A 115,343-nucleotide genomic window follows, 5' to 3' on the forward strand; every position below is an offset into this window, starting at 1 on the left:
AGTAGAATACAGAACTCAACCCAGCCAATCAGCTGCATAATAAAACTCTAACTTTTAGGGGTAACCACCAAATCATACGCTTTTTATATGAATCTATTAGTTTACACGTCTTACAAGTCCAGAAAATTGACCTGCCCAATAACCACTATCCATTCTTTCAACAGCTACACCAGTACTGCTTTGGGATCCAATAAATTTGCCGCCGCCAACATAAATCCCAACATGGCCATTCGTTCCATTTGTATTGAAGAATACGAGGTCTCCTGGCTGCATGTTACTTGGTGAAACTTGTGAACCTACATTAGCCAATGCACCTGTTTGAGCTGGTAAAGAATACCCTGCCTGTGAGTAAGCCCATGATACAAACCCAGAACAGTCAAAGAATCCATTTCGAATATCGGATGCGGTACGTCCACCACCATACACATACCTAGAGTTTCCTCCAGTGTATTTATACCCAGCATTAATTGCAGCACTAAGATTTCCACTACCACTAGCTGGTGATTCATTACTTAGCTGTTTCACGTTACTTTCGGATGTAGAGGAAGGCTCGTCTACTATACTACTTTGAACTTGTTGTTCCAAAGCCACCAAGTTGCTTTCTTCCATTTCTAATTCTTCTATTAAGTTATTTAAATTATTTTCTTTTTCTTTTAATTCTTCTTTTTTCGTTTCATTTTGTTCCTTTTGTTCTAGGATTACGTCTTGCATTCCTTCAATTTCTATCTTTTTAGCTTCTAGTTCTTCCAATTTTTTTTGTATATCTTCTTGTTTCGTTTCTACTTCTGCTTTATCTGCTTCCTGTTTTTCCATTAACGCCGCATCAGAATCTGTTATTTTTGTAACGGCAGAAACACGATTAATAAAATCTCCAAAGCTTTTTGAGCCAAAAATCACTTCTAAGAAACCGATATTTCCACCATTTTTTTGATAAGATACTGCTCGTTCTTTTAAAATATCGTAGCGTTCTTCAATTGCCTCTTCCAACTCTTCAATTTCTTCTTCTAATTTAGCTATTTCTTCTTCTGTTATAGCTATTTCCTCTTCTGTTTCTTGCATTTTTTCTTTGTTAATTGTTAATGCTTCTTGTGTTTGTTCAATTTCTTTATTGATTTCTTCTAACTCTATTAAAACGTCTGCGACTTGATCTTCTGCGTCTGATAGTTCTGATCGAATCTCTTCCAACTCTTCGGCTTGCACATAGTCAGTCATTAACACACTACTAAACCCTACAACACTAGCAGTAGTTAATGTAATAAGTGTTTTCTTCAATTCGATTCCCCCCCGAATCATTTATTTCAACGTAACGTTTATCTTTCTTATGTAACAGATGATGTCTATCACGTTATATAATCTATTACTTTTTACTAGATATTTCGTAGTATATCAGCAAAACATAACATGCATGTTAGAGAAATATTACAATTATATTTCATTTTTTGACAGAAAACTCAATAAACGAGATCTTCTTAGCCAATAAACCTCAATTATTATAATAAAAATCTAGCATCATGTAAATAGATTCCTTTTATAGCTGACTATTGCCTTTAATGGAAGGGGGAAATTTAACGATAGTTGCGTTACAATTAAAATGGAGGTGTTTGGCAGATGAAGCTATTTCACATCGCTGGTAGTCGTGTTGTAAAAACAGCTGTTGCTATTTTCGTTACAGCTTGGCTTTGTGAATTATTAAATTGGCCACCAGTTTTTGCCGTTATTACAGCAATTGTTACGTTAGAGCCTACTGTATCCGATTCCATTAAAAAAGGACTTGTGCGTTTTCCTGCTTCAGCTATCGGCTCAGCCTATGCAGTACTATTTATCGCACTTTTTGGGGATTCCCCATTAACTTACACACTTGCAGCTGTGTTTACCATTGTGACGTGCTATCGGTTAAAATTACATGCAGGCCTTTTAGTTGCAACATTAACAGCAGTTGCCATGGTTGAAGTAATACATAGCAATTATTTCATTTCCTTTGTTATACGTTTAGGTACGACAACCATCGGCTTAATCGTCTCTTCTGTTGTTAATATGTTTATTTTGCCACCAGACTACACAGAAAATATAGTAAAAAATATTCAACGCATAGGGAAACGAACTGGGATTACCATTCAGAAGGTATTTCGTGATATTTTAGAAGATAAACCAGAGGAGAATAATGCAGAACGAAAACTAATGGATCAACTTGATAGAAAAATACATCAAACAGAAACCTTGATTCGTTTTCAAAGAGAGGAATCGAAGTATCATCCGCTTGCTGGTCATGAAAAAAGTAAATTTCAACATGCTCAGGAACAATTAAGACGGTTACGGTTAATTCAGTATCACTTAGATAATTTAGTGAACACACCCCTAAAAACGAATACATGGACCAGTGAAGAAAAGTCACTAATTTTACATGCTGTTACAGAACTAGCTCAAGGAATGCAACAACAATCCTATTATAATCCAGCTAAACACCAACAGCAGTTAAAGCAACTAACTGAATTATTTTGGGAGGATAATGAAGAAATTACCAAAAAAAATGATGTACATCCAACTACATTTCCACCAGAACTTATCATCTTATATGAACTACTTTCCATTTATAACCTTGTTACACAATATTATCGAGAAACCTAAAAGGAGGCTGTCAATTTAATGACAACCTCCTTTTCCTATTCATACTAAACAGTTTTTCGCACGTTCAATTGCCGTTTTCACCTCATCTGTTGATACATCAAAATGAGTCGTAAATCGTACAGTATTTGGTCCAAATGGAACAGCTAAAACGCCTTGTTCCTTTAATCGATCTAAGAATGCATTTGCACTTAGTCCCGCTTTTTCAGTATTGATGAGAACAATATTGGTATCAACACTATTTTCGACGGTTAACCCTTCAATTTCACCCAATCCTGTTGCTAGCAGGGATGCATTGGTATGATCCTCTTCTAATCGGTCAACCATCGTTTGCAATGCAACTAGGCCTGGTGCTGCAATAATTCCCGCTTGTCTTAAGCCTCCACCTAGACGTTTACGCCATTTACGTGCTTTTTTAATAAATTCCTTTGTTCCAGCAATGATCGATCCAACTGGTGCACCTAAACCTTTTGATAGGCAAAATTGTACAGAATCTGTATAGGTCGCATACTCTTTTACACTAATCCCTGTCGCCACTGATGCATTAAATATACGAGCACCATCAAGATGAACGGGAATATGCTGAGATGATGCTAATTGATAGATTTCTTTCATATTTTCTAATGGTACAATTGCTCCACCTGCTCGGTTATGCGTATTTTCTAAACAAATCAAACTCGTTTCTGGTTGGTGAATGTCATCTACACGTAATGCTGCTTCGATGGCTTTGGGATCCATCGTACCATTTTCCCCATTAATTGTACGTGGTTGTACCCCAGCAAAAGCAGAGATAGAAGCACCTTCATAAAAGAAAATATGTGAATCTGCTTCTAAAATAATTTCTTCCCCAGGCTGGCAATGTGTTAATACTGCTATTTGATTCCCTTGTGTCCCACTTGGTACAAACATGGCTGCTTCTTTTCCTAACATTTGAGCAGCAGTTTCCTCTAATTCGATTAAAGTTGGATCTTCATTATATACATCATCCCCAACTGGTGCGTCAAAAGCTGCCTGTCTCATTTCACGTGTTGGCTTTGTAACCGTATCACTACGTAAATCAATCATGTTATCCTCTCCCACTATAACTTTATATCTATTGTAAGCAAATTCTTACTTGATTGAAACCTATTATACTCATTTAATTCACTCCGTAAAACATGTACAATGTTGCACTTAAAAAATTTTATTCATATGAACTTTATCCACTAACTAAAACTCCATCTCTTAAAATACACCAAAAGACAACACTTCGTTTGAAGGCAGATAACTGCTCCACCAAATGTGGAACACTTTTCACCGGATTCCTTATTGTAGATTAAATTCGTCCGCAATTAGTTGATAGGATTTTTTACGAGCTTTATAGCTATGTGTAATCGTAACAATCATCAATTCTTCTGTATTATACACTTTCTGAAGATTAATTAATTGCTCCTTTACCTCTTTCGGATTACCAATAATCATCTTTTCTTTCTGTTTCTCTGCATCCTCTACCTCTTCTTCCGTATAAGCATATGATTTTGCCTCTTCTATTGAAGGAATACCATTTTTTCCTTCCCCTTTTGCTTGTTGAATTTTCCATAGCTGTCCACTTAAGGCTAATTCTTCAGCCTCCTCTGTTGTTTCGGCACAAATAGCAGAGACCGCTACAATTACCTTTGGTGATGTATTAGGGTGAGTTGTAGATAATGAATCCCGATACCGTTTCACAATAGTAGGACCATCTTGATCACTCATAAAATGACCAAACGCATAGTGCATCCTTTTTTCGGCAGCTAAAACTGCACTTTTTTCACTCGTTCCAAGAAGCCAAGGAACTGGCAAATTCTTCGGGACTGGTGAAGGCTTTACATTATGATAAAGATGACCTTCTGGAAAATCATTATGTAAAAAATGAAGTAATTCATCTAACTTATCAGGCATATCTCGAACGTTCGCTAAAAAATCTCCTGATAAAGCCATAGAAGCTTCTGCAGATCCACCTGGTGCTCGTCCAATCCCAACATCGACACGATTGGGAAACAAAGTAGCTAGAAGATTGTATCTTTCCGCTACATTATATGCCTTGTAATGTGGTAATAATACCGCACCTGCTCCAAGGCGAATTTCCTTTGTTCTGGATCCAATCATGGCTAACATAATATCTGGCGCGGGACTTGCTAGACCTGACATATCATGATGTTCTGCCACCCAATAACGGGTAAACCCTAGTTGATCAGCCTTTTCGGCCAGTTCAATTGTACTTGATAAGGCATCATTAGCTGTATGCTCTTCTGATATAGGAGATTGATCAAGAATACTTAGTTTCACCTGTTATCACTTCTTTCTATCTAAAATATGCTTGTTACCCATAGCTTTATTTTTAAACTCTTAAGCTTTTCCATAATTATACACCTCTTATCTGCTTTTTTTAAATTGTCATCATATTTTGCCGTTTCATTGTATATAGTTAAATGATGTTCTTCATAAAAAGGGGGAGGGGAGCGTGCATATAGCAGATGGTGTGATTAGTATTTCAGTCGCGGCCACGACAACAGTTGGTGCTGTCGGTATATTAGCCTATTCACTCAAAGGTACAAAAGAAGAAGAAATTCCTAAAATTAGTTTATTGGCTGGTGCATTTTTTGTTGCATCACTAATTAATATACCAATTGGTCCTACCTCCATACACCCACTCTTAGGTGGATTTCTCGGACTTGTCCTAGGACGACGTGCCCCATTTGCTATCTTTATAGGTCTTATTCTTCAAACACTTCTATTTCAACACGGTGGTATTAGTACATTTGGTACAAACATGCTACTGATGTCCATTCCAGCACTTTTCGTCAACTATTTATCTTCTATAAAGAAAAACATTCCCTTGTTTCTAAAAGGCTTCATCGCAGGTGTAATAGCTATTTGTATTGCGGTCTTCTTATTAATACTTTTGTTATTTCTTTCAGACCAGCGATATGCAGAAGGCACTTTTTCAGTAATTCGTTTGCTAGTGTTGGCCTATTTTCCACTAGCGATATTGGAAGGTATTGTCACAGGAGTAGCGTACAAGTATCTATATACAATGCGACCAAGTCTATTCAATGGGGCTGGAGGGACATCTTCATGAAAAAGTATTGGCGTTGGAGCGTCTACCTTATTCTATTTTTCTTATTCGTGATTTTTTTTGAATCTGAAACCGTATTTGCTCACCGTATGGTTGTAGAACCGATTGAAGATGGTGTCGTTTACGTTCGGTATGATGATGGAACACCTGCTAGTGCTGCATACGTTACAGCCTATGATGAGACGGGGGACGTATTAGTAGAGGGGCAGGTCGATGAGGAGGGGTATTTTTATTATGATCACGATGAAGAGATAGATCGCTTTGTGGCTGACGATGGACTTGGTCATCGGTCAGCATCAAAAGACAAGATGGAGTCACCGCACATATTAGAGAAGATTCCATTAGTCATTCGAGCATTATTGGGAACAGGAGTTGTTGTTTTTATAGCAGCCATTTTTAGTTTTAGAAATAAATAAAGTAACCAATAAGAGAATGCTCGTGATTACGTACTACAAATGTTATAAGGGGGATGACATCATGAAAAGGAAATTATTGTTCGGAATTGCATTTTTGTGCTTTTTCTTTATATGGACACCTGCTATCGCTGCACATGAGTTATATATTGAAGTAGAGGAATTTACAGATCAAGAGGAATTACGAGTCGATGTATTGTGGGGACATATTCGCGACTATGTTAGTGAAGCAGAGATAGAAGACTATCAATTACATGTTCGTTATCCAAGTGGAGACACAGAACAACTCCCCCTAGAAGCTGTTGGTGTTCATGCACGTGCCTACGTACCGATTATTGAGGAAGGAGATTATACATTTTGGGCTACACGTGAGGCAAGTACCTATACACCAGAAGAGGAGGATATTACACAATTAAGTCTTCAAACTGCTAAAACCATTTATCAAACTGGTGACAATAATACAAATGCAGACCAGGCAATTGATGCAGATTTTGAAATCATTCCGACAAGCGACATTTCTGATTTTACAACTGGTACGTTTGAGGGAGTAGTCTATTTAGATGGGGAACCAAGTGCTAATGCATCCATCACCGCTTATGGACCTAATCATGAAGTATTAGAAGGATTAACAAATGAAGAAGGTCACTTTGAATTCACATTTGATTCCGCTGGAAAATGGTTATTGAAGTCAGATCTTACATTAGAGGAGGATGGAACACTAGGGGAAGAAGCATATGAAGTTACAAGTCATACCTCAACACTCCTTGTGGACACCTCCATAGAACAGACGGAAAATGAAACAAACTTGATTGCCATGTTCGCGATGCTAGTAGTTGGTTTATTGTTCGGAGCTTCTGTTGCCATGTTTATCCTAAAGTTAAAAGGAAAAACGTCATAGCTTAAGGCTGTTTTCTAAAAGATTATTGCCCGTGGTAAAAGCGACTGTCCGGAGCGGAAATCAATGCACAACTTTACTGCACATAATATAGATGTTGCGACGTAGGAAACAACAAAGGTATGCGAAAAGAGACTAACTGAATGATAAGTGTGGTGAGTGAAAATGGAAGATCAATTAGAAGAAGATAAGATACGTAAATGGGCACTAGCATGGGAACCACGTACAAAATTAGTTGCCGTTATCCTCTTTATATTTGGAGTCATTAGTTTAACAACGATACCCACTACAGTTACAGCTTATCTTTTTTCTCTACTAATGATCCTATTAATGGGTATATCCATCACACTCGTATTAAAACGATATTTAATTATTTTACCATTTCTATTATTGATGACAATTCCACTGCTATTCAGTACTGGCTTGACGGTTTCCAATGAGAACCTCACATTTGCTATTCTTATTTTATTGAAAGCTTTTACCGCGATGACCGTTATATCCATTCTTTTAGATACACAAACAATGGAACAATTCATGAGAAGCCTTGCTGGTTTACGGGTCCATCCAATCATTATCACCGTTTTAATGCATAGCTATCGATATGTATTTTTGTTTTTAGATGATATACAAAAAATGCAAATTGCTGCTAAATCACGTTTGTTTAAGGGCGGAATTAGCATCAGAAACCTAAAGATCTTTGGTCAGCTAATCGGAGCATTGTTAATTCGTTCAGTGGACCGATCAGAACGTGTATACAAAGCAATGACATCACGTTCATTTGATGGACGATTAAGAGTGCGTCCAACTTCAACGATAACTAGTTTAGATTATCTTAAAACTTCTTTTATGCTCATGATGATCTTTTTATTAATTTTTGCAGAAAATTGGGTTGGATAGGAATAAAAGCAAGAAGAACCATTATAGACTAAAAAAGCCACGTCCTGTGGCAACTCCTATACTAGACCATCTGGATGGTCGTACAGAGGTGAGGGAAGTCTCGCTACAGCTTTAGCACTGGCCAATGAAAACTCTTGCATCCTTATGTCTATCGGCAATTGGACGTCAATCACTCGAAGCTGGACGTGGCTTTTCAGGTTATTCAGTTATCTAATTTTTCACACGTTAGGAAAGTATAAAATTTTGCCAAGAAGTGGATTCGACGTAGCTAAAATTTTTATGTCCCAAGTATAAGAAAAACTAACACATTCGCTAAAAGACTAGCGAATGTGAGTTTTTCTAATACCTTCCTAGCAATAAAACCTGTAACTCGCATGGAAATGTTACAGGTTTTAGCCTTTATTTTTCTTTACCGTAATGCTTCATTAAAAAGTGCACGAAAATATCATCCCTTGCCAACCCTACCTCATGCTGACGTTTTAAAAACTTTTCCGCATCGGTAAAAGTCGCGAATGTTTCAGGCATTTTCGTTTGATTTTTTTCAATTACCCACTGCCCATCTCTGGCAGGATATAGAAAAAACCAGTCTTCTTCTCGATTTTGATAAAGCGTACCAAAGGAAGATTCCTTTACATTATATCGATTTCGATATGCATCTTCTGGTAATGGTTTTAGCGGGAAGCTTTCTGCTACAAATAATTGATACGCTTCATCTGTTAATGAACATCCCGAAGCTTTCGCATGTCCACCACCTCCAAATGTACTAGCTACATCTGACACATCCACATCATCATGGATCGTTCGAAAACCGACACGTTTTGCTCCTAGATTCAAAATAACGATGTAATCTAGATGTGGATAGGTTTTCCCAAGCTCATTTCCTAATTCAGAGTGATACGATTCAGCATGAACAATCCCAGCGTAATAATCATGTACTTGTTTTTGAATAAGCTCCCGCCTTTTCCGACGAATATACCTTATGATTTTATCGTCTTCCATATCAAGTAATTTCGTCTCAAAATCATCAAAATAAAAGCGATCACTTATACTTAAACGTTCGATCATCATTTCTTCAAATTGATGGATCGAAAGTAAAAAGAACAGCGAATTAAGGCGTTTAGCCTGTTCGTTGCCATTTGCTTCCCATTCCCATGTATCATATTGCCGAATCAGCTCAACAAATTCTGTTAAAGCTTTAGATGGTTGTAGTAGTTGTTGTTCCACCAAATAGTCGTAAAATAAAGACGTTGCTGAATTCAGTTTTCCTACATCATCTTCTACTGCGACATGACCCCAATCATACTCATTAAAGTGAAGAGATGTTTTGTGGTGATCGATAAACTGAACCTTCCCACCTTCTTGATAAAAGCTTTCCAATCTAGTTTCGTTTTTCTCATTAACTGACAGGTCTGTAATAAACAGAAAAGTTCCTTTATTTCCATGATCTAAAAAATATTCTACTTCACGATCAAGTCCTGATACGGAATTATAACGAACCGATACCTCTCTCCCTAAAGCTAACTTTGCTAAAATACCGCATCCAACTCCATCTAAATCATTATGTGATAAAAGTCTATACATCTTTGTCACCTCTTTTAGTAGTATGAGTTATAGAATGTATTTTATTGCATAAATCATTGTTGATTATTTATATGTAATTACCTTATTTTGATTAAAATGGATTAAACTCCGCACCTGTCTACACAATAATCCAACTACGACATAACTTAATTATGTGAGCGAAGTTCTCACCGAAAATCTTTTCAAAAAGGAGGAGATTTCATGACTGCAACTTATGGTGCAGGCGGAGGCTTTGCGTTAATAGTTGTATTATTCATCCTACTAATCATCGTTGGTGCTTCTTGGGGCGGATATGGCGTATACTAAGTAGCAAGCAAAAAAAGTGCCCGTACTGATGCGGGCACTTTTTGTTTTTAATTTATTGTAAACACACCAGTTAACATTTCTATAGGCTGCATATATCATGGAGTAGTGTTCTCTGTTACTTTTTGGAACCTTTTTTTGTCGATTTGGTCACTGAGAGGCGGTCTCTGTTTCCTTTGAGCTTTTTTTCTCGCCGATTCGGTCACTGACACGTGGTCTCTGTTACTTTTTTACTTCTATTTTTACCAGTTATGTCATAGAAAGACTAAAACGCCATCACACTCAAATATAAAAAATTTAATCTACATACAACAAAAAACCACCAATTTATGTATTGGTGGAGACGGTGGGAATCGAACCCACGTCCAGAGATATTGCCACTCAGGCTTCTACACGTGTAGTTGGTATATTATCATTCACTAATCTTTCAGCCTACCAACAGGCTTCTAAGTTAGCTAGTCTGATTAATTTCAACGACCATCCTCAGACGGCGAATGACCGTATAGCCCGCTCGATTTGAGACCCTTCAATCTGCCACACGGGCGATAGCAGGAAGGATCGCTTAAGCAGTGCTTACGCAGCTGCTAAAGCTGGTTGATTGTTTTCTTTGCCAGTTATATTTAGGCGATAACGTTTTACGAGCCGTAACCTCGACGCGCAACCTGAGCTCAACCTATCCCTGTCGAATCCGTAACGTCCCCATATAAAATGAGAAAACGCTTGGGATCATTGAGCTATTATTAACTTGTTAATGTCTCCCTAAGACAATTCTTATTATAGCATATTTCACGTTAAAATCAAGGCATGGAAGGATTTAACAGCTCTAACGCATGTGATCCTTGATCGCTCGGTCTACATCTCGTTTCATTTGCTTACGTTTAAGATCTTCGCGTTTATCATATTTCTTTTTCCCTTTACCTAGTCCAATTAACACCTTGGCAAATCCATTTTTAATATACAGCTTCAATGGAACTAATGCATACCCCTGCTGCTGTGTTAACCCAATTAATTTATCAATTTCTTTTCGATGTAATAGCAGTTTACGAGTACGTGTTGGATCATGATTAAATCGATTTCCTTGCTCATAAGTTGCAATATGCATATTAATTAACTTTACTTCTCCGCGATCAATTCGAGCATGAGCATCTTTTAAATTGACGCGACCAGCACGGATCGATTTAATCTCTGTACCTTGTAGGACAATTCCTGCTTCATACGTATCCTCAATAAAATAATCATGTGATGCTTTTTTATTTTGTGCAATAACATTTCCTTTACCCTTTGGCATATGATTTCCTCCTACTCCTACATGGCATTTATTTTACCAAACATTCTTAGTGATTCCAATTAGTTGGATGTATTAAGCTGTACCTCTATTAGGAAGTACAGCTTCTATATACCAATTATCTCGTTTACATGAATAATAACAAACTTACTGCCATCAGTGCCATCCCACTAATCACACCATAGATAGACAGATGTGCTTCATCGTATTTTTTAGCTGCAGGTAGTAATTCATCGAGCGAAATAAATACCATTATACCCGCAACAGCCGCAAAAATAATGCCAAACATCATATCACTTAAAAATGGCATCAATACTAAAAATGCTACCAATGCGCCGACTGGTTCAGCTAAACCAGATAAAAAGGAATACTTAAATGCCTTCTTTTTACTTTCCGTAGCATAATAAATTGGTACAGAAACAGCAATGCCTTCTGGTATATTGTGTATCGCAATAGCAATAGCGATTGCTAGACCTAATGTTGGATCTTGTATAGTCGAAACAAATGTCGCAATACCTTCAGGAAAGTTATGAATACCTATCGCTAATGCAGTAAAGACGCCCATTTTCATCAAATCTGGATCTTTTAATACCCTTTTTGGTTCCTTCATATCCTCAATCTTTTTTAGTTCGTGTGGATTCGAATATTTTGGGATAAAACGATCAATTACCCCAATTAAAATCATTCCTGCAAAAAAGGAGATTACTGTTACCCAATTTCCACCTATTTCACCTAACTCACTGATTAACGCTTCTTGAGCTTTAAAAAAGATATCAATCATTGAAACATAAATCATGACACCAGCCGAAAAACCCAATGAAAACGATAGAAATTTCGTATTTGTCGTTTTAGCAAAGAAAGCCAAAAAACTACCAATACCTGTTGCAAGACCAGCAAGTAAGGTAAATAAAAACGCTAAAACTAATTCTTGTGACATTTCACCTTTCCCCTTTTTTTTGGACATAATAACGAATGTTTACCTAACGAAACTTTTTAATTGATAGCTATATATTATTCCAAAAAATCTTATTTTGCAACCATTTCAGCCACTTTTTAAAATTTTCTAAATTGATGTACTCTAAACATAGAAAAAGACTAATTCATGGGGGTTTCCCACTCATTAGTCTTTGCCTATCCATCAACTATACTATGTTATTTTTTCCTTTTTGCCCTAATTTTTTTCTTATTTTTTTTCGTATTTTTTGCTTGAACTAATTCAAAGTCCACAACACGCTCATCTAAATTAACACTTACAACTCTCACCTTCACTTCATCACCTATACGATAAATAGAACCTGTACGCTCCCCGATTAATGCATAGCTACGCTCATCAAAGTGGTAGTAATCATCGGTTAAGTAGCTAACATGGACTAATCCTTCGACCGTATTTTCTAACTCGACAAATAGCCCAAAGTTGGTAACAGAGCTAATCACCCCGACAAACTCCTCACCAATTTTATCTTGCATGTATTCGGCTTTCTTCAGATCATCTGTTTCTCTTTCGGCATCCACCGCACCTCTTTCTCTTTCGGATGTATGCCGTGCAATTTCAGGTAATTTTTCTTTCCAGTGTTGAATCGTTTTTTCGTCCATTTTCTTTTCAATTAAATAGGTCCGAATCAGACGGTGGACAATTAAATCAGGGTACCTTCTAATTGGTGATGTAAAATGTGTATAGTAGCTTGTTGATAAACCAAAATGTCCGATACTTTGCGGGTCGTATTTTGCTTGTTTCATCGAACGTAACATCAGTTTAGAAACAATCATCTCTTCAGGCTTACCTTGTACTTCCTCAATCACTTTTTGTAATGCTTGTGGATGAACTTCATTTGCTGTTCCCTTTACAACGTATCCAAGTCCAGCTAGAAAATCAAAAAATTTACCAAGTTTTCCTTCATCAGGGTCTTCGTGGATCCGGTGAATAAATGGTACATCCATCCAATGGAAATGCTCAGCTACGGTTTCATTTGCTACTAGCATAAATTCCTCGATAAGACGCTCTGCAACAGAACGTTCACGTAACACGACATCCTCTGCTTTTCCATTATTATCCACTAAAACTTGCGCCTCTTTAAAGTCAAAATCAATTGCGCCACGTCCCATCCGTTTACGGCGGAGAATTTCAGCTAACTTCTCCATCTCCTCAAACATCGGAACAAGTTCTTTATATCTAGACCGTACTTCTTCATCTTGGTCTACTAAAATTTTATTCACATCTTTATAGGTCATCCGTTCATTGGTACGAATGACACTCTGAAAAATTTCATGGTTGACTACCTCTCCAGCTGATGTAATTTCCATTTCACAGCCTAGCGTTAATCTGTCCACTTGTGGGTTTAACGAACAAATGCCATTTGATAAGCGATGCGGAATCATAGGGATAACGCGATCCACTAAGTAAACACTTGTCCCACGTTCGAATGCTTCTTTATCTATTGGAGAGTTTTCTTCCACATAATAGGTTACATCCGCAATATAAACGCCTAGTTTATAATTTCCATTCTCTAATTGTTTAACTGTTACAGCATCATCTAAATCTTTCGCATCTGCACCATCAATGGTGACAATCGTTTCATCCCGTAAATCACGTCGATCTTTTATTTCCTCTTCAGAGATTGTATCGGGCGCTTGTTTGGCTTGATTCAACACTTCATCAGGGAAATCAATCGTAATTCCATTCTTATGAATGATCGAAATAATATCGATACCTGGATCATTTTTATGACCTAAGATATGGATGATTTCACCTTCAGCGCTTTTACGGCCTTCTGGATATTTGGTAATACGTGCAATCACTTTATGGCCGTCAACAGCTCCATTTGCCATATTTTTAGGGACAAATATGTCATTTGGGATCCGCTTATCATCGGCAATAACAAATCCGAACGACTTATTATCTACATATGTCCCAACTACTTGTATAACCGCACGTTCTAGAATACGAATAACAGTTCCTTCAGGTCGTGATTTCTCTGTGTTTCCTTTTTCAATACGAACAAGTACGCGATCATTATTCATGGCTGAAGCTAAATCAGATGGTTGAATATAAACATCTGACTGACCTTCATCATCTGGAATGAGAAAAGCAAACCCTTTTGCATGCATTTGAATCCTACCACGAACAAGATTCATTTTTTCAGGGAGACCAAAGCGATTTTTACGAGTACGAACAATTTCTCCTGATTCCTCTAATTCGTTTAACGATTTGACAAGCTCCTTAAAGTCTACTGAATCCGTAATGTGGAGTCCTTCCTCAATCTCATCAACTGCTAACGGTTTTGTACTATTTTCGTTAATATAGTTTCTAATTTCATCTTTCATTTTGTCACTCATGTTATCACCTTCTTTCATCTTATTGTTAACTTCTTCTTATTTATTATCATTCTTCCCACTCAAGGGATTCTAAGAACTGATAAATGTCTTCATGTAATTGTTCTTTTTCTTTATCCATTGTGATAACATGTCCAGATTCTTCATACCACTTTATCTCTTTGGTATCTGCTTCAACATTTTGATAAATATGGTTAGCACTATTTGTATTAATCATTTCATCTTGCCTAGCCTGCACGACAAAAGTAGGTGCATAAATGGTATCAACATTTGCACTAACCTCATTAATTAAATTACCAATCTCATGGAACATATTATCAGACTTATCGAGTAATGTTTCAATTTCGTGATCAATCGTTTCCTTATCTTTTCCTTCTAATTGCTTATACTCTTTCGCTTTTGCAGTGAACCCTTTCGTTAACTCTTGTTCATTATCAAAGAACATTGGTGTACACATTGGGATAATTGCTTTTATTTTTTCCGAATATGCTAGTTTTAAACCTAGTACACCACCTAATGATAATCCAGCTACTGCAATTTCCTCATATCCTAAATCACGTAAATGCTGCAGTGCTTCTTCTACATCCTGCCACCATTGATCTGGATTGGTTTGAATCAGTTCTTCCAGTGGTGCACCATGTCCACGTAAAATTGGTGCATGACTTGTATACCCTTTCTTTTCTAAAAAACGGCCTAGCATGCGGACATCAGCAGAGTTTCCTGTAAATCCATGTAACAGTAACACAGCACGTGGACCTGCCTCAAATGTAAATGGTTTTGGTGGTTTAATTTTCATAATGCCTTATCTCCTTCGCCATATTTTTGTAAGAATGTATGTAAATGTAAAAAATTTCCTTGCTTTTCCGTTAAAAACCCTTATCACGGACTTTCGTGATAAGGGTTTGCGTTTATTGCAAAACATATGCACTTAAGAAAGCTAAGATGAAAAACAGCACTGCTGTTACAATCGTTCCACGGTGTAGAATCAAATCGACACCTCTTGCTTTCTGTTTTCCAAATAGCTGTTCAGCCCCACCTGAAATTGCTCCCGAAAGACCTGCACTTTTACCTGATTGTAATAGAACGAGAACAACCATCACTATTGCATCTATAACCAATAAAATATTAATAACACTAACCATGTCCCCATGACACCTCCTAAAGCGACAAATACCTATAAATACTTTAGCATAAATAAGACATCCCTAGCAAGTTCGATTTTCTAGATAAGTGTATTCATTTTGCTATTTCAAGGAAATCATACGATAATAGAACATGGTAGGTGATAAAATGCAAAAAGAGTTTACCCTCAAAACGAATGATGGACTTGAGATTTTTTACAAAAAATGGAACAAAACAACCCAAGAACCTAAAGCAATTATTCAGGTGGCCCATGGAATGGTAGAACATATTGGACGTTATGATGAGTTTGCAAACTATTTGGCAGACAATAATATTGTTGTTTATGGTAACGATCACCGTGGACACGGGAAGACGGCTGAGAGTCAAGGCATTTTTGGCTATTTTGCAGCTGAAAATGGATTTCAAAAGACGACAAACGACTTAATCGAGATTACAAAAATAATTCGACAAAGCTATCCTTCAACGCCAATATACTTATTTGGTCATAGTATGGGTTCTTTTTTAGCACGTCAATATATTCAGACAAGCAGTCACTTAATTGATGGTGTTATTCTGATGGGGACTGGTTATTTTCCAAAAGCGTCACTTTTAGCTGGTAAAACAATGGCTAGTACATTACCACCTTCTGAAAAATCAAAGTTAATGAATAAAATTGTCTTCGGTTCATATAATCAACGAATTAAAGGACGCAGAACCATTTTTGATTGGTTAACCAGGGATGATGATGAGGTTGATGAATTTATACGTGATCCATACAATGGCTTTGTGCCAACAGCAAGATTTTTTTATGACTTAATGGATGGTTTATTACAAATTCATGACCAGAATCAAAACAAAGAAATACCGAAAAATCTACCAATGCTATTCATTAGCGGTGATAAAGACCCTGTTGGGGAATACGCAAAAGGAGTATGGCGAACCGCCCATCTATATGAAGAGTTGGGATTAGAAAACATTACCACTGTTCTTTATGAAGGTGCAAGACATGAATTATTACATGAGATAAATAAAGAAGAAGTCTTTCGAACAATATATGAGTGGATAAATCAACAGTGTAGGAAGAAAAATAAGGAATGATTTTAGTTTACTATTAGTACGTGTTCAAAAAGGAGGATAAAAAGGACCGAGTCGGCTAAGGTCTCAGGCGTCCTGTTGCAACGCCTCACGCTAACGTCCTGTCGAGTCCCACTGGCTAAAACCGTCACGTCAATCGCAACGCCAGTACTAGCACGTCCAGTGCGTCGAAAGTCGAGGCGGCGAAGCTCCCAGTAGTGGAGCGGATGTGCAATTAATACGTGAGCACAAGGAATGCTCCCTAGAATCTACATCACACGAAGGAAAAGTGTAGTTCTTTTCAAAGGAGCTAAAAAGTAGAGCCAACGAAGAAATTAGATGTGTCATTTTTACCGGACTTTTTGAACATCCTTATTAGAGTAATTGGTTGTATGGACAAGTAATGGTGATTACTTGAAACAACTTGTACAAACCATATAAAATGAAGTGTAGACGAATTTTTACTGAAGGGTTGGTAGAACGACAATGACAAACATCCAAGGAATTGCCGCATCATCAGGGATTGCGATAGCAAAAGCATATCAGCTTGTTACACCTTCATTAAACTATGAAAAGAAAACAGTTGAAAATGTAGACAAAGAAATCGAACGACTAGATGACGCACTAGATATTTCAAAGCAAGAACTAGAAAAAATAAAAGCACATACAAAAAAAGAACTTGGTGATGAGCATGCTGAAATATTCTCAGCACACTTACTTGTGTTAAGTGATCCAGAACTTATTAATCCAATGAAAGAAAAAATTAAATCGGACAATGTCGTTGCAGAAGCGGCACTAGAAGAAACAGCCAATATGTTCATTGATATGTTTAAAAATATGGATAATGAATACATGCGAGAACGTGCTGCTGACATACAAGATGTGACTAAACGTGTAATGGCACATTTGATTGGAGTCACATTTCCAGATCCAGCATTAATTGATGAGGAAGTAATTGTGATTGCAAATGATTTAACACCATCCGATACAGCACAATTAAACCGTCAATTTGTGAAAGGCTTTGCAACTGATATTGGAGGTAGAACATCCCACTCTGCTATTATGGCAAGATCACTCGAAATTCCAGCTGTTGTTGGAACAAAGGAAGTAACACAATCCATCCAACAAGATGATATGCTGATTGTAGATGGAATCGAAGGGGTTGTCATCGTTAACCCATCAGATGAAGAACTAAAAGCATATCAAGAGAAACAGGAAAATTTTGCAAAACAGAAAGAAGAATGGGCGAAATTAAAAGATGAACCATCACTTTCTAAAGACGGAGAGCAAGTTGAACTTGCTGCTAACATTGGTACGCCAGAAGATGTAGTTGGTGTGTTAGATAATGGTGGAGAAGGAATTGGTCTATATCGAACAGAATTTTTATACATGGGTAAAAGTGCACTACCAACAGAGGAAGAACAATACGAAGCTTATAAATCGGTGCTAGAACAAATGAACGATAAACCTGTTGTGGTTCGAACACTTGATATTGGTGGCGATAAAGAATTAAGTTACCTAGATCTGCCAGAAGAACTAAATCCATTTTTAGGCTTCCGTGCTATCCGTTTCTGTCTAGAAAATGAGGATATTTTCCGTACACAATTACGTGCATTATTACGTGCAAGCGTTCATGGCAACTTAAAAATTATGTTCCCAATGATTGCAACACTAGAAGAATTCCGTCAAGCAAAAGCATTATTATTAGATGAAAAAGAGAATTTGAAAAACGAAGGTAAAGATGTTTCCGATAGCATAGAAATTGGTATTATGGTGGAAATTCCATCTACCGCTGTCATCGCGAAGCAGTTTGCAAAAGAGGTTGATTTCTTCAGTATTGGAACAAATGACTTAATTCAATACACCATGGCTGCGGACCGTATGAACGAACAAGTTTCATACTTATATCAACCATATCACCCAGCAATCCTAAACTTAGTCAATAATGTCATTGAAGCAGCACACAGTGAGGGAAAATGGGCTGGTATGTGTGGCGAAATGGCTGGCGACTCCATTGCCATTCCAATTTTACTTGGATTAGGATTGGATGAGTTTAGTATGAGCGCGACATCCATCTTACCTGCACGTACACAAATCCGCGGGTTATCAAAAGAAAAAATGGAGTCCTACAAAGATAAGATCCTATCCATGGGTACAGCTGAAGAAGTTATGGAATTCGTTAAAGAAAAAACAGAATAAATAAGGTGTAAAAAATGCTCAGGCTTTTTATAAGGACCTGAGCACTTTTTTGTTTAAGAATGTGTTCGTTTTGTGCTGCATCAGTTTGGGTGATTGTTGCACGAGTTTGAGTGATTCTTGCATGAGTTCGAGAGCTTGTTGCATGAGTTTGAGTGATTCTTGCATGAGTTCGAGAGCTTCTTGCACGAGTTTGAATGATTCTTGCATGAGTTTGAGAGCTTGTTGCATGAGTTTGAGTGATTCTTGCATGAGTTCGAGAGCTTCTTGCACGAGTTTGAGTGATTCTTGCATGAGTTCGAGAGCTTCTTGCACAAGTTTGAATGATTCTTGCATAAGTTCGGGAGTTTATTGCACGAGTTTGAGTGATTCTTGCATGAGTTCGGGAGTTTATTGCACGAGTTTTCCATAAGTCGGCAAAATAATATTCACAACTCACCACTACTATTCTTTAATAATCTCCAGCTTTTCCTCAATGGATGTTCTCCCTTTATTATGTGGAATTTTTGCAGGATAGCCCATCTGTAAAACGGCTGCAACCTTTACCATATCAGGATCCAAATCAATATCATGCAGAAATCCTGGATCATGCATGTATGGCGTTATGGTCCAAAGAACACCTACCCCAAATTCCCATGCTACTAATTGCACATTTTGAATGAAAGCACAAACAGCTGCATACTCCTCTTCATAACGAACAGGATCATCCTCAATTGGAAAATAGATCACAGCATGATGGGGTATTTTTCCTAGAAATGTGCGCATTGACTGTATCATTTTTACCGATTTTGGATTTTCGCTATCTTTAATCATACCAATACGCTCATAACTTGCCATAATAGCATCAATTAATTTAGTTTTTCCATCCTCTTGGTATAGTTTAATATTCCATGGTTCTTTCATATAATGGGTCGGCGCATAGGTTCCATAAGAAAAAATGTCCTTCAATATCTCGGAATCGACTATATCCTCTTTAAAAGTATGTATAGATCGTCGTTCTTTAATCGTTGTTAAAATAGAGATTGGTTTCACCCCTTCCCTGCATAGTTAGGCTGAATTGGTTTGCTACATTTGCAGTAGTAATCGAATATACTATCTTACAACTTCTATTTTCTTATAAAAATTCCTTTTAGAAAAACTCGCATTCGCTCGTCCTTTAGCGAATGTGTTAGTTTTCTTATACTTGGCACATTAAAATTTAGCAACGTAGAAGCCACTTCTTAGCTAAAATTTTTTAGTTTCCCAACGTGGTACAAAAGCTGGAAGTGCCCTAAACTGATAAAGAATGCAGTGATACTCTATCTTACTTGAATAGCTCTTACTGGTATTATCAATAATAGTCTTGCTCAATTCCTTGTTTACTTCTTTTCTTGCTGAATTGGGCACTGACAGGCGAGATCCACTCTCCTTCTCCTGTACTCATTAGAAAAACTCGCATTCGCTTGTCATTAGCGAATGTATAGTTTTTCTTATACTTGGGACATCAAAATTTTATCCACGTCGAGTTCACTTCTTAGCTAAAATTTTATACTTTCCTACGTCTAAAAAATCCTGATCAAAGCCCACACACAAAGATTTGATCAGGATTTCAAGATACCACAGTTTATATGGTCTATTCTATTTTAAGTTGTAAAATGCACTTAATCCAGCATATTCACCCATACCAGCCAATTCGTCTTCGATACGCAACAATTGATTGTATTTGGCAACACGGTCAGTACGAGACGGAGCACCTGTCTTAATTTGACCAGCATTTGTTGCAACGGCAATATCAGCAATAGTTGCATCCTCTGTTTCCCCTGAACGGTGGGAAATAACAGCAGTATATCCTGCACGTTTTGCCATTTCAATTGCTTCAAACGTCTCTGTTAATGATCCAATTTGGTTCACCTTAACTAAAATAGAGTTTCCAACGCCTTGTTCAATTCCTTGGGAGAGTTTTGCTGTATTTGTTACAAACAAGTCATCTCCAACTAACTGTACATGATCTCCAATACGCTCAGTTAATAGCTTAAAGCCTCCCCAGTCGTTTTCATCAAGTCCGTCTTCAATGGAGATAATCGGGTATTTTCCAACCATGTCTTCATACCATTGCACCATTTCTTCAGATGTACGTACTACCCCTTCCCCTTTCAAGTTATACTTACCATCTTCGTAAATTTCAGATGCCGCGACATCCATGGCTAATTTAATTTCTTCACCAGGTTTATAGCCAGCAGATTCAATCGCTTCTACAATTGTTTGCAGTGCCTCTTCATTTGAACCTAGGTTCGGTGCAAAACCGCCTTCATCCCCAACTCCTGTATTGTAGCCTTTAGACTTCAATACTTTTTTCAAGGAGTGAAAGATTTCAGCACCAGTACGTAACGCTTCTTGGAATGTCGTTGCAGCGACTGGCATGATCATAAATTCCTGAATATCCACATTATTATCAGCATGCTCCCCACCATTCAAAATGTTCATCATTGGTGTTGGAAGTGTTTTTGCATTAAATCCACCTAAATAGTTATAAAGCGGTAATTCAAGATAACTTGCCGCAGCATGTGCCACTGCCATGGAAACACCTAAAATAGCATTAGCACCTAAGTTCCCTTTATTTTCTGTGCCATCTAATTCAATCATGATATTATCGATAATATTTTGACGTGTCACATCAATACCGATTATTTCAGGTCCAATTACTTCGTTAACATTTTGGACAGCTTTTAAAACACCTTTACCTAAGTAGCGGTCATTGTCTCCATCACGTAGTTCAACTGCTTCATATTCACCTGTTGAGGCACCACTTGGAACTAAAGCTGCACCAAATGCACCTGATTCTGTAAATACTTCCACCTCTACCGTTGGGTTGCCACGGGAATCTAACACTTCACGAGCATAAACATCTGTAATATAAGGCATATCCATCTCTCCTTTAGTTTTGCTGATAGGTCATTATTCATTTTATTTTTTTAATAACGATGTTCCTGTCATTTCTTTTGGTTTTTCAACATTTAGTAAATCCAATAGTGTCGGGGATAAATCAGCTAAAATACCGCCACCACGAAGCTCAACGTCTTGTTTTGTTACGATGACTGGAACAGGGTTTGTTGTATGTGCAGTCATCGGATTCCCTTCCATTGTGACAACTTCATCTGAATTACCGTGATCTGCGGTAATAACCGCATTACCACCGAGCTCTAGGATTTTATCGACAACTTTTCCTAAACATTCATCAACGGCTTCAATCGCATCGATAGTAGGCTGTAATTTACCAGAATGGCCTACCATGTCTGGGTTAGCAAAATTTAAGATAATCGCATTATGTTCTTTAGAATCAAGCTCAGCAAGTAGAGCATCTGTCACTTCGTATACACTCATTTCAGGTTTTAGATCATAGGTTGCAACTTTCGGGGAATCAATTAATACTCGCTTCTCACCAGGAAATTCCTGTTCGCGTCCACCACTCATAAAGAAGGTAACATGCGGATATTTTTCCGTCTCGGCTATACGTAATTGTTTTAAATCATTTTGTGCTAGAACTTCTCCAATCGTATTATCCAAATTGACAGGGTTATAGGCAACATATCCATCCACTGACTCACTAAAGTTCGTTAGCATGACAAAATCTAAATCTTTTGGTGCACCTGATCCTCGATCAAAATCGCGAAAATCATCATTTGCGAACGTACGAGAAATTTGTATGGCACGATCAGGTCGGAAGTTATAGAAAATGATGGAATCCTCATCTTGTACAGTACCTACTGGATTCCCGTTTTCATCGGTAATAACAGACGGAATCACAAATTCATCATAAATGCCATTTTCATAGGAATCCTCTACTACTTCAATTGGATTCTGATAGGTAGGGCCCTCCCCATAAACCATCGCATCATACGCTTTTTTCACACGATCCCAGCGTTTATCACGATCCATGGAATAGTACCGACCTGAGATGCTTGCAATTTGGCCAACCCCATATTCATTAATCTTATCTTGTGTTTGCTTAATATACTCTTTAGCTGTTTTTGGTCCTACATCACGACCATCTAAAAACGCATGAATATACACATTTTTCAAGTCATTGTCTTTAGCAAGTTTTAATAAAGCAAACAAATGATTAATATGACTATGGACACCACCATCTGACAGGAGGCCAAATATGTGTAATGCTTTGTTCTTTTCTTTTGCATGTTTAATCGATTTTACAAAGGCACCTTTTTCGAAAAATTTGCCTTCTTTAATGGATAAGTTAACACGGGTAAGACTTTGATAAACAATACGTCCTGCACCAATATTTAAATGGCCAACCTCTGAGTTTCCCATTTGTCCTTCAGGAAGACCTACCGCTTCCCCACTGGCAGATAGCTGATTATGTGCGAACTTGTTCCAATAACGGTCAAAGTTAGGTGTTTTGGCTTGTTTCACCGCATTCCCATATTCCTCATCTCGAATGGCAAACCCATCTAGGATGATTAGTGCCGCTAAATTGTCTTGGCTCATTTTGTTCCTGCCTCCACTAATTGTAAAAAGGATTCTACTTCTAGGCTTGCTCCACCAACTAAGGCACCATCAATATCAGATTGACCTAATAGTTCATCAATATTCGCAGGTTTTACACTTCCTCCATATTGAATCACTACTTTTTCCGCTATTTCTTTAGAAGTCACTTGTTGAATGACCTGACGAATGTGAGAACATACCTCATTTGCATCCTCACTAGATGCTGTTTTTCCTGTTCCAATTGCCCATATTGGTTCATAAGCAATAATTGTTTCTGCCACTTGCTTATCGGACAATCCCTCAATTGCGCTTTTCACTTGTTTTTCCACATGTTTCATGGTTTCATTGGCATCTCGTTGTTTTAGTGTTTCACCAACACAGACAATTGGAGTAAGTCCATGTCGGAAAGCAGCATGAGCCTTTTTATTTACTGTTTCATCTGTTTCGGCAAAATATTCACGTCTTTCTGAATGACCGATTACCACATGTGTTACACCAAGGTCGTTTAACATAACTGGGCTTACTTCTCCTGTAAATGCACCATTTTCTTCAAAATGCATTGTTTGAGCACCAATTTTTATACTAGATCCTTTCGCTTTTTCCACTAAAGATGGAAGAAAAGGAAATGGCACACAAACAATTGCCTCTACTTGATCACTAGTTGGAGCTTTGTTTGCTGCCTCTTCTACAAACTGATTTGCCTCACGAAGCACTTTATTCATTTTCCAATTACCTGCAATTACGTTCTTTCGCATACTATCACCTCTAACATCCTATTTATCATCTAAAGCTTTTACACCAGGAAGTACTTTCCCTTCCATAAATTCTAGGGAAGCACCACCACCTGTTGAAACATGGTCCATCTCTTCTGCAAATCCAAATTTTTCAACTGCAGCAGCAGAATCGCCTCCACCAATTACCGTATATCCCTTCGTATTGGCTAAGCTTTCTGCAACAGATCTCGTTCCACCAGCAAATGCGTTGTATTCAAACACACCCATTGGCCCATTCCAAATAACTAGGTTGGATTCTGCTACAAGCTGCCCATATTTCCCACGAGTTTCTGGACCAATATCAAGTGCTTCCCAATCAGCAGGAATTTCTTCAATAGGGACGATTTTTGTGTTCGCAGACTCTGAAAAGTCATCGGCAACAACAGCATCTACTGGCAACACAAAATGAACACCCTTGTCTTTTGCTTTTTGCATAAAATCTTTTGCCAATTCAATCTTATCTTCTTCTAAAAGAGACTTACCGATTTCATGACCTTGTGCCTTAATAAACGTATAAGCAAGGCCACCTCCAACAATTAGATTATCCACTTTATCTAATAAATTATCGATTACATTTATTTTATCTTTCACTTTTGCTCCACCAATTATTGCTGTAAATGGACGATCGGGATTTTCTAATGCTTTTCCTAATACATTGATTTCCTTTTCCATTAAAAAACCTGCAACTGCTGGTAACTTTTCTGCAACACCAGTAGTTGACGCATGTGCACGATGTGCTGCACCAAATGCATCATTAACGTATATTTCAGCCATATCGGCAAAATGCTTTGCTAATTCTGGGTCATTTTTTTCTTCACCAGCTTCAAAACGGACATTTTCAATGAGTAGAATATCCCCATTATTGATTTGAGATAATGCTTCGTTCACTTCACTTCCATAAACTGCATCCGTTTTGACCACATCTTTTCCTATTAAGTCACTTAACCTTTCCGCAACTGGATCCAGACGTAACTCCTCTACTACCTCACCCTTTGGACGTCCTAAATGACTTGCTAAAATAATGATGGCACCTTGTTCTGCTAGATAATTTATGGTCGGTAATGCTGCTTTAATGCGTGTATCATCGGTTACCTTTCCATTTTTCATTGGTACATTAAAGTCAACACGACAAAAGACTTTTTTTCCTTGCAAATCAACATCTTGCAATGTTTTTTTATTCATACCTGATCCTCCTATTTCCCATATAACCTATGTAAAAAATCCCTGTTTTTAGGGTTTCCCTAATACTAACCAACTATTATCCATTATACGAGATTTGGAAAAAATTTGAAATGGAGGAGGAATTTCTCCTCCTCCATTCCTTTTTTAATGATGAAGACTTTTGAAAAAGATTGGAGATATTATCCTCCTCCATTATTTCTTACAAGCCTTGTTTTTTCATGTATGCTGCTAAATCAACGCAACGTGCTGAATACCCCATTTCATTATCATACCAAGAAACAACTTTTACCATATTATCTTCTAATGTCATCGTAGAAAGACTATCAAAAATAGATGAATGTGGATTACCAACAATGTCAGATGATACAAGTGCATCTTCACTGTATTCTAGTACGCCATTTAAGCTACCAGATGCTGCAGCTTCTTTAAATGCATTGTTTACTTGTTCTTCTGTAACATTTTGATCTAATTCAGCAACAAGGTCTACCAAAGAACCATCAGGAGTTGGTACACGTACCGCCATACCATTTAGTTTTCCATCTAATTCTGGTAATACACGACCAACAACCTTTGCAGCACCAGTTGATGTTGGAATAATGTTCTGTGCAGCTGCGCGTGCACGACGATAATCTTTATGTGGTAAATCAAGAATTTGTTGATCATTTGTATAAGAGTGAACAGTTGTCATTAATCCACGTTTTAAGCCAAACTGCTCATGAAGTACTTTTGCAACTGGTGCTAAACAGTTTGTTGTACAAGATGCATTGGAAACAATATGGTGTTTAGCTGGATCATAGTCTTGGTCATTAACACCCATTACAAGTGTAATATCTTCTTCTTTAGCAGGTGCAGAAATAATTACTTTTTTCGCGCCAGCATCAATATGTTTCTGTGCATCATCACGTTGTGTAAAACGTCCAGTTGATTCGATCACAACTTCTACACCAAGGTCTCCCCAGCCTAGGTTAGCAGGATCACGTTCAGATAGTACTTTAATTTCATTTCCACCAACTACGATATTTGTATCGTTTACGGTTACTTCTTCTTCTAAGCGACCATGAACAGAATCATATTTTAGAAGGTGGGCTAACATATTTGCATCTGTTAAATCATTTACTGCTACCACTTCTACATCATTATTTTTCATTGCTTGGCGAAATACATTACGTCCAATACGGCCAAACCCATTAATTCCTATTTTTACAGTCATTATTATTCCTCCTATTTTTCATAGATAGTTTAACCAAAGATTATAAATTTATTTTAAAGAGAAGTGTTTCCTCTTAAAATCTCTTTTGCAGCACCTTCATCCGTTACGAGTAAATCACTTTTCCCTTGTTTAAAGTATGACACAATTGCTTGTGCTTTTGATGTACCACCCGCGATTGTTATAACATGTTTGCTCGAAGCCAAATCCTCCAATTGGATACCAATCGTCCTAACTTTATGTACAACATCCCCATTTTCATTAAAGTAATAGCCAAAAGCTTCACTAACTGCTTCTTTTTCTAATAGTTTGTGTATAACTTGTTCATCTGCTTTTCGCCTTTTTGCCATTGTGATCGCATCACCAATTCCATGTAGAATAATGTCTGCCTTTCTTATCAATTGTACAATTTCTACAATCGATGGCTCTTTTATCATGATTTGGTAGGATGATTCACTTAATGGATCTGGAACATAAAGCTGACGATATTCCCCATTCGTTTTATTTGCCATTTTAGCAGCTATCGTGTTTGCTTGATTTTCCACTTTTTCACCAATACCACCACGAGCAGGGACAAATAGTGGGTTTACTCGTTCAAATGGTTGCATTACTTCTCCAATAGCTTCCATTGTTGTTCCACCCGTTACAGCAATTGTCTCGTTTTTTGTTAGTTCCGATTTAAGAAAAGAAACACATGCTTTTCCCATTTCTTGTTTTACCCAATTATGCTGGTCACTATTACCTGGGACAATGATTACTTTCTTAATATGTAATTTATCCTGCAACGCTTGTTCTAAAACATGTAAGTCCGTTATTTGTCTCATATATGTCGCTAAGGTATCAAGCAAATGTTGTCCATTACTCGTTATCATCATTCCCTTAGTGGACACACTTAGCAAACCTTGATCATGTAATAGATCCAATTCACCTCGAACATGCCGCTCAGATAAATTAGTATTTACTGCTAAACTTCGCCTACCAATTGGTTGTAAGTGGGCGATTGTTTGCAAAATCAGATAGCGTTGTTGCATAACATCGATAAGGTCTGGGCATAATTTTTTTTGTAACTCAACCAACGCTTTCATAAAATTAAACTCCTCTAAAGTGGTCACTTTTTGTCCCGGGTATTAATAATATGTCCCACCATAAACAAAAAAATACAACAAAGATTTCTTTGTTCATTTTTCATTCTATCATACGGAATTCATTTTTCAATTAAAAACACTTTGAGATGCTGACAGTTCTTTATAATAATAAAGGGTAATAGGAAAATAGTGTGGAATTCTATATTCCGATGCCCAAGTATTTTCCGCTCTTCAACAATCGCGCCCGATTGCGGTATAGTTAGATAACGGCTCTTATGCAAAACGTATCCGTTTACTGAACAATGATTTTTTATATTCCTTGTCGTTAAAATTAATAGAGAAACCAAAAAGTTCTTCATTCAATAAAGTATAAACGATAGCAATATGTTATAATAAAATATAATAGACTGGCTTCGCATGAGGGGTTTGGTGGCACTGTCGACCTGCCGTTAGTCTTCGTTTGGGAGACTTCCAAGGGAGGGAGGTGCTCGCCTATGGACATTGTTAGTGCGCTGACGCTCATGATATCCTTCGGGATGTTAGTAGCGTTTATCGTTTCTGATAACAACCATAAAAAATAACCCCTCATGCGCTTTAGACGGTACGTGAGGGATTATTTTCCTAAGCTGCCAACCCCTCTTGTCGGGGTTCAGTCTATTATGACCGTTCCATGTACCTTCATGGGCGGTCTTTATTAGTGTATGCACTGATCATCTTTCTATGTTAATTATACCACGAAATCAATATTTGTACACATTTAATTTATTTTTACTTCATTAGTCTTTCAACATCTTTTTAAACTGGCATTAGACGTAACGGGTAAATTAAAAGGAAAAGACTCATACGAGTAGTATATTTTCCGATTTTAGATCGAGACTTCTGATATACTGGGTATCTTGATTTAATTTCACTAAAAGGCCACCCTTTCAGTTATTCTTAATCCCTATTAGCGCCCGTCAACAAAAAACTTATCGGACAATATTTTAAGCCGCTTTTTTGTGTTCATCTTTTTTATCACCAAACACCGACTCAAAAAAGGTTAATATTAGCGAAATGAACAACTTTGCTCCAGGTGAAAGATTAATACTGCTCATAAATGCATCCACTGTAAAAATAACGATCCAGTTTGTCACAAATCCAAAAAGAAATTGGACAACAAATGCTGTTATCTTTCCCGATATTTTTTCAGCAGATAAATCAGCCATAGCACCTAAAACCAAATCAACTGGCAACCCTAGAATAAAGATACTTATTACAAAAATGATTAATGACCAGATTGATTGATACTGAACACCAAGTATTTCAAAAATCCCAGCTATTCCAAGGAAGTAAACCCCTATTATAATTCCCAATATAAATACAGCGAAAAAGTGTCATTCCGATTATAGTCTTTATCCTTTCTTTCATAGATCGATTAATCTCCTCACTTCCGCAATATGGCCCTTATGTATGCTTCGAGTGCCAAATCTTATTTCGGAATGGCGCCCGATTGCTTAAATAAGTAATCCGTTAACCCATATGTAACCAATCCTAAAATAAATAAGACACAAGTTATAGCACTTAAGATGTTTTCCTTTCTCTCTGATAAATCCATTTCATTATGGTACGAAAAGCGAACACAGCGGTCATACCAACAAAAATAAGCACCAAACTTCATTAGCGTAAACAGCAATTATTCGTCTCATAAACGCGCCCGTTTGCGGAATAGTATTTATTCCTGACTGGACTCCGATTGTTGCATTCTTTTTTTATAATAATTGAGCGCAAATCCTTGAACAGTGAATAACAGTAATACTAATACCCACATCGTATCCCTGTATGTATCATACGGTATGCTCGCTATGAAATTGTGATATAAATGGAGAATAAGCCATCCGATTGGAAACACACCAAGTGCATATTTAGTTGAATAAGCTAATATTTGTTCTTTTTTATCCTTAGATTCATCACTTCTAGAAAATTTAAAATACGTTACTAGAGCATATATAAAGAATGGAAGTACCAATAATCCAATAATAAGCATTAATCGAACCCTCCTCCCTTTAAGAATAATATTCCGTTAAATGGCCCGTTTGTTAAAAGAAACGATTTTGTGAATTAAGCTTCTTAAGTTAGTTTAACACAAACACCGATCAGCCATAATTCCACACGATAATCCGAATACCATAATAAAAAAGGATGCCACATTTATTGGGCATCCTTTAAAACCTGTTCTAACACCTCATAACTAATTTCCTCACAATTTAAGGTTTGACCATTTACATCTACATAGGGAATTAACAGCTGATATTTTTCTAGCCAATCATCATTTGTATATATATCCCTTTCTTCTAATTCAAAAGGATAATCATGCTTTAACATAAGCAACAATGCTTTTGCATCCTCACATAATGAACAATTATCTTTTGTATAAAAAATGACGTTAACCATTGGTATGTTTCCCCCTTTTTCGTTTCGTTGATGCTGGTATACGTAATTGCTCCCGGTATTTCATGACTGTTCGTCGTGCTATTTTAATGCCAAACTCTTTTGAAAGCCGTTGTTTAAGCGATTCATCCGAAAATGGTTTAGTTTGATCCTCATGTTGAACCAGTTCTACAATTAATTGCTTTATCACAAACGCAGCAGTTGTTTTCCCATCTTTTTGTTTAATACCTGATTGTAAAAAGAAGTTTAAAGGAAAAATGCCATGCTTGGTTTGAACATACTTATGTTGAATCGTCCTACTAACCGTGGATACATGCAAATGAAGTTCCTGTGCAATTTCCTTTAGGGTTAACGGTTTTATCATAAATGGACCATGTAAAAAAAACAAGTTTTGCTTTTCTACAATTGTTTGTATGACAAGTTCCAATGAATGGCTTCGATAATGTATAGCATGTTTTAACCATTCGACTTGTTTTGACTTTTCTTTTAAATAGGTTGTTGTTTCCTGATCATCTGTACGAAGTGTGAGATAATCTTTATTCAATTCAATGCTAGGAGAATTCCATTTATAAAATAAAATCTTACATTTTCCATTTTCCTCATCTATTTTGGCTTCAGGAACGATATATGACGGCTCTTTATCAGTGAGGAATTGACCTGGTTTCGGATGACAAGATTTAATGTGGGTAATCATTTCAACTGCTTCTGACTCTGTTAAGGAGTAGTGATCAACCATAGCACTTATGTCTTCTTCTGCAATCCAAGCTAAATGGTATTGGAGCATATCAGATAGAATGTTTTTGTTCACCTGTGTTTCATTTAATTGAAGCAAAATGCATTCTGCTAGGTTACGTGCACCAATACCAGCAGGGTCTAGCGATTGAAGCATTGTTAATGCCTTTTCAACTTGAGGAATAGAAGTATGGCATAAATGAGCCCACATTTCTAAGGTTATATCCAAATATCCATCATCATCTAATGAATCAACACCAAATAAAATAAGGGATCTCATTTCCCTTTCAACATCAAGCATATAGACCTGATGCTTCAATTGATCATACATCGTTTCAGTTGCAGCATTTATCTCCCCAATATTTACGTCCTCTACACGGTTCACTTTATAGTTTTCAAAACCATCACCAACATGAATGTCTTCAATAAGTGGGTTATCCTTAGCTACCTCTTTCACATATTCAATTAGCTCAACACTTGAAAATTGAAGTAAATGAATCGCCTGAATCAGCGATTGATTCATTTTTCGCTGTAATGTTTGTTCTTGAGCAAGTTTTGGCCTCATGAAATTACCCCTCTTACTATCGAAATAAACTACCTTTATTTTGCCATATTTTCTTTTAATGCGCACCATCCATTTATTGGCTTAGAGGCCATGTCTTCCAACATGTTACAGATTTTTGAACAAAACAGACTGATCCTTATTGTTTGTGTGATGTTTGTCACACTTAGGTGTGTTTTACCAATTTATAATGAAAGTAACTTAAGAGAAATAAGGTGAGATGGTATGAGTTGGCAATTACATCAAATCGTTTTAAGTATCCACATTCTCTTAGCAATCACATGGGTTGGCGGTATTTTATTTATTGGTTGGGGGGTCTATCCTGTAGCAAAAAAACTTGCATATAAAGAGCAGCAACTATTTTTTCAAATGCTAATGAAGCACACCCATTGGATCTTTTCGCTTGCAGGATTTGGTGTGATCGGAACAGGGATCATACTGGGAACTGTACTAGGACCACTTGATTCATGGCATGATGTGTGGAATACCAGGTATGGAACTATTTGGGTTACAGCATTATTGGTTGCACTGTTTACGCTAGCATGGGGGGTTTTCGTAGGTTATAGACAATCGATGAAAGTCTTCCGAGATAATACATTATGGGAAAACGCGACTAGAGGCAACACCAAAGCCTTAAACAAAGCTATGATGCTGACGACCATCTTAGAATCAGTAGAGGTAATTGGCTTTCTAATTTTACTTGGTAGCATGATGGCATTTTAATTAGGAGGGGTATAAATGTATACAAAAAAAGCAACGATACCCGTGAATATACAGCCTCAGACATATTATTTTCGATTCTCTTGGATTCAGTTAATTCGCCCGCTAACGTTAACTGGTACGGTTAGTCCGATTTTGGCTGGCACTATTTTAGCAGTATACCAAGGTACTATTCAATTTCATTTATTTATTGTGTTACTCTTCGCTTGTTTATGTATACAAGCAGCTACGAATATGTTAAACGATTATTTTGATTTTCGTAATGGGCAAGATCTTGATAAATGGTTTACTAAGAGTCAACGGATCACAACACATCATCCACCACATCATCTTATTCCAGCAGTTGCTAGTGTTTTGCTTGTAATAGCAATTATAGTGGGAGCATGGCTGGCTTTTCATACGAATCCTTGGATTATAATGGTAGGAATTATCGGTATACTGGCAGGAATCTATTACTCTCGTGGTTCACACTCCTTATCATCATTAGGACTAGGTGAAACAACTGCTGCCATTTTTCTCGGGTTTGTACCAGGAATACTAGCATATACTATACAAGGAAATGCTATTGACTTAGACATCATTATCCTTTCCATCCCTTTTGCTTTATTAATTACTACGATGATTTTAACTAATAATATTCGTGATATAGAAAAAGACCAATCGTTTCGTCATACAGTACCCATTCGTATTGGGAAACGAAATGCTATTCGTCTTCTTACAACTATACTGGTACTTACCTATTTAACCGTTCTTATATTGATATTATTGCAACAACTACCGTGGACAACAGCAATGATGATTTTGGCATTGCCTATAGCCACGAAACTTCGCTGGTCATTTCGAAAAGAAGCAGATCGAATGGAACAAATTAGTGCTATGAAATTTGCTGCTTGGCATAATTGGGTATTTAGTCTACTTTTTATCACTGGTTTATTAGTCAGTTTATAAAAAGAGCTAAGGTACATCATAAGTGTATCCTAGCTCTTTTGCACACGATAAACATAATATTGTAACCGATCTGCATATTTTTCTGTAACAAGTTGATGCTGGTCCCAAATGTCATATAAAGCTGGATCAATTGTGTTAGATAGCATAAATTCTGGTGTGTCGTTTATATTTTTGGCCATTATACTTTCAACATTAAGAAATCCTGCATCTTTAAATAATTGAATCCATTCTTCTTTAGTTGGAACCCTACTGATAGCATAAATATCTTGTAATACATCCATCTCTTGCTGCGATAAAACTTGTTTTGCCGTCATTTCGTGGGCTAATACTATTCCATCATCCTTTAGTAGACGTGCATATTCCTTTACTACCTTTTGGATATTGGTAAAAATCGTAACAGATTCTGCAATAATGATATCAAATGTATTGGAAGGCAAAGATGTACCTTCTATATTTTCCTCTCGTATTTCAATATTGAGGTTCCCCTCTTTGAAACGTTGGCATGCTTTTTCAATCATAATTGGATGTTGATCAATGGCAGTAACCGAACAGCCAAAGTCTTTTTGTAGAAAGGCGGCTGTTTGCCCTGTTCCACATCCTGCATCTAATACATGGCTATCCCTCGTAATTGGAATATGCTTTAGCAATTCTTTTGTAAACGACATTCCACCTGGATGGGCACCTCCGACTCCAAAATAAGCTAAAAAGTCCTGGTAGGTATAACTCATCATCTATCTCTCCTAAAAACATTAACATTTTATATACTTTATGATGGCATGAAGATACTAGTTCTTAGGTCGCGAAAGGCCTTTATTACTCTAGTGCACGTAGCCCAACAGCTCCCATAATAATACACATTAAAAAGAAAAGACGTTTATAATCTGCTGGTTCCCTAAAAAGAAGAATTCCCATTAACACCGTACCAGCGGCTCCAAATCCAGTCCAGACAGCATATGCCGTCCCTAATGGAATATCTCGCATTGCAAGAGACAAAAAACTCAAGCCAAACATAAAGGACAAGATGACCATCAATAACCACCGAATTTTTTTGGTTCTTATGTAAAGATTGATAAAAAACACACCAGCAATTTCCCCAAAACTTGCAATAAATAAGTGTACCCAAGCCATTAGACTTCCTCCTTACTCTTATGCGATACAACTTCCTTTGTTGTTATTTTAATTCCTATTACCCCTATTATAATAAGACTTATGAAAACCAATTTCGCAATAGAAAAGGAAGCATCAAAAATGAGAAAATCTAACAATACAATACTAGCTGCTCCTAAACCAGTGAAAACAGCATAGACTGTCCCAGATGGTATATGTTCACATGCTTTAATAACAAGGTAAAAACTAAACACAATGGATATTATAGTTCCGATCCATTCTAGCCATGAATCTGCATATTTTAAGCCAATGACCCAGAATACTTCCACCACTGCTGCTAGGAATACATATATCCAACCCATATAAGCACCCCTTTTTTTAAAGATCTTTTTTCGTTGTTATTTAACATCGTATCTTCTATATGATACTGCATAAATAGAGCCTTTGATTTCCGCTTCGGACAGTCGCTTTCACCATGGGCATAAGTGCGACATCTTTTCAAACTTTACGTTTTCAGAGTGTCTTCTTTACCACGGACAGACGCTTTTAGCTTCCTCCGATAAAAAGCGGAAGCGCCTTGGTCACCCCCGATTAGAAAACTAGGCTTGTCGCCAAGTGGCGAAAGCCTTAGTTGCACTTATGCAGTAAGAACGTTTTGTTTCTTATCTGCCAAGCTTAAGACGAGCCTCGGCGTGGCGCTTTTTGCGCGTAATCAGGATTGACTTAAGACCTCGAGGGGGTAGGCGCTGTAGCTAGACACTGGAAGAAAACCACTTCCTGTGGGGTCTTCGGACACGTGCTGTTCCTGCAGGAGTCGACTGCCCTAGTCATGAAGATTTATACTAAAAAAAACAATAGTTCTGCCTTTTTTAAACAATCCACCCTATTTTAGCATATTTACAAATGAATTACTGATCTATCGATTAGAAGAACGTTCATGGAAAGTTCACACATGAAATGAAGACCAGTGTTATAATTTGGGTGAAATTAATTTTAAATATAGCTATAATGACAATACATAGTACATGGAGGCATGATATGATGAAATATAGTCAGGTATTACTATTTACAGTTCTTCTATTTCTTGTCGGTTGTGGAGATGAAATTGAAACCAATATGGATGAACAAGTTTCAGATTTTGAGTTTACTACACAAGACAATGAGACACTTAGTAATAAAGATTTAGAAGGAGAATGGTGGGTAGCAGATTTTATATTTACAAACTGTGTAACGGTATGTTTACCAATGACAACAAACATGGCTGAATTGCAGAATAAAATGACACAAGAAGGAATTGATGCACAACTCGTATCCTTCAGTGTTGATCCAGACTACGATACTCCGGAAGTATTAAAAGATTATGCAGCACAATATGGTGCAGACTTATCAAACTGGAGCTTTTTAACTGGATATGACTTTGAAACCATAAAAGAATTCTCGATTAAAAGCTTTAAATCAATAGTGCAGGAGGACCCTAGCTCTGATCAAGTCACACATGGAACTGGCTTCTTCTTAGTTAATCCTGAAGGAAACATTATTAAAAAGTATGATGGTAGAACGTCATCTGAAATGGACACAATTGTAGAAGATCTCAAAAAAGTAACGTCTTAATTATATGATCGATAATAAAGGATTTCCTACTAAGGAAATCCTTTTTAAATTAACCATCAATAACTGTTTTCGGCTTCCGCACAAGTGCCATAATACCTGCAATTAAGTAAAAGATACCTGGGAATATTCCAGCACCAAAGCTTACAAGCGCCGCAACAACAGCTGTAACAATCAGTATAATACCTGCTGCTTTCGGCTTTTTATTTCCTTTTAAGAAGATCATGGAAAGGATCCCTAATGCAACAGATGCAAATGCAGTGATTGTTAGCACTAATCCACCTGTTCCGATAGCATCCATCATTATACCTAAATCCCCTTCAAAATCACTCATGGATAAATTGGGATCTTGAGCTACCCCTTCTTCTAAACTTTGCTGTATAAGGTCTTCATTTCCTTGTAGCCAAATCATAAATGCACCAAATGCGCCAAAAATAGCATACACTACTGCACCAATAATGCTTAATACAACCTCACCAGTACGATTCATTGTCTACATCCTCCTATTCTTCCCCTGTACATTCATTACGTTAATACTATAACATAGTCAAATTGTATGACAATAATGAAAATATATTTCCTTATTTAAGCATATTAATTAACAAATGGCTATTTCTAAAAGATTATTGCCTTTTCCAGTATAAAGCTTAACTCATTCAGTGGGGGTTTTCCCTAATCCCCCACCGAATCCTAGTTGAACTTATCTCACTTTTACTGGCAGTTATCCCCCACTTATACTTGAAGTGGGGGATAACTGCCAGTTAACACGTGATAAATCTTAATGAATAGTTGATCTATGATGCGCAGTAACTGTTTAGCATTGCTTCCTTCATTCTTTATAAAGAGGGTGCTAGACTTTTGCTGTGGAAAACACTCGCTTTCACTATGGGCACAAGGGCAACATCCGTTCAACAATAGTAATGATTAAATTGAGTGCAGCATAACTTAGCGGAGGAAAAACACGAAGACTCCTGCGGGAAGTAGGAGATCGGTGAGACCCCACAGAGCGCTAGCCCGAGGAGGCTCACCCTCCCCGCGGTAAAGTAGACACTGTGAAAACGAACAGTTTGAACAGATGTCGCACTTATGCCCCTGGTGAAAGCGTAGTGTTTTTCCGTAGCGAAGCTATGTGCATATCCTAACTACTGCACATTATATAGATTATGCAACATAAGAAAACAACAAAGTATTCGTAAAGGGCCTAACAAAAAAAACAGTGGTTCCCCTTTTCTGGAAGAACCACTGTTTGTACACTACTCCCCTACTGTCACATCTCGCAGGAATGGAAAGCTGCTTGGATATTGGAAAAATCCTTCTACATCTTCACGCAAGCCAGCTAATAATACAGAATGATAAAGCGGTACAATTGGTGCTTTATCAACAATTAATTGTTGCGCCTCTTCATAAAGCTGTAATCGCTCCTCTTCATCCGTTGCCTTTCTTGCATCTTCTAATAATGCATCTATCTCATCATCTGCTAAGAAAGAACGATTACCTGGTGCTCCTGCATTCTCTGAATGAAACATTGGGTAGAGTCCATAATCAGCATCAAGGGTTACCGTACCCCAGCTTCCTACAAACATATCCATTTCACCATTCCCCGTCACTTCCAAATAGGCACCAGTTTCCATTGTCTCTATTTCTAACTCAATGCCAACTTCTGCTAATTGCTGCTGGGCAATTTCTGCGGTGTCACTTGTTGTACGATCATGGGTTAGGATCGAGGCAGAAAATCCATCTGGGTAGCCAGCCTCTTCTAATAACCGTTTAGCCTCTTCTGGATCATAACCAATTGGTTCTACATCGTCACTATAACCAAAAACAGTCGGTGCTAATGGACCAATAGCTTCTAGTGCTACCCCATCTGTTACCCCTTCAATAATCTCTTGTTGATTAATTGCATACGAAACAGCTCTTCTCACACGTTCATCGTTAAACGGCTCAACCTGTGTATTCATACCAATATAAGATAGACTAGCACTATCGGATTGTTTGACATATGTTTCTTCATTACTATCTACTCGCTCAATGTCGTTTGCATTTACTGGATAGATAATATCTGCTTCATTGGTTTCTAACTCAGCAATTCGTGTCATATCCTCTGGTACCACTTTAAAGGTAACCGAATCCACTTTTGCTTCTTCTCCCCAATAATCTTCATTTTTTACTAACGTAATGTATTCCCCATTTTCCCGCTCTTCATATTTAAAATATCCAGTTCCAGTTGGATTTTCATTCACATACGTAAATGGTTGTTCTCCATTTTCCATTGCTTCATAGTCAGCTTCTATCGCTTCTAAACTAATAATATGACCACCTGGATGTGCTAGATGTGATGGTAATGCGGAAAATGGATATGCTGTTGTAATGTGCACAGTATATTCATCAATTACTTCAACTGATTCAATCATATCAAATAAAAACGCTAGGGAAGAACCAACTTCTGGATCCCGGACACGGTCTAGATTTGCTTTTACCACTTCAGCATTTAACTCAGATCCATCATGAAAAGTGACACCTTCTCTAACTTTCGCTTCCCACACGGTGTCTTCAATTTGTTCTAAACTTTCCGCTAAACCAGGCTCTATCTCTAAATCTGTGTTTAACTGTACAAGAGTGTCATACATTGCGTTCATCACATATAAAGAGTTACCGTCATTTGCAGCATGTGGATCAAGTGAAACTGGATCTGACGCTAGGTCAACGGTTAATGAATGATCGGCAGTATCTGTATTTTCTGCGCTGTCTGTATCCTCATTACCGTCTGTATCTGAATCACCAGCACAGGCAACGAGACCTATACTCAGAAATGTAATAAACATGAGTAACCAAAACTTTTTCACTTAACTATTCCCCCATTCTTTTAATCCTGATAAAACAGGTAAGATTACTACCCATCAGTATTCTAATGCCTACCAATCCATGCGTCAACCATTTACTTCTAACCTTTTCTTCATTACAAAGCCGTTAACAACAATCATTTCATATTTCTAATTTATTAACAAATACTAAACATAGAACGAAGGAAAGGAGACTTAAGATGGATCACATTAAAGCCATTGGCATAAAATTTATCATTGTTAGTGTTGTCGTGTTTTCAATATTTGCGATCTTTTATAATGTATCAATCGGAAATTTAGTATGGATGAGTTTACTGGTCACCGTAGCAACTTATTTAATTGGTGATTTATATATGTTACCTCGATTAAATAATTTAGTTACAACGATTGCTGATTTTGGATTATCATTCGTCCTACTTTGGGTCCTAGGATTAATGCTGATTGAAGTGTCAATACCAATAGCACTCGCCTCCTTATTTGCAGCCTTCTTTATTACCGTTACAGACCCACTATTTCATACGTATATGATCGAACGTGTCTTAGATGAGGAAAAAGCGAAACCAAGAAGGCGAGAAACACGTGAATTCGGTTCTTTTCAAACAGAATTCGCTGAAGAGAACAAAACAGAAGCATTTCACCATCAGCAGAAAAATAAAAATGAGGATAAACAAAAATAAAGACTGTTTTCTATAAGATAGTTGCTTTCCACACTCTATTTTAGTGAAGAAGTTTTATTTCTGTATAAAATAGCGCCATTGATTTCTGCTCTGAGCAGTCGTGTTTTTCCATAGCGTAATAGCTAAAACGTTGCATTTTATATCAACTCCGATGGTTGCTAGACACGCGTCAAATAAAAAGACAAGCATTGCTTTTATGACAATGCTTGTCTTTTTTTAGCGCGCCCAGAGGGATTCGAACCCCCGACAAACCTGGTACCGGAAACCAGTGCTCTATCCTGCTGAGCTATGGGCGCATTCTATAATCAAATTAAGACACATAGAATATTATAACGCCTATCTGTTTTAGATACAAGTCTTTTTTCCAAACATATCTGCCTGACCGACATAAACTAATGCATCATGTACACCGTAGAAACCACTGATAGACAATTCCCTTTTCATTCTATGTTTAGATTGTAAAAATTTGGGTATGATGGAAAGTGTGCTTATCAATGAACGTTTTCGTTTGACCTTTATTGACCTTTTCGTTATGATTAAACTAGACCTAATTTAGAGGGCTTAAGCGTTATTAATGGAGGAGGATGTTTAAATGAATTTAATACCAACAGTTATTGAACAAACAAACCGCGGGGAACGTGCATACGATATTTATTCACGACTATTAAAAGATCGTATTATTATGCTTGGAAGTGCCATTGATGATAATGTGGCAAACTCTATTGTAGCACAATTACTTTTCCTGGAGGCAGAAGATCCAGAGAAAGATATTTCCTTATACATTAATTCACCAGGCGGTTCCATCACAGCAGGAATGGCAATTTTCGATACAATGCAATTTATTAAATCTGATGTATCTACAATCTGTACTGGAATGGCTGCTTCAATGGGAGCATTTCTCTTAGCTGCAGGTGAAAAAGAGAAACGTTTTGCACTTCCAAATAGTGAAGTAATGATTCACCAACCATTAGGTGGAACACAAGGTCAAGCAACAGACATTGAAATTCATGCAAAACGAATCGTTGAAATGAAAGCAAAAATGAACAAAATTTTATCTGAACGCACAGGTCAACCACTTGAAGTGATTGAGCGTGACACAGATCGTGACAACTTCATGTCTGCTGAAAAATCTGTGGAATATGGTTTAATTGATCGTATTCTAGAGCGTAAATCAGATTAGAAAACTTGGCTATCGCCAACCCTTTTTTAGCGATCGCCTTAGTTGTACTTGTGCAGAAAGAAAGTTTTATACTTTCCTATCTGCCAAGTAATACACTAAAAGGCTGTCTCCTTCTATTGGAGACAGCCTTTTTAAACGCTTCATATCAAGAATTTTGCACAAAAGCTGTTAAATCGTTAAGTGCTGCTTCTTCATCAGAACCTTCAGCAATCAAGGTAATGGTTTCTCCAGGTGTTACTGCTAATGTCATTAACCCCATTATACTTTTGGCATTTACCTTCTTCCCATCCTTTTCTAAAAACACATCGGAACTATAACGATTTGCCTCTTGCACAAATTTCGCTGCTGGTCTTGCTTGTAAACCAGTTTCAAGTTCCACTCTAACAGACCTCTCCACTAATCTCATCCTCCCTGTAAGCGTAAGCGCTATCATATCAATAGATATAATCGGTAGCTCACCTCTAAAGTAGCTACCGACATATTCATTATAACTATTTTAAAATTTATTCCTCATTATATCATGGCGATTTTGAAAAGGAAATATAATTCACAGAACTTTTACATTTTAATAATAGTTATAGGCTTATCCATTATACAATGCTTGTTCTTGTCTAACTTTTTCAGCAAATTCATCAATCTTTTTTAATCGATGATTAACACCAGACTTTGATATTTTCCCATTCGAAACAAGTTCCCCTAGTTCTTTCAATGACACATCTTGATGCTGAATCCGTAATACGGCGATTTCTTGTAATTTTTCAGGCAATGCATCTAAACCAACTGTTTCTTCAATAAGTTTTATATTTTCAATTTGCCGAAAAGCAGCACCAATTGTTTTATTAAGGTTTGCGGTTTCACAATTTACTAATCGATTAACAGAGTTACGCATGTCTCGAACAATTCGTACATCTTCAAATTTAAGTAAAGCTTGGTGAGCACCAATTAGACTTAAAAATGCTGTGATTTTTTCTGCTTCTTTAATATACACGATATATCCATTTTTCCGTTCTAATTTACGAGAATGTAAGTTAAACTCATTTAGTAAATCACATAATGCATCATTATGTTCTTGGTAAAAATTAAAGATCTCTAAATGATAGGAAGAAGTCTCTGGATTATTGATAGACCCACCTGCCAAAAAGGCTCCTCTTAAATAGGCCTTTTTACAACAGGACTTTTTTACGTAGTCTTTTGAAATTGTTCGATTAAAGCTTAATGGCTTCTCTAATATATCTAAATCTGTTAGTAACACATCAACATCTTCCTTCATTCGGACGATATAGACATTATTTTTCTTTAACTTCATTTTTTTACGGACAAGTAATTCTACTGGAATATCATATGTTGACTTGATCAGTGTATAAATTCGACGTGCTATTGCGGCATTTTCAGTTTGGACATCTAATGAGTAGCCTTGTTTCGATACAGAAACAGCACCATTCATACGGATTAACGCAGCAAGTTCAGCATATGTACAGCATTCATCTACTTCAACACCTGTTAATTCCTTTTTAATCTCTGAAGCAAATGACATGGACCTCACCTCCCCATTAAACAATTTCATCGATGGTTAACGATCTAATAATGTATAAATTAATTTGGCAATTTTGGCTGTATCATGTCTTAAAGTTGTTTTTGTTGGATCAATAATATCTCCTTCAATAACCTGTAACCCCATTTCTAGTAAACGGTCTGTATCGTAAACAACAGGCTCTGCATTTTCTTCTGCATATATTTCACGCACATTTTGTCGTATTGGCTCATTATGAACAATGATTGAATCCACTGCATTATCACCCACATGATCACAGATAGCTTGGACATGATCACTTGCCGCATATCCTGTTGTTTCACCTGCTTGTGTCATGACATTACAAACATATATAACTTTTCCTTCTGCTTGTTGAATTGCTGCATCAATCTCTGGGATGATCATATTTGGAAGGATACTCGTATACAAGCTTCCAGGTGAAATTACGATTAGATCAGCATGTTGTATCGCTCGAACAGCATGGGGAAGTGGTTTGATAGGCTGTGGACTCAAGAATACGCGTTTAATTCTTTTTTTTGCAAGAGGGATATTAGACTCACCAGACACAGTGGTTCCATCATGCATTTCGGCATGCAATCGCATACTCTGATTGGAAATTGGGAAGATATCCCCTTTCACATTTAATACGCGAGAAATTTCCTTAATCCCATTATAAAAATCCCCAGTTATCGATGTCATGGCAGCTAATAGTAAATTTCCCATGGAATGACCTGATAGACCATTTCCTATGGGAAAACGATGTTGAAATAGATCCAATAGCATTGGTTCTGCATCTGATAGTGCTGCAATCACATTTCGTATATCTCCAGGAGCTGGTATATTTAACTCGTTTCGTAGTCTACCAGTACTTCCTCCATCATCTGCAACCGTTACGAGTGCTGTTAGATGTATCGGCAAATCTTTTAAACCACGTAATAGAACTGGCATTCCTGTTCCACCACCAATAACAACAACTCGTGGCTGGAAAGTATTCGACATATCCTAATGACCCTTTCTTTTGTCAATATCACGGTGGGTGACATGAGTGATATAATTGGAGGATAATTTTTTAGCAAAATGTTCTGCTAATGCAACTGATCGATGTTGCCCACCAGTGCAACCAATTGCTACGACAAGTTGTGATTTTCCTTCTTTTTTATATTGTGGAAGCATGAACTGCAATAAATCTAACACTTTATCATTAAATTTCTGGGTTTCTGACCACTTAAACACATAGGAGGATACCTCTTTATTCAATCCTGTTAATGGTCGCATATGTTCGACGTAATGAGGATTTGGTAAGAAACGAACATCAAAAACTAAGTCAGCATCAATCGGTATTCCATGTTTGAAGCCGAATGAAACCATGTTTACCGAAAAGATATCCTGTTTATCTTCTGAATACGTATGGACGATTTTTTCACGTAGTTCTCTCGGTTTTAAATTTGTTGTATCTATAATACGCTGTGCTCTTCCACGTAGTTCATCTAAAATCTTTCGTTCTTGGTGGATCCCCTTTAATGGTAAGTCCCCTACAGCCAATGGATGGGAGCGCCTTGTCTCCTTATAACGCCGTACTAGAACTTCATCTTTTGCATCTAAGAATAGTATATGCTCTTGTACCCAATCTGCTTCCCCTAGTACATCTAAAGCTTCAAATAATGAGTCAAAAAACTCTCGTCCGCGCAGATCCATCACAAGTGCTACTTTTTGAATATTGTTCGTTGCATCTTTCATTAATTCTAAAAACTTTGGGAGCAAAGCTGGTGGAAGATTATCCACACAATAGTATCCTAAATCTTCAAAGCTTTGAACAGCGACTGTCTTTCCTGCTCCAGACATTCCTGTAATGACAACTAATTTAGTTTCTTGATTGTTATCTGTCATGTTCATTCACTCCCTTAATTAGAACTTGGATCCATACGCGCTTCAAGCAGTTCATACGATTCGGTATACGTAAAAGCTCCAAAAAGCATGGATGATGACGTTAATAAATGACGAAAGATTTTCCGATCTCCTTCAGCCATTGGTAATTTGGAAATTCGTTCAATCGGAACCCACTCTAGTTCTCCTTCATCACAATGGTCTGTTAGTGTCCCTTGATATGTTCGACAAATAAAGGTAAACATCATCCACTCTTGAACCAACTTGCCTCCATCCATAATATTAAATGTAAAGGTCCCTCCAAGCTTAGGTTCCACTAATTGTAAAGCTGTTTCTTCCCAAAACTCCCGAACAACTGATTCTTTGATGGTTTCGCCATGTTCCATTTTACCGCCAGGAATGGCATACCAGCCACGACGTGGTTTTTGAAGAAGCAGGACATGGTTATTTTCTATTAATATGCAGTTTGTCACCCGTTGCATGCATGATCACCTATTTCTTTTTATAAAGTGAACCTCATCATTCTTGAGTTTTTGAGTTGTCTTTACATGTTAGTTGATGGTTTTATCCTATGTTTGGTACATTCGTTTCTTTATTCTCTGCTCTTAAAAACACTATTACTAGTATACAATGAAAAATTCATCTGCCACAAGCATATAAGCCTTTGTCAAAAATTACTAAAGGGTCCAGCCATCCCATTGTCTTATACCCTAGTGTCAAACCAAGGTAATAATTAGTTAAAATAGTTACGATGTATCATCTATTTACTACGAATTTTTTCGGAAGCAACAAAACCCGCAAAAAGTGCAAAAGAAAAGGCTGTTTTCTAAAAAATTGTTGCTCTCCTCGATGAAATGTCATATATATATAAGATGTATTATGCGTTGTAACTTACTATATCTGAAACTTTATGATGGACAATATAGATAGATTATGCGTCATAAAAAAACTACAAAGTACGCGAATAGGATCAAAAGAAAAAGCGCAGGTAAATTACCTGCGCCAAAAACTAATTTATCTAATTAAAAGGGGGTCAATTAGTTAATACTATTGTACCCCACAAATGTTTCGTGCGTGTTACAACTCCGTTAAAATAGCGTTAATTTCTATTGTGATTTTATGACATTAGGAGTTTGCTGCTTTTAACTCATCCATTAATTCTTCAATATATTTTTGTGCCGACTCAGCTGCTATACTTCCATCACCTGTAGCTGTCACAATTTGTCTTAGGGTTTTATCACGGATATCGCCTGCCGCAAACACACCTGGAATATTGGTTTCCATATGCTCATTTGTTGGAACATAGCCTTCTTCATCGGTAATTCCAAGTGATTGAAATGGTTCGCTTAATGGCACCATTCCGATATAAATGAATACCCCATCTATTGGGTGATCATACTCTTCTTCTGTTTTATTATTATATAGTGTGACACTGCCAACTTTTCCGTCTTTTTCATTAATTGATTTTGCCTCTGTATTCCAAATAAAATCAATTTTTTCATTGTCAAATGCTCGTTGTTGAAGAATTTTTTGGGCACGAAGCTCATCACGACGGTGAACAATTGTTACTTTTTCAGCAAACCTTGTTAAATAAACACCTTCCTCAACTGCAGAGTCACCGCCACCGACAACAACTAGATGTTTTTCACGGAAAAATGCTCCATCACATACTGCACAATATGATACACCACGGCCGCCTAATTCCTCTTCACCAGGGATTCCTAGTTTTTTGTATTGTGCACCAGTGGTGATGATAACAGTACGAGTGTTATATTCTTTATTTCCAGCAATTACTGTTTTATATTCACCATGATCTACTACATCTTTTATATCACCATATACATATTCTGCACCAAATTTTTTCGCATGTTCAAACATTTTATTCGATAGATCTGGTCCTAAGATATGATCATATCCTGGATAATTCTCGACATCCTCTGTGTTTGCCATCTGTCCACCAGGAATACCTCGTTCAATCATTAACGTATCTAAGTTAGCACGAGAAGCATAAACAGCTGCAGTCATACCTGCTGGTCCTGCACCTGCTATAATTACGTCATACATACGATCTTCGGACATGTTGTTCAGCCCCTTTTTATACTATTATCCTATTCCAATTACATCGTATAAGAATGGGACATATTCGTCTAATGTTCTGCTCATTTATTACATCCATGGTCTTACTTCTTTCGACAAATTTGGATGTCTTTTACATCCTTCGCCCCACAATTGTTTTGCCTTATCTTCCATTCCTAAATGAAAACAAGTATGACTATACCATCTATAATATGATAAGTGGTTTGTTACCATATTGTTTTGTAACATACGGAATCGCTGATAAGCATTTTGATAATATCCTGTTTTGGCAAGTGTAATTGCAACTCGTAATTTTTGCTGCTCATGAATAGGATATACATTTAGTAATACTTGTATGTGACGTTCGAATGCTTCCTTTTCATTCTGTTCATAATAAAAATTAGCTAAGTTCATATGGCTGTATAACTCATCTGGTTTGGCATCTAAGACATCCAATTCCATTTGGATTGCTTCGGTTTCATTTCCTGTATAAAACAAAGCACGTGTATAGTCGTGTTCTATAGACTGATGCTCTGGGAATAGAGCCATCATTTCTTCTAATATCGGTAATGCCTTTTCATATTCTTTATGCTCCAAATGATAAAATACCGTTTCTTGAAATAGCAATAAATCATCTTCTTCATCTAATTCCCATTCATCATTTTCGTCATCAACATCAATTAATTGAAGTAATGTTTTTGCTTCCTCATGAAAATCACCATTTGGTTCTATTGTAAGATATGATTCCGCATATTTTTTTGCATCATTTAATAAACCTAGATGAGCGTAATTATTAGCTAATAGGTAATAACAGTCCGCATACTTATCACCTGTCGTTTGTAACACATCTGTTAAAATTTGATTTGCTTTGTGATAGGCACCAATTTCTGTATAGATGATAGACAGTTGACATTGGAATAATGGATTTTTAGGCGATGTTTCAATTGCCTTTTTCATCCATTTCATCGCAATTTCAAATTTATGCTTTTGAAAAGCTTCTACACCCTTGGTAAAGTAAAAATCACCATCAGGAATAAAAGGGATAATGTTATTTTGTTTTTTATTATCTGTTTTATCCTCTAACCCTTGCATGTATATCCCCCTTAATGCACTAATATCTAAAAAATTATATCATATTTATCTAGGGAATAATATAGACAGCTAGACAACTTTTAAGACTTTTTTCGCTTTAACCCGAAAAAAGGTGAACAGTATTATTCAAAACCATTATTATACTTAGATTGGAGGATAGTCGACTACTAGGGAAAAACGGAAGCTAGTAGCTCATTAGTAAGCGTTTTTACTACGTTAACAAAGAATGGGTAAAACTCTGTTACTTTTTTAATACTTTTAATCTGAATTGGGCACTGATAAGCTGGCTCTGTTACTTTTTCTACTTTTCTTACTGATTCAGGCACTGACAACGAAATACTAGCCTAACCTTATGACTAAAATTAAAAAAGGAACCCAACATTAGAAGAACTCGCATTCGCTCGTCCTTTAGCGAATGTATTTAGTTTTTCTTATACTCAGGACATTAAAATTTTAGCAACGTCGAGTCCACTTCTTAGCTAAAATTTTATACTTTCCTAAAGCATAAAAAAAGCCGCCAAATGGCAGCTTTTTTTATGCTTTAGATGACGTTGGTGTTACAGCCTCAACTAACAACTGCTCCAACTCATCTCTATAAATTTCTTTTTGTTCATTTGACCAGTCAAATGTGTTTGCCATATATTCAATGACAGAATCCTTATGGTCTCTTACCAAATTAATGTCAAAAAACAGTGCTCCTGTACGACGGATAAAGAAATCAACTGGTTTATACGCTTGTTCATATTCAAGCGCATATTGTAATTCAGCAAACAATACTGGATCAATATTTACATTAGTTGCTTCTTCCTGTTTTTCCTTATACAGACTGAATAAAATGTCCACATTAGAGCCATATGTTTGTACTAAATTAGTAGCAGATTCTTCTGAAAGGCCAAGTTCTAGACCCTGTTGAACTTTCTCTTTCTTAAACTGCTTGAAGCCATTGGAGCCTCCTACCTCACCACCAGATATTGGTAAATGTTTTGTTTCGGATTTGGAATAAAGAATATTCTCTTCTTCTTTAAACTGATTAACTACTGTATCAACTGCCTGCTCTGCCATTTTACGATAACCGGTTAACTTTCCACCTGCCATTGAAATAAGACCTGAATTAGAAATAAATATTTCATCTTTACGTGAAATTTCACCAGGATTTTTCCCGTCCTCAGCAATTAATGGACGTAACCCAGCCCAGCTTGACTCGACATCTTCTGGTTTCATATTTACCATTGGGAACATATAATTTATTGCTTTTAAAACATAATCCCGATCTGCTTCTGTCATCGTAGGATGTGCAACATTACCATCATATGTGGTATCCGTTGTTCCTACATATGTTTTGTTATCGCGCGGAATGGCAAATATCATTCTTCCATCTGGTGTATCAAAATAAATTGCTTGTTGTAATGGGAAACGGTCTTTTGAAAATACAAGGTGCACCCCTTTAGTTAAGTGTAAAGACTTCCCCTTTTTCGATCCATCTATCTCGCGTAAATCATCTACCCAGGGACCACCTGCATTAATGATCTTTTTCGCGTATATCAAATGTGTCTTACCATTTGTTTGGTCCTCTACAATAGCTCCTATTAATTTACCAGACTGGTCATAAATAAAATCGACAACTTTAGCATAGTTAACTGCAGTTGCACCTTTTTCAACCGCCTTTTTCATAACTTCGATCGTTAACCGTGCATCATCTGTTTTATATTCCACATAGATCCCAGCGCCTTTTAATCCATCTTTTTTAACTAATGGCTCTTTTTCTAGTGCTTTTTCGGCCGATAACATAAAACGACGCTCAGATCTTTTCACACCAGCTAAGAAGTCATACACACGTAACCCAATATTCGTTGTAAATGTACCAAACGTACCACCCTTATGGAATGGAAGCATCATCCATTCAGGGGTCGTTACATGGGGACCATTTTCATAAACGATCGCTCGTTCTTTTCCTACTTCAGCTACCATTTTGACTTCAAACTGCTTTAAATAACGTAAACCACCATGAACTAACTTAGTGGATCTACTAGAGGTTCCAGCGGCATAGTCCTGCATTTCTACAACACCAACCTGTAAGCCACGTGTTGTAGCATCTAATGCAATACCTGATCCAGTGATGCCACCACCTATTACTAATAAATCTAATGTATCTTTTTCTAATTTAGAAAAAAGTTCTTCACGTTGATAACTAGAGAAAACTGCCACATTTTCACTCCTCTTTCATCTACCCATAGTCTTACCATTTTTAGCGAAAAAATAAAAAACCACAAAACATTCTAATGTTTCTTTAGAAGTTTGTGGTTTCTCCATTTCTCCGTCACTAATATTAATTTATGTTTATAATACCATACCACTTCCTAAAGGGTAAAGGTTCCTTGTACTAACCCCACAAAATTGGGTTAGATGTAGATACAGCAACCGCACCTGCATTTAGTGCAGTCAAGAATCCTATTTTGTTGTAATTAATCCACCAGCAATGACTGGAATGATTGTTTTGATATGTATTTTCATTATCACACTTGGAGTCAAGCCTGGTAAAACTTCCACAAGATCATGTTTAACCTTTTTAATTAATGTTAAGTTATGATCAAGCGCCAGACTATCTAACAAAAACATTCGCTGAATTACTAGTAGATTATGCTAGACTAATAACTTTTCCTCTTGTGGAAACAAATCCATCTGGCTTCATGAATTAAGTATTCCATTCCATCCTTATCAGCTTAACTCCTTAAATAAGATCAAAATGAATAAAGGCTTTCTTATTTGCCCTCTAGTATGATCTAGTAGACTTTTTAGCTGAGCAAGCCTTGATTCTAAAAAACACAACCGTATCATGGGAAGTATCTAATGCTTTTTCAAGTCCTTCATTTTCCGAATTGCCGGTAAAACGCCTGTAGGTATATCCAAGAATCATTCACCTACCTCATTATCCCGTTTTGTTTCCATTGTTTTGATTAGTTGCATTGGGTTACCACCAACAAATGCACCTGCTGGGACATCTTTATGGACTAAAGTTCCTGCTGATACAATAGCATTGTCACCAATCGTAACACCCGGCAATATCGTGGCATTTGCACCAATCATTACATTATTACCGATTTTCACTTCCCCTAAACGATATTCTTTAATTAAATATTCATGGGCAAGTATGGTCGTATTATATCCAATGATTGTATTTTTACCGACAGAGATCTTTTCAGGAAACATGACATCTGGCATTACCATTAAAGCAAAAGCCGTCTCATCCCCAACCCCCATTCGTAAAAATGTACGATATAACCAGTTCTTCATACGAAGAAAAGGGGTGTAACGAGCTACTTGAATAATGATAAAATTTTTGACCACTTTCCAAAATGAAACTGTCTTATAGATTTGCCACAATGAATTGGATTGATCCACCTGATAACGCTCCGTTTTACGCATTGTTTACACTCCTACAATCTTAAACAAATCACGAATATCATCTATCATATAAGTAGGGTTATATTGTTTTAGTCGTTCCGCTCCTTTTTGCGACCACACCACTCCAGCTGTCAGAATGCCTGCATTATGACCAGCCTCGATATCATGATGATTGTCACCAATCATTAAAGTTGATGAGGGATCTGCATTTAAGTGTTCCATTGCTTTTAGTACAGGCTCTGGGTGTGGTTTGGTATTAGTCACATCATCTGTTGTAATCATTGTTTCAAACAAGCCGTCCATGCCTGTAATGGAAATTCCCATTTTAGCTGTCTTTTGCAGTTTCGTTGTCACAACACCTAGTCGTAGGTTTTGTTTTTTAAGCTGTTTTACCGTATCCACGACGTGTGGAAATGGTTTTACGTAATTGTCATGATGAGCAAAATTATGCTCCCGGTACGTTGCAATCAATTCATCTACACGGTTCGGATCAATTTTCCGAAAGGTTTCCTGTAATGGTGGACCATTAAATTCTATAATGTCCTCCGTTGTAAATGGCATATTGTGTCGTTGAAATGTATGACGAAAAGAAGCCATAATTAAGTCATTAGTATCGATTAAAGTCCCATCAAGATCAAAGAGTATTGTACGAATGCTCATGTGTCGTCTCCTTCTTTCTACTTTCTACTCTATTCCAAACAAAGGCAATTGTCATCGTTAATAAAATTGCTGTCGTTAAACGGAAAACTAATAATGGCCATACTGGAATTCCTAATGGTATGAAAACCAATGTATCCTCAACCACAGCATGACAAGAAACTAAAAAGATCAGTGCTAAATACATATCTTTTTTGGACACACCATCTTCTTTTACAGCCTGAATCATTAATCCTGCCCCATAGGCTAAACCAATCGTTAGACCCGCAACCATCGTCATGGATGTATTTTTATTCATTCCAAGTACTTTCATGAATGGTGCAAGTGCATTGGAAAACTTGGTTAACCATCCCTTTTCCCGTAAATATTGCATGACAATCATTAACGGGATAACAATTAAGGCAAGCTGTACAACTGCAACTACTGCTGTTTGAAGACCTTGAAGTGTAATTTCAAACCAGCCATTTAATGCAGGGTCTGAAGATGCGATCAATCCATATTGTGCTGCTTCCGCTCCACCATTCCACAGCAAATTAATGAAGAAAGCTGCTAACAATGCAAGGGCTATCCGGATTCCAGCTATTAACCACCAGCTCACCCCTACTTTAGAAGCTACTGTCGATTCAATAAATAAATTGTGAGAAAAGGAAAGCATCATTGCCAGAATAAATACTTCCTTTACTGTAAATTCAAACGATACAATTGCTGCAATTCCAGCATATAAATTAAGTGCGTTACCTAATACTAGTGGTACAGCAGCTTCCCCGGAAAGTCCGATCAACCCCATAACTGGACTTAATAGGTCAATAATCCATGGAAGGACTGGTGTATATTGTAGGATCGTTACAATTAATGTAATCGGAAATATTACCTTCCCTAGGGTCCACGTTGTACCAAGGCCTTGTTGTAATCCACGATAAGCAATTCCAGTCAACCTTCATCCCCTCTTTTCTTTTGGCTTTTTTCGCATACTTTGTTGGTTTTCTACGTCGCATAATCTATATGATTTGCAATAAAATTTAGCTAAAATTACCGCTACAGAAAAACATTTCGCTTTCCGCGGACTCCCCACGAGCCTCCTCACTCGTAACCTCGTTGCGGGGTCTCTTAGGCTCGTTTTTCCGCAGGAGTCTCCATGTTTTTCCTCCGCTGTTAATGTGCTATTCTACTTTTTATTATTGTTGTTGCTATACGATGATTGATTGGAGCGTAGGACAGTCGACTCCTGCGGAAAAAACAACAGCTGAAGATCCCACAGGAAGCGGGTTTTGCTTCCGATGTCTAGCTACAGTGCCTACCCCCTCGAGGACTTAAGTCAATCCTCTCTGTGGCACAAAACGCCACGCCGAGGCTCGGCTTAAGCTTGGCAGATAAGAAAAACTTTCTTACTGCATAAGTGCAACTAAGCCTTTCGCCACTTGGCGAAAAGCCAAGTTTTCTAATCGGGGGTAACCAAGGCACTTCCGCTTTTCTATAAAGGAAACTGAAGCGTTGTCCGCGGTAAAGTAGACACTGTGAAAACGAAAAGTTTGAACAGATGTCGCACTTATGCCCCTGGTGAAAGCGACTGTTTTCCACAGTATTAGTTTAGCACTCACCTTATGATGAAGCCATGCTAAACATTTACTACGCATCATAGATCTTATATGCATGACGTTTCATACTAGAAAGCAATCTTTTAGAAAACAGCCTTTCTTTTTTCCTTTATTTCCTCAAATATGATACAAAAGGGCTTTTATTTTTTCTTTTTCTTATTCTTAGGCACTTTTTTGCCATCATAATGTTTATTAGCCATTCCTGATTTACGACGGTAGATTATTAAAGCAATAGCTCCAACAATCAAGATGACGGAAATAAGCTGTGCTGTACGAAGGTTTCCAACTACGTATAAACTATCTGTTCGCATCCCCTCGATAAAGAAACGCCCTATTGAATAGGATATAACATACGATAAGAATACTTCTCCACGCAATGGATTTCTTCTACGTAAAACTAATAACAAAGCCAAGACCGCAAAATTCCATACAGACTCATATAAGAATGTTGGGTGATACATCACTCCATCAATACACATTTGATTCATAATAAAATCTGGTAAATATGTATGAAAGCTATTATAAGTAGATTCAGCAATTGGTTCCCCATGTGCTTCTTGATTCATAAAATTACCCCAGCGTCCTATTGCCTGACCTAGGATAATACTTGGTGCAGCAATATCAGCTAATTGCCAAAACGAAACTCTTTTCACGCGAGCATAAATAATTGCTGTCAAAACGGATCCTATTAAGGCACCATGTATTGCGATCCCACCTTCCCAGACTGCGAATACATTCCACCATGGTCCATCTGCATAGCGTTCCCACTCAAATATAACATAATATACTCGTGCTGAGATAATGGCAATTGGGATTGCAAACACAACTAAATCAACAATTAAATCTTTCTTCAATCCTAAACGATCTGCTTCACGCGTTGCTAAGTATAACCCGATAAAGGCACCTGTTGCGATGATGACGCCATACCAATATATCGTTAAGGGACCTAAATCTAAAAATACTCGATCTAATGACGGTGCAGCACAACTCAACTAAACCACTCCTATTCCATTTCATCTTTTTCTTGTTCAATCATGGTTGTTAGACGTTCTGAAAATTCTTCAGCAGCGTTTACTCCCATACGTTTTAATCGGAAATTCATCGCAGCAACTTCGATAATAACAGCCAAGTTTCTTCCTGGTCGTACTGGGATGGTTGCTTTCGGCAATTTGACATCCATAATTTTCATTTCATCCTCATCCAATCCCAATCGATCATATTGTTTTTTTTCATCCCACAACTCAAGATTAATGATCAATGAAATTTTTTTATAGCTCCGAACTGAGCCTGCACCAAATAATGTCATTACATTGATAATCCCCAATCCCCTGATTTCTAATAGATGTTCAATTAAAGGGGGGGAATTACCAATTAATGTATCATAATCCTCTTGGCGAATTTCTACACTATCATCTGCAACAAGTCGATGCCCACGCTTCACTAATTCTAGTGCCGTTTCACTTTTCCCGACACCGCTTTGGCCTGTAATTAATACGCCAACACCGTAAATATCAACCAAGACACCATGAATAGCCGTAAATGGTGCAAATTTAGCCTCTAAATAATTTGTCAATCGACTAATGACTCGGGTTGTTTTTCGCGGAGAATGAAGAATCGGAACACCAGATTCATTCGCTGCTTCTAATAACACATCGGGAATATCCATACCACGTGAAACGACAATACCTGGTGTGACATCCGTACATAACCGTTCGGCACGATCTCTTTTTTGAGCATCTGTTAAATCTAAAAAATACGTCATTTCTGTTTTTCCTATTAATTGTAGGCGCTCTTTTGGATAATATCGAAAATACCCTGTCATTTCAATACCTGGGCGAGAAATATCACTCGTAATAATTTCTCGATGAATTCCATCTTCTCCAGCAACCAGGGTAAGATTAAAATTTTCTAGTAAATCCTTTGTGCGAACTTTGCTCATCGTTTATACCTCCGAAGCTCGATTACTGATTTACATTGTAGCATATTTTAGATAAAGGCAGGAGTAAGAAGAACTTGTTCTAAAAAACTTCAACATTTAATTTAGAATTTGAAAAGACGCAGGCATTTACCTGCGTCCGCTACTGTACTAGTGTATCCCTAATAAGTTTATTTAATAGTAGATTTAGAACAGAAATGACGATAGATGCGATAATTGCTGTACCAAATCCATCGATCACAAAGGAGGCACCGATCATGGCCTGACTAAGCATTAACGTAATTGCATTGATAATAAAGAGAAACAATCCTAATGTCATTACCGTTATTGGCAATGTAAGGATGACTAAGATGGGTTTTATGATAATATTTAATATCGATAGAATTAAACTAGCTAGAATGGCAGTACCAAACCCATCCATATAAAAGGAATCGAATAATTGTGCAACAGCAATCAGTGCGACTGCATTTAGGATGACCGACACAACCCAACGAAGTATCATATCACATTTCTCCCTCATTTGGAATGACAAAAATGGCAATAAGGTAGATCAATAGTAATGTACCACCAGTAAACAGGACAATTGCAACAAATAGTAACCTGATCAATGTTGGATCAATCTTGAAGTACTCTGATATGCCTCCGAGTACACCTGCTAAAATCCGGTCCTTTTCTGAGCGATATAATCGTTTCATAACAATTCCCCCATCCTTGCATATTATAGCAAGATCCTACTATTAATACGATCAAGTGATTGTATAGGTTTCAGTTAAAATGAAAGGGCATTCTTTAATTCTTTGTTGTTTTTTAACATCGCATCTTCTATAATAAAGGCTTCATTCAATTTGCTACACATAATACATCAACTCTTCGCCAATCCCATAAAGCTTAAATAATTCAGCGGGAGTTTCCCTTTATCCCCACCGAATGTTAGTTGAGCTTATCTAACTTTTACTGACAATTATCCCCACTTATACTTCTTTGTTTCCCGAAGTCTTGAAGTGGGGGCTACCAGTTAACACGTGATAAAGAAAAACCCCTACTCGAATAAGCAAGGGGAATTGTATTAATCATCAAAATGCCAATGATAAAATTGCTCTTTTCCTAATCTTCTTTTGGCTGCTTCCTTGACATCATCTGCTACTTCATCTCGTTTTTTGAAGTTACCTAAAATACCACTTGCTTGGGAGTCGTGGCAGAGTATGGCTTCCATCTTTTTGTCAAAATGCTCGGTGACATCATTTTTAATATCAGGATCTCCTAATTCTTCAATATGATTATTTGAAATAGCCTGAGCCCACAGAGTCGGACGGTTCTCCTTATCCATTTGGCGAACTGCTTCTATTGCAGCAGCACCAAGTGCATTATGATCTGGATGAACTGCATGATCTGGATAATGAGTAATGACTAGACTTGGTTTAATCGTTTCTAAAATTCCTTTTAAATGTTGGGCAACTTCTTGACGATCCTCATATTCGATTGTTTTATCCCGATAGCCTAACATTTTTAATTCAATATCTAAAACATTACATGCAGCAAGTAATTCTTTTTTTCGGATGTATGGCAAGGTTTCCCGATTCGCAAAAGTTGGGGAACCCATATTTCGTCCCATTTCGCCTAACGTACCACATAAATAGGTTACAGGGACACCTTGGTTACGAAAATTAATAATAGTTCCAGCCGCACCAAATGATTCATCATCTGGATGCGGATAGATGACAACAACATGTTTTTCCATGCTTTTCACCTTTCCTTCCCCGTCCAATTAATAGTCAAATGGTGTTTCACTAATTTGTAAAGAAACCATTAAACGACCTTCACGATCATGACCAGCAAGTAATAGCTTCTCCTCTTCATGAATCACCCAATCGGTTAAGCCTTCTGCATAGATCCACCCTTTTTCCATTTTTAACCCAACACGATATACGTTCCCATCGCCTACTATTTTTGCTTGTGTAAATCGAACAGTTGCATTTCGTACATATGCACCTACATTATAGGCCTTATCATTAAAGTGACTTGCATATGCACCATTTGTCGTTTCAATATGTATGTATACATCTTTGTTTATAAAACGTTCTAATGTGGCCTGAACATTCTCTTTTTCTATTGGTTTCATATCTTCTTCCTCCCAAAAGGCTTCTTATTTTACCTTACCGAAATACCCATGTCCCGTCAAAATATTCGTTTCACAACCAAAATATGTAAAAAAAATGGGTTAGCCTAAAGACTAAATAGGTCACTTACGGTGGAGGAAAAATACAGCTTGTCTATCAGTCGGTTCTCTTTCGAAATGCGATGCAATCAGCTGTGAGATCCAGTTTGTCGGACAAAACCTTTTAGCAATCTAATTTTACCTTACTAACACCATTAATAATATGTTCATCCTTGAATTATCTTTTTCATATTAAAAGATTTTTAATTAAACATCGTCATAGAAACAAAAACAGCATACCAACTAATGCCAATTGGTACACTACTATTCCATATGTTAGTTCAGGCTTTCTCCTTTAATAGTGAACTACTTAGCTCAAAGATCAACCCATTCCTTATAAGAGGATGTTCAAAAAGTCCGGTAAAAATGACACATCTAATTTCTTCGTTGGCCTTGCTTTTCCACTCCTTGGAAAAGAACTACACTTTTCCTGCGTGCGAAGTAGATTCGGGAGCATCCTTGTGCTCACGTATTAATTGCATACGCTCCCCGCTGCAGGGAGCTTCGCCGCCTCGAACTTCCGACGTACAGGACGTACTAGTGTCGGCGTTGTAACAGGACGCCTGAGACCTTAGCGACTCGGTCCTTTTTATCCTCCTTTTTGAACACGCACTATAATAATTTTACTAGCGGACATACTTGACCGTAAACGTTCAATAATTGTTGAATTTCTTAGAAAAACTTGCATTCGCTCATCCTAAGCGAATGTGTTAGCTTTTCTTATACTTAGGACATGAAAATTTCAGCCAAGTCGAATCCACTTCTTAGCTAAAATTTTATACTCCCTAACGTGTAAAAATAACGTACCTGTCATCCACTAAATGCAGGGATACTATTTAGAAGCAATGCTTTCTTTTTCTGCAAATGATTCTTCCATTCGTTTCTGATCACGTTCTAGTATTGGCTTCAGATAGCGCCCTGTATAGGAAATTGCTTCTTGTTCAGCAATTTCTTCTGGAGTCCCAGTTGCAACAATTTGTCCACCACGATCCCCACCTTCAGGACCAAGATCAATAATATGATCAGCTGTTTTAATGACATCTAAATTATGCTCAATAATTAATACGGTATCTCCATTATCAACTAAGCGCTGTAGAACTTTTAAGAGTCGTTTAATATCATCGACATGGAGTCCTGTCGTTGGCTCATCCAATATATAAAATGACTTCCCATTAGAACGACGATGTAATTCACTTGCTAATTTCACACGTTGTGCTTCCCCACCTGATAAAGTGGTAGCAGGTTGACCAAGGCGGATATAGCCGAGTCCCACATCTTCAATTGTTTGTAATTTCCGCTTGATTTTCGGGATGTTTTCAAAGAACTTCAATGCTTCTTCCACTCGCATATCTAATACATCAGCAATGCTTTTTCCTTTGTATTTCACTTCTAATGTTTCTCGGTTATACCGTTTTCCATGACACACTTCACATGGAACATACACATCAGGCAAAAAATGCATTTCAATTTTAATAATCCCGTCTCCTCGACATGCTTCACAACGTCCACCTTTGACATTAAAACTAAAGCGGCCTTTTTTGTATCCTCGAACTTTTGCTTCATTGGTTTGGGCAAACACATCTCGTATGTTATCAAACACTCCAGTATAGGTGGCAGGATTGGATCGTGGTGTCCGACCAATTGGAGATTGATCAATATCAATTATTTTTTCAATATGTTCTATCCCTTTTACTTCTTTGTGATTGCCTGGCTTCACCTTACTCCTATACAGCCTTTTGGATAAGGATTTATATAAGATTTCATTCACTAAGGTACTCTTTCCAGAACCAGAAACACCAGTAACGACCGTTAATAAACCAATTGGAAACGACGCATTTACTTCTTTTAAATTATTTTGGGATGCACCTATAACTTCTATTTGACGATCATCTTTAGCACGCCGTTTAGTTGGTAATGGTACAAACTTCTTCCCTGCTAAGTAATTGCCTGTTAGTGACTTTCGTTGTTTCATTACCTGTTTTGGGGTACCACTAGCTACAATCTCGCCACCATGCTCTCCTGCACCAGGGCCAATATCAATTAAATAGTCTGCCGCTAGCATCGTGTCTTCATCATGCTCTACCACAATTAAGGTATTATCCAAATCACGCATTTGTTTCAATGTACTAATTAATCGATTATTGTCACGTTGATGGAGACCAATGGATGGTTCATCTAATACGTAAAGCACTCCTGTTAGGGCAGATCCAATTTGTGTTGCCAAGCGAATTCGCTGTGCTTCCCCACCAGACAATGTACCCGCAGCACGTGATAATGTTAGATAATCAAGACCAACATTGTTAAGAAACGTTAATCTATCACCAATTTCTTTTAAAATCATGTCCGCAATTTTTGCTTCCTTCTCTGTTAGTGAAAGATTTTGGAAAAAGGCTTTTGCCTCTGTAACGGCATAGCCTGTTACTTCGCTAATATGCATGCCATTAACTAGTACTGCTAATGCTTCTTCTTTTAGCCTGTGCCCCTGACAAGTTGGACAAGCTTTTTCTGCCATAAACTTGCCTAAATGTTCCCGAGTAAAATCAGAAGTAGTTTCCCGATAGCGACGACCAATGTTATTCATTACCCCTTCAAAATAGATATCATTATCACGGATCTTTCCAAAGTCATTAACATAATGGAAGTGAATTTTTTCGTCACCACTTCCGTATAAAATGATATCCATTTGTTCTTTTGGTATTTTGTTTACTGGGACATCCATATCGATATTATAATGGTCACAGACACTCTTTAATAGTTGGGGATAATATTGGGAACTAATCGGTTCCCAGGCAGCTATCGCATGTTCATTCAAGGTCAACTTCCAATCAGGGATAACAAGGTCAGGATCCACCTCGAGATTTGTCCCTAACCCATCACAAGTTGGACAAGCACCGAATGGACTATTAAATGAAAATAACCTTGGTTCTAACTCACCAATCGAAAAACCACACTTCGGACACGCATGATCTTCATTGAATAACAATTCTTCCTCGCCAATAACATCGACGATTATTTTACCATGACCAAGTTCTAAAGCTGTTTCGATCGAGTCACTTAAGCGACCTGTGATCCCATCTTTCACGATAATTCGGTCTACTACTACTTCAATAGAGTGTTTTTTATTTTTATCTAATTGAATGTCTTCGGTGATTTCCCGCATTTCCTTATCAACACGGATTCGAACATAGCCTTCTTTTTTTAGCATTTCAAATGTTTTAACATGCTCCCCTTTTTTACCAGATACCACTGGAGCAAGTATTTGCATTTTCGTACGTTCTGGATATTCCATAATACGGTCAACCATTTGCTGAACGGTTTGTGATGTGATTTCGATACCATGCCTTGGACAGGTTGGCCGACCAATACGTGCATATAAAAGTCGCAAATAATCATAGATCTCTGTTACGGTTCCAACGGTTGATCTTGGGTTTCGACTTGTTGTTTTTTGATCAATCGAAATGGCAGGAGATAACCCCTCAATTGCATCGACATCTGGCTTATCCATTTGTCCTAAAAATTGACGAGCATAAGCAGACAATGATTCGACGTATCGACGTTGACCTTCTGCATATATGGTGTCAAACGCTAGTGATGACTTACCAGAACCTGATAACCCAGTCAAGACAACAAGTTTATTTTTTGGTATTTTAACATCCACATTTTTCAGATTATGTGCACGAGCACCCTGTATTTGAATTGATTTATTGGACATAAACAAGTCATCCTCCTGCTCCATTACTTTTGTTCCCCTTTTAATTCGATTATAATATCACGAAGCTCAGCAGCACGCTCAAAATCAAGTGCTTTAGCAGCCTCTTTCATTTCGCTTTCCATCTTATCAATAACTTCCGCTTTTTCTTTCTTCGTTAGCTCTGTTAATCGTTTTGCTTTACTGTTATATCCTTCTTCATCTTCGGCTGCTACTGTTGCACGAATGACATCACGCACTTCTTTTTTGATCGTGGTTGGCGTTATATTATGTTCTTCATTAAATGCCATCTGTTTTTCTCGACGACGATTTGTCTCATCAATCGCAACTTGCATCGAATTGGTAATTTTATCTGCATACATGATAACAGTACCATTTTCATTTCGGGCGGCTCGTCCCATTGTTTGGATAAGGGAACGTTCAGACCGTAAGAAACCTTCTTTATCAGCATCTAAAATAGCCACTAACGAGACCTCTGGAATATCAAGTCCCTCTCTTAATAAGTTTATCCCAACGAGTACATCATATTTTCCAACTCGTAAATCACGAATAATTTCAATTCGTTCCAATGTCTTGATTTCTGAGTGTAAGTAGGCAACCTTGATTCCGACTTCTTTTAAATAGTCGGTTAAGTCCTCTGACATTTTCTTGGTTAAAGTTGTCACTAATACCCGTTCATTTCGCTCTGAACGCTTATTAATTTCGCCAATAAGGTCATCAATTTGGCCTTCAATTGGTCGAACGTGTACTTTTGGATCTAATAACCCAGTTGGTCGAATAATTTGTTCTGTCATTTGTGGCGAATGCTCCATTTCGAATGGACCAGGAGTTGCAGAAACATATATTAGTTGATTCGTTTTCTTTTCAAATTCTCCAAATGTTAATGGGCGGTTATCTAATGCAGACGGAAGACGGAATCCATGATCCACTAACACTTGTTTTCGAGCACGGTCACCATTATACATCCCACGAATTTGTGGTAAAGTCACATGGGATTCATCCACCACAACTAAAAAGTCATCCGGAAAGAAGTCTAATAAAGTGTATGGGGTTGAACCTGGTTCCCGAAAGGTCAAATGACGAGAGTAGTTTTCAATTCCTGAACAAAAACCCATTTCTTTCATCATTTCAATATCATAATTCGTTCGTTGTTCAATCCGTTGAGCTTCTAATAGTTTATCTTGATCACGTAATTCCTTTACACGGTCTTCTTTTTCTTTTTCAATGTTTTCAATTGCTTTCTTTAATTTTTCTTCACGTGTTACGAAGTGGGATGCTGGAAAAATAGCCACATGCTCCCGATCACCAACAATTTCACCAGTTAATGCATCCACTTCTCGAATACGATCAATTTCGTCCCCAAAAAATTCGATGCGAATACAATGCTCTTCTCGGGATGCAGGAATCACTTCAACAGAATCCCCTCGTGCACGAAAAGTCCCACGTTGAAAATCGATATCATTGCGAGCATATTGGATATCAACAAGATCTCGTAATAGTTGATCGCGATCTTTCTCCATTCCCATACGCAAAGAAAGTACTTGGCTCTTATATTCCTCTGGTGAACCTAAACCATAAATACAGGACACACTTGCAACAATTAACACATCATTCCGTTCAAATAGTGAAGATGTAGCTGAGTGTCGTAATTTATCGATCTCATCATTGATGCTTGCATCTTTTTCTATAAACGTATCTGTTGATGGTACGTACGCTTCTGGTTGATAATAGTCATAATAACTAACAAAATACTCAACCGCATTATTCGGAAAAAATTCTTTAAACTCACTATATAATTGGCCAGCCAACGTTTTATTATGTGCGATGACTAAGGTTGGCCGGTTGATCTCTGTTAGAACATTCGATACTGTGAAAGTTTTTCCAGTTCCAGTTGCACCTAACAATGTTTGATGCCTTTGCCCTGCTTTTACTTTTTCGACAAGCTCTTGAATTGCTTTTGGCTGATCTCCTCGTGGCTCATACTTAGCCACAAGTTCGAATTTATTTTCCACAAAGCAAACCTCCGTTCATTGTTCTACCAATAGTGTAGCATAATCATTCTTTTATTTTAACATATAACGAACAAGCATTCGATCAGTTTGCTTATATAATACCGTGAAGACAATTGGCGATTTTATTGGGCTGTTTTCTAAAAGTTCATTATTTTCCAGTACAATCTTCATGAATAGTTGATAGATTATGCGTAGTAATCTACCGCTACGGAAAAACACTTCGCTTTCACCACGGGCACAAGTGCGATATCTGTTCAAAACTCCCGTTGCTCGTTTTCACAGTGTCTTTCTAGCCATGGACACGGCCTCAGCCTCCTCAGAAGCAAAGAACTTCTTTTAGGGGATTCCGCTAATCTCATTAAATCATTCTATTATGAGATAAAAAATCGACCTATAACGGAACGAGGATTACATATCACACTCTAAACATGGGTTTTTCAGCAAATAACGGAATGACGATTCATCAAGCCTAACTTAGCGGTTCCTCGTTCCGCTATTGTTAAGAAAAACAATCTTTTTTAGGTTAAGTGTAATCCTCACTTCGGACGCGTGTTGATTCCATAGGAGTCTGCGTGTTCTGCCTTCACTGGTAGAGATTTTCTAATTAATAAGTAGTTATAGTAGTTATAGCTCTTGAAATCAAAGAAATAATAGCACTCCCCCCTCATTGAATGAGAAAAGCGACTGTCCTCCACTTCAATTACTTCAACAATAAAAAATAGTATAATAAAGGTTTTGAAATATCAACTAGCGGAGGAAACACACGAAGACTCCTGCGGAATAACGAGCCTAAGAGACCCCGCAACGAGGTTACGAGTGAGGAGGCTCGTGGGGAGTCCGCGGAAAGCGTAGTGTATTTCCGTAGCGGAAATTATAGCTATCACTTTTTACGACGCATAATATAGATGATGTGACGTTAGGAAAACAAGAAAAGTATTCAAAAAGGGGATTTTCTAGAAAAATTCTGTGAAATCAGCCTAAAAATAAAAAACACTAGCACGAATGGATGCTAATGTTTTATACATTCCTTCATTATTGTAGATAAAGTTGTTGATAAGTTTTCGTTTTCCAGATCATGATGGTATCGATCTAATTGTTCGTTGACATAGTTTTGTTGGTCCTCGTCAGCGAAAAAGTCAAGAATTTGTTGTTCAACTCGATCTTCACAAGGAAGGATAACACCTAACTTCTGTAATTGTTCGACATTAATTCGTTCTTGACCTGGTAATGGATTATAGACAAAAGTTGGCTTCTTCTTCCACAAACACTCACTAATCGTAACGCCACCAGGTTTTGTCAATACTGCATCAACTTGATCATATAACTGATTCATTTCTTGTCGCGATGATATATACGAAAATGGGGTAACATGGTCACGCTGTTCTTTAAGCAATCGCTCATAGAGTGCTTCATTTTTTCCACATAACACATAATAGTGAACCTTTCCACTTGTGTCTTTAACGAGATTTTCCATGGAACCGATCCCCAAATTTCCACCAGTAACTAACACGGTAATCGTTTCATTAGCTTTAGTTGTGGTTGGAAGACGATCATGAAAAGCAGGATGTATCGGAATTCCAGTCACAAAAATTCGGCTTTCTTCTACTCCTTGGCTGATTAAAAAGTCTTTCACCAACTTAGACGGTACGAAATGGTAGTCTATATATTGCAATCCCCATACTTGGTTCACAAAGTAATCCGTATAAACATTCACCACAATGGCATCTAATTTTCCTTTTTGTTTTAATACACTTGCCATATAAGAAGGTAAACAATGGGTACAAAACAGAATTCGAGGATCTTTTGTCCGCAATAAACGTTGAAAAAAATACGTAAACAATACCTCATACATATAGTGCCGTTTACCGTACCTGTTTTGATAGGCTGCAAACCGATAAATCCAATGATACACATTTGGTAGTCGTTTAATCGACGTTAAGTAGAGAGAGGTAATCAGCTTTTCCATTGGTCCATAACTATACGATAGAATATCAACTTTATCATAAGCAATTTCTTTTTTATATAATTGCAGTTCTGCACGTAAGGCATCAGCAACATGATGATGACCTGAAGGAATTTGCATAAATGGTAAAAATAACACATCTTGTTGTTGGGCTTGTGTTCTACTCATGATTTCAACTCCACTATGTTGATTAATACTCCCTTGATTTACCAATGAAAGGCTTGTATAAAACATGATATAATCCAATTCTAGAGAGGAGCTAAAATATGACATATATTACATTTTCACTTGTCGTTGTCATAATTGGATTTTTGTTATGGAAAGCCTACCGTAATACACAGGATATTAAGATCAATACGATTGCAATTAATTCTACTAACAACACTACAGCAAAACAACCAGCCTTATCTATCCTTCATTTATCAGACTTACACTTAGAGAATATATCCATCACTCCCGAACAATTAGAAAAAAAACTAACAAATAAAAAGATTGATATCATCGCTTTAACAGGGGACTTCTTAGATCGTAAACGTACCATCCCTAAATTAATCCCTTATTTGGAAGTATTACAGCGTATTAACGCAGTTCATGGAATTTATGCTGTATTAGGTAATCATGATTATGTGTTAAAAGAACCTAATTTAACTACATTAAAAGAAGTCCTCACGCAGCATGATTGCCATGTACTTCAAAACGCGAATAAATCAATTCATATAGATGGACAAGTTATTAATATCGTTGGAATTGATGATTACAGTACAAACAGAAGTAATATAGCAAAGTCCTACGAAAATATTAAAGAAGGTATGAACATCGTATTAACCCACGACCCTAATGTTGTATTAGAAATGGAAGACTTTCGATTTGATTATTTAATGGCAGGTCATTTCCATGGCGGACAAATTTGTTATCCCAAAGCATACCACCTTGCAAAAATGGGGACACTTGCACGCAATAATATTATAAAAGGGCTACACATGCATAATAATGCACCTTACTATATCAGTGAAGGACTTGGTCAAACTGGTGTGAACATTCGAGTTGGTAGTAGGCCAGAAATCACTTTCCATAACTTACCCATTACAACTCATTTTAAATCAAATGTTAGCTAAATACTTTACTGGATATATCGTTTCATAATTTGTTCTTTAGACATAAATAAATAATATGGTGTTTTGGGACCTTTTGTATTGGCCAAAAAATTAATTGGCATAAAGGTCCCCTTTTTATATAATTTATAAAACGTATTCTTAATCGGTACAATTTCAAAACCTAAGCGTCCGGCCCCGCGATATAGACCAGTGATACCAATAATCCCTTTAATTTCATCGTGTTTCGGATGTTTCTCTAAATACGAAGCTAATTTCGGTAGGGCACGTTTAACAACATGATACGTATATACTGCACGTTTCATCTCACTAGAAATAGACTGCATCTCATGAAGCATTCGAACATTATGGAGATGAATTTTTAAAAGCTTGTCTCCTTTCTTTATGACGGTACCATCTCTTAAAATAGCGGTACAACCTTTATAAGTTGTTAAACGAACGCGAAATAAGGTATTTCCTTTTTCTTGATCTGGTACATATCGCAATCGTGAACAGGTATAATAGATAGGATCAATGACATTCCATATGTGTAGCAAGTAGCTTTTCATGGTGCTTCCTTCCTCAATCGTTTTTATTTTTAGTTTACTTGAACCTGGAAAAAATATAAGCAAGATTCGCGGGTTTTTTGTGAACCATAAGACACCATTTTACAGAAGACGTTTTCCATATTTTGGGGCTTTTTTTATTTGGCTGTTTTCTAAAAGATTGTTGCCTTCTTGTATGAAACGTCATGCATATAAGATATATTATGCGCAGTAAACGCACCGTTAATTTCCGCTGCCGGACAGCCGCTTTCCGCAGGCACGGCCTCAGCCTCCTCGGAAGGGGACCACTTCCTGCGGGGTCTTCGGACACGTGCTTTTCCTCCAGGAGTCGACTGTCCTACGCTCCAATCAACTAGTGTATTAACAGTATGTAATAGGAAATGTTGATCATATCAGTGGAAGAAATACACGCAGACTCCTGCGGGAAGATAGGCATATGTGAGATCCCACAGTGCGGTAGCAGTCTTTTTTGTGAGGAGTGCGGCAGCAATGTATAGCTTTCAGCACGACGAGCACGAGGAGGCTTAACAGCCGACCGCGGTAAAGTAGACACTGTGAAACGAACAGTTGAACAGATGTCGCACTTATGCCCATGGTGAAAGCGAAATGTTTTTCTGTAGCGGTAATTTTAGCTAAATGTTATTGCGCATAATATAGATTATACATCTTAGAAAACAACAAAGTATGCGAAAAGAGCCTTTTATTTAGAATGCATTGTCCATAACCATTGTTATGATGCGGAGATTTTTGTAATGTGGGAACAGTACCAAGTTATAATTTGCTCTTATGGTAGGGAATTAATAAATTATAGTAAAAAATTCTCCTATACTTCCCTATTACACAATAGGATTCATCTACTGCTGATGGGGGGCTTTAATTCCTGCGATGCGTAAGATTGTGTTCGTTTATCTTATACTTGGGACGTTGACATTTTAGCTACGTCGAGTCCACTTCTTGGCTAAAAACTTATACTTACCTAACGTGGAACGAAAAAAGACTTTCCTCCTAAAGTGGAGAAAAGTCTTTTTAGTTTAAACGTTATTCTGTTACTTCAAGGACACCAGCAGCACCTTTTTGTACGTGGTTAAATTGGTGTGTTACAAACTTGTATGTTCCAGCTTCTTTTACAGTGAACTCTACTACAGCTCCACCACTTGCTGGTAACATTACTGTTTGCATTCCTGTTAAATGATTATCTGGATGTCCATCTAAATACACATCATCCATAATGGTTCCAATTACATGAAAGCTACTTACTTCATTTGGACCAACATTATTGATATAGAAGCGAACTTTATCGCCAACTTTTGCAGTTAATGGCTCATCTTTAAGTGCAGATACAGTACCATTTGTGTTTGGTTGACCATCTTCTAATGCTTTAGCAGAGAATACAACCTGAGATGGCTCATTGTTTGTCATATCATCTAAGTCATTGTATTGATACCATTCATTTTGTACAATAACATATTCTTGATCTACTTCATCATCAGTTGGGTAACCATCTTCTGGTTGAACAATAATCACACCGTGCATCCCATTTGCAACGTGAGACAATACCGGGTCTGTACCACAGTGATACATGAATACGCCAGGGCTATTAGCATCATACACGAATGTTCCTTCTTCATTTGGTGCTACGTCTGCAAATCCTTTATCTGGTGCAGCGTGTACTGCATGGAAGTCCATGCTGTGTGGAATAGCAGGGTCCATATTATCTAATGTGAAGTGGATTGTGTCTCCTTCATTCACAACAACTAATGGTCCTGGAGCTTCTCCATTAAATGTCCATGCTTTATACGTATAACCTTTATCAATTTCGATGTCTGTAATCTGTGCCGTCATGTTGATATAGACATCTGTTCCATCTCGTTCCATTTCTAGTGGGACAGGATCCTGATTTAAATCTTTGTGTGGCTCAATTGCTTCAGGAGCCGCTTCTGCACTTACATTTTCAATAGCATCTTCTAAATCTGGTGAAACGTCATTTTCAGCTTCTTCATTTCCATCAGCACAAGCAGATAATAATAATACCGTCGCACTTAAACCAATCACTACACGAAAACTAATTTTTTTAAACATACCTTTTCACCTCTTAAGTGTTTTGGTTGATAAGGATGATACCATTCATTTGGCTAATGTTATGAAGTATTATTGCTGAATGGCTTTCCTTATCTTCAATTACAGTTTAATTCATTAGACCTGGTATACCTGTGATTTAAATCACTTAAATCATGTGCAATTATGAACAATCTATGTCTATATATAAAAACAGTTAAAACCATAAAAATCATGTTTATAAATAATGTAAACGTTATCACCTAGTAAAATCTTTTGTGAATTAGATAACAATTACTACTGTCATGTTTGTCACGATACCAATATTAAAAACCACATTTTATAGGAATTTTTTCCTGTAAAATGTGGTTTTTTGATTAATCCGATGTTGATTGATCTGTAAATACTAGTTGAATAAAATAAAGTAACATGGCAGCCGTTATGGCTAAAAATCCCCAACCTACCAACCTCTGTTGAACTTCTAAGTAGTTGTTACAAATTTGAATAGGAATATCAATGTATAGCCAAGCCATTAGGCCAAACATCGAAATATAATTTAAGAATATAAAACTCTTCGTGATCCCAGATAACTTTTTCCAACTATCTCGAAGTGGAATCCCTACCAATAATGGAATACCAACAAGCTTAAATATTTCAATCGGATAACTAAGTAACGCTTCATCTAGCGTACGTGGAATCATCCAATACAACGTGATAATGACTACTAATAATATGCCAGGGATCCCATTTGCATTCCATTTAGAAAAGAAAGTTTGGTACTTCTGGGTGATTCTTTTTCCAATTAGCCAGCCTGCTACGATCAGTAACGGAATCTGAACCAACATGTGTAAAATCATAATTGATTCTAAAAAGGCTAAAACTGGAGGAGCTAGCAACACTAGATATAATACTATCCCATAAATTGTCTGGCGCATCGATATCCCCTCCAATTTTAGAACAAAAGCTAGAAGCGCCTTGATCACCCCCGATTAGAAAACTTGGCTTGTCGCCAAGTGGCGAAATCCTTAGTTGCACTTATGCAGTAAGAAAGTTTTTCTTATCTGCCAAGCATAAGCCAAGCCTCGTCGTGGCGCTTTTTGCCACAAAGAGGATTGACTTATGACCTCGAGGGGGTAGGCGCTGAAGCTGGACGTGGCCTTTCCTAACCAAGGCAGTAATGACACCAACTTTTTATACTTACCTTTTTAAAAAAACTCGCATTCACACGTCCTTAGCGGATGGGTTAGTTTTTCTTATACTTGGGACATTAAAATGTTAGCCACATCGAGTCCACTTCTTAGCTAAAATTTTATACTTTCCTAATGTGTTAGAAAACTTGGCATTCGCTATGCCTTTATTGGTAAATGCCTTAGTTGCACTTACGACTCAAAGGACGTGCTAGTACTGGTGTTATCACCGGAAGTGACGGTTTTAGGCAATGAGCAGTAGGAAAGTTTTTATACTTTCCTAGCTACCAATTTCAAGCTTTACGCAATCTTTTTCCCTTCTTCATCACGTGGAACATAATCACGTTCACGAACATAACGGATAAAGTGAATAATAAAGATAGCTAACGAAATTGTCATTAAGACCCCAGCAACAGCTCCAAATAACGCTGGACCCATCCACTCAGGGATGTGTGTTGCCCATCGACGTGGGGTACTTAGTGCTCCAGATACAAGGAATGAACCACTTAAACTTAAGACACCTAATGTAAAACCAATTAATCCGATTTTATCCAATAAATTTGGTTTGATAGCACTGTCCTCTTTTGCGAGGAAATACATAAATCCGAATAACATCGCACATGCACCTAAGGCCATATACATATGGAAGTGACCAGGTACCCATTTTGTATTATGCATAACATGGTTAACGACAATTGTTGCATCAATAATAGCTGGCACAACGCCTACTACCCAACCAAACATAGATATAAATATCAGTCCTGATGCTACATCCCATTTAATACCTGAACGGTAAACAATCATTAATGCACCATAAGCAGTTACAATAAGTACTGGAAGTCCGTTTGCATAAGATAGTGCTTGTCCCATAATAAGCATCCATGTTGGCATAACAGAGTCCATTAACATATGGTGTGTATAAATTAACAGTGTAAATACAGTAGACATTGTCCATGCTATTAGAAATACCTTATTTGCTTTCCATGGACGGTTCGCATACCTCGGTAAAATCTCATACACAGCAATAACTGCCATATAAATAATTGAGTTTGCAAATATATGTCCAAATGCATAGGTTAAGTTTTTCGCTAATAATGGATCAAAAGTAAAAGCAGGATTAATGACATTGATGATATTCATAATTAATACAGTAGCACCAGCAAGTAAAGCCGTAACATTTACAATGGTTACCATCGTACTTGCAATAACAGCTTTTGGAGGGGCATCTTCTTCAGATTTTTTGCCGGAAATGACATCCCAACCTAATCCTTTGCCAAGACTTCCGTATTTTTTAATAATTGCACGACCTGTATCAATAAATAAGAGTAAAAAGCCAACACCCAAAATCAACATCCCAAATAGGTAAAGAAGTGCACCTATCGTTCCCCATGCACCACCAGAAAGCGCTGGTAATGGGTATAAAAATGTCCATGAGCTAGCATATTCGAATGAAAATACACCAACAATGACCATTACTACACCGATAAGAAATAAAACTAAATTGGCTATAAAAATTTTTTTCGATAGGTCAACATATTCTCGTAGAAAATACCACATAACTGACGCAGCTGCTAGTGCTGCTGCACCAATCATACCTGTACCATGAATAGTTAAGAATTGATAAAATGCTGCTGGGGATACATCTAAGGCACCACCTTGCGCTAAGAGCATTAAAATACCAAATATCATCATTACAAAAATAATTGCGCCACCAACTATTAAATAGGTGACAATTTGATTATTTTCTGATTTACGTTCACGTGCTCGTATTGTTGTTGTTGTCATTTAGAACACCTCCATCTTTTATTCCGTCACTTCTATTGTCGCCGTCATTATGTGATGTGCTAATCCGCAGTACTCTAGACAGAGAATTTCGTACGTTCCAGGTTCATCAAATGTTATATAAACCGTATTCGTGTATTCTGGCATTGCTTGTGTTTGAGCCAACAAATTCATATCCTCATCATAAATCCCAAATCCATGGTTAACATCCTTACTAGTTACATCGAATTCGATCGGTTCTCCAACTTTAAATTCCGTTTGGCTAATATCCCAGCCAAATTGAAGTGCTTCTACATCAACAACAGTAGGTTCCTGTCCTTCGCTATAGACTGGTTGATTGTATGGTAAATCACGTAAGGTATAAATAGTAACAGCTAACATTACAATAACTAACGTAATCGCATAAAAAGAACGTGCTTTATACCATTTCTTCTTGATCGGTTCATAATCTCTCCTTCCTTGAGATTTTAACGCCACAACACCAAAAACGACTGCAATTAATGTCATAAAAATCAAACTAACTACCCATGCAACTGTTTGAATCATCTGATTACCCCCTTAACCTTCATTTTTATCACGTTTTTCATGTAATACTAAAAATTGATCATCATGTAATCGTTTTTATCATACGGAAAAATAAGCGCCTTTCAAGTGACTCAAATCACTATATTGTCAACAAAATGTTGATTTTGATTTATTTTAATTATTGTTGTTACAAACATAAATATAGTGACAAATCACTCCTACAGGGTTTCTCCTGTAGCCACATTAAAAAAGCAACGTCTAATCATCGACGTTGCTTTTGTACCTCTTAATCATTATCGTTTTTTAAACGGGACCGTTCTTTCACAAAAATAATCCCTAATTCATGGTGATCACCTTCATACAATGCGCTATTAATAAATCGAACCTCCCCTATATCATCCAATACTTCTAATTTAAATGCTGCACCACCCGCTTGCAATGCTTGGTAGAAGGATTGAACATCATTTACAATGGTATCATTTACTTTACGAATTGTTTCACCAGGTAATAATGCCAACCGATCTGCTGGAGAGTTAGGAATGATTGCTAACACACTTACTCCTTTATCATGTTGGTGGAAATAGGCTGGTTTTCGTCTGTCCACAACACGATGATAAAAGTTAATGACTTCTTTCCCTACTATGGCTAGTAACACAGCAACAAGGGAAAGCCAAGAAACATAAATACTACTTACCGCAAGTATACTAACCAATACCCCTAATATTGCTATATACCTTGCTAAAGTCGAACGTGCAAATTGTGGTGGAATTCCCCTAACTGTATAATCAAATCCGAGTAGAAAAGGAAAGATGATAAGACTATAGGATTCTCCGCCAACATCAAAATACGGCCAATAAGTAGCAAAAGGGTTGATCAGTCCTGTTGGAATAACCGTAATAAATGGAATAACTGCCAGCTTCTTAAGCTCATGCTTTCCGACCCATCTTCCGCGATTCCCAAGGACTAAACCTGGGAAGGACTCATTTCGCTTTATCCGACTTAAAATAATTGCTTCTACCACTAACAATAATCCTAAAAGTAAGGCTAAACCACTAATATTTGGTTCGTACTGAAATGTATACGCTAAGAATGTTTGATTTTCCATAATAAACGGTAAAAATAATAACAATAAAACAGTAAGCCCAATAGTGTAACTTGCTGATAAGAGTTTAAATTGCAATGTTAAACTAAGAAAAACCATTATGATACTTAACAAAAAAAGTGTCTCTAGGCTGAATACAATTCCAATACCTAAGCTTAAAAGAGAAATAACTAATCCAGCTATTAGTGATACACTCCATGTATGTTTCCATTCTGAAAATATATCAAATACTTTAAAACCAAAGTCTATCCGCTCTTGCTTAATTCTCTTATAGCCAGCCAATATAATTAAAAAGAATAACCAATAAAATGCAGGATTTAAAAACAATCGTCCAATACCCTTGACGAATTCTATCCCCCATGCTTCCATCATGTATTTCACCTACTTAGCAGTTGCTATTCTGTTCTTTATCTATTAAGTATTCGATAGATTCCTCCTTTTTTCCTGCAAAAGGGACAGAAAACTTCCCTAGCTATATTTGGCTGGGATTGTTTTTGTTGTAACGGGTATGGTGAGTGTGTGCTCAATTACTTTTTGACTTTTCTTTGTGCTGATTTGGGCACTAACAAGCTTCCTCAATTACTTTTTTGCTTTCTAGTATGAAACGTCTTGCATATAAGATGGATGATGCGTAGTAAATGTTTAGCATGGCTTCCTTCATTCTTTATAAAGAGAGCGCGCTAAACCCACGCTGTGGAAAACACTCGCTTTCACCATGGGCACAAGGGCAACATCTGTTCAAACTCTCTCTGGTCGTTTTCACAGTGTCTTCTTTGCCACGGGGAACTCTTCAGCCTCCTCGCGAGCATTGTCTAGGTCTAGCACCTACCCCCTCGAGGTCTTAAGTCAATCCTCTTTGTGGCACAAAACGCCACGCCGAGGCTCGTCTTAAGCTTGGCAGATAAGAAATAAATATCTTACTGCATAAGTGTAAGTGCAACTAAGGCTTTTACGCCATAAAAACTTGTCGAAAAGTCTAGTTTTCTAATCGGGGGTGACCAAGGCGCTAGACCTTTTCTATTAAAAGCGCTCACTGTGGGGTCTTCAGACTGTTCCTTTTCCCGTAGGAGTCTCGCATTTTCCACAGCTTCAAATAGTTTTTTATAAAAGTAAAAAGACACTGTAAATCGAATAAGTCTCTCATTCACTTCAACCAACTGTTGCATTGTCAATGGTAATGATAATAATTAGATAGCATAACTTAGTGGAGGAAATACACGCAGACTCCTGCGGAAAAACGAGCCTAAGAGACCCCGCAGTGTGGTTTTCACGAGGAGGCTCGTGGGGAGTCCGCGGTAAAGTAGACACTGTGAAAACGAATAGTTTGAACAGATGTCGCACTTATGCCCCTGGTGAAAGCGAAGTATATTTCCGGAACGGATAAACGCTCTAAACATCACCTTAATTTACTGCACATAATATAGATTATGCATCGTAGAAAACAACAAAGCATGCGAAAAGAGCGTTAAAAATAAAAAGGACTTAGAGAAGTTTCCTCTAAGCCCTTTTCATATCAATTGAATTGTTCAAGCAAATCCATATTCAAACACTTCATTACTCCTCATACAAGGATCGTAATGCATCTTCCATTTGGAGATCATCAACACCGTTACGAATATTTTCAACAACGTTTGCTTCAATCGTTCCAGCTGTTTCTTGATCAATTTCTCCTGTTACGTTTAAATCATTATCCTGTTGAAATGCCATCACAGCTTCTTCTGTTTGACTATCAAAGTATCCATCTTCACGGCCAGTATCATATCCTAGCCCAGTAAGCATGATCTGCAGGTTTTCGATTTTCTGATCAGCATCATCCAATCCAAGTGGCTCTTCAATCTCAACTGGACTTGTATAGAAGTAGTCAGGTTGATTGCTTTCCATAGTCGGCTCTACCCCAACCTCATTAATCCATTCACCATTTGGAGATAGCCATTTAAAGAAAGTTATTTTAATGGAACTTCCATCACCTAAAGGAATGGCTTGTTGTACTGTTCCTTTTCCAAAAGAAGTTTTTCCAACCACATCATAACCTGCTTCCTTCATCGCAACAGCAAGTATTTCTGATGCTGATGCACTACCTTCGTCAATAAGAACTGTAATTGGGTATTCTTTCATCTCTTCTAAATCAGAAAATGTTTGATCTCGATTTCCGTTTGGATCTTCAATTTGTACGATTGGCATATCACTTGGAATAAATAGTTTTAAAATATCCTCTACTGCAGTGAGTAGTCCTCCTGGATTACCACGCACATCAATGACCAATCCTTCTATTCCTTCTTCCTCCAGATCATTCAGTTGTTCTGTGAATTCATCATATGTCGTCTCTGAAAATGACGTAAGTTCTAGGATCCCTGTCTTCTTGCCATCGACTGTCTCTGTCGATGAATATACTGTTTCAAGCGGAATATCGTCACGAACTAAAGTAACTTCAAATGGATCAGATACACCAGAACGCAGTATTTCAATGGTGACTTCAGACCCTTTTTCTCCACGAATTTTTTCTACCGCTTCATTTAGCTCTAAACCCTTCACACTTTCGCCATCTACACTTAATATTTGATCATTAGGTCGTAACCCTGCTTCTTCTGCTGGAGAATCTTTAATTGGAGAAACAATGGTTACATTCCCATTAACCATACTAACCTCTGCACCGATCCCCTGAAAGGAAGACTCAATCGTTTCATTAAAATCTTCCATCGTCTCAACATCCATGTATGTACTATATGGATCTTCTAATGTACCTAACATCCCTTTGATGGCACCCTCTATCAATTGGGTATCATCCACATCTTCTATGTAATTTTGCTTTATCACCTGATAGGCTTGTGCAACTTTCTCCATATTTTGTGGTGTATTTAAGGATTCTTGTCCAAGGAGATCGGATAGATCATTAGTTGATCCTTCATTTTGTTCGTCTGGTTGCGCTACTTTTACACCAGTATAGGCACCAACAAACCCCAAAACGATTGCCGCTACCAAAATTAGCGTAATATGTGATTTTTTCAAATTCATTTTTTCACCCCAATTGTATTTATATGATTGGCGGTACAATAATAGTATTTATCTTGTCACTTGTTACATATTATATCAAATAATCCTATTCTTTATGGAAAAAAGGCACCACACCATTATTGTGCGATGCCTCCTATCTTAATACTCTCCTCTTTGAATTGCAACTACAAAACAAATAAGAATTAGTTTAATAATTGTAATGGATCTAATGCATGTGATTTGGCATCATTCCATGAAGGACTATGAATTTCAAAGTGTAAGTGTGGACCAGATGAGTCACCAGTTGTACCCATTACACCGATTTGCTGTCCTTTTGAAACAATTTGAAAACTACTTACTAAAGGCGTATATTTCATATGTGCATAAACCGATTCATATTGTTCATCACCAAAGATATGGGTGATAAATACAACATTTCCATATGAGGAGGAGTAATATGCTCGAGATACAACCCCATCAGCTGCTGCATATATCGGAACGTCTCCACCACTTTTAGCTGTTGCATTTCCTACATCCATTCCATAATGCGTTCCACCACGAGTTCCGAAATAGTCAGTTATGTACCCATTAACAGGCCAGCTAAACGATCCATTTCCAGATGGTGCTACTTGTTGGTTAGCATTATTATCAGAACTTTGATTATTATTAGTTTGCTGTTGCTTTTGTTTCTCTTGTTCTGCAAGTTGTTCTAATTTCTCTTTTTGTTGTTCCATTGCAATTTTTACTGCTTCTTCCCTAGCTTCCTTCAACTCTTGTTCTTCCGCTAGACTCATTTTGTGTTCTTCTAAATGCTGTTGTTCTTCTTCTAATTGTGCCATTAATGATTCCTTTGTTGCCATCTGATCATTTAATTGTACTTTTAGTGATTCAAGTTCACCTTTTTGTTCTTCTAAAGCCACTTTTTTAGCTTCTACTTCTTCCTTGCTATCTTCTACTTCTACTTTCTTTTCTTCCATTTCTTTTTTATCAGCTGCATGTATTTCCATAATATTTTTATCTTGGTCCATGATTGTATTAACAGCAGAGGACCTGTTAATAAAATCACCAAAGCTTTTTGACCCTAAAATAACTTCCATATATTGAATACTACCGCCGTTTTTCTGAATTGCGCGTAAACGTTCACGGAGTAAAGCATCTCGTTTTTCGATACGTTCCTCCAACTCCGTGATCTCTGATTCCAACTCTTTTATTTTTTCTTTTAACGTCTCTATCTCTTCATTGGTATTTACTATTTCTGTCTCTTTGGCTTCAATTTCATTGTTAGTAGTAGCCAATTGTTGATCTATCGAGTCAATATCATTTCGTACCGTTTCTTGGTCATTCAGATTATCTTCCAATTTTTCTTCTGTCTCTTCTTTTTCACTATTAAGCGACTCTTTTTCTTCTTGTACTTTTTCTTTTTCTTCTTCTAGCTTTTCAATTTCCTTCTTAACACTATTGGTGGATTCTGCAGTTACATCATTCCCACCAAACAGACTTATACTCATGATCACGGTAACCACAAGCAAATATGTGACACTTTTTTTCATCTCGCATCCCCTTCCTTCTTTGATAGATGAATGTTGTGTTTCATAGTTTGCTATACTTTCAAGAACTTGCGTACACTCATAACACTTCCCCAAACACCAATTAAGGCACCAATTCCCATGATTAATAGAGAAAGTTGCCAAGCAAAAGGATTAAATGGAAGTAATTCAACAAATGGTAAAGAAAGGCTTTTAGCTATACTATTTGAAATGTAAGAATAACCACCAAGTACAATCGCAATTGGTAAGAGAGAGCCTAATATACCAAGTAACATTCCTTCAATAAAGAATGGCCAGCGAATAAAATTATTGGTTGCTCCTACAAGTTTCATAATTCCTATTTCTTTACTACGTGCCATAATGGTAAGTTTAATCGTATTAGAGATTAAGAAAGTTGCCGTAAATATAAGTCCAACAATTAAGACTAATCCGATCGTACGAGCATATTTATTAAATTCAAATAAACGTTGTACAACATCTTGTCCATAATTCACATCATGTACATTGTCGAATGTTTGAATTTCCTCGGCAATTGGGGCTGTGTCAGCTGGATTTTCAGCTCTTACAATATACACGTGGTTTAGTGGATTATCTTGTTCAAATAATTGCCAAGACTCCCCAGCTTCCCCCATACTTTCAATTAATTTATCAAGTTCTTCATCATTCGAGGAGAACGCAACCGACTCTACCCCACTAATTTGCTCAATTTGATCGCCTAAAGCAACAATCTCATCCTCATCAGCCGTAATCTCAATTAACGCATTAATTTCTACGTCATCTTCAATGTTCTTAGCCATTTCATTAAGATTTAACATTAATGCTAAAAATGCCGCGACAAGGATTAAGGTAACCGTTACAGCACCAACCGCAGCGACAGTCATCCAACCATTACGGAAAATATTTTTAAATCCTTCTCGAAAATGCCGTTTTATTGTATTAACTTTCATAGCCGTATTCACCTCGATGCTCATCCCGTGCAATAACACCATCTTCAATGGCAATTACCCGCTTTTTAATCGTGTCAACAATTTCTTTACTATGGGTTGCCATCATAATGGTTGTACCACGTGCATTGATCTCCTCAAAAATCCGCATAATTTCCCAAGATGTCTCTGGGTCCAAGTTCCCTGTTGGTTCATCAGCAATCACAATTTTCGGATGGTTTACAATGGCACGTGCGATTGATACACGCTGTTGTTCACCACCAGATAACTCATCTGGTAAAAAACGTGCTTTGTTTTTTAAACCAACTAATTCCAACACATCCATAACACGTTTACGAATGTTACGAGGTGATTCTTCAATTACTTCTAATGTGAACGCAATATTTTCATAGACTGATAGCTTCGGTAAGAGTTTAAAGTCCTGGAAAACGACACCAATATCACGTCGTAAGTAAGGAACATTTTTTTCTTTCATTTGATTTATGTCCTTGTCATTGATGACAATAGTACCCTTTGTTGGTCTTTCTTCTCGGTATATCAACTTAATAAATGTTGATTTTCCGGCACCACTTGGACCGACAATATAGACAAATTCTCCCTGCCTTATATCAACATTAATCCCATTCAGAGCTGTTACTCCATTTTTATACGTTTTATATACATCCTGCATAACAATCATATATGCTCACCTTTTACCTTTTTTGTTGTTTATTATATTGTTGCCGACTCTTACTTGATTATTTGTTCATAATTCTTTCTGATTCGTTTTATACTTTTACATTATAACATCTTTCGGCACTATTTTTAGACATAAAAATATTACATTTTTATTTCAAAGCTTGTACAACTAAAATAATTAAAGAAAATAAAAAAGCTTGGCCAAATCTAAATTGACCAAGTTTTTCTAAGTACTTATTTCTGTTTTATTGCTTTTCAGCTAACCAGCTAGAAAGCGCATCTAGATCATCACCAGAAACGTTTTGTGCTGGCATACTTCCAGTTCCATTTTCAACAATATCAGCGATTTCTTCTGCTGAATAATCAGCACCAACTGAAGTTAAGTCTGGACCTGCTCCTCCGGATAGATCTCCACCGTGACAAGAAGCACAGTTGCTTTCATAAATTTCTTCTCCAGCGGCACTTTCTGCTGTATCACCGCCGCCATCGTCAGCAGCATCATCCCCGCCACCACAAGCACCGAGCACTAGAGCAGAACCAAATAAAGCTGCAAATAACCATTTTTTCATGTTAAATCCCCCTAACGAAAAATATATTGCAAAGGTTATCATACTCATTATAACCAATTTAAGAAGTTTTAAAACCCTCGCCCAACACCTCTGTAGCGTTCATAGCAACGACAAACGCGTTCGGATCAAGGGTTTTGACAATTTGTGTCAATTTAATGAATTCGTTCTGTGCAACCACACACATGATAATATCTCTGTTTTTATCGGTGTACCCACCAGTCCCTTGAAGAACGGTTACACCACGATCAACATCTTCTAACAGCTCTTTTCGAATCACTTCTGCCTTATCTGAAATAATTAACACATTTTTCGACGTATTTAATCCTACCTGAACAAAATCAATCGTTCTACTTGTCAAAAATAAACCGATTAACGCATATAAACCAGCTTCTAACGAAAAGACGAACGCAGCAGTAGTTACGATCATACCATCAAAAAGTGCTACACAAATCCCTAATGGAAGATGTGTAAATTTATGTAAAATTTGTGCTGCTAAATCAATCCCACCTGTAGAAGCTTTCCCACGAAAGACAATACCAAGGCCTAAACCAACACACATTCCACCAAATATAGCACCTAATAGAGGATTAGGTGTTGCTGCATCAAAACCACTTGTCAACCATACAAAAAAAGGCAAGATAAATGTCCCTACTAACGTTTTTGCCCCGAAATTTTTCCCAAGGATTATAACACCTGCTATAAAGAGTGGTACATTGAGCGCCCCTTGTACTATAGCTGGTTCCCAATTAAATAATTCTTTTGTAATCGTACTAACACCCGCAACTCCACCAGAAGCGATATTATTAGGTAATAAAAACAAATTAAAGGCAAACGCCACAAAAAAGGAGCCAATAATGACGAAAGCGTATTCAATTACATGAACTAATAATGGAGGCATTGGTTGTCTTCGATATTTTGCAATCATTTTACTCAGCCTTTCCTATACAGACGTAAGGACAATCCTTTTCACATTTAATCGGATTGTCCCCGTTTATTAGTCAATTTGTGATCGTAGGTACGCGTCTATAAATGGGTCTAACTCACCATCTAAGACACCTTGTGCATTCCCAACTTCTTCATTGGTTCGATGATCTTTTACCATTGTATATGGATGAAAGACATATGACCGAATTTGACTCCCCCAGCCAATTTCTTTTTGCTCGCCACGAATATCCGCTAATTCTTGTTGTTGGCGCTCGATTTCATATTGGTATAACTTTGCTTTTAACATTTTCATTGCTGTTTCACGGTTTTTAATTTGGGAACGCTCAGATTGGCATGTGACAACTGTGTTAGTTGGTAAGTGGGTAATACGTACTGCCGAATCAGTTGTATTTACATGCTGTCCTCCTGCACCACTTGCACGATACGTATCTATATTAATATCTTCTGTTTTAATTTCAATGTCCACATCATCTGACATTTCAGGTAAGACATCACAGGATGCAAAAGATGTATGACGACGTCCGGAAGAGTCAAATGGGGAGATACGTACAAGACGATGTACCCCTTTTTCCGCCTTTAAATAGCCATAGGCATTATGTCCCTTAATGTGTAATGTAACACTTTTAACACCTGCTTCATCACCAGGTAAATAATCTAATGTCTCAACGGTAAAACCTCTCTGTTCTGCCCAGCGCTGATACATGCGTAACAACATACTAGCCCAGTCTTGGGATTCTGTCCCACCAGCACCTGGATGTAATTCCAGGATCGCATTGTTCGCATCATATGGTTCACTTAATAACATCTGTAATTCAAAATCATTGATGGCATCCCGTAGAGTTGTAATATCTTTTTCTAACTCTTGATACAGCTCAGTATCATTCTCTTCTTTTACAAGTTCATAAGATACATCCAGATTTTCTAGGTCTTCCTCTAATTTATCAAATGTATTCACATAAGCCTTTAGCCCATTCGTTTCATTGATAACCTTTTGTGCATTATCTTGATTATCCCAAAAGTCTGGTTCTGTCATTTGTACTTCTAATTCACCAATACGTTCTCTCTTCGTATCTAAGTCAAAGAGACCCCCTAAATTCTTGAATTCGTGTTGCCATTTGGTCCAATTCTTGTTTGATTTCAACAAGTTCCAATTCCATCACCTCTATTAATATCTAAAGCTTTTATGAAACATATGTCGTGTGAGAATACTCCCGTAAAAGGGAAGACGCACTAAAAAACACTAAGCGAGTGTTGTGCTCTCTTCCCTTTTTCGTGGCTATTAATAACTTGACATCATCAAACCTTAAATGTCAACGAATCCCTTCGTGGCACTTGTGACATACTATTATCTACCATGGCAGTTTTTGTATTTTTTACCACTTCCACATGGGCATGGATCATTTCGACCTATGTTCTCTTTTTTTACATATGGCTTACGTTTCTTTTGCTTTTCTTCTTGTCCACCAGAAACAGCTTGTGTATTTTTTACTACTGCTTCACGTTGTAGGTTATCACGAATTTGTGCCTTCATGACATAACGGGCAACTTCTTCTTCAATGTTTGCAACCATTTCTTCAAACATGGAGAAGCCTTCCATTTGGTATTCACGTAAAGGATCATTTTGTCCATATGCTCGTAAATGAATTCCCTGACGTAATTGATCCATCTGATCGATATGATCCATCCATTTCGTATCAACAGTACGTAAAAGAATAACTTTTTCAAATTCCCGCATTTGCTCTGATGATAATTCTTCTTCTTTTTCATCGTAACGCGCACGGATTTTTTTCATGATAACATCGGTAATTTCTTCTGGTTCTTTTCCTTTAATATCGTTAACCGTAATATCTTCTTGCTCTAACAGGTTCCCGTGTAGATACTCAATAATAGCATCTAAGTTCCATTCTTCTTCTACATCATCCTGTGTATGACTTGCTACCACACGTTCCACTGTCGAAACGATCATATTTTCAATAATTTCACGTAAATCTTCATCTGCATCTATCACTTCAAAGCGTTGTTTATAAATAATTTCACGTTGCTCACGTAGCACATCATCGTATGAAAGTACTGTCTTACGTGCATCAAAGTTATTTCCTTCTACCCGTTTTTGTGCCGATTCTACCGCACGAGAAACCATCTTACTTTCAATCGGTTGTGAGTCATCCATTCCTAATCGTTCCATCATGTTCCGTAAATTATCAGAGCCAAAACGACGCATTAATTCATCTTCCATCGATAGGAAAAATTGAGACATACCAGGGTCACCTTGACGACCTGCACGTCCACGCAGCTGGTTATCAATACGACGGGATTCATGTCGCTCTGTCCCGATAACAGCAAGACCGCCTAGCTCTTTAACACCTTCTCCTAATTTAATATCTGTACCACGACCGGCCATGTTTGTTGCGATCGTAACCGCACCTTTTTGACCAGCATTTTCGATGATTTCGGCTTCCCGATAATGGTTCTTTGCGTTTAATACATTATGCTTTACGCCTGCTTTTTTCAACAACTTAGAAATGATTTCAGATGTTTCTACAGCAACAGTTCCGACCAATACTGGTTGACCGATTTCATACTTTTCTTTAATTGTATCAACGACGGCACGTAGCTTCCCTTCCATTGTCTTGTAAATCATATCTGCTTTATCATCACGGATAATTTGTTTGTTCGTTGGAATCGCAATAACATCCATATTATAAATGTTACGAAATTCCTCTTCTTCTGTTTTTGCTGTACCTGTCATCCCTGATAATTTTTTGTACATACGGAAAAAGTTCTGGAAGGTAATCGATGCAAGCGTCATGCTTTCATTTTGGATTTGCAAGCCCTCTTTTGCCTCGATCGCTTGGTGTAGACCATTACTATAGCGACGTCCTTTCATTAAACGTCCAGTAAATTGGTCAACAATCACTACTTCTGCATCTTGTACAACATAATCGGTATCTCGATGCATCGATACATGTGCCTTAAGTGCTTGGTTAATATGATGAATCAAGGATACATGGTTAAGATCAAACAAATTCTCAATTCCAAAATAGTTTTCTGCTTTATTGATCCCTTCCTCTGTTAATTGAACCCCTTTGGTTTTCTCATCATACGTATAATCTGTTTCATTCGCTAGTGTTCTTACAAACGCATTTGCCTGTTGATACATGGTTGCTGACTTTTGTGCTGTACCTGAGATAATTAATGGTGTTCTAGCTTCATCAATTAAGATTGAGTCCACCTCATCAATGATTGCAAAATTTAGTGGACGCTGCACCATTTGTTCTTTATAAAGCACCATATTATCTCGTAAATAGTCAAAGCCAAATTCATTATTCGTACCATACGTAATATCACAATAATAGGCTTCTCGTTTTTCCTCTTTAGACAACCCATTTCCATTCAATCCCACGGTTAAACCGAGGAATTCGAATAATTGTCCCATTTCTTTCGCATCACGATCTGCCAAGTATTCATTAACGGTGATAATATGCACACCTTTTCCTGCTATTGCATTTAAGTATGCCGGCATAGTAGAAGCCAGTGTTTTCCCTTCCCCCGTTTTCATTTCTGCAATATTTCCTTCATGAAGGGCTATTGCTCCATATAATTGGACAGGGAATGGACGCATTTTTAATACTCGCTTAGCAGCCTCACGAACAACTGCATACGCTTCTACTAGCATATCATCTAAGCTTTCTCCATTTGCATATCGTTCCTTGAATTCCTCTGTTTTATTTTGTAATTCGGTATCTGATAATTTTTCGATTTCTGGTTCTAACGCTTCTATTTGATCAGCTTTTTTCTGTAGGCGATTTAGCTGTTTTTGATTTCCATCACCAAAAATTTTCTTTAATATCCCAGCCATATAAACGCTCCTTCATTTATTCTATCACTTTGCCACATGTGCTTTTCACCGTTGTATGCATGTCGTTTTATCCTGTATAATACTGCCTGTTCTCAAAATGCAGAACATCCTTGCAATAGTTTCGTACATGCCTTCATTGTCCTGTGCATCGTTAAGGGTGGAAAAAGAGACCCAGGACGGAAATGAGTAGCCATTAAATGTTGATTTTTCCTTCTATCAGTGTTGAGTACGCACTGATTTGAAGGCTTACTTTATACTTTAGTCCATTATTAATCATAACATTCTCTAAAGTAATATGACAACTGTAGATAGTAGGTATAATTTTTCATTTTTATACATAAATTAAGGTTGTTTTCTAAAAGATTGTTGCTTTCTAGTATGAAACGTCATGCGTATAAGATGTTTTATGCGTAATAAAATTAAAGCCGTTGATTTCCACTTCGGACAGTCGCTTTCCGCGGACAACGCTTCAGCTTCCTCGGAAGCAAAAACCGCTTCCTGTGGGATCTTCAGCTGTTGTTTTTCCGCAGGAGTCGACTGTCCTACGCTCCAATCAACTATCGTATTGATCATATCAGTGAAGGAAATACACGGAGACTCCTGCGGGAATAATGGCCTAGGTGAGACCCCGCAGAGCGAAAAGCTCGAGGGGGCTCATCAGCCACCCGCGGTAAAGTAGACACTGTGAAAACGTAAAGTTTGAACAGATGTCGCACTTATGCCCCTGGTTAAAGCGAAGTGTATTTCCGGAACGGGTAAACGCTCTAAACATCGCTTATTGCACATTATATAGATTATGCGTCGTAGAAAACAACAAAGTATGCGAAAAAAAGCCTAAATTAAAAAGGCGATCCCACAAAAGTAGGACCACCTATGATTGGGTATTATTTATTTGGTTCGATTAACCCGTATTTTCCATCTTTACGACGGTAAACTACATTCGTTTCGCTTGTATCAGCGTTCGTAAAGACATAAAATGCATGACCAAGCATATCCATTTGTAATACTGCTTCTTCGGAATCCATTGGTTTTAGATCAAAGCGCTTGGTTCGAACAATTTCAATTTCATCGCTTTCTATTTCATCTTGTTGTTTTCTAGCTTCATTTTCTAATTCTGCAAATATGTGTTTTGGAGAACCTTCTTGTTTAAATTTACGATTTACCTTTGTTTTATATTTACGGATTTGTCGTTCTAATTTGTCAACTACAAGATCGATCGCAGCATACATATCTGCATGATCTTCTTCTCCACGTAATAAAAGGTCCCTCATTGGAATCGTAACTTCAATTCGTTGTTCATCATTATAGACACTTAAATTTACATGTACATCTGAGGTTGGCGTTGTATCGAAGTAACGCTCTAATTTCCCAATCTTCTTCTCGACATAGTCTTTTAAAGCATTCGTCACCTCAAGATTTTCACCACGTATGTTAAAATTCATAAAAGTGTCCTCCTTTCATCCTTATATATATAGTATACTACGTTTCCCCTAAGAATTCCTGCATAAACTAGCTACATTTTTGTTAACGTTTGTCGAATTTTGCAGGAAAACGATCTGAAATAAGTTGACAACAGTATTTAGAACGAAAGAATGGGTTTACTTTATGGGAATACAAGTACAAGAAGCTTGCTCTGTTACCTTTTTCCCTTTACTGATACAAAAAACGGAAACAGATAAGTCTGCTCTGTTCCCGTACCGTGAGCTTTTATGTTTGTTTCGTCACTGAGATGTGTTTTCTTCTGTTTCTTTTATATGAATTTTCTCTTAACAAACCCAATACATATGAATTATTTTTTACGATCATAAAACATACCGTCCATCGTTTGGACATGCTTATATGGATTAGTGTAAGATTGATTGGATTTCTTTTGCTGCTTCATTTGTTTCATTTCTTGTTTTAAGTCAGCAAAAAGTGTATCCATCTTCTGTTTTATATTTTCATTAAGATCCACAATTTGGTTTCCAGTTGTTTTTTCCTCTTCTGTAAACGGTGGGTTGAGCTCGTCTAAATAAACAGCACGTTCTTCAATCAAACGATTTACCTCTGTAATGATTTCTTCTCGGTTTTTAGAGGTTGATGTATTGAGCACCTTATCTAATTCTTTTGTAATGTCGTAAAGTTGGGTGATTGCAGGATTCATACTTTAGCACCTTGTCCATATTTGTTTTTCCTTGTTTGAAGAATGACTTGTTTCCATGTATCACGAAATTCTGTTGTAAGTTGTAGCACTTCTTCTAATGCTTCCATTTCGTTATGGATGTTTCCTTCTCGTAGTCTATGTGTCATATATTCATACAATGGTAACATTTGCTGGGAGATTTCAATTTTCGTATCTAACGTAATCATTAATTCATGAATTATTTTTTGCGCCTTTTGGATATTTGTGTTCTTTGCTTCATAATTGTTGTTTTGTATATCTTTTATAGCTTGTTTGATGAACTTTATACATCCGTTATATAGCATAAGGGTCAATTCACCTGGTGAAGCAGTATTAACAGAATTATTTTGATAAGCTTGATATTGCTTGTTCATTGGTATTCCAACTCCTTTTTCGTACGTCTAGTTACATCATGCCGCCACCGAATTGGGACATTAGTTGTTGGGATTGGGTGTTCATTCGTTGTATTGCCGTTTCCATTTCGGTAAATTGATTCCAATAACGATTTTCCTTTTGTACTAATCGATCTTCAAAAGCAGCAATCCGATCATTAATATCTTTCAGACGTTTACCAAGAGTATATCCCTCTAAGGTATCGGTACCTTTTCCAGCGCGATTTTCAATTTGACTGATAGTGGATCCCACTGCATCTTCTAGTCGATTGACTAATCCCCTGCTTTCCCCATCATCACTATTGGAAAAAAGCCTGTGCACATCATCTGGATTATTACGTAAGGCGTCTTTTAAGGTATCTTCGTCCACTTCTAGTTTTCCGCCATCTAAATAGTCACTTGTGGTGCTAATACCAATTTGGGTTAAAGACTGATATTCTCCACCAGTATCTACCGTTTCATACCAGCTTTGACGCAAGGAAAGTAATCCGTTCGAAATAGCCGATTCCCCACGGAGAATGCCACTTTGGGCCTTTTCTTCCCATAGTTCAATTTCCTTCTCAGACATTTCTTCTTTTTGTTCATCTGTTAAAGGCGGATAATCTCGAAACCTTTCTTCTTGTTGGGTTCCATTTAATGTATCAACCACTTCATTATATTTATCGACAAACTCCATAATAGAATCAAAGGCTGCATCAACATCATTGGAAACAGTTAGATTGGCAGATCCAGTATCGTTAAATTGAAAATTAACGCCATTTAGCTCGTAGGAATTGTTTTTAGAGGTCATTTCCACACCATTATAATAGAAAGTAGCGTTTTCCCCGCCTCGTTCACCTATTAGATCACCGTTTTCATCAGTGATTGGATCACCGTTTTCGTCAATTCCACTACTTAACTTTAATACATCTGTGAAAAAGGTATTTCCGTCAAATTCGATTTCATTTCCATCTTCATTATAATCACCTGTTCTAGTTGCCTCCATGATCACCTTGTTTGATTGTGCATCATAAAAAGCACGTACATCATTATCATCATCTGAGATACGTTTTAATACATCATTTATCGTATCACCTTCATTTATTTCAACCTTATGTTCTCTCTCTTCCCCGTTCTTATCGTATGTTTTAAATTCGTAAATACCAGTATGATCATCTAATGACTCTGTTACATCCAAGTCTAATTCCTCTGCACTTATATTAATAGCCGACGTAGCAAGACTCTCTACTTCAATCTGATAAAAGCCCTCTGGAGTGCTTGATCCAGCTGTTGCAGAAATTGCACTCTCATTTGAGGAATTTACTGTTTTTGAATTGTACGTACTGCTCATCTTCATATTTAGCATCATATCATCTAATGATGCTAATTCTTTATTAACATCACGAAAAGCATCACGCTGCCATTCTAGTTTGGTCTGGTCCTGTTGCATTTTCTGGAGTGGCATTCTCTCTGCTTCCATTAGTTTATTAACGAGCTGATCAATGTCCATCCCAGATGCTAAACCACCAATACGCATTGGTTATCCTCCTTTACACCTTCTCATCTACTAAAAACCCAGCAAATTCTGCCATTGCTGCATACATATCAAGCATTTTCTTTGGGGGAATCTCTTTTATGACTTCATCTGTCTTCGAATCAATCACGGTCACATAATATTCTTCTAACTTTTCATGAAGCTCAAACTTCAAATTAGTTCGGATAGGTTCTGTCATTTCGTTCAGCTTGGAAACAACATCCTGAGCTGTTTCCGTTTTTGGTTCCTGTTGAATGACTAATTTGCTTTGATCTTTATCATCTTCATTTGTTTTCTTTTTTGCCTGATCTGACACTATTTGTTTTGTCTGTTCAATCTGTTGCAAGGGGTGCGATCCAGCTTTTACTTCATCTAATCTCATTGCCCATGCATCTCCTTATGCTATTCTTTTTTCTTTTATCGGCAAAACAGATCATTTCTTAAACGATTATTGATGATCTTTTTTAGCTTGGAGTAGATTAAGCACATCCACTGATATATTTGCAGCTTCATTATTTTGCTGTTGAATATCAAGATAAATCTCCTTACGATGAATATCAACTGACCTTGGTGCATCAATCCCTAACTTAATTTGATCCCCTTCGATTGCAAGCACTTTAATTTCGATGTCATCTCCAATTTGGATAGCCTCGTTCTTCTTTCTTGTTAAAATTAACATTACGATTCTCCTTTCACTTTGGGAGCAATCGAAGCTTTACTAGGATAATCATCGATATTTAAAATATATTGTTTGCCAAATTGATTTGCTGCATTAATGATAATAGGGGCTTTCAAGTTTAATGTACTGTTTTCAAAGGGTTGCTTCAATGTCACAATTGATAGTACAACTACATCTTTTGAATCCTTTATCGCCAAAGGATCTATAATGCTATCATCTAGTTCAAAAGTATATGATTGATAAAAATGATAAGGATTTGTCACGATGAAAGCGACATCCTTTGTATGTATGGATTGGAGCACTTGAAATACTGGGTTTTCAGGTAAATCGAGTAATACAAACTTTGTCTCTTCTATAAATCCAGGTAACCCAGTTGGAAATTGAATTACTTTTTCACGATCAATCGTTAATTCTCCTAAGTATTTGGTTTGAACATTCATTATATGTCACCCTTCTAATCAACAATTTTTATTCTACGACAACATCAATTTCTAATGATGGGTATTGTTTCATACTTGTTTCAACAGATCCAGGTTGGTATTCCATAATTGGTTTATTTGGTGTTGCTTGAATTATTGGCGGATTAGGGTTAACTGTAATGTCTACTTCAGATGGTTCATAGGTAGTTTTCACCGAAAAGTGAGATGGGATGAAGTCTATCCCTAACGATTTCATCCCATCATGCCCATTTTCAGCAGCTTGACGTGCAAGAGGATTTCCACCATTTTCAATTTTCATGAGCTCATCCCCTTGCCGAACCTTTCGAGCAATCCCTTCCTTTAATCCTTGTTTGCCTTCATTTGCGAATGTTTCAATCCGCTTTGAAATATGCATTAACCCCATATCTTCCCATGCCTTTGTTTGGTCAATCGTCAACTTGGAAGGTCTCGTCTTCATCGAAATATCCGCCTTAGGTTGTTGGATAGTCTGCTCTGCTTGAGGTTGACGTATGGTTTGAACACCACCTGTTTGTTTGATCGCAATTTGTGCCATTTGTGATTGCATTCGAATTTGCGGAAATTGCATGATGATATCCTCCTAAAACTAGCTATCTCATTAGAAAACCCTGGGCACGTTCGAAAAGGTGGCCAGGGTTAGTTTTAACGAAGAAAATCAATTAAGGTCGGTTGAATAATGCGTGAACCAGCGGACAATGCTGCACGATGAATGCTTTCTTGTGTAATCAGTTCCGTAATGGCCTCTTCGTAATCGATATCCTCATTATTTGCCATCGTTTGTTCGGCAATAATGGCTTGTTCGCTTAAACGGTTTTCAACAAGTTCAAGTCGATTCATACGAGCACCTAAATCTGCTCTAGCATTAATAATGTTATTGATGTTGTCATCTAATGTTTGAATACTAGCCTCAATATCTTCTTGGCTTCCAGTTTCCCTATCAAGTGCATCAATAAACTTATCTATATCAGCTAAAATATTCCCTTCTTCTCCTACTCCTCCAAACACTGTAGAAGGATCCACATTCGCTTGCAGCTTGGTTCCACTAGCCACCTCGATGTTAACGGGATCAGTATTAAAGGTAAACTCTTCTGGATTATCTGTGGAAATAGGTGGTGTATTCGTGTTTGTTCCATTAAAAATATATTTATCATTCACTTTTGTGTTAGCAATATCGATTAAGTTTTCTTTTAATTGTTCTACTTCTTCTTTAATATTCTCCCGCTCACCTTTATCATACGTATCATTACTTGCCTGTACTGCTAATTCACGAAGTCTTTGCATGGTTTGGGTTGCTTTATCTAATGCTGCATCCGAATTATCCATCCAGTTATGTACTTCATTTGTATTGCGTTGGAATTGCTCTACTTGTGTTACTTGTGAACGGTAATTAATTCCTTTCATTGCGATAACCGGATCATCTGAAGGACGATTGATCTTTTTTCCTGTGGATAGCTGATCCATTGTTTTATTCATATCAGCATAGCTTTTTGATAGATTCTTTAACATATTATTCGATAGCATACTTTGTGTAACACGCATTTTATTCACCTACCTTCCAACTAATCCCATATTATTAATAATTCGATCTAGCAGTTCATCCATTACCGTCATGCTTCTTGCCGCTGCATTATAGGCATGTTGAAACTTAATCATATTCGACATCTCTTCATCTAAGGATACTGAGCTAACCGATTGTCGTTGCTGCTCCACTTGTGAACGTAAGACCTCGGTATTATCGCTCATTCTATTTGCTTCTTGCGCGGCAACACCTAAGTCACCTATTAGGGATTCATAGTATGTTCGCACACTAGCATCCTCATCAAGATCTAGACTTTCATCAAAGACAGCAGCTAATTCAGATGCATTATCACCATTTCCAGATCCACCGTCTTCTTTACTTGCAGCTATTAGATCTGGGTTTTCTTGAATTTTGGAGTGAACTGTTATCGAGGTTGCGGTTATCGATTCATTTTCACCATCAACGCTCACGAAAAAGTTTCCATCAAAACCCTCAGGTTCTCCATTTAAACCTTCTCCTTCTTTATGAACCTCATTAAATTTTGTAGCAAAAGCCTCAACCATTGTATCAATATCAGATAGCATATCAGTGTAAAGACCACTAACCATTCCTTCGCTGCTTCCATCAGTTGTTGTCACATAGCCAAAAGCATCTATATTTCCCTTCAAGGAACCATTGGAAAGAAAATCTTCTATAGACCTAAGATGTTCACCAGTAGGCATTTTCTCTCCTTCTTTTGACTCATATTCCCCGATCGTGATACCTGCTACAGCTCCATATTGATCTCCTTCATCCAAGTAATGCACTTCAAGCTCCTGGTAATCGCCTTTTCCAGCACCCGCTTTTAAAAGTGCTGGAGCATCCTCAATTGGCACCCCTTTTTCATCAGCTAGTTTAATCGTCACTAGACCATCTGCAACATCTGGTGCACTATCTCCACTTTTGGAATAACTAACATCAATATTCATCATGCCAGATAATTCATCAATCAAGCGATCACGTTCATCATATAAATCATTGGCTAAATATCCATGTGGTTCAATTTGCTTAATTTGGTCATTGATTCCACTGATTTGCTCGAGGATAGAGTTGGCATTTTTGGTGGTTACCTCAATCTCATTCTTCAAATCAGAACGAATGGATTCTAATGAGTCTGCTGTGTAATTAAATGCCTCAGCTAAAGCAAGTCCTCTTTGCACAACAACTGACCTTGCACCTGAGTTCTCTGGGTTAACAGAGAGGTCTTGTAGGGATTGCCAAAATTGGTCCATAGACGTTGATAATCCACTGTCTGACGGTTCATTTAACAAACTTTCCATCCGGTCTGTTGCATCTGCCATCGCCTCATAATAGCCACTCTTACTATTTTCTGAACGGAATTGGGTATCTAGAAACTGATCACGTACACGTTGTACAGTGCCTGCTTCAACCCCTGTTCCCATTTGACCTGGGATATTTGGACGGTTACGGGATGCACTTGGGAAAGGTGAAGTTGTTTCAAAATTGACACGTTGACGTGTATACCCATCCGTATTGGCATTGGAAATATTATGTCCAGTTGTGTGAAGTGCTGATTGCTGTGCAAATAGGGCTTGCTTTGCCATTTCTAAGCCATGAAATGTACTCATTTTCTTACTCCTCCATATCTGTAACCTAAACGATTCTTTATGCCTTTGAATCAAAGACAGAACGACTTTCCGATGATGGAACTGTAGTTTGTCTTTTCGCACCATAGTTCATCCGCTTCAAGGATGGATTTAACATATCTAAGGAAATCTCCACAAACTGCATCGATTGCTGGATTAATGCCTGATTCAACTGTTCTTGTTGTTTTAATTTTGTAATCATGTTTGTCAATGCTGTTGTTGCATCGACTAATTGTTGCTTTTCCGTTTCATCTAAAATATAGTCCAACATTGTAGAAATGGTAGCCTCTGCATGAATTCCCTTTTCTTGAAACCATTGATCTACAAGCTGTAGTCGCTTTGCTTCCGTTTGTTCCAATATTTGCGCATCCTTTCGTTCCTTTACAAGAATCGTTTGTAATTGATCGATCTTGCCTTCTTTAATCGATGCGGTCTTTTCCTTGGACACCTCTAACAGTGATATATGAATGTTTGTTAATTTCTCTATTGCTTGTAAAATCACTTGAATGGACATTGTTGTCCTCCTTATCCTTTTGACCAGAAGTGAATCATTTTTTGCGCTGTTTTTTCATAATTCACTTGATAGTCACCAGATTCAACTTGTTGTTTAATATCTTCTACATATGCCTGTCGTTTTGCACTAGGCTTTTCTGTTTCCTGTAATTTCTTCGCTTCATTTGATATTTGCAGTTGATCTGCCTTTTTCGTATTTTGCTTATAGTCCTGCTGATTTTGAATATGTTTCTGATAGGGATTCATATTCGATTGGTTCGGACCATATATTTTCATCTATTTTTCACCTCTCTAACACTTTGCTTAAATAGACGGACTCACTTCTTAATTACTTTATCGACAGGTTAATCCAAAACTTAAAGCATTTCTCTTTATTTATCTCGATTGATTGCATAATAAATATTGGTTCTTTTTTCTTTTTCCTTTTTTTTCTTTTCCAACATTTCCTGATGACTTAAGCCTTGTAAGATTTCATCCGAGCATTTGCCACAAAGCTTTCCTCTCACAATATCTACCCCACAACGCTCACAGGGATAAGCTAATTTCGGAAATTGGGATGTTCGTAGACGTTTTTCTTTGATAAATTTTATGATGATGTCTTCATCTACACCTGTTGCCTCCACTATTTCCTTCAGCGTAGCCTCTCGATTTTCTCGTTTTCGCAAAAAGCTATAAACGGTTTCAAAATCAGCTTCTTCTTTCTTATAGCAATCCCGACATATATCTCGGATGTTTTTGACAAATAATGCACCACAACGTGAGCAATTAGCTAATTCTCCCATTGTGATTCCCCCTTCAACTGTTTTCTATTATTATAGCACACACCTGTTACCCACGTATCAATGTATAAGTATAAACTCGGGGACAACCCTTTTCTCGTAAACGACTAGCTGCATGTCTAAGTGTTGTACCTGTTGTATATATATCATCGACAAGAATAATGGGATTGTGAAGAGACTCGGTAACAGAAAATGGATTCTTTGTTTCTACTCGTTCTTTTCGTGTTTTTTTCGACTGCTTTTCCGAGTGAATCCGACTGAGCACATTATGTCTTGGGAGAGGGAGAATATCAGCTAACAATTGTGATTGGTTGAAAGCGCGTTCTTGAAGACGATCTGTGCTAAGAGGAATCGGTACGACCGAGGCTTGTTGTTTTCCTAAAAAAGAAAATGCCTGTTGAAATCCTTCCACAAAATCAGATTGGAACATATTCCCAAGGCTATAATCACCACGATATTTCCACTTCACAATCACTTCCTTCATAAATTCATTATATCGATAAATAGAATAATTAAAGATAATAGGATCATGACCATCATAGTAATTCTCCCACCATAAACAATCGTCGCAATAGGTTGTGTCACTCATCCTACTACACCTCTGGCAACGGCTCCCTTCTATTTTCTGCAATTTGGCAGTACAAGCTGAACACATAGAAGTTGGGGGTGGGATGATTAATAAATTACGCCACGTTATATCAGGAATTATCTTTTGATCACACCATAAACAATGCACCTTAAAATCCTCCCCGCTTATTCATTAGTTGGATAGAACGTACTGCTTGAACCATTGCTTCTGTTTTCCCGTCATGAAAAAAGACGACTTCCCCTGTAGGATCATCTGAACTTCTTCCAGCTCGGCCTGCAATTTGGACAAGTGCTGCCTCATCAAACACGTCATTACCTGCATCGAGAATCGCAACATCTACCGAGGGAAAGGTTACACCACGTTCTAAAATGGTTGTTGTTACAAGTGCATCTACTGTTTTATTGCGAAACTGCTGTACTTTTTCTTCACGAAGTTGATCTTCCGCATGAACAGATTCAATAGCAGCTTCTTTTCCTAAGATACCTTGTTGGGTTAGAGTTTCTTTCATTTTCTCTGCTAACGCAATTGTTGGGACAAATATTAATAATTGCCGATTAGGCTTTTTTCGGGTTTTCATCCATTTTCTGAACGGACGAGGGATGGAGTCAGATTTTAGATCCTTTTGTAACGTAAAACACATTTTATAAGTTGGAACTGGTAATGGATGACCGTGATAACGGATGGGAACGAAAACATGTGGTAACTTTTTTCTTGCAATTTGTAAACGTTGTTGTGAACGTGGAGTAGCAGTTAAATAGATGGTGGTATGAATATCCTTTTTGGCACGATTAGCCGCAAATGGTAATGAGGGGTCATGGTGAAATGGAAACGCATCGATTTCATCAATAATAACGAGATCAAATGCTTGTCTATATCGGAGGAGTTGATGGGTCGTTGCCAAAATAATCTGTGCCGTCCCATCCTTTTCATCACTTCCTCCATACAATGCCTGGACGTAGACATCAGCGAAAGCCTGTTGGATTCTAGGCTTCAGCTCACGAACCACATCTGCTCTTGGAGTCGCAATACAAATTCGTCTGCCAAGCTTCAAGGCCTCTCTTATTCCTGGGAAAAGCATTTCTGTTTTCCCAGCACCACACACTGCCCATACTAGCAATTCTTCTTTCTGGTTTATTGCTTGTACGATACGATCTGCAGCATGTTGTTGTGCGGCGGTAAATGTGCCTTCCCATGTGAGTGGATCATCGTATTTTGGCCACGCTATTTCTTGTCCAGTCCAATAGTATAAGGATTCACACGCCATCACCCTTCCCATTTCAATACATTTACGACAGTACACGTGAGTTTGACCACATTGTTGACAGGGAATCGTTCCGAGCAAAGACTTTTTCTGATTGCCACAGCGCTGGCACTGAACTCGGGAGAATTTTTGTTCAAAAGTAGGGAGTGCTGTTAAGGATTGAGTAGATAAAAGGGTTTGGAAAGTAGTTTCATCAAGATCTAATTCTTGCCGAAGTAGCAGTTTTCCTGAAAAAAGTAATGCAAACTTTTGTAGATCAAGGGAGGATAAATGGGGTGTTCGTCCCTTTGGAAGATTAGGCGGGGGCATATGTATTCACTCTTTTCTATCATTTTGTAGGAGGCTACCACTATTACATGGTAGCCAAGGGGTGTTTATTATTTCGTGTACCAGCAGATCCCAATAGCACCTTCTCCAACATGGGTTCCAATTACTGGACCAAAGTAGCTAATAAGTGCTTCGGAATTTGGGTGTTTTTCTAAGAAATCATTTTTTAATTCGATTGCAGCATCTTCGGCATTTGCATGTACAAACACAACACGTAGGTCTTTTTCCTTCGCATCATCTTCTAACATGCCGATGATTCTGTTTAACGCTTTTTTTCGTGTACGGATTTTTTCAAATGGAACAATTACTTTATCAACAAAATGTAATACTGGTTTCACTTGCAACAGACTACCAACAAGTGCCTGTGCACCATTTAAACGGCCTCCACGATGAAGGTTGGTTAAATCATCTACCATAAAATAAGCGCGCATACTTTCTTTCATCTTATCCAATCGCGTAACAATCGTATCAGGGCTTTCTCCTGCTTTTGCCATTTCAGCAGCTTCTAGTACATAGAATCCTTGTGCCATACAACTAATTTCAGAGTCATAAGCAAACACTTCAATTCCATCGACCATATCGGCTGCTGTTACGACGGCTTGATAGGTTCCACTGATTCCACTTGATAGGTGAACAGAAACAACTGCATCATAATCCTGTGCTAAGGATTCTAATTTTTCCGTAATATATCCAATTGATGGCTGCGATGTGGTGGGAAGTGTATCCGCTTCTTTTATCTTTTCATAGAATTCTTCTGTTGTAATATCAATTTCTTCTTGATAGCTTTCATCATTAAAAATAACGCTTAACGGGACCATATAAATATTGTGCTTTTCTCTTAGATCTTTCGGAATATATGCCGTACTGTCCGTCATTACAGCAACTTTCATCAGTCTACCTTCCTCTCTATCGCTAGAAATATATATTTTCTTTGGAGATATAGGACACGATGTATTTTATCACGTCATAAATGGCAGTAATCCCACACTTCAAGACTTCGATATTCAAGAAGTGAATTGGGGGATAAACTGAAAGTCAAAGACCTGATAAGTTCAACTAACATTCAGTGGGGATGAAAGTACCCCCCACTGAATGAGTTTGTCTTTACCTTACTACTCATTATAGCTTACAATCTATAGAAAAAAAATATTAACAAACAAAAAAATAACTCTGGCATTATAAATTACCAGAGCATGTTGATGGATAGGTAGCTTAACATATAGGACAAAAGAGCAATGTAAAGCACAAAATGATCTATAAATCTATAAATTTTTGAGATGATGCGAATTAGTCATTAATCTTTTAAAATACTTCGACCCACCCTTTTTTAATTGCTTCGACAACCGCTTGTGTACGGTCATTCACATTCATTTTCTGCAAGATATTACTTACATGGTTCTTTACGGTTTTTTCACTAATAAAAAGGGTTTCCGCAATCGCACGGTTACTTTTTCCATTCGTTATTAATTGTAGGACTTCACATTCTCGTTTCGTTAAAATATGTAATGGCTTACGATACTCAATTCCATGTCCCCCAGCAACTACATTACTTTCTTGAACTAATCGACGGTACTCCTGTACTAGATTATGGGTTACTTTTGGATGAAGGTAAGAACCTCCTTGACTAACTACTTTAATTGCTTCGATTAAAGCATCCGAATCCATTTCCTTTAAAAGATAACCCTGTGATCCCGTTTTCAAGGCATGCGTAACATAACTTTCATCATCATGGATAGATAAAATAATTACCCGTACATCTGGAAACTGGCTCACAAGGTCAGCAGTAGCTTGAACGCCATTAATAGTCGGCATATTAATATCCATCAGTACAACATCAGGATTATGATCACGTACCAATTGCGGTGCCACTGCACCATCATCACCTTCTGCCACCACTTCAAACATAGGTTCAAAATCTAGTATTCGTTTAACCCCTTCCCGAAAAAGCTTATGGTCATCAATTAATACGATCTTTGTTACATTCGAATCACTCATCGCTCTGTTCCTCCTACACTATTATTCGTTTTTTGCATTTATCCCTATTACATATAGTCAGAAATTCTTCATTTCTAGTAATCTTTTATCCCTATCCCTTTAAGTATACAGAAGATTCTTCTAAAATGGTATCCATACATCAACCTAAATTGTATACGGTACTTTAATAATAACGGAAGTACCCTTTCCAATGGTTGAATCAATGGAAAGTTCTCCTTCTAGCATTTCGACACGTTCCCGCATACCAATTATACCAAATGATTTTTCTTTCTTTTCATCTGGATCGAACCCTTTTCCATTATCTTTTACGATAACTGTAATATATTGGTTACAAATTTCTAATTTCACTTTAACGAATGTTGCTTCCGCATGTTTGATAGCATTTTGAATCGATTCCTGAATCAGTCGAAATAGTGGAACCTCATATCTTGAACTTAAGCGTTCTTGTTTGCCTAGTGGAGCAAAGGAAATATCGATTCCATTATATTCCGCGATCGTATCAACATAACGTTTGATGGTTGGAATTAGTCCTAAGTCATCTAATGCCATTGGTCGTAAATCATAAATAATACGCCGTACTTCATACAAGGATGATCGAATCATTTTTCGTACACTTTTAATTTCCTGAAGTGCCTCTTCTGTACTCCCCTGGCGAAAAGTTCGATCAACAAGCTCGGAACGTAATAAAATGTTCGCAAGCATCTGGGCTGGTCCATCATGGATTTCCCGTGATAATTTTCGTCTTTCTTCCTCTTGTGCTTCGATTATTTTTAAACCGAAATCTTGTTTTTCGCGTGCTTCTTCTAACATTTCATTAACTTGTTTAAAATCATCATTTAAATAGGTCAAAATGACTGAAATTTTGCCTGCGAGTCCTTCTGCTCGTTCAATCGTATTATCTAAGGAGATTAATCGGCGTTCTAAATCATCTCGCCTTTCCCGCAGGCGTTTTTCTTCTTGGCGTAGCATAGCCAAATCCGTTTGCATGGCATGGGTGTTCTCATACACGTCGCGAATCTCTTCTTCAGAATAGCGATCAAAATCCTTGCTAACCGCTGATAAACGTTGTCTAGAGAATTTTACCTTGATTTCTAGTTGATCACCTTTATTGATGTATTCAATCACTTTTTCTTTCGTCTCATCTAGTTCTCTTTCCAGTTCTTCGTAATTTTTTCGTGCTTCTTCGCTAATGTTAAAAATTTCATCTTTGCTATTTTCCACCACATCGATCATTTCATCAATAATCTTATCTAACACGGTTTCATCTGTTTTTTGTATCATCTTTTCCCACCAACTCATGTTATAATTATTCGATATATTAGCTAAATTTAATAGGGTCTTTCGAATTAATTTTATATATTTATCTATTATAATGGTCTTAGAGGAGGAAATAAAATGTTGGCTTCGTACTATACAGTTAAACCAGAAGGATCAGATGAAATTGTGATACAAAAATCACGTTTTATCGGATATGTGAAACGTGTGGAAACAGAAGAAGAAGCACAAGCTTTCATCCAATCGATTAAGAAAAAACATCACGATGCAACACACAATTGCTCAGCATATATGATAGGGGAGCAAAATCAAATTCAAAAGGCAAATGATGACGGTGAGCCTAGCGGAACTGCTGGAGTACCTATTTTAGAAGTGTTAAAAAAGCAAGACTTAAAAGACACAGCAATAGTCGTAACAAGGTATTTTGGTGGTATTAAACTAGGTGCAGGTGGTTTAATTCGTGCATATGGATCTGCAACATCTCAAGCAATCAAGACAACTGGAATTGTCAAAAGACAGCTAATGCAAGGAATATCGATTACAGTAGATTATCCATTACTTGGAAAACTTGAAAATGTTCTCCGGAATTCTGATCATGTTTTGGATTCCATTAATTACTTAGAACAGGTCGAGTTCCGTGTTTATGTCAAAATCGGGGAAGAAGATGCCTTTCAAGATTGGATTGTGGATTTAACGAGTGATCAGGCAAAAATTGTTAAAACAGACACGACTTATATCGAAATTGATGTTGCTTCTACTAAAGAAGATGAATAATGAGTGCCAGTGTGATGCTGGTGCTTTTTTGGAGAGAACTCTTGTGTCGAAAATTGGGGTGAGGGTTCGGGTTTGGGTGCAGGAAGTACGGGAATGTGAGGTAGGCTGGTATGCGGATCCTCTTTCCGCTAATAGGAAGGAAAGCTGCTTTTAAAAGGCCTTGTGTAATCCTAGTTCCGTTAATACCACAAAATCAATGGAATAAGTGGGGGGAAATGGCAGATAACGGAATGAGGATTACATAACGTGCTAAAACAAGGGTTTTCCGGGAAATAGCGGAATGAGGAACAACCAAATCGAAAGGCGCGGATCTCAAAAGCTATTGTCCGCTTTTTAGATAAAAATAAGAGGATGTCCAAAAATCCTAGCTCTTGGTTACACCCTCTTTACGCCATTATTTTATTTAGATATTGTATCCAAATTAACATGTGTATTTCGTAGTTCTTTTATTAATGTTTGAATCATTTCTTGTGATGATTGAATATTGGCTTTCTCTGTTTCCTCAATCGCCTTTTGTAACATGCGTTTATACTTTTCTTGTTCCCCCATTACTCCCCACCCTTATTCGACAAATCATTCAAAATTTACTACTATCATATCACAAAATATGTCTGGAATCGCCTAGTTTTTTAACGATTTTGGTAACGAATAACAAGTAATATAAATATTACTCCTAATAAGGCTCCTACACCATCTAATACAACATCTCCAATATAAGGTGTTCGATTTGCCGTAAAGCCTTGGTGATATTCATCTACAACAGCATATGCTACTGTTAACAAAAATGAAACAATAATTGTTGATGATAGTACTAGTTTCGTAGACTTCTGGAACGCGATAACGAAAAAGCACATTAATAGGAAAAACGCTCCAACATGTGCACCTTTCCGGATGAAAAATTCTAGGAAGCCATTAATGCCGAGTGCTTCCACACTTACCTCTGACTGATGATAGGTAAATACGATCCAATCCAGAAAAGGAGTTAGAAAGGATAGATCAATCGTATTTTCCATCATTGGTTTAATATCTTGTTCTTCATATGGTGTTGCTGATGAGTAATAAATGATCCCCATCCACGCAATAGGCAGTAGCCAAGTAGAATATTTTCGCATCGTACACCCAAACCTTTATCATATTTACGTTTATCCCCCATGGAACTGGCAGGTTGATTAAAACGCCACGTCCTCGTAAACGAAAAACATTTTTGCTTCGTGCGATGTGTCGCTGTCGTAGTTTCGGCAATGTCGGCACTAGCACGTTCTGTTGAGTCGAAAAACCACTAATTGAAGTTTATCATATCATTAAATGCTACTTTTCTTGAAAACAAAAAACCGTAAGCATGATGCGCTACGGTTTGTGTTCCATGTTATTTAATTATTTTGCTTACTACGCCATTTCGTAAATTCTAAGTACTCTTTAAATTGCTCTTTTGAGACCCCAGACTCCATTGCTTCTTGTACAATTTCTAACCATTCCTGATCCAGGTCTTCTACATCTTTGGTGTTGCCTTGTTGGATTAAGTCATTGACAGATACCCCTAATACCTGACTTATTTTCTCGATAAATTGGATCGAGGGGTTTGTTTGAAGGTTTCGTTCAATGGAACTCAAATAAGACTTTGCGACTCCTGCTTTATCAGCTAATTCAGATATAGACATCTTCTTTTCCTTGCGTAATTGCTTTATTTTCTCACCAATCAAGTCCACACACCTTCTTTCTCTGAAAAAATTATAACATACATTAGGTGAGTGGTTCTATATTAAGCACATAGAAGTTAAAAAATTTTTTTCTTTTTTTTAGCTTCTGTCAAAAACGTACGGATATCTTCTTTTTTTAATCCGATTGTTTTTGCCTCTTTCATTAAGGATACCCACTCATTATCCAGCTTCTTACTTTCCTTCATTTTTTCCATAACTTTCCCGTCCCCCATAATTATTTCCAGGAAGCCCAGCCGTCATAGCATAAACGTGCTTTAGACCTGTGACTTTGCGCCCCTATTTTTCAATAGGTCTGCCCTTTTACTGTGAAACCTTATTTTGCTCTAAGACTATTATACTGCATGTTACACCTTAATTGGGTGTCTTCTTTTGTCTAAAGGTAACTAGTTTTGTAAAATTCATACTGTTGAAGGGCTCTCTTATACCTGTTGCTTTTGGATTTGCTTTCGCTTGTTTAAGATAAATACTAATGCTCCACTTCCGACTAATAGTACTCCAATTAAAAGGAATTTATAAACGTTTGTTGCGGTAACTGGGAGTATCGAACCGCCACCTCCGTCACTTCCTATCGCTCCAGCTACAGTAGCTTCGTCATGATCATTGCTAGCAGCTGTTTCTGCTCCTTCTGCTGTAAAGCTTAGCGAAAATGTTGTATCTAGTCCTTGAAATTCATTCCCTAAATGTTCTGGGAAACGTACCGTAATATCTAATTCTTCTTCACTGGAAGATGTTAACTTTCGATCTGATAGTTGTTCAAACTCAGCAAGTTTTCCATTATATAATAAATTCGTTCCATCACTTAGTTCTAAGACCAATTCATTGAACAGCTTTTCAGATCCTTGGTTCTCTATCGTCATTTGATATTCAAAATCTTCCTGGCCATTGTTTTGAATAAAAAGTGATCTCGGTGCCCAATCCCCTGGTTTCATATTATCAATCTCAAATAATGCTCCACTAGGGGAAATAGCAATATCAATTTCCTCTACTTCTGTATCATTTGTCTCACTGTATACTTTATTATCTGGAAAAACCAGTACAATGATCCCAACTACTAGGATCATCCATATGACCGTAAGCTTTCTCACTCTGACCCCCTCCTTCTATCCTCCTGTCACGAAGACGAGAGGCTTTCTTGGTCCTCATTTGATTTTGTTTTTCCTTTATTAGCTGGTTCAATTTCTCTTATCGCTTTCCATATAATAAAAGCTGAATAACCTAATAAAAGAAAACCAGGAATTAGTAATAAAAACGCGCCATTTTGTGATTGAGCAAAATTAATGATATATCCAATGTAGGGGATCGTGAACCCTTTATATTCTGCTACAACATTTTCAGATAGAACAGGTTCAGCATCCACCGCATCATTATTATCCCCTTTTGTCCGATACATGACATTGTCTCCACTATGGATCACTTCTGTTATACGGTGTGTCACTAACTTTTGGTCCTCTTCCATGTAGGTTATGACATCGCCCTCTTGAAAACGGGTCATATCTCCACCAGGTTTGACGGCAATAATTGATCCTGTTTGAATATCTGGTTCCATGGAGCCCGAAAGAACCGTTTTTAATTGATAGCCAAAAATCTCAGGTTCCCCACCAGATGCTTTAGAAGAAATAACAATAAACAGCATGCTGATTAAAACGACAAACAATAGTGTTGTTGCAATATGGTTTAGCCACTTCAGTATTTTTCTACTTGTCTTCTTTTGGCTCATCTAGTTCTTCCTCCTCTTCAGGGGCCGTTTCACTATCTTCGAGTTCTTCATCTTCTTCAGAAACATTATCCTTTACAACTTCTTCCTCTGTTTGGTGTTCCTCTTCTTCTACATGTTGATCATTTTCATTAGTCTCGTTGTCTTCGTTATCAGTAGACTCATTCATATCCTGAGTTTCATTCCTATCTTTACCCGATACCGTTTCTTCTCGTTTTACTTCGTCGTTATCTTTTTCATTCTTATTAACCTCATCTTGCTTATTAGCCTCATCTTGGCTACTGTTTACATTATTAGGTTTGTTATTTTTGTTACACTTAACTATTACTTTTTCACTCCATATTTCGTGATGATCCCCTTTATAGTCTTCTCGTTGATATGCCTTAAACTGGTACTGACCAGCATTCTCTACTTCGTGGGTAATTGTTTCAACATCGCCTTCTACTATTGGTGGGATATTTCCTCCGGCTACCATATCACCATTTTGTTGTGGATTTCCATTTTCTATATAGTAAATTTCATATTTCGTGCTATCCATCATTGTAAAACCATTGTTCTGTATTTCTACTGATAGTTCTGTCGGTGGACACTGCTTAATATTTTGGTTGCCATTTCCAATGAACTCCAACTCACTTCCATCCCACCATGTTCCAGCTTGAAGTGTGAATTGATCTTCGTTGGCACTGTTAAAATAGGCTCCAGTTCCTGAAGTAAGAAAACTAAATAAAAAAATACTCCCATAACAAATGGCCACAATCTTACAAAGTAATAAGAACTTTTTTCGCTTTTTAAATTTTCGTAAACGATTTAAACGCACCATTTCCCCCTCCTATCTGTCTTGTTACTTTGCTTTAGTAAATAAAACAACGTCTTGCGTTATGTATACTTAACAAAGCAAAATAACAGTCAATATCTCTTGAATTATATGTAGGAAAGAAAGGTGGACGAACCACCTTTCTTTTAATTAAACTTATCTACGCTCTCCTTCTTCTTGTTCAGCAGTGAAGTCCCATTGAAGTTCCAACGTATCCCCTTGGAATTCGTTTTGATCTTCTCCGTTATCAACAAACTCGATTTCTACAACTAAATAATCTGTTCCTCCAGCAGGGATACCGTCTTCCTTTTTATCTCCGATTAACCAAAAATAATCTTCTAATTCTACTGCAAGTTCATCAGGAGTCATATTTGATAATTGATTTAAAGTTTTACTGGATACGACTGTGTATTCATCGTCATCTACCCAACTTTCTGGATGTCCCTCATTTTTAATAAAATTCACTCTAAAGTGTTTACCCATATCATCTACATTGTCTCCATGATAATCATTTACCGTATATGAAGTATCTAGTAATACACTGGCAATATCTAAGGTACCGTTATTTTGTAATTCAAAATACCGCTTTATTGAATCTCCTGGTTTTAAGTTATCTACATCAAAAACAACCTGTGGATCTACCGTTAAATCCAATGTACCTGCTGCAAATGTATTGTTGGAAGTCTCTGTGTCGTTAAAGTACGCATATGTACCTCCCCCGACTAATGAAATACCTAATACTGCTGATGCTACACCTAATCCTAATTTTTTCCTAATTCCCATTCTCGTTTCCTCCTTAAAGTTTTCGATTAATTTTCGCTACTTCGATAAAACGAACAGATTGTGCACACTTATGAATCATTTGACCTATATTTTTTACTCATTCCGAAATGATTGGATTACCAATCCGCTAATAGATCATCCCCTCCTAAAGTGTCAATGTGATGGGAGTCATTAGTTCTGCATATCGTTCGTTTTGTTCGTTATAACGAATTACAAGTAGAGTATAACTTGGATTGTTCGTTTTACAAAACCCCAAAATCGCGCAAAATTCTCAATAAAGAACAACATAACTTGTTATTGCTACTTATATCTTTGTTTTACTCACGATTTCATTTTTTTATAAAAATAATGTTCTTTATGATGTACGATAATATAGGAATAAAGGTTTATTTTACAAATAACCTTTTATCCCTACAGAAAATTCTTTATACTATACTCAAAGACCTTAAGGAGTATGACGGATGAAAAAAATTTCTATCTTATTCATTATTACAGGCTTGGTATTTTTAGGATTTGGTGCTTATCAATGGGTTAGCCAAAAAATGGCACAACAAACTAGCCTCGCTGAAGCAGAAGAACTGTTGGAAAAAGATTCAGATACTAAAACGAATTTGGAACCAACACCAGAAGCATCTACCTTTTCTCCTGTTACTGGAGCGACAGCAGGGATTTTACATATTCCAAAATTAGAAAGTGACTTACCAATTGTTGAAGGCACAGATGAAGATGAATTAGAAAAAGGAGTTGGTCACTACGACGGAACTGCCTATCCCCAGCAAAATGACCAAATTGTCTTATCAGGTCATCGGGATACTGTTTTTCGTCGGATGGGAGAATTAGAACTAGGTGATATTTTAACGGTAAAAGTCCCATATGGAGAATTTTCCTATGAAATTGTTGACACCCAAATTGTTGATGCCGATGACCGTTCTATTATTAAATCCACTGCACCTGAAGAGGTATTAACTGTCACGACATGTTACCCATTTTCCTATGTTGGGAATGCGCCTGATCGTTATATCATCACTGCATTACCAATTAATAATGACTGATTAAAACGAACACATTGTCATAGACTAAAAATGATTTATCCGCTATAATCAATGAATGATTTATCACGTGTTAACTGGCAGTAAGACCCCCATTTTAAGACTTCGAGAAACAAAGAAGTATAAGTGGGGGTAACTGCCAGTAAAAGTGAGATAAGTTCAACTAACATTCGGTGTGGGATGAAGGGCCGACTAACACCGCCACGTCAATCGCAACGTCGACACTAGCACGTCCTGTGCGTCGGAAACCCCCACCGAGTGAGTTAAGCTTTATTAATTTTCGTAATAATGAGGAGAATGAAGGTGGATTCAAGAGTTGAAAAGCACCGTAAACAAAAGAAAAAACGAAAATGGATATATTGGGTACTTGGCATTGGTTTTGGCTTGCTCCTACTAGTTGGTGGTTACCTATTTTATCTATACAACCAAGTAGGGAGTACGGTTGATGTCATGCATGAACCATTAGAACGAGACGGTGACCCAAGCCGTTTAAAAGAAATAGATGGATTATTAAATGATGGGAAGGCTGTTAACTTCTTGCTTTTAGGTGTAGATGAACGACAAGGTGATCGGGGACGCTCTGATACCATTATATTTTTATCACTTAATCCCCAAACCGATTCAATGCTCATGCTAAGTATTCCACGCGATACGTATGTAAATATTCCTGGACATGGCATGGATAAAGTCAATCACGCTTATGCCTATGGGGATGTGGAGTTATCTGTTCAAACGGTAGAAGACACATTGGATGTTCCCATTCATTTTTATTCTCGTGTCAATATGGAAGGTTTTCAGCAAGGGATTGATGCAATAGGTGGGGTTACGGTCCAAAATGATCGTGCCTTTAACCAAGATGGCGAACATTTTCCAGAGGGGGAAATTCGTCTGAATGGCGAACAAGCTTTGAAATACATTCGGATGCGAAAAGAAGATCCCCGTGGTGACCTTGGACGAAACGAACGTCAGCGTGAGGTCGTTACGGCAGCTATTAATGAAGCAGCAAGTGTCACCAGTATTACTAAAATCGGGGATATCCTTAGTATTTTAGGAGGCAATGTAAAAACAGATCTTCAAATGGATCATATGCAGACCTTAGTGACGAATTATTTGGGTACGCGTAATAACATGAAAACCATTGAATTTAATGGGAATGGTCAAAACATTGGAGGCGTTTATTATTATGTCGTACCAGATGAGGATATGAATCGGGTACAAACTGAAATTAAGAATCACATGAATGGAAGTTAACATCACAAAAGTCACCTGTAAGCTATAGACACAGTGTGACTTTTCCATTTCCACATACAGATTTTTGAACAGGTTACATGCTATAATAAGAATAAATCAAATTGGGATTGAGGGGGTTAATATGAAACGAATTAGTCTTTGGCTATCGATTACACTCATCACCTTTATAACCGCATGTTCAGATGATGAAGTTACACCAAATGAACGTTTTAACACCTATGTTGATCAATGGAATGAACAAAATTACTCGGAAATGTATGAAATGCTTTCTAGTGAAGCAACAGAAACATATGCAACAGAAGATTATGTTGACCGCTATGAAAAAATATATGGAGATCTAGAGGTTTCTGATTTAGAAGTATCCTTTGAAGAATTATCAGAAGAACAGACCGAAACAGCATTAGAAGAAGGAACAGCTACTATCCCATTCTCTGTAAGTATGAGTACGCTTGCTGGACCAATCGATTTTGATTATGAGGCAACTTTAACACAACAAGGAGAAGAAGAGGAAAAAAACTGGTTTGTGGAATGGGACCCTGGCTTTATTTTCCCTGAATTAAAAGATGGTGGCGAAATCACCTTCCAGACGACAGCACCAGAGCGGGGTGAGATTCTCGATCGGAATCGAATGCCACTTGCTATGAACGATATCGTCTATGAAATTGGGGTTGTACCAGGAGAAATGACAAACCCTGATCAAACCATTGAGAAACTAGCAGACCTCTTGAAAATGAGTGTAGATTCCATTGAAGGGGCTTTAAATCAAGAATGGGTTGGACCTGATTTATTTGTTCCGTTAAGTGAAGTACCCCAAACAAATGAAGAGGTTTTAAATCAATTATGGGAGATTGATGGTGTCTTGGGAAATGAGGTTACAGGACGTATCTACCCACATGGAGAAATAGCAGCACACTTAACTGGATATGTAGGACCGATCACCGCGGAAGAATTGGAAGAACAAGAGCCTGGCACTTATTCTAGTAATGACGTGATTGGAAAACGTGGACTAGAACAGTTGTATGAAAAAGAACTGAAAGGACAACAAGGAGTCCAGATTATTGTTACGAAAGAAGATGAAGAAGCAGAAGATGTGGTGTTAGCTGAAAAACCTGTTAAAGACGGGGAAAATATTATGCTAACGATCGATATCGAGGTACAGGAAGAGATTTTTAATAGCTATGATGGGGAGGCAGGAACAGCTGCTGCCATCAATCCAAAAACAGGGGAAACATTGGCACTCGTAAGTAGTCCATCCTTTAATCCAAATGATGTTGTCTATGGCATGACAGCAAGTGAATGGGAAGACCTACAAGAGGATGAACAAACACCTCTTATTAATCGTTTTAGTGCAACATTTGCTCCAGGTTCAACGATTAAACCAGTGACAGCAGCTATTGGATTAAATAATGGCACGATTGATCCAGATGAAGGAATCGAAATTGAAGGATTAACATGGAATAACGGAGATGCTTGGGGTGATTATGAAGTTCGCCGCGTATCCGAATCCAGTGGTCCAGTAGACCTGCATAATGCACTTGTCCGTTCCGATAATATCTACTTTGCCATGCAAGGTGTCGAAATGGGTGCAGATGCGTTTGTAGATGGGATGGAACAATTTGGATTTGGTGAGGATATGCCATTTGAATACCCATTGGAAACATCTAATGTCTCTAGTGATGGTGCGATATCCGATGAAGTGATGCTTGCTAATGCAAGTTATGGTCAAGGACAATTGGAGATGACAGCACTCCATTTAGCAACTTCTTATACTCCTTTCCTAAATGAAGGGAATATGCTGCAGCCAATTTTACGAACGGATGAAGAGACAAGTCAAGTATGGAAAAGTGATTTACTCACCAGTGATCAAGCAGCTATTATCCAGGAAGCATTACGAGACGTTGTAGCGGCAAGTAACGGAACTGCTAAGGCTGCACAAAATGCAGATTTTGCGATTTCTGGTAAAACTGGAACGGCAGAACTGAAGTTAACTAGTGATGAAGAAGACGGCCAGGAAAATGGTTGGTTTGTTGCCTACCCAACAGATGATCAAGATGTTCTCATTGCAATGATGGTTGAAGGGGTAGAAGATAATGGTGGCAGTGGATATGTTGTGGATAAAGTAACCAACGTGCTTCAAGCCATTAAATAAGTAGAACAAAAGCGCAAGCGCCTTGATCACCCCCGACAAGCATAAGCCAAGCCTCGACGTGGCGCTTTTTGCGCGTAATGTGGATTGACTTATGACCTCGAGGGGGTAGGCGCTGGAGCTGGACGTGGCTGTTCCTGTATATGAACAAAATAAAGCCAACTTTTTATACATTCTTATCTTTTTAGAAAACTTGGCATTCGCTAAGGCTTTATTGGTGAATGCCTTAGTTGCACTTATGCAGTAGGAAAGTTTTTATACTTTCCTAGCTGCTAAAAGCATAAAACCGGAGACAGCCGTAATAATCGGAATCTCCGGTTTTTCTTATCTATCCTGCCGCAACATATCATAATATTGCTGACGTGTCGGAACAACCTCTGCTTCAATACAATCCTCAATAAATTCCCGCAGACGAACATTTTGTTGAAACATTTCCTCATTGACTTCTGTTAAATATTCCACTTTCTGACTAGTAGAAGCTGAAGAACGTTGAGAAGTCAAAATATTCGTTTGCATCATTTCTTCCATATCCAATTGCATTGCTCGAAGTTGGTCATATAATGATTTATTCGATCTTTCTAGTTCTGCTACTCGCTTTTCTAATACATCGATTTTTGACTCAATCTTCATCCCCTCCATTTACGCGAAATGTTTTTTACCAATGGTATGTGTATCTTTATTTAAGTATGTTAACTGTTTAAAATTAAGGCTGTTTTCTATAAGGTTGTTGTTTCACATCCTATTTTGAATGATAAAAATTTATGAAAAAGTTTATATAAACTATTCATTAAGACTCATGCTTACGTAAGGTGATCCTTTCTATGGTTTTAATGGCTATAGGGACAGGAGCCTTTTACAAAGAGATGTAGATGAAAAAGATCCTGTTCCTTCATCCTTTTGTGATTATTCGTCGAGATTGATCCATGTTTTTTTTCTGTATTATACGGACAGCTCCTGGAGAGACGTTAGTGGGTAACCTTTCATAAGGCTTTCGTTATGTCCTATAGATGTAAGGCTGTTTCGCTATTAGCGGAATGGGGTACCGCCCTAGTTTTACGGGATGAATCCTCATTCCGTTATTTCCTGAAAAACCCCGTTTGTAGGATGGTCGCGGATCCTCATTCCATTATATGTATGTGAACATTGATAGCAAATTTATTCCCGTCGAAAGCGACTGTCCGAAGCGGCAATCAACGACGCAAGTTACGTAGCAATTTACATCAACTCGACGTCCATAAGGTAATAAATTATACGAGAAAGCAATAAATCATATTAGTAGAATAGCACTCTTTTCCCCTTTTCTGACTACAATAATCATATAGGCTTTTAAAGGAGGGATCACACGTTGAATAAATATTGGCCGAATAATTGGAAGAAAAGTCTCCCAAATTTTCTAGGAGAAGATTTTTGGTCTACCTTTGAAGACCTTGATTTGGAAAATGCAGAGGTAGAAACAAGCCAAACTAATAATAACAGTAATAGTAATAATAGCTCAGGAATTAAGGTCAATATTTGTGAAGCAGGTAATGAGCTATTATGTATTTTTCGGTTACCAGGTTTAGTGTTAGAAGATGTTGAAGTAGATGTGTATGACTTAACACTAGAGGTAGTCGGTACGATTCAAATTGATCATAAAGGATTTCGTCCGATGCACATGGAACTATATCAAGGACCTGTAAGACGTAAAGTAAAATTACCATACCCTGCTAGACATGACAAAATTAATGCAACGTATCAACATGGGTATTTATACTTGCACTTGCATCGGCTTATACCTTCAGGTGAAACGAAACAAAAATTACAAGTTAAAACGGATGATGATGAAACGTAAACTATTTGTTTTCAAAATTTTTGTCATATTTAAAATGCCACCACATATACTTAGGTGTTGGTAGATGTCATGCCATTAACATTTAACACAAAACCAAAACAACAGGAGGTGTTACTGTGGGCTTCTTTGACAACCATGGGCTGAGTTTCCGGCAAAAGAAGGCACTAGAAAGCGACCGGGAAACAGACCTATTAGGAATTGAAAAGGCCGAAAAGGAGGCAAAAATCCCAAAAGTAGAACATGAACGAGAGTTAGCTCGATCGGTTGAATACGGATTAGAAGCTGCTCCATCTATTGGAGATCGAACTATTTCCACCTTTACAAGAGAATCACGACCACCACAAGCAGGAATCCCTACTTTCTTACGTACCCCATTTTTAGAAGATGTCCGTCGTGTCGGCGAATATGATGTTGCTTTCATGGGTGTTCCCTTTGATATTGGAACAACCTATCGTGCCGGTACACGATTTGGACCAGAAGCACTTCGTAAAATTTCTAAGCTATACACATCCTACAGTTACGAAAAAAGTGTAGACCTTAAAGAATCCCTAAAAATGTGTGATGTCGGGGATGTTTTTACGATCGCCAATATTGAAAAAAGCTTTGACCAAATCTATAAAGCTGTTTCGCATGTATTTGCACAAGGGACCTTCCCTGTCATGCTAGGAGGAGACCACGCTATCGGGTACCCATGCTTACGGGCCATTGCTGATCAAGTAGACGGAAAGGTCGGCATCATCCATATGGACCGACATTTAGATTTACAAGAAAAAGATATGGATGAGCGCATGCACACCACCCCTTGGTTCCATGCGACCAATATTCCAAATGCACCCCCTTCTAATTTAGTGCAAGTTGGTATAGGTGGCTGGCAGGTTCCACGAGAAGCAGTTGAAAATGTGCGAAAGTTTGATACAACTGTTATCACGATGGGGGATGTAGAGAAATACGGAATTGACCATGTTGCCGATATTGCACTGGAAAAGGCATGGCGAGGAGCAAAAGCTGTTTATTTAAGTGTGGATATTGATTCATTTGATAGTGGTTTTGTTCCTGGTACCGGGTGGCCAGAGCCTGGCGGATTCTTACCGAGAGAAGGCTTGCAATTAATTGATCGCGTCGCCCGCGAAGGTGTTTGCGGAATGGAACTAGTCGAAGTCTCCCCACCATATGACGTCAGTGACCAAACGGCACTACTTGGAACGAGAGTCATTTCAGATGTACTCGCAGCGATGGTTGATGGGGGAAAACTCGGAAAAAAATTTGCATAACACATGAAATGCACCTGCTTTTAATAAACTGAAGCAGGTGTTTTTTCAAATCTAAAAAGGGAGGCCGTAGAATATGAACGCCATTGAAGTAAATGGACTAACCTATCGCTATGATAATGGAATGGAAGCAATTAAAGATATTAGCTTAACCATTCCTGCAGGAGCAAAAGTAGCATTACTCGGTCCAAATGGAGCTGGGAAATCAACATTATTACACCATTTAAACGGTTTAAAAGTTCCAAATGAGGGGTCCATTCACGTTATGGGTGAGCTATTAACGAAAAAAACGGCACCAGCAATACGGCACCGTGTTGGTTTAGTGTTTCAGGACCCCGATGATCAAGTTTTTTCTGGAACCGTATGGGAAGACGTAGCCTTTGGACCACGAAACTTAAAAATGTCTGAAGAAGAAATAGAAGACATTTGTACAGCTGCTTTAGGAAATGTGGGAATGCTAGAACATAAAGATACACCACCCTATCACCTTAGCTTCGGTCAAAAAAAGCGAGTAGCCATTGCAGGGGTTTTAGCGATGAAGCCAGATATTATTATTTTGGACGAACCAATGGCCTTTCTCGATCCAGTCGGGCAAGATGATATAGCTGGATTATTACAAGGGTGGAATTATATGGGACGCACCATTCTCTTATCGACACATGATGTGAATTTTGCGGCCTCATGGGCAGATATGGTTGTCCTACTAAAGGATGGCAAGCTGCTAGCAACAAGAGGGATTGAATTGTTAGTGAAAGAGGATATAATACGAGAAGCAAATCTACATTTACCCATTATCGCTCGGTTATTTCGAATGATTCCTGAACTAGCACCCAATGGCCTTCCTAAAAATGAACAAGAAGCAGCACGCCTATTGTTTGATCTGCTGCAGGAAAGAAAATAAGTCCTTACATATCCTATTCTTGATTGTTCGAATTATTGCCATTTCCATCATCTTGCTGCTCGGCATCCATTTGATTCATTTGCTCCATTTGCTTTTCAAATTCATCTGTATTCATATCATTAAAGGTAACAGCATCATTTTCTGCCAGCAATTCTTTTAAGTTCTCTGCATCACTTAATGTAGTTAATCCAACCAATAATGTCCCTGATAAATCTTGGACATTTAAGTCCTGAATTTTGTAATTTACATTCTCTACATTAACCGGTTTTATATTATCTATTTCATCTTGCATTTTTTTCTGTTCTTCTTCTAGTTTATTAAGTTTTTCATTCAGTTTTTCCATATGTTCGGCCATCGTCATCTCAGATGGCTTTTTTTCTTCTTGTTTTAATTCGTTTTGACTAGTTTCCTGTTCAGGTTGTGGTTGTGGAAAATATACAGGATTCTTGGGCATTTGCATGTAGGGATTATAGTAGGGTGCATATCCTTTATACGGAAACTGCTGTTGTTGAAACATATAATAATAAGGCGGCCATGTTCTATTCAAGCTTATCACCTCTTCATTACACGGATTTCCTAGAAAAAACGTCACTACTTCTCCTCTGGTTGCTGTGGCAATTGGGGTACCATTTCTTTTATTTGTTCATCCGTTGCATTCGTTTCTTCATAGTTTTCTTTTGGCATTGTTACGGAGGAGGAACGGTTTTTGGCAAAAATTGCTTTTCCTATATTCAATGATCCTAATGTAGCGATCGAGTTAATATTAATATTTTTTATATTAATGCGCATTGCCATAACGATTCAGCCTTTCCCAGAAATAATTATACTTGTTGTTGGGTTTGATCCAATGCATCTGGATCATTTACGTGATTTGCATTATTAAATTGCATAGGGCTTTGATTTGCATCCCCATTATGTTGATACCCAACATTCATCTTGATGTTTGCTTGATGTCCTTTATGCAAGACATGACCAAAGTTTATTGATGCATTATTTGATATATTATTTACTCGAATACCATAAACATTATTAATATGGGAAACCATACGATTCCTCCTATTCGTGATAAGAGAAGGTCCACAAAACCATTATATACATATAATCATTCAGATGTTCGTTGCCTCAGGTCCTGGCAAACTTTGGCATAACTTGCATAAGATAATTAACTATACTTGTGATTGTGGCTGATCAGTAAAATCAGGATCAGATGAGAAGTTGGCATTGTTAAACTGCAATGGACTGAAGTTTGCATCACCAGGCTGTGTATAGCCAGAATTCATTTTCACATTGGCTTGGTGTCCTTTTTGTGCAGCATTTCCATACGTAATTGCTGTATTATTAGACGCTGAATTAATACGAATCCCGAAAATGTTATTGATGTGTGTTGGAATCATAAGCACCACCTTACTCCTTTTGATATAGCATTATATTCAATTTCTTTACATGCTGTGAGGAGTTAAGCGTGTATTCCGCCACTACAACAAAAAATTATGAAAAAACCGTTTTATCAATGACAAATGTCTAATAAATGAATACATATATAGAGAAAGCAAACTAGAAGAGGGGGAACTTGTCTTGCAACATCAACAACCACATTGGGGAGGTGGACCATTTCCTGGGGAGCCAGCTTATCCAGGTTTTCCTTCCTATCCTATAAAAGGGCAGGACTGGAATTCACCTGCAATGCCGCTTTATAAGGGAGATGCTGTATCTACTTCTCCAGCCAAAA

General features: G+C 37.5%; 114 protein-coding genes, 1 tRNA gene, 1 other RNA gene and 1 riboswitch (1 of these 117 running past the window's edge). Of the genes, 22 read left to right on the forward strand and 94 right to left on the reverse strand.

The window, feature by feature from the left end; genetic code table 11:
• Positions 1-96: 96 nt before the first annotated feature.
• A complete protein-coding gene (locus GHC26_RS06575; RefSeq protein WP_226376882.1) occupies positions 97-1,272 on the reverse strand; it encodes a C40 family peptidase in 1,176 nt (391 codons plus the stop codon).
• A gap of 336 nt (positions 1,273-1,608) precedes the next feature.
• On the opposite strand from GHC26_RS06575, the gene GHC26_RS06580 reads away from it, so the two are divergent.
• Positions 1,609-2,625 (forward strand): aromatic acid exporter family protein, encoded by a 1,017-nt coding sequence (locus GHC26_RS06580; protein ID WP_163970477.1) that lies wholly within the window; start codon positions 1,609-1,611, stop codon positions 2,623-2,625.
• A gap of 39 nt (positions 2,626-2,664) precedes the next feature.
• Here GHC26_RS06580 and ltaE read toward each other — a convergent pair whose 3' ends face one another.
• Together ltaE and GHC26_RS06590 are read right to left on the reverse strand one after the other, a co-directional pair.
• Complete coding sequence (gene ltaE / locus GHC26_RS06585) at positions 2,665-3,687, reverse strand: low-specificity L-threonine aldolase (protein WP_163970478.1); 1,023 nt, start codon at positions 3,685-3,687, stop codon at positions 2,665-2,667.
• A 240-nt stretch (positions 3,688-3,927) separates the two neighbouring features.
• Positions 3,928-4,929: an LLM class flavin-dependent oxidoreductase gene (locus tag GHC26_RS06590; RefSeq protein WP_163970479.1), complete on the reverse strand. Its 1,002-nt coding sequence runs from the start codon at positions 4,927-4,929 to the stop codon at positions 3,928-3,930.
• A gap of 175 nt (positions 4,930-5,104) precedes the next feature.
• Between GHC26_RS06590 and GHC26_RS06595 the strand changes: the two genes are divergently transcribed.
• The 4 genes from GHC26_RS06595 to cbiQ all read left to right on the forward strand — a co-directional run bounded on the left by GHC26_RS06595 (position 5,105) and on the right by cbiQ (position 7,924).
• A complete protein-coding gene (locus GHC26_RS06595) occupies positions 5,105-5,722 on the forward strand; it encodes a CbiM family transporter (protein WP_163970480.1) in 618 nt (205 codons plus the stop codon).
• The gene (locus GHC26_RS06600; RefSeq protein ID WP_163970481.1) at positions 5,719-6,135 is read left to right on the forward strand and encodes a hypothetical protein; all 417 of its coding nucleotides are present in this window, start codon (positions 5,719-5,721) and stop codon (positions 6,133-6,135) included. The genes GHC26_RS06595 and GHC26_RS06600 overlap by 4 nt, the downstream gene beginning before the upstream one ends.
• A 61-nt stretch (positions 6,136-6,196) precedes the next feature.
• On the forward strand, positions 6,197-7,030 hold the full coding sequence (locus GHC26_RS06605; protein WP_163970482.1) for a DUF4198 domain-containing protein: 834 nt from the start codon (positions 6,197-6,199) through the stop codon (positions 7,028-7,030).
• A gap of 162 nt (positions 7,031-7,192) precedes the next feature.
• Positions 7,193-7,924 (forward strand): cobalt ECF transporter T component CbiQ, encoded by a 732-nt coding sequence (cbiQ, locus tag GHC26_RS06610; protein WP_163970483.1) that lies wholly within the window; start codon positions 7,193-7,195, stop codon positions 7,922-7,924.
• Positions 7,925-8,323: 399 nt separating this feature from the next.
• Here the strand turns inward: cbiQ and GHC26_RS06615 are convergent, their stop codons facing one another.
• Complete coding sequence (locus GHC26_RS06615) at positions 8,324-9,505, reverse strand: DHH family phosphoesterase (protein WP_163970484.1); 1,182 nt, start codon at positions 9,503-9,505, stop codon at positions 8,324-8,326.
• 201 nt (positions 9,506-9,706) lie between these two features.
• On the opposite strand from GHC26_RS06615, the gene GHC26_RS06620 reads away from it, so the two are divergent.
• Positions 9,707-9,811, forward strand: a complete 105-nt coding sequence (locus tag GHC26_RS06620) for a YjcZ family sporulation protein (RefSeq protein WP_163970485.1) — start codon at positions 9,707-9,709, stop codon at positions 9,809-9,811.
• Between the two features lie 332 nt (positions 9,812-10,143).
• Here GHC26_RS06620 and ssrA read toward each other — a convergent pair.
• The 6 genes from ssrA to secG form a co-directional block, all read right to left on the reverse strand.
• Positions 10,144-10,509: a transfer-messenger RNA gene (gene ssrA / locus GHC26_RS06625) on the reverse strand.
• A 122-nt stretch (positions 10,510-10,631) separates the two neighbouring features.
• A complete protein-coding gene (smpB, locus tag GHC26_RS06630; RefSeq protein ID WP_163970486.1) occupies positions 10,632-11,096 on the reverse strand; it encodes an SsrA-binding protein SmpB in 465 nt (154 codons plus the stop codon).
• A gap of 124 nt (positions 11,097-11,220) precedes the next feature.
• Positions 11,221-12,030: a zinc transporter ZupT gene (gene zupT, locus GHC26_RS06635; protein ID WP_163970487.1), complete on the reverse strand. Its 810-nt coding sequence runs from the start codon at positions 12,028-12,030 to the stop codon at positions 11,221-11,223.
• Between the two features lie 215 nt (positions 12,031-12,245).
• Positions 12,246-14,426: a ribonuclease R gene (rnr, locus tag GHC26_RS06640; RefSeq protein WP_163970488.1), complete on the reverse strand. Its 2,181-nt coding sequence runs from the start codon at positions 14,424-14,426 to the stop codon at positions 12,246-12,248.
• Between the two features lie 46 nt (positions 14,427-14,472).
• Positions 14,473-15,219 (reverse strand): alpha/beta hydrolase, encoded by a 747-nt coding sequence (locus GHC26_RS06645; RefSeq protein WP_163970489.1) that lies wholly within the window; start codon positions 15,217-15,219, stop codon positions 14,473-14,475.
• 112 nt (positions 15,220-15,331) lie between these two features.
• Positions 15,332-15,565 (reverse strand): preprotein translocase subunit SecG, encoded by a 234-nt coding sequence (gene secG, locus GHC26_RS06650; protein ID WP_163970490.1) that lies wholly within the window; start codon positions 15,563-15,565, stop codon positions 15,332-15,334.
• 148 nt (positions 15,566-15,713) lie between these two features.
• Here secG and GHC26_RS06655 point away from each other — a divergent pair, with 148 nt between their 5' ends.
• A complete protein-coding gene (locus GHC26_RS06655) occupies positions 15,714-16,643 on the forward strand; it encodes an alpha/beta hydrolase (RefSeq protein ID WP_163970491.1) in 930 nt (309 codons plus the stop codon).
• Between the two features lie 462 nt (positions 16,644-17,105).
• Positions 17,106-18,818, forward strand: coding sequence for a phosphoenolpyruvate--protein phosphotransferase (gene ptsP / locus GHC26_RS06660; protein WP_163970492.1), 1,713 nt, complete (start codon positions 17,106-17,108; stop codon positions 18,816-18,818).
• Between the two features lie 441 nt (positions 18,819-19,259).
• On the opposite strand, the gene GHC26_RS06665 is transcribed toward ptsP, so the two are convergent.
• The 12 genes from GHC26_RS06665 to rpoN form a co-directional block, all read right to left on the reverse strand.
• On the reverse strand, positions 19,260-19,847 hold the full coding sequence (locus GHC26_RS06665; RefSeq protein ID WP_226376883.1) for a nitroreductase family protein: 588 nt from the start codon (positions 19,845-19,847) through the stop codon (positions 19,260-19,262).
• A 585-nt stretch (positions 19,848-20,432) separates the two neighbouring features.
• Positions 20,433-21,716: a phosphopyruvate hydratase gene (gene eno, locus GHC26_RS06670; protein ID WP_163970493.1), complete on the reverse strand. Its 1,284-nt coding sequence runs from the start codon at positions 21,714-21,716 to the stop codon at positions 20,433-20,435.
• A gap of 42 nt (positions 21,717-21,758) precedes the next feature.
• Positions 21,759-23,297: a 2,3-bisphosphoglycerate-independent phosphoglycerate mutase gene (gene gpmI, locus GHC26_RS06675; RefSeq protein WP_163970494.1), complete on the reverse strand. Its 1,539-nt coding sequence runs from the start codon at positions 23,295-23,297 to the stop codon at positions 21,759-21,761.
• On the reverse strand, positions 23,294-24,052 hold the full coding sequence (gene tpiA / locus GHC26_RS06680; protein ID WP_163970495.1) for a triose-phosphate isomerase: 759 nt from the start codon (positions 24,050-24,052) through the stop codon (positions 23,294-23,296). Before tpiA ends, gpmI begins: the two co-directional genes overlap by 4 nt.
• Before the next feature lie 18 nt (positions 24,053-24,070).
• Positions 24,071-25,252 (reverse strand): phosphoglycerate kinase, encoded by a 1,182-nt coding sequence (locus GHC26_RS06685; RefSeq protein ID WP_163970496.1) that lies wholly within the window; start codon positions 25,250-25,252, stop codon positions 24,071-24,073.
• 199 nt (positions 25,253-25,451) lie between these two features.
• The gene (gap, locus tag GHC26_RS06690; protein WP_163970497.1) at positions 25,452-26,462 is read right to left on the reverse strand and encodes a type I glyceraldehyde-3-phosphate dehydrogenase; all 1,011 of its coding nucleotides are present in this window, start codon (positions 26,460-26,462) and stop codon (positions 25,452-25,454) included.
• Positions 26,463-26,515: 53 nt separating this feature from the next.
• Positions 26,516-27,544: a sugar-binding transcriptional regulator gene (locus tag GHC26_RS06695; RefSeq protein WP_163970498.1), complete on the reverse strand. Its 1,029-nt coding sequence runs from the start codon at positions 27,542-27,544 to the stop codon at positions 26,516-26,518.
• A 983-nt stretch (positions 27,545-28,527) separates the two neighbouring features.
• Complete coding sequence (locus GHC26_RS06700; RefSeq protein ID WP_226376884.1) at positions 28,528-28,896, reverse strand: YrvL family regulatory protein; 369 nt, start codon at positions 28,894-28,896, stop codon at positions 28,528-28,530.
• 208 nt (positions 28,897-29,104) lie between these two features.
• Complete coding sequence (locus tag GHC26_RS16195) at positions 29,105-29,173, reverse strand: hypothetical protein (protein ID WP_404821770.1); 69 nt, start codon at positions 29,171-29,173, stop codon at positions 29,105-29,107.
• 82 nt (positions 29,174-29,255) lie between these two features.
• Complete coding sequence (locus GHC26_RS06710) at positions 29,256-29,567, reverse strand: hypothetical protein (RefSeq protein ID WP_163970500.1); 312 nt, start codon at positions 29,565-29,567, stop codon at positions 29,256-29,258.
• A gap of 164 nt (positions 29,568-29,731) precedes the next feature.
• Positions 29,732-29,974 carry a glutaredoxin family protein gene (locus tag GHC26_RS06715; protein WP_163970501.1) on the reverse strand — a complete coding sequence of 81 codons (243 nt, stop codon included), beginning with the start codon at positions 29,972-29,974 and terminating at the stop codon, positions 29,732-29,734.
• Entirely contained in the window at positions 29,967-31,268 is a 1,302-nt protein-coding gene (gene rpoN, locus GHC26_RS06720; RefSeq protein ID WP_163970502.1) for an RNA polymerase factor sigma-54, read from the reverse strand. Before rpoN ends, GHC26_RS06715 begins: the two co-directional genes overlap by 8 nt.
• Before the next feature lie 222 nt (positions 31,269-31,490).
• Here rpoN and GHC26_RS06725 point away from each other — a divergent pair, with 222 nt between their 5' ends.
• Both GHC26_RS06725 and GHC26_RS06730 read left to right on the forward strand, forming a co-directional pair.
• A complete protein-coding gene (locus GHC26_RS06725) occupies positions 31,491-31,988 on the forward strand; it encodes a hypothetical protein (protein WP_205599203.1) in 498 nt (165 codons plus the stop codon).
• A 15-nt stretch (positions 31,989-32,003) separates the two neighbouring features.
• Positions 32,004-32,933, forward strand: a complete 930-nt coding sequence (locus GHC26_RS06730) for a prenyltransferase (protein WP_226376885.1) — start codon at positions 32,004-32,006, stop codon at positions 32,931-32,933.
• A gap of 29 nt (positions 32,934-32,962) precedes the next feature.
• On the opposite strand, the gene GHC26_RS06735 is transcribed toward GHC26_RS06730, so the two are convergent.
• The 3 genes from GHC26_RS06735 to GHC26_RS06745 form a co-directional block, all read right to left on the reverse strand.
• Positions 32,963-33,661 carry a class I SAM-dependent methyltransferase gene (locus GHC26_RS06735; RefSeq protein WP_163970503.1) on the reverse strand — a complete coding sequence of 233 codons (699 nt, stop codon included), beginning with the start codon at positions 33,659-33,661 and terminating at the stop codon, positions 32,963-32,965.
• A gap of 85 nt (positions 33,662-33,746) precedes the next feature.
• Positions 33,747-34,061 (reverse strand): DMT family transporter, encoded by a 315-nt coding sequence (locus GHC26_RS06740; RefSeq protein WP_163970504.1) that lies wholly within the window; start codon positions 34,059-34,061, stop codon positions 33,747-33,749.
• Positions 34,061-34,402 carry a DMT family transporter gene (locus tag GHC26_RS06745; protein ID WP_163970505.1) on the reverse strand — a complete coding sequence of 114 codons (342 nt, stop codon included), beginning with the start codon at positions 34,400-34,402 and terminating at the stop codon, positions 34,061-34,063. The genes GHC26_RS06740 and GHC26_RS06745 overlap by 1 nt, the downstream gene beginning before the upstream one ends.
• A 679-nt stretch (positions 34,403-35,081) precedes the next feature.
• On the opposite strand from GHC26_RS06745, the gene GHC26_RS06750 reads away from it, so the two are divergent.
• Positions 35,082-35,651, forward strand: coding sequence for an SCO family protein (locus GHC26_RS06750; RefSeq protein WP_163970676.1), 570 nt, complete (start codon positions 35,082-35,084; stop codon positions 35,649-35,651).
• Between the two features lie 49 nt (positions 35,652-35,700).
• On the opposite strand, the gene GHC26_RS06755 is transcribed toward GHC26_RS06750, so the two are convergent.
• A complete protein-coding gene (locus GHC26_RS06755) occupies positions 35,701-36,138 on the reverse strand; it encodes a DUF4064 domain-containing protein (protein WP_163970506.1) in 438 nt (145 codons plus the stop codon).
• Positions 36,139-36,901: 763 nt separating this feature from the next.
• Positions 36,902-38,470: a glutathione ABC transporter substrate-binding protein gene (locus GHC26_RS06760; protein WP_163970677.1), complete on the reverse strand. Its 1,569-nt coding sequence runs from the start codon at positions 38,468-38,470 to the stop codon at positions 36,902-36,904.
• A 218-nt stretch (positions 38,471-38,688) separates the two neighbouring features.
• Here GHC26_RS06760 and GHC26_RS06765 point away from each other — a divergent pair, with 218 nt between their 5' ends.
• Positions 38,689-39,165 (forward strand): YndM family protein, encoded by a 477-nt coding sequence (locus GHC26_RS06765; RefSeq protein ID WP_163970507.1) that lies wholly within the window; start codon positions 38,689-38,691, stop codon positions 39,163-39,165.
• Between the two features lie 220 nt (positions 39,166-39,385).
• Here GHC26_RS06765 and GHC26_RS06770 read toward each other — a convergent pair.
• A tRNA-Arg gene (locus GHC26_RS06770) sits at positions 39,386-39,461 on the reverse strand.
• Positions 39,462-39,757: 296 nt separating this feature from the next.
• Here GHC26_RS06770 and clpP point away from each other — a divergent pair.
• Positions 39,758-40,345: an ATP-dependent Clp endopeptidase proteolytic subunit ClpP gene (clpP, locus tag GHC26_RS06775; protein ID WP_163970508.1), complete on the forward strand. Its 588-nt coding sequence runs from the start codon at positions 39,758-39,760 to the stop codon at positions 40,343-40,345.
• A gap of 145 nt (positions 40,346-40,490) precedes the next feature.
• Here clpP and GHC26_RS06780 read toward each other — a convergent pair whose 3' ends face one another.
• The 21 genes from GHC26_RS06780 to GHC26_RS06880 all read right to left on the reverse strand — a co-directional run bounded on the left by GHC26_RS06780 (position 40,491) and on the right by GHC26_RS06880 (position 64,585).
• On the reverse strand, positions 40,491-40,751 hold the full coding sequence (locus GHC26_RS06780; protein ID WP_163970509.1) for an HPr family phosphocarrier protein: 261 nt from the start codon (positions 40,749-40,751) through the stop codon (positions 40,491-40,493).
• A 177-nt stretch (positions 40,752-40,928) separates the two neighbouring features.
• A complete protein-coding gene (gene whiA / locus GHC26_RS06785) occupies positions 40,929-41,879 on the reverse strand; it encodes a DNA-binding protein WhiA (protein WP_163970510.1) in 951 nt (316 codons plus the stop codon).
• Between the two features lie 36 nt (positions 41,880-41,915).
• Entirely contained in the window at positions 41,916-42,875 is a 960-nt protein-coding gene (locus tag GHC26_RS06790) for a gluconeogenesis factor YvcK family protein (protein WP_163970511.1), read from the reverse strand.
• 3 nt (positions 42,876-42,878) lie between these two features.
• The gene (gene rapZ / locus GHC26_RS06795; RefSeq protein WP_163970512.1) at positions 42,879-43,763 is read right to left on the reverse strand and encodes an RNase adapter RapZ; all 885 of its coding nucleotides are present in this window, start codon (positions 43,761-43,763) and stop codon (positions 42,879-42,881) included.
• Between the two features lie 14 nt (positions 43,764-43,777).
• Positions 43,778-44,242: an NUDIX domain-containing protein gene (locus GHC26_RS06800; protein ID WP_163970513.1), complete on the reverse strand. Its 465-nt coding sequence runs from the start codon at positions 44,240-44,242 to the stop codon at positions 43,778-43,780.
• A gap of 643 nt (positions 44,243-44,885) precedes the next feature.
• Positions 44,886-45,839 carry a thioredoxin-disulfide reductase gene (gene trxB / locus GHC26_RS06805; RefSeq protein WP_163970514.1) on the reverse strand — a complete coding sequence of 318 codons (954 nt, stop codon included), beginning with the start codon at positions 45,837-45,839 and terminating at the stop codon, positions 44,886-44,888.
• A gap of 87 nt (positions 45,840-45,926) precedes the next feature.
• Positions 45,927-46,928: a tetratricopeptide repeat protein gene (locus tag GHC26_RS06810; RefSeq protein ID WP_163970515.1), complete on the reverse strand. Its 1,002-nt coding sequence runs from the start codon at positions 46,926-46,928 to the stop codon at positions 45,927-45,929.
• Between the two features lie 534 nt (positions 46,929-47,462).
• Positions 47,463-49,133 (reverse strand): glycerol-3-phosphate dehydrogenase/oxidase, encoded by a 1,671-nt coding sequence (locus tag GHC26_RS06815; RefSeq protein WP_163970516.1) that lies wholly within the window; start codon positions 49,131-49,133, stop codon positions 47,463-47,465.
• A 243-nt stretch (positions 49,134-49,376) separates the two neighbouring features.
• Positions 49,377-49,538, reverse strand: coding sequence for a glycerol-3-phosphate responsive antiterminator (locus tag GHC26_RS15910; RefSeq protein ID WP_264175954.1), 162 nt, complete (start codon positions 49,536-49,538; stop codon positions 49,377-49,379).
• A gap of 300 nt (positions 49,539-49,838) precedes the next feature.
• Positions 49,839-50,351: an acyltransferase gene (locus GHC26_RS06825; RefSeq protein WP_163970517.1), complete on the reverse strand. Its 513-nt coding sequence runs from the start codon at positions 50,349-50,351 to the stop codon at positions 49,839-49,841.
• Between the two features lie 3 nt (positions 50,352-50,354).
• Positions 50,355-50,990, reverse strand: a complete 636-nt coding sequence (gene ppaX, locus GHC26_RS06830; protein WP_163970518.1) for a pyrophosphatase PpaX — start codon at positions 50,988-50,990, stop codon at positions 50,355-50,357.
• Positions 50,965-51,921, reverse strand: coding sequence for a nucleoside recognition domain-containing protein (locus tag GHC26_RS06835; protein WP_163970519.1), 957 nt, complete (start codon positions 51,919-51,921; stop codon positions 50,965-50,967). The genes ppaX and GHC26_RS06835 overlap by 26 nt, the downstream gene beginning before the upstream one ends.
• Before the next feature lie 801 nt (positions 51,922-52,722).
• The gene (lgt, locus tag GHC26_RS06840) at positions 52,723-53,574 is read right to left on the reverse strand and encodes a prolipoprotein diacylglyceryl transferase (protein WP_163970520.1); all 852 of its coding nucleotides are present in this window, start codon (positions 53,572-53,574) and stop codon (positions 52,723-52,725) included.
• An 11-nt stretch (positions 53,575-53,585) separates the two neighbouring features.
• A complete protein-coding gene (gene hprK, locus GHC26_RS06845; protein WP_163970521.1) occupies positions 53,586-54,521 on the reverse strand; it encodes an HPr(Ser) kinase/phosphatase in 936 nt (311 codons plus the stop codon).
• A 139-nt stretch (positions 54,522-54,660) separates the two neighbouring features.
• The gene (locus GHC26_RS06850) at positions 54,661-55,020 is read right to left on the reverse strand and encodes a phage holin family protein (RefSeq protein WP_163970522.1); all 360 of its coding nucleotides are present in this window, start codon (positions 55,018-55,020) and stop codon (positions 54,661-54,663) included.
• A 1-nt stretch (position 55,021) separates the two neighbouring features.
• Entirely contained in the window at positions 55,022-55,213 is a 192-nt protein-coding gene (locus tag GHC26_RS06855; protein ID WP_163970523.1) for a PspC domain-containing protein, read from the reverse strand.
• Positions 55,214-55,584: 371 nt separating this feature from the next.
• Positions 55,585-56,256 (reverse strand): bacillithiol biosynthesis deacetylase BshB2, encoded by a 672-nt coding sequence (bshB2, locus tag GHC26_RS06860; RefSeq protein ID WP_163970678.1) that lies wholly within the window; start codon positions 56,254-56,256, stop codon positions 55,585-55,587.
• Between the two features lie 27 nt (positions 56,257-56,283).
• Positions 56,284-56,637: a YojF family protein gene (locus GHC26_RS06865; RefSeq protein WP_163970524.1), complete on the reverse strand. Its 354-nt coding sequence runs from the start codon at positions 56,635-56,637 to the stop codon at positions 56,284-56,286.
• Between the two features lie 928 nt (positions 56,638-57,565).
• Entirely contained in the window at positions 57,566-60,445 is a 2,880-nt protein-coding gene (gene uvrA, locus GHC26_RS06870) for an excinuclease ABC subunit UvrA (RefSeq protein WP_163970679.1), read from the reverse strand.
• 23 nt (positions 60,446-60,468) lie between these two features.
• Entirely contained in the window at positions 60,469-62,454 is a 1,986-nt protein-coding gene (gene uvrB / locus GHC26_RS06875) for an excinuclease ABC subunit UvrB (protein WP_163970525.1), read from the reverse strand.
• A gap of 1,009 nt (positions 62,455-63,463) precedes the next feature.
• Complete coding sequence (locus tag GHC26_RS06880) at positions 63,464-64,585, reverse strand: MGDG synthase family glycosyltransferase (RefSeq protein ID WP_163970526.1); 1,122 nt, start codon at positions 64,583-64,585, stop codon at positions 63,464-63,466.
• Between the two features lie 98 nt (positions 64,586-64,683).
• On the opposite strand from GHC26_RS06880, the gene GHC26_RS06885 reads away from it, so the two are divergent.
• Entirely contained in the window at positions 64,684-65,532 is an 849-nt protein-coding gene (locus tag GHC26_RS06885; protein WP_163970527.1) for a metallophosphoesterase, read from the forward strand.
• A 5-nt stretch (positions 65,533-65,537) separates the two neighbouring features.
• Here GHC26_RS06885 and GHC26_RS06890 read toward each other — a convergent pair whose 3' ends face one another.
• The 32 genes from GHC26_RS06890 to GHC26_RS07045 form a co-directional block, all read right to left on the reverse strand.
• Positions 65,538-66,077 (reverse strand): YkoP family protein, encoded by a 540-nt coding sequence (locus GHC26_RS06890; protein ID WP_163970528.1) that lies wholly within the window; start codon positions 66,075-66,077, stop codon positions 65,538-65,540.
• 1,035 nt (positions 66,078-67,112) lie between these two features.
• Positions 67,113-68,153 (reverse strand): multicopper oxidase domain-containing protein, encoded by a 1,041-nt coding sequence (locus tag GHC26_RS06895; RefSeq protein WP_163970529.1) that lies wholly within the window; start codon positions 68,151-68,153, stop codon positions 67,113-67,115.
• A 353-nt stretch (positions 68,154-68,506) separates the two neighbouring features.
• Complete coding sequence (locus GHC26_RS06900; RefSeq protein WP_163970530.1) at positions 68,507-69,064, reverse strand: hypothetical protein; 558 nt, start codon at positions 69,062-69,064, stop codon at positions 68,507-68,509.
• A 552-nt stretch (positions 69,065-69,616) separates the two neighbouring features.
• Positions 69,617-71,101 (reverse strand): cbb3-type cytochrome c oxidase subunit I, encoded by a 1,485-nt coding sequence (locus GHC26_RS06905; protein ID WP_163970531.1) that lies wholly within the window; start codon positions 71,099-71,101, stop codon positions 69,617-69,619.
• Between the two features lie 18 nt (positions 71,102-71,119).
• On the reverse strand, positions 71,120-71,644 hold the full coding sequence (locus GHC26_RS06910) for a cupredoxin domain-containing protein (RefSeq protein ID WP_163970532.1): 525 nt from the start codon (positions 71,642-71,644) through the stop codon (positions 71,120-71,122).
• 265 nt (positions 71,645-71,909) lie between these two features.
• Positions 71,910-73,097 (reverse strand): PDZ domain-containing protein, encoded by a 1,188-nt coding sequence (locus tag GHC26_RS06915; RefSeq protein WP_163970533.1) that lies wholly within the window; start codon positions 73,095-73,097, stop codon positions 71,910-71,912.
• 1,182 nt (positions 73,098-74,279) lie between these two features.
• On the reverse strand, positions 74,280-75,737 hold the full coding sequence (locus tag GHC26_RS06920; RefSeq protein ID WP_163970534.1) for a S41 family peptidase: 1,458 nt from the start codon (positions 75,735-75,737) through the stop codon (positions 74,280-74,282).
• Positions 75,738-75,919: 182 nt separating this feature from the next.
• Positions 75,920-77,266, reverse strand: a complete 1,347-nt coding sequence (locus GHC26_RS06925; protein ID WP_163970535.1) for a murein hydrolase activator EnvC family protein — start codon at positions 77,264-77,266, stop codon at positions 75,920-75,922.
• A gap of 50 nt (positions 77,267-77,316) precedes the next feature.
• Entirely contained in the window at positions 77,317-78,210 is an 894-nt protein-coding gene (gene ftsX, locus GHC26_RS06930) for a permease-like cell division protein FtsX (protein ID WP_163970536.1), read from the reverse strand.
• Positions 78,200-78,886, reverse strand: a complete 687-nt coding sequence (gene ftsE / locus GHC26_RS06935) for a cell division ATP-binding protein FtsE (RefSeq protein ID WP_163970537.1) — start codon at positions 78,884-78,886, stop codon at positions 78,200-78,202. Before ftsE ends, ftsX begins: the two co-directional genes overlap by 11 nt.
• A 244-nt stretch (positions 78,887-79,130) precedes the next feature.
• Positions 79,131-79,454 carry a cytochrome c551 gene (gene cccB, locus GHC26_RS06940; protein ID WP_163970538.1) on the reverse strand — a complete coding sequence of 108 codons (324 nt, stop codon included), beginning with the start codon at positions 79,452-79,454 and terminating at the stop codon, positions 79,131-79,133.
• Positions 79,455-79,512: 58 nt separating this feature from the next.
• Positions 79,513-80,379 (reverse strand): YitT family protein, encoded by an 867-nt coding sequence (locus GHC26_RS06945; protein WP_163970539.1) that lies wholly within the window; start codon positions 80,377-80,379, stop codon positions 79,513-79,515.
• 69 nt (positions 80,380-80,448) lie between these two features.
• Positions 80,449-81,550, reverse strand: a protein-coding gene (gene prfB / locus GHC26_RS06950; protein WP_163970540.1) for a peptide chain release factor 2 whose coding sequence is annotated in 2 segments (ribosomal slippage) — positions 80,449-81,477 and positions 81,479-81,550 — 1,101 coding nt in all. Because the reading frame shifts where the segments join, the coding sequence is not laid out codon by codon here.
• Between the two features lie 194 nt (positions 81,551-81,744).
• The gene (gene secA, locus GHC26_RS06955; RefSeq protein WP_163970541.1) at positions 81,745-84,258 is read right to left on the reverse strand and encodes a preprotein translocase subunit SecA; all 2,514 of its coding nucleotides are present in this window, start codon (positions 84,256-84,258) and stop codon (positions 81,745-81,747) included.
• An 884-nt stretch (positions 84,259-85,142) separates the two neighbouring features.
• Entirely contained in the window at positions 85,143-85,700 is a 558-nt protein-coding gene (hpf, locus tag GHC26_RS06960; protein ID WP_163970542.1) for a ribosome hibernation-promoting factor, HPF/YfiA family, read from the reverse strand.
• A gap of 347 nt (positions 85,701-86,047) precedes the next feature.
• The gene (locus GHC26_RS06965; protein ID WP_163970543.1) at positions 86,048-86,401 is read right to left on the reverse strand and encodes a flagellar protein FliT; all 354 of its coding nucleotides are present in this window, start codon (positions 86,399-86,401) and stop codon (positions 86,048-86,050) included.
• Complete coding sequence (gene fliS / locus GHC26_RS06970; RefSeq protein ID WP_163970680.1) at positions 86,398-86,799, reverse strand: flagellar export chaperone FliS; 402 nt, start codon at positions 86,797-86,799, stop codon at positions 86,398-86,400. The genes GHC26_RS06965 and fliS overlap by 4 nt, the downstream gene beginning before the upstream one ends.
• Before the next feature lie 25 nt (positions 86,800-86,824).
• A complete protein-coding gene (locus tag GHC26_RS06975) occupies positions 86,825-88,327 on the reverse strand; it encodes a flagellar hook-associated protein 2 (protein ID WP_163970544.1) in 1,503 nt (500 codons plus the stop codon).
• 13 nt (positions 88,328-88,340) lie between these two features.
• Entirely contained in the window at positions 88,341-88,706 is a 366-nt protein-coding gene (flaG, locus tag GHC26_RS06980) for a flagellar protein FlaG (RefSeq protein ID WP_163970545.1), read from the reverse strand.
• Between the two features lie 66 nt (positions 88,707-88,772).
• Positions 88,773-89,003, reverse strand: coding sequence for a carbon storage regulator CsrA (gene csrA, locus GHC26_RS06985; protein WP_163970546.1), 231 nt, complete (start codon positions 89,001-89,003; stop codon positions 88,773-88,775).
• Positions 89,003-89,443 carry a flagellar assembly protein FliW gene (gene fliW, locus GHC26_RS06990; RefSeq protein ID WP_163970547.1) on the reverse strand — a complete coding sequence of 147 codons (441 nt, stop codon included), beginning with the start codon at positions 89,441-89,443 and terminating at the stop codon, positions 89,003-89,005. Before fliW ends, csrA begins: the two co-directional genes overlap by 1 nt.
• 28 nt (positions 89,444-89,471) lie before the next feature.
• Positions 89,472-90,029, reverse strand: coding sequence for a DUF6470 family protein (locus tag GHC26_RS06995; protein ID WP_163970548.1), 558 nt, complete (start codon positions 90,027-90,029; stop codon positions 89,472-89,474).
• A 74-nt stretch (positions 90,030-90,103) separates the two neighbouring features.
• A complete protein-coding gene (gene flgL, locus GHC26_RS07000; RefSeq protein WP_163970549.1) occupies positions 90,104-91,000 on the reverse strand; it encodes a flagellar hook-associated protein FlgL in 897 nt (298 codons plus the stop codon).
• Positions 91,001-91,009: 9 nt separating this feature from the next.
• Positions 91,010-92,608, reverse strand: coding sequence for a flagellar hook-associated protein FlgK (gene flgK, locus GHC26_RS07005; protein WP_163970550.1), 1,599 nt, complete (start codon positions 92,606-92,608; stop codon positions 91,010-91,012).
• A gap of 37 nt (positions 92,609-92,645) precedes the next feature.
• Positions 92,646-93,140: a flagellar protein FlgN gene (locus GHC26_RS07010; RefSeq protein WP_163970551.1), complete on the reverse strand. Its 495-nt coding sequence runs from the start codon at positions 93,138-93,140 to the stop codon at positions 92,646-92,648.
• Positions 93,141-93,151: 11 nt separating this feature from the next.
• Positions 93,152-93,415: a flagellar biosynthesis anti-sigma factor FlgM gene (gene flgM / locus GHC26_RS07015; protein ID WP_163970552.1), complete on the reverse strand. Its 264-nt coding sequence runs from the start codon at positions 93,413-93,415 to the stop codon at positions 93,152-93,154.
• A gap of 95 nt (positions 93,416-93,510) precedes the next feature.
• Entirely contained in the window at positions 93,511-93,921 is a 411-nt protein-coding gene (locus GHC26_RS07020) for a TIGR03826 family flagellar region protein (protein ID WP_163970553.1), read from the reverse strand.
• 46 nt (positions 93,922-93,967) lie between these two features.
• Positions 93,968-94,507, reverse strand: a complete 540-nt coding sequence (locus tag GHC26_RS07025; protein WP_226376886.1) for a ComF family protein — start codon at positions 94,505-94,507, stop codon at positions 93,968-93,970.
• Positions 94,508-94,655: 148 nt separating this feature from the next.
• The gene (locus GHC26_RS07030) at positions 94,656-95,771 is read right to left on the reverse strand and encodes a DEAD/DEAH box helicase (RefSeq protein ID WP_264175955.1); all 1,116 of its coding nucleotides are present in this window, start codon (positions 95,769-95,771) and stop codon (positions 94,656-94,658) included.
• Positions 95,772-96,145: 374 nt separating this feature from the next.
• A complete protein-coding gene (locus GHC26_RS07035; protein WP_163970556.1) occupies positions 96,146-96,985 on the reverse strand; it encodes a DegV family protein in 840 nt (279 codons plus the stop codon).
• A 412-nt stretch (positions 96,986-97,397) separates the two neighbouring features.
• Complete coding sequence (locus tag GHC26_RS07040; protein ID WP_163970557.1) at positions 97,398-98,090, reverse strand: response regulator; 693 nt, start codon at positions 98,088-98,090, stop codon at positions 97,398-97,400.
• A 144-nt stretch (positions 98,091-98,234) separates the two neighbouring features.
• Complete coding sequence (locus tag GHC26_RS07045; RefSeq protein ID WP_163970558.1) at positions 98,235-99,371, reverse strand: sensor histidine kinase; 1,137 nt, start codon at positions 99,369-99,371, stop codon at positions 98,235-98,237.
• Between the two features lie 114 nt (positions 99,372-99,485).
• Between GHC26_RS07045 and GHC26_RS07050 the strand changes: the two genes are divergently transcribed.
• Entirely contained in the window at positions 99,486-100,139 is a 654-nt protein-coding gene (locus GHC26_RS07050; protein ID WP_163970559.1) for a YigZ family protein, read from the forward strand.
• Positions 100,140-100,538: 399 nt separating this feature from the next.
• On the opposite strand, the gene GHC26_RS07055 is transcribed toward GHC26_RS07050, so the two are convergent.
• The 8 genes from GHC26_RS07055 to GHC26_RS07090 form a co-directional block, all read right to left on the reverse strand.
• Entirely contained in the window at positions 100,539-100,688 is a 150-nt protein-coding gene (locus GHC26_RS07055; RefSeq protein WP_163970560.1) for a hypothetical protein, read from the reverse strand.
• Between the two features lie 80 nt (positions 100,689-100,768).
• Positions 100,769-101,251 carry a VanZ family protein gene (locus tag GHC26_RS07060; RefSeq protein ID WP_163970561.1) on the reverse strand — a complete coding sequence of 161 codons (483 nt, stop codon included), beginning with the start codon at positions 101,249-101,251 and terminating at the stop codon, positions 100,769-100,771.
• 258 nt (positions 101,252-101,509) lie between these two features.
• The gene (locus GHC26_RS07065; protein WP_163970562.1) at positions 101,510-101,839 is read right to left on the reverse strand and encodes a helix-turn-helix domain-containing protein; all 330 of its coding nucleotides are present in this window, start codon (positions 101,837-101,839) and stop codon (positions 101,510-101,512) included.
• A 74-nt stretch (positions 101,840-101,913) separates the two neighbouring features.
• Positions 101,914-102,051: an anti-repressor SinI family protein gene (locus GHC26_RS07070; RefSeq protein ID WP_226376887.1), complete on the reverse strand. Its 138-nt coding sequence runs from the start codon at positions 102,049-102,051 to the stop codon at positions 101,914-101,916.
• A 26-nt stretch (positions 102,052-102,077) separates the two neighbouring features.
• Positions 102,078-102,164, reverse strand: a riboswitch (cyclic di-GMP riboswitch).
• Positions 102,165-102,276: 112 nt separating this feature from the next.
• Positions 102,277-102,942 (reverse strand): LPXTG cell wall anchor domain-containing protein, encoded by a 666-nt coding sequence (locus GHC26_RS07075; RefSeq protein ID WP_163970563.1) that lies wholly within the window; start codon positions 102,940-102,942, stop codon positions 102,277-102,279.
• 26 nt (positions 102,943-102,968) lie between these two features.
• A complete protein-coding gene (gene sipW / locus GHC26_RS07080; protein ID WP_163970564.1) occupies positions 102,969-103,574 on the reverse strand; it encodes a signal peptidase I SipW in 606 nt (201 codons plus the stop codon).
• Complete coding sequence (gene tapA / locus GHC26_RS07085) at positions 103,552-104,388, reverse strand: amyloid fiber anchoring/assembly protein TapA (RefSeq protein WP_163970565.1); 837 nt, start codon at positions 104,386-104,388, stop codon at positions 103,552-103,554. The genes sipW and tapA overlap by 23 nt, the downstream gene beginning before the upstream one ends.
• Positions 104,389-104,541: 153 nt before the next feature.
• On the reverse strand, positions 104,542-105,168 hold the full coding sequence (locus GHC26_RS07090; protein ID WP_163970566.1) for a TasA family protein: 627 nt from the start codon (positions 105,166-105,168) through the stop codon (positions 104,542-104,544).
• A gap of 461 nt (positions 105,169-105,629) precedes the next feature.
• Between GHC26_RS07090 and GHC26_RS07095 the strand changes: the two genes are divergently transcribed.
• The 3 genes from GHC26_RS07095 (at position 105,630) to GHC26_RS07105 (ending at position 109,617) form a co-directional block, all read left to right on the forward strand.
• Complete coding sequence (locus GHC26_RS07095) at positions 105,630-106,220, forward strand: class D sortase (RefSeq protein ID WP_163970567.1); 591 nt, start codon at positions 105,630-105,632, stop codon at positions 106,218-106,220.
• 294 nt (positions 106,221-106,514) lie between these two features.
• Positions 106,515-107,468 carry an LCP family glycopolymer transferase gene (locus GHC26_RS07100; RefSeq protein WP_318936993.1) on the forward strand — a complete coding sequence of 318 codons (954 nt, stop codon included), beginning with the start codon at positions 106,515-106,517 and terminating at the stop codon, positions 107,466-107,468.
• A 121-nt stretch (positions 107,469-107,589) separates the two neighbouring features.
• Positions 107,590-109,617 (forward strand): penicillin-binding transpeptidase domain-containing protein, encoded by a 2,028-nt coding sequence (locus tag GHC26_RS07105; protein WP_163970569.1) that lies wholly within the window; start codon positions 107,590-107,592, stop codon positions 109,615-109,617.
• Between the two features lie 321 nt (positions 109,618-109,938).
• On the opposite strand, the gene GHC26_RS07110 is transcribed toward GHC26_RS07105, so the two are convergent.
• Positions 109,939-110,244 (reverse strand): hypothetical protein, encoded by a 306-nt coding sequence (locus GHC26_RS07110; RefSeq protein WP_163970570.1) that lies wholly within the window; start codon positions 110,242-110,244, stop codon positions 109,939-109,941.
• A gap of 715 nt (positions 110,245-110,959) precedes the next feature.
• On the opposite strand from GHC26_RS07110, the gene GHC26_RS07115 reads away from it, so the two are divergent.
• The 3 genes from GHC26_RS07115 (at position 110,960) to GHC26_RS07125 (ending at position 113,614) form a co-directional block, all read left to right on the forward strand.
• The gene (locus tag GHC26_RS07115) at positions 110,960-111,445 is read left to right on the forward strand and encodes an Hsp20/alpha crystallin family protein (RefSeq protein WP_163970571.1); all 486 of its coding nucleotides are present in this window, start codon (positions 110,960-110,962) and stop codon (positions 111,443-111,445) included.
• A 116-nt stretch (positions 111,446-111,561) separates the two neighbouring features.
• Positions 111,562-112,716, forward strand: coding sequence for an agmatinase family protein (locus tag GHC26_RS07120; protein ID WP_163970572.1), 1,155 nt, complete (start codon positions 111,562-111,564; stop codon positions 112,714-112,716).
• 73 nt (positions 112,717-112,789) lie between these two features.
• A complete protein-coding gene (locus GHC26_RS07125) occupies positions 112,790-113,614 on the forward strand; it encodes an ATP-binding cassette domain-containing protein (RefSeq protein WP_163970573.1) in 825 nt (274 codons plus the stop codon).
• A gap of 13 nt (positions 113,615-113,627) precedes the next feature.
• On the opposite strand, the gene GHC26_RS07130 is transcribed toward GHC26_RS07125, so the two are convergent.
• The 4 genes from GHC26_RS07130 to GHC26_RS07145 form a co-directional block, all read right to left on the reverse strand.
• On the reverse strand, positions 113,628-114,161 hold the full coding sequence (locus GHC26_RS07130; RefSeq protein ID WP_163970574.1) for a coiled-coil domain-containing protein: 534 nt from the start codon (positions 114,159-114,161) through the stop codon (positions 113,628-113,630).
• 44 nt (positions 114,162-114,205) lie between these two features.
• Positions 114,206-114,409 (reverse strand): hypothetical protein, encoded by a 204-nt coding sequence (locus tag GHC26_RS07135; RefSeq protein WP_163970575.1) that lies wholly within the window; start codon positions 114,407-114,409, stop codon positions 114,206-114,208.
• Positions 114,410-114,435: 26 nt separating this feature from the next.
• Positions 114,436-114,660 (reverse strand): spore germination protein, encoded by a 225-nt coding sequence (locus GHC26_RS07140; RefSeq protein WP_163970576.1) that lies wholly within the window; start codon positions 114,658-114,660, stop codon positions 114,436-114,438.
• Between the two features lie 120 nt (positions 114,661-114,780).
• Complete coding sequence (locus GHC26_RS07145; protein ID WP_163970577.1) at positions 114,781-115,008, reverse strand: spore germination protein; 228 nt, start codon at positions 115,006-115,008, stop codon at positions 114,781-114,783.
• Positions 115,009-115,189: 181 nt separating this feature from the next.
• On the opposite strand from GHC26_RS07145, the gene GHC26_RS07150 reads away from it, so the two are divergent.
• Positions 115,190-115,343, forward strand: partial view of a hypothetical protein gene (locus GHC26_RS07150; RefSeq protein ID WP_163970578.1) — the beginning only. Its footprint extends 161 nt past the window's final position; 154 of the gene's 315 nt are visible here — the first part of the coding sequence; the start codon lies at positions 115,190-115,192; its stop codon lies off the right edge, out of view.

This window comes from Oceanobacillus halotolerans (genome assembly GCF_010993955.1).
Classification (GTDB): Bacteria; Bacillota; Bacilli; order Bacillales; family Amphibacillaceae; genus Oceanibacillus_A; species Oceanibacillus_A halotolerans.

Coding starts and splice junctions, on each gene's coding strand:
- GHC26_RS06710 (WP_163970500.1), bottom strand. CDS start 29,567: ATGCTTATTATTGGATTATTGGTACTTCCATTCTTTATATATGCTCTA.
- GHC26_RS07110 (WP_163970570.1), bottom strand. CDS start 110,244: ATGAAGATTGAGTCAAAAATCGATGTATTAGAAAAGCGAGTAGCAGAA.
- secA (WP_163970541.1), bottom strand. CDS start 84,258: ATGGCTGGGATATTAAAGAAAATTTTTGGTGATGGAAATCAAAAACAG.
- GHC26_RS06725 (WP_205599203.1), top strand. CDS start 31,491: ATGAGTTGGCAATTACATCAAATCGTTTTAAGTATCCACATTCTCTTA.
- GHC26_RS06810 (WP_163970515.1), bottom strand. CDS start 46,928: ATGCAAGGGTTAGAGGATAAAACAGATAATAAAAAACAAAATAACATT.
- GHC26_RS06605 (WP_163970482.1), top strand. CDS start 6,197: ATGAAAAGGAAATTATTGTTCGGAATTGCATTTTTGTGCTTTTTCTTT.
- csrA (WP_163970546.1), bottom strand. CDS start 89,003: ATGTTAATTTTAACAAGAAAGAAGAACGAGGCTATCCAAATTGGAGAT.
- GHC26_RS06975 (WP_163970544.1), bottom strand. CDS start 88,327: ATGCGTATTGGTGGTTTAGCATCTGGGATGGACATTGATCAGCTCGTT.
- GHC26_RS06730 (WP_226376885.1), top strand. CDS start 32,004: ATGTATACAAAAAAAGCAACGATACCCGTGAATATACAGCCTCAGACA.
- GHC26_RS07100 (WP_318936993.1), top strand. CDS start 106,515: ATGAAGGTGGATTCAAGAGTTGAAAAGCACCGTAAACAAAAGAAAAAA.
- GHC26_RS07070 (WP_226376887.1), bottom strand. CDS start 102,051: ATGGAAAAAATGAAGGAAAGTAAGAAGCTGGATAATGAGTGGGTATCC.
- ptsP (WP_163970492.1), top strand. CDS start 17,106: ATGACAAACATCCAAGGAATTGCCGCATCATCAGGGATTGCGATAGCA.
- whiA (WP_163970510.1), bottom strand. CDS start 41,879: ATGTCATTTGCTTCAGAGATTAAAAAGGAATTAACAGGTGTTGAAGTA.
- secG (WP_163970490.1), bottom strand. CDS start 15,565: ATGGTTAGTGTTATTAATATTTTATTGGTTATAGATGCAATAGTGATG.
- rapZ (WP_163970512.1), bottom strand. CDS start 43,763: ATGACAGATAACAATCAAGAAACTAAATTAGTTGTCATTACAGGAATG.
- GHC26_RS06945 (WP_163970539.1), bottom strand. CDS start 80,379: ATGATTGCAAAATATCGAAGACAACCAATGCCTCCATTATTAGTTCAT.
- GHC26_RS07145 (WP_163970577.1), bottom strand. CDS start 115,008: ATGATTCCAACACACATCAATAACATTTTCGGGATTCGTATTAATTCA.
- GHC26_RS06910 (WP_163970532.1), bottom strand. CDS start 71,644: ATGATTCAAACAGTTGCATGGGTAGTTAGTTTGATTTTTATGACATTA.
- ltaE (WP_163970478.1), bottom strand. CDS start 3,687: ATGATTGATTTACGTAGTGATACGGTTACAAAGCCAACACGTGAAATG.
- GHC26_RS06750 (WP_163970676.1), top strand. CDS start 35,082: ATGAAATATAGTCAGGTATTACTATTTACAGTTCTTCTATTTCTTGTC.
- ppaX (WP_163970518.1), bottom strand. CDS start 50,990: ATGAGCATTCGTACAATACTCTTTGATCTTGATGGGACTTTAATCGAT.
- uvrA (WP_163970679.1), bottom strand. CDS start 60,445: ATGTCCAATAAATCAATTCAAATACAGGGTGCTCGTGCACATAATCTG.
- GHC26_RS07035 (WP_163970556.1), bottom strand. CDS start 96,985: ATGAAAGTTGCTGTAATGACGGACAGTACGGCATATATTCCGAAAGAT.
- GHC26_RS06825 (WP_163970517.1), bottom strand. CDS start 50,351: ATGCGTAAAACGGAGCGTTATCAGGTGGATCAATCCAATTCATTGTGG.
- GHC26_RS06615 (WP_163970484.1), bottom strand. CDS start 9,505: ATGTATAGACTTTTATCACATAATGATTTAGATGGAGTTGGATGCGGT.
- GHC26_RS06790 (WP_163970511.1), bottom strand. CDS start 42,875: ATGTCGAATACTTTCCAGCCACGAGTTGTTGTTATTGGTGGTGGAACA.
- GHC26_RS07060 (WP_163970561.1), bottom strand. CDS start 101,251: ATGCGAAAATATTCTACTTGGCTACTGCCTATTGCGTGGATGGGGATC.
- GHC26_RS07050 (WP_163970559.1), top strand. CDS start 99,486: ATGTTGGCTTCGTACTATACAGTTAAACCAGAAGGATCAGATGAAATT.
- GHC26_RS06885 (WP_163970527.1), top strand. CDS start 64,684: ATGACATATATTACATTTTCACTTGTCGTTGTCATAATTGGATTTTTG.
- GHC26_RS07140 (WP_163970576.1), bottom strand. CDS start 114,660: ATGGTTTCCCATATTAATAATGTTTATGGTATTCGAGTAAATAATATA.
- rnr (WP_163970488.1), bottom strand. CDS start 14,426: ATGAGTGACAAAATGAAAGATGAAATTAGAAACTATATTAACGAAAAT.
- ftsX (WP_163970536.1), bottom strand. CDS start 78,210: ATGAAAGTTAATACAATAAAACGGCATTTTCGAGAAGGATTTAAAAAT.
- hprK (WP_163970521.1), bottom strand. CDS start 54,521: ATGAGCAAAGTTCGCACAAAGGATTTACTAGAAAATTTTAATCTTACC.
- GHC26_RS06965 (WP_163970543.1), bottom strand. CDS start 86,401: ATGAATCCTGCAATCACCCAACTTTACGACATTACAAAAGAATTAGAT.
- GHC26_RS07045 (WP_163970558.1), bottom strand. CDS start 99,371: ATGATACAAAAAACAGATGAAACCGTGTTAGATAAGATTATTGATGAA.
- GHC26_RS07090 (WP_163970566.1), bottom strand. CDS start 105,168: ATGGGAATTAGGAAAAAATTAGGATTAGGTGTAGCATCAGCAGTATTA.
- GHC26_RS06900 (WP_163970530.1), bottom strand. CDS start 69,064: ATGCGCCAGACAATTTATGGGATAGTATTATATCTAGTGTTGCTAGCT.
- cccB (WP_163970538.1), bottom strand. CDS start 79,454: ATGAAAAAATGGTTATTTGCAGCTTTATTTGGTTCTGCTCTAGTGCTC.
- eno (WP_163970493.1), bottom strand. CDS start 21,716: ATGCCTTATATTACAGATGTTTATGCTCGTGAAGTGTTAGATTCCCGT.
- GHC26_RS06760 (WP_163970677.1), bottom strand. CDS start 38,470: ATGTTTATTACATTTCTGAGTATAGGTCTCGTTGCCTGTGCTGGTGAT.
- GHC26_RS06745 (WP_163970505.1), bottom strand. CDS start 34,402: ATGGGTTGGATATATGTATTCCTAGCAGCAGTGGTGGAAGTATTCTGG.
- GHC26_RS06855 (WP_163970523.1), bottom strand. CDS start 55,213: ATGAAACGATTATATCGCTCAGAAAAGGACCGGATTTTAGCAGGTGTA.
- GHC26_RS06685 (WP_163970496.1), bottom strand. CDS start 25,252: ATGAATAAAAAAACATTGCAAGATGTTGATTTGCAAGGAAAAAAAGTC.
- fliW (WP_163970547.1), bottom strand. CDS start 89,443: ATGAATGTTCAAACCAAATACTTAGGAGAATTAACGATTGATCGTGAA.
- GHC26_RS06580 (WP_163970477.1), top strand. CDS start 1,609: ATGAAGCTATTTCACATCGCTGGTAGTCGTGTTGTAAAAACAGCTGTT.
- tpiA (WP_163970495.1), bottom strand. CDS start 24,052: ATGCGAAAGAACGTAATTGCAGGTAATTGGAAAATGAATAAAGTGCTT.
- GHC26_RS06645 (WP_163970489.1), bottom strand. CDS start 15,219: ATGAAAATTAAACCACCAAAACCATTTACATTTGAGGCAGGTCCACGT.
- smpB (WP_163970486.1), bottom strand. CDS start 11,096: ATGCCAAAGGGTAAAGGAAATGTTATTGCACAAAATAAAAAAGCATCA.
- zupT (WP_163970487.1), bottom strand. CDS start 12,030: ATGTCACAAGAATTAGTTTTAGCGTTTTTATTTACCTTACTTGCTGGT.
- hpf (WP_163970542.1), bottom strand. CDS start 85,700: ATGAATTTTAACATACGTGGTGAAAATCTTGAGGTGACGAATGCTTTA.
- GHC26_RS06890 (WP_163970528.1), bottom strand. CDS start 66,077: ATGAAAAGCTACTTGCTACACATATGGAATGTCATTGATCCTATCTAT.
- GHC26_RS06915 (WP_163970533.1), bottom strand. CDS start 73,097: ATGATGGAAGCATGGGGGATAGAATTCGTCAAGGGTATTGGACGATTG.
- GHC26_RS07095 (WP_163970567.1), top strand. CDS start 105,630: ATGAAAAAAATTTCTATCTTATTCATTATTACAGGCTTGGTATTTTTA.
- GHC26_RS07040 (WP_163970557.1), bottom strand. CDS start 98,090: ATGAGTGATTCGAATGTAACAAAGATCGTATTAATTGATGACCATAAG.
- GHC26_RS06620 (WP_163970485.1), top strand. CDS start 9,707: ATGACTGCAACTTATGGTGCAGGCGGAGGCTTTGCGTTAATAGTTGTA.
- GHC26_RS06865 (WP_163970524.1), bottom strand. CDS start 56,637: ATGAAACCAATAGAAAAAGAGAATGTTCAGGCCACATTAGAACGTTTT.
- GHC26_RS06655 (WP_163970491.1), top strand. CDS start 15,714: ATGCAAAAAGAGTTTACCCTCAAAACGAATGATGGACTTGAGATTTTT.
- GHC26_RS06715 (WP_163970501.1), bottom strand. CDS start 29,974: ATGGTTAACGTCATTTTTTATACAAAAGATAATTGTTCATTATGTGAG.
- bshB2 (WP_163970678.1), bottom strand. CDS start 56,256: ATGGAAAAACATGTTGTTGTCATCTATCCGCATCCAGATGATGAATCA.
- GHC26_RS07055 (WP_163970560.1), bottom strand. CDS start 100,688: ATGGGGGAACAAGAAAAGTATAAACGCATGTTACAAAAGGCGATTGAG.
- GHC26_RS07010 (WP_163970551.1), bottom strand. CDS start 93,140: ATGTCCATTCAAGTGATTTTACAAGCAATAGAGAAATTAACAAACATT.
- GHC26_RS06880 (WP_163970526.1), bottom strand. CDS start 64,585: ATGAGTAGAACACAAGCCCAACAACAAGATGTGTTATTTTTACCATTT.
- GHC26_RS07125 (WP_163970573.1), top strand. CDS start 112,790: ATGAACGCCATTGAAGTAAATGGACTAACCTATCGCTATGATAATGGA.
- flaG (WP_163970545.1), bottom strand. CDS start 88,706: ATGAGATTAGATGAAGTAAAAGCTGGATCGCACCCCTTGCAACAGATT.
- ftsE (WP_163970537.1), bottom strand. CDS start 78,886: ATGATTGTTATGCAGGATGTATATAAAACGTATAAAAATGGAGTAACA.
- flgM (WP_163970552.1), bottom strand. CDS start 93,415: ATGAAAATATATGGTCCGAACCAATCGAATATGAATCCCTATCAGAAA.
- GHC26_RS06800 (WP_163970513.1), bottom strand. CDS start 44,242: ATGCAACGGGTGACAAACTGCATATTAATAGAAAATAACCATGTCCTG.
- GHC26_RS07135 (WP_163970575.1), bottom strand. CDS start 114,409: ATGGCAATGCGCATTAATATAAAAAATATTAATATTAACTCGATCGCT.
- GHC26_RS06765 (WP_163970507.1), top strand. CDS start 38,689: ATGGATCACATTAAAGCCATTGGCATAAAATTTATCATTGTTAGTGTT.
- flgK (WP_163970550.1), bottom strand. CDS start 92,608: ATGAGTACATTTCATGGCTTAGAAATGGCAAAGCAAGCCCTATTTGCA.
- cbiQ (WP_163970483.1), top strand. CDS start 7,193: ATGGAAGATCAATTAGAAGAAGATAAGATACGTAAATGGGCACTAGCA.
- GHC26_RS07020 (WP_163970553.1), bottom strand. CDS start 93,921: ATGGGAGAATTAGCTAATTGCTCACGTTGTGGTGCATTATTTGTCAAA.
- GHC26_RS06925 (WP_163970535.1), bottom strand. CDS start 77,266: ATGAAAAAAAGTGTCACATATTTGCTTGTGGTTACCGTGATCATGAGT.
- rpoN (WP_163970502.1), bottom strand. CDS start 31,268: ATGAGGCCAAAACTTGCTCAAGAACAAACATTACAGCGAAAAATGAAT.
- clpP (WP_163970508.1), top strand. CDS start 39,758: ATGAATTTAATACCAACAGTTATTGAACAAACAAACCGCGGGGAACGT.
- GHC26_RS06695 (WP_163970498.1), bottom strand. CDS start 27,544: ATGAAAGCGTTGGTTGAGTTACAAAAAAAATTATGCCCAGACCTTATC.
- GHC26_RS06600 (WP_163970481.1), top strand. CDS start 5,719: ATGAAAAAGTATTGGCGTTGGAGCGTCTACCTTATTCTATTTTTCTTA.
- GHC26_RS07030 (WP_264175955.1), bottom strand. CDS start 95,771: ATGGCGTGTGAATCCTTATACTATTGGACTGGACAAGAAATAGCGTGG.
- GHC26_RS06995 (WP_163970548.1), bottom strand. CDS start 90,029: ATGCAATTTCCGCAAATTCGAATGCAATCACAAATGGCACAAATTGCG.
- GHC26_RS07025 (WP_226376886.1), bottom strand. CDS start 94,507: ATGAGTGACACAACCTATTGCGACGATTGTTTATGGTGGGAGAATTAC.
- gap (WP_163970497.1), bottom strand. CDS start 26,462: ATGACTGTAAAAATAGGAATTAATGGGTTTGGCCGTATTGGACGTAAT.
- GHC26_RS06850 (WP_163970522.1), bottom strand. CDS start 55,020: ATGATACTTCGTTGGGTTGTGTCGGTCATCCTAAATGCAGTCGCACTG.
- trxB (WP_163970514.1), bottom strand. CDS start 45,839: ATGTCCGAAGATCGTATGTATGACGTAATTATAGCAGGTGCAGGACCA.
- GHC26_RS06905 (WP_163970531.1), bottom strand. CDS start 71,101: ATGACAACAACAACAATACGAGCACGTGAACGTAAATCAGAAAATAAT.
- gpmI (WP_163970494.1), bottom strand. CDS start 23,297: ATGAGCCAAGACAATTTAGCGGCACTAATCATCCTAGATGGGTTTGCC.
- GHC26_RS06755 (WP_163970506.1), bottom strand. CDS start 36,138: ATGAATCGTACTGGTGAGGTTGTATTAAGCATTATTGGTGCAGTAGTG.
- GHC26_RS06735 (WP_163970503.1), bottom strand. CDS start 33,661: ATGAGTTATACCTACCAGGACTTTTTAGCTTATTTTGGAGTCGGAGGT.
- GHC26_RS06920 (WP_163970534.1), bottom strand. CDS start 75,737: ATGAATTTGAAAAAATCACATATTACGCTAATTTTGGTAGCGGCAATC.
- GHC26_RS07105 (WP_163970569.1), top strand. CDS start 107,590: ATGAAACGAATTAGTCTTTGGCTATCGATTACACTCATCACCTTTATA.
- GHC26_RS06780 (WP_163970509.1), bottom strand. CDS start 40,751: ATGAGATTAGTGGAGAGGTCTGTTAGAGTGGAACTTGAAACTGGTTTA.
- GHC26_RS06740 (WP_163970504.1), bottom strand. CDS start 34,061: ATGGCTTGGGTACACTTATTTATTGCAAGTTTTGGGGAAATTGCTGGT.
- GHC26_RS06895 (WP_163970529.1), bottom strand. CDS start 68,153: ATGTTTAAAAAAATTAGTTTTCGTGTAGTGATTGGTTTAAGTGCGACG.
- flgL (WP_163970549.1), bottom strand. CDS start 91,000: ATGCGTGTTACACAAAGTATGCTATCGAATAATATGTTAAAGAATCTA.
- sipW (WP_163970564.1), bottom strand. CDS start 103,574: ATGAGCCAAAAGAAGACAAGTAGAAAAATACTGAAGTGGCTAAACCAT.